Here is a 108923-nt window from a genome sequence, read left to right as displayed (position 1 = left end):
GCAGTACAGCGATAAGTGGATGACCGAATCCAGGCAGGAAAAGCTGATATGGCTGCGTGCACAGATGAAGTTGACAAGCCAGTGCTGGGCGCTGAAAGAGCTGGCAAAGGATATCTGGAACAGGTCATGGAGCGAGGAAAGACGCGATGACTGGCAGAGATGGCTGGCGCTGGCGGCTAACAGTGATGTCCCCATGATGAAGAACGCGGCCAAAACGATAGGGAAAAGGCTGTACGGCATCCTGAACGCCATGCGCCACGGTGTATCAAACGGAAATGCGGAAGCACTAAACAGCAAGATCAGGCTGTTGAGGATAAAAGCGAGGGGATACCGAAACCGGGAGCGCTTTAAGCTGGGAGTGATGTTCCACTATGGGAAGCTGAATATGGCGTTCTGAGCCTTCCCACCATGATCGGGGAAGACCCTTATATATACAGTAATTTCATCAGATGAATTGATCAATGCAGGTTTCATCTATCGATCTTTAGCACAGAGGTAAGGTGTTGCTTTTTGTACGGATGCCGACTGGAAGACATGTAAATACTATTCAGGCCTCCTCTCCTACCACATCATCCATCTGTTGAAGGGTGAAGCTGTTTCCAGCTTTTGGGGAAACGTTAGACAACTTATGGCAATAATCCGGCATAGGCCATCATTGAATGTTTTCCTATCTTCCATTTTAACGAGAACCCCTTGACTTATTTATTGCATTTAGTATAACTGGATAAATTAACAAGCTTTTGGGTAAGGTAACTCATGGCGGAAATAAAAGAAGTACTATCTTCTATAAAGGAAATCCTAATCACCCCAATTCAAGACTCAATCGAGTTCAGGGCCAAGAATGCTTTTTTTGGTAGTTTTGTAATTTCATGGATTGTTTGGAATTGGAAGGATATATTCTATTTCGTCTTATCTAAGGATGATGTTCTTTACAAAATATCATTAATTAAATCATCTCTACCTGTAAAGTTTGAGAGTTGCACCTTATTTCCTTACTCTTATATTGTCATCCCGATCATCTTTGCTACAATACTTACTTTGTCATATCCTTTGTTTATGTACGGTATGTTAAAAGTACATAGATGGATATTCGATAAAATTGATTTATTTAACAATCAAAGTAACACAAGTAAAGTCATAAGAAGAAAAAACTTAACAGAAGCAGAGGTGGAAAATGAAGGCATTAAAGCTGTTATGCAAGCAAGAACAGCTTTACGAATTGCATTAATGCGTCAAAAAGAGGCAGAGAAGAACTCTAATGTTGATTCTTTATGGAAGAAAGAGTCTGAATTGAGAGCATCAATACATACATTTGAATCTCAAAAAAAAGAGATTGAATTAATTATTGACAGCCTAACTGCTGAGTCGGTAAAAATGGAAAATAAAATAACAAAATTAAGCCAAGAAAATATGGATATCTTAAAATTAAATGAGAAATACGAAACGACATCAAGAGAACTAGTTGAAATAAGTATCGAACATGACAAAATTAAGCAGGAAAAAATGCACCTCGAAGAGACTGTTCGTGACTTAAAATCAGATGTATCCTCAATGACGCATGGTGTACAAAAACTAAGCAGAGTGCGAGAGCAACTTAATAAAATAGAAGAATTAATTAATGGAGGAAATGGTAGTCTTGGTGAAGAGGATTTGCAGTTTTTATTGAGATATTGTCGCGCTGCGATTTTATCATCCAGGTCAGAGTAGTTTACCAATTTAATATTATATAGTCTTTCATTATATGGCTTAATATGAAGTAGCCTGAAATGATGTTTTTCATTGATTGCGCTATGGCGCTGATATGGATTCATGCAGAATGGGACTGGAAAAAGAAAAAAGACGATTAGTGGTGATTGTTTGAATAACCACCACTTTTAGGTTACGCCGTGAGGTCGCTCTTAATGCCAGACAGGTACTGATACACGGTATTTTTCTGTTCAGCTGTGATTACTCCTGGTATCAGAATTAACGTCGACAAGTCGCCGCGGAATTGTAACGCAAACGGGCTGTCAGCTCCGCCAACCGTCAACCTTCGTGACTCGTCTGTAGTGTACGGTTTTGCACCGTACGCAGTTGTCTGCAATACAACACCGTCATACTCCCACGAATGTGAATCAGACAGTGCTGTGACAACTGAGATATGCCACACGTAATCCCTGACGTCTGCTACAGATGTGTTTATCGGAAAGCTCTCAGGAGAGGAAGAGATACTTTTACTGCCGTGGTTGTAGAAAATATTATTACCGGTGTAGCTATCCCCCCCGAAACGGAATCTTGCAACGTTAGGTTCTGCAGCGTTGTTTCCGCAGATATTACCACCGGTTGCCGTGAACCCCTCCGTGTTCGCAGCGGGAATGCGGTGAACCATAAACAGCGTAAAAATACCATCTGCAGGAAATGTCAGCTCGTTACCGGTTTTCTTCATGATCCCTGGGTTAGATGCCGCCACATCAAAACGCAGTGTTTTGCGCGTACCGGAGGTGATAACTCTTGGCGGATGCGTCGTAGTGGGGGTAACCAGCCCCCACTCATACAAACCTGTTTTATCGCGCACAAGAGACACCGCCTCCCCGGAAGCCGTAACGCCGGAATCAGCACTTATCCAGGCCGTGGGATTCATTGCCAGTATCGCGACTTCTTCTGGATTGATATCAATTACGGGCAGGTTAGGGTTTGTTGACGCTATTGTTGTTTTTAATACGAGCATTAGTTTATCTCCATTAGAAAAGCAGGAAGCCATTGATATTCAGTTTCACCAGTGTAGAGATTCGTCAGCCCCTCAGTAATTGCAGCCAGAAGGCCGGACATGTTGACATAATCGGCGACCAGAGAGACGGTATAGGTTGTTCCGTGCCAGGTCACCGTAAAGGTTGTGCTGCCCAGAGAGTAATCGTAAGTCGTCGGCGCTGCGCTGGCCTGAATTTTAGCTGCACTCCCCCCCTCACCCGGTACGGCATCCTGCCCCGGCGTGTATGCTGCGATGAAGAGGTCATAATCAACACTGTTAAAACTCAACGTCACTGGCATTCCTACTGCCGGCGCGATTTCAGTCAGGAGCTTGCTGGCAAAAACACTGTAGCCGGAAGATGTCGAAATCAGAAAGTTGGTCGGCGATTTAATCTCTACAATGGTTCCCGCCACCCAGCTTTCAGGCAGCGCGTTATCGTCCTCATCCCCATCATCATCGTCATCTGTATCAAGCCCTGTAAATGTGACTGTCGCACCGGTTACCATCATGCTGTCCGCGATAATGTCGTCTGAATCTGGTGAGGTCTGCGCCATATCAAGCCCTGTTCCGCTTGATGTTCCGCCGACTTCTGTCGAGTTGAACCAGTTTTCGCTTCGCGGATCAGATGATACGTCCTCTCCTGGCTGGTACACCTTATCGCTGAAACCATCACCCAGCGAGGCTGCCGGGGTTTCGCCAATCCGTTTATCTCCTCCCGTAAACGAAAATCTCCCCTGCCCGACACAAAGAAACATTTCGACCGTCATTCGCGTTGGATCATTCGGGTCAAAACGGGTAGCCAACAATTCACCTCGCTCGGTATCAAGCAAACTACAGAAGTGGCGGCTGACGCCTTTAAGGCGGTTCATTCGCTCAATGTCGCCAGCGGTTAATGTGCGGTAGCCTTTTACAGTGCTGCCGTCCTGCGGTTTTGCTTCACTCATTGGTTTTTCTCTTTTGGTTGGATATGGAAATTTACCCGCTATTGCGAGGCATCACGATTAAAGGCTGCTACAGGGTGGCGGACAACATTTCTCCTCTATACTGTTAAATCGTCGAACTCAACAGAACAGGTAGAAAATATGATCGATCATTACTACGTAACTCACGCTCAAATCCTGGCGCTGAGAAACGTTGTTGCTTTTATCGTGCAAACGATGCCCGAAGAACAAAAAGAAAATGCCCTTCAGGTTTTGAGAAAATTTGCTGAAATAGAATTAATGGATGGTATCGACGCGCCGCCTACGAGTGATATCACCCCGAAAACAGTTGAGAAGTTAAATAAAGCCTACAAGGCAATCTTCAATGACATTATCGATCTTTCAACGCCTGGCAGGGAATCTGCTTCAGCAAGCTACCTGCAATAGCTCTCGCCCTTATCTCCATGATGGCCAGAACGTTCTTGTCTGGCCCTTTCTCAAGTTTGCTTAGTCGAAATTCAATATTCTTTGCCTTGGTCATCGCGTAACCCTGCCGGTTGGTTGCGGGCAGTTAGCCTGCACTGATTTGTTGTGCGCCAGAATGTCGCGCTTGGTCTGCTTATCTAGCACGTCAATATCGTGGTCAGTCAGGTAGATAATCCGCACCCAGTTGCAGGCGGTATCAACCACCACCGGGGCGGGTAAAGTTTTCGCGCAGCTCCCGATCAACATCGTCATCAGGCATATGGCTAACAGTTTGCTGTACATTGCTGGCCTCTTGAATAACATCTGCCTTACGTTCTGCCGCGGCGACGGTGGCGGCGGCGTTCTCTTCGGCTCGCTGCTGATCGGCTTTGGCTTCTGCCTTGTTGGTCCCACGCGCATGGCCTAACCCAAATGCGCCAGCGACAATGGCCAGCAACGCAGTTGCCAGACCAATAATCATTTCAATGCCCATGAGGACCTCATACCAGAACAGATTTAGCTTTCAGGAAGCGGGCGCGTCGGTCATCAATGCCGTTCTGCCCTCCGTTGATAATCTGGGTCACGCGCACTAAATCTCCGTGGTATTTCAAACATCCGTTTGAGGTGTAAAACCAGGCTGCGCTGCGGGCCGCATTAATATCTTTCTCCAACAACTCAGGGTTGCTGACTAAATCCAGTTTCAGTGCATTACCGCACTTCATATAATTTTCGAGGAAGGTGATCCCGATAATTCCACGCCCTCGGTATTTCCAGCCATCGCCCGCAGCCTTATTGCCAAAACGATTGTTGTAGACGAGATTAGCGATCGCTCGTTGACGTTCGAGCGGTAAAACCTTTTCGTAAGTTTTACGCCCCAGGGTGTTCGCCTGGTCCTGCGTGATGCGCTTTGCCTTCACAAAACCAGCCAGGCCGGCAACGCTATAGTTAAAACTTTCGACCATCTGGGTAAATGATGTGCTTTCGTGTCCACACTGCGCTATGAACATCGCTCGATCGAGTGGACTAGTAATGCTGAATTCGTTCATTGCAGTATCAATGTGCGGAAACCAGCGCGCAGCTAACCCGGCGCTAATACCAGCCGCCCTTTGAAATTGTGATTGGTTCATCAGTGCCTCAGTGCATCAACCAGTCGCGCCACATTCCCCCTGAACCAGAGAACCGCGCCGCAGATAAGAATGTTAGCCAGCACCACCAGCCAGTGGGATGACTCGTACAGGCCAAACAGGAAACGGAAAGGGATACTGGCATAAACCAGCACCATGAGATAAGCCAGAACGGATATGCCCGGACGGTGTCTCGCACTACCTCGTTGGTAGAACATCAATGCCAGCACAATGACGGCGCAAATGACTGCATTAGCCAGCGCTGAAGGATCATTTACCACTTGAACCTCCTCCCCGGAACCGGGTCAGCATATTGAACAAGCTATTTAGATCCTGGCTGTTGAGAAACGTCAGAACTTTGATGATAAGCGCTGATATTAATACGGCTCCCAACGCATCAAGCGGACGGTCGCTGTAGCCAGTCCAGCTTGAAAGCTTGGAACCCACCAGACCGGCGCCCAGAACACCAACAATGAATGACGTCATAAAGTATGCCACCAGCTTACCGCGCGATATGTTAGCTGCCGTGGCCACGTAAAAAACCGCCCCGGCGAACGCACCAAATACCACGCCGTAATCTATTCCGGTAGCCAGACCGAACATGCTAGCCCCCATCAGGCCGCCGGCCGCAACTGAAGTACCAGAGACAGGATCGGACATTTAGCCCCCTCTATTGCTGTGGATCCTCTCAGAACGAGGGGAAAATAGGATGGCCGCCAGGTGACAGCCACCAAAAATCACTGTAAAAATATCAGGATTCACCACCCTCTCAGACGGATTTATTCTTCTTGTTCAGTCTCGTCCGCGTACGAAGCCAAGGATGTATCCAAGACCAAAACAAGAAAAACCGAATCCCACCAAGGGTAATACTGAATAAATAAAATCAGGCATAGGGAAATCTCATGGAAATTATTTCAGTAATCGGAGTGATACTGACACTGCTAGGGCTCTTTATTCCGTCACTAATCAGTAACCATTCGTCACGTAAGGCAGAGTTCAGGAAGCATTCCGCACCACTGCGGGGAAAGTTGCTAAGCGAAATTGAGGCTATTGAAGGAGGCTCTTATCCATTCAGGCTTATCAGCGATGCTGATTTCAACCAGTTGCTACCTTACGCCCCGAGGCGCAGGAAAAACGCTCTCCTTGATGCTTACACCAGTTATCTCGACGCTCATACGATGGCCACCACGAAGCACTGGCACGATGAACATCCATCCGATGGAATGCTATTTTTCCCGACGGGTTTCTCAGTCACTAATTCAGATGAGGTACTGAAGAAAATGCAACCTCTGAAAAAAGAACTCAGCAGATAGTCCTTTAGGATGGCCGCCAGATGGATTAACGACAAAGCACAGAGTGAATGATGCTCTGGTGGCACAAATAAAAAAGCCATGCAAATGCATGGCCTTGTGGTTTGAATCCGTTATTTACAAAATGTATTCGAGACAGTATCTTTCGACTTCCGGACAAAAAAACATATACCGGGACAAAATCTAAATGTAACTGCCTTGCCTGCATGAAACCATGCGGGCTTTTTTTTGCCCAAAGAAAAAGCCCACCGAAGTGGGCCTTACAGCTATCATCATTTTTTATTAGGTGTGGTGCCGGGTGCCTCCCGGTAAGTCGCCGCCAGTCCACAGACGACTCGCAATGCGCAAAAAAAAATATCAGACTGGCAATGCCCCTCCGCATAGGGGGATTCACCACACCAAAAATTTAACATCTGACGAAACTCGTTTCAATGCTCTACGACGATGTGACAGGGGTACTGATGCAATGCATCTCGCGAATACCCCTGTCGTATCGCCGGAAAGCAAAAACCCCGCAATGCGGGGTTCTCGTTATATTCAAATTGTCGCTTTTTGTCGCTGCCGAGTGGCGCAGCTCTGCCAAGCATGAACGGATTATCTAATTTTTAGACCTGAAATCAACTACCAATAACAAAATAAGCACTAATTGCTAAAAAATCATTCAGATTCAGCTTTCAGGCTTTGCCTTGCAGACAGGAAAGTTTTCGCCTGAAATACCTGTAAGCACCAGTTAACCCGATCCTTTGCCATCTTGAACGTAAGCCATGGAGCTGCTCGTTCCAGCTCGCGGGCAATATCCGCGACTTTTTTACGAGTGGTGTAAAAGCTCACCCCTACGATATAAACCGGATCCGTTGTGTCGAATGCCTTTAACACACATTCCTCAACGAAATCCGCATCATCATCTCTTATAGCAGTATCTATTATGCTGGTAGTGGGTTTCGGCCATAAAATTGCGTGTGCTCTATTTAACGCATGCTGACCGCGATAACCCTCCTCCCTCGCCTGCTTAATTGCCGCAGTAAAGCGCTCAAGAGATTTATCAGACCAGCGATCTCCTCTAATAACTCGCCAGCATTCATGGCTTCTTGGCAATCGTGGCGCGGCTTCACCGCGCATGGTATCGCCCCATACGGTAAGCAATGATTTAATCCAGCCTGACTGGATGCCGGTCAAGAGTTTTGCTCGCCCCAGATAGCGCTTATGCGTAGCCAGGGCAACCTCATTAAGGGCCGCATTATGTCTACGGCGTTGCATTGGAGTCATGCTGTCTCTCCCCGGATCTGACAGGTGCGAATAAAGTTTTTGAGGATGCGGTAGTCAACTAATACAGTGCCGCGATGACGGCAAAGGCGAAGCTTTTTCCAGCGGTAGCGGATCCGCTCGATTGCGTCACGGCTCATGCGGTCACCTTCTTATCAATGGCAAACTGCGCCAGCGCCATAAACGCGTGGCCTTTCGCTTCCAGTTCGGTGCGGTTGATGTAGCTGAATTTCTCGCCTCGCCAGGTCTTATCAAATACAGCTATGGCACCAGCAAAAAACGCGCTTGTTGGCCTTTGTTTATCGTCAGCAGGTTTAAACCAGACGGGCAGATCGAAACCAATTCGCCCACGGATAAAGCAGACATGATCCGCATCTTCTGGCCACCAGGTTTCGCTCGTTGCGGATTTCACCAGGAAAACATAGCGGCCGCCCTTCTCTCGTTGCGCAGTTGCGTAGTTCATGATGTGAGTCATGCCGGTGATGGCTTGCTTTTCATGATATTGAGAGCGGCTGTATGGCGGGTTGCTAAATGCAGCACCACCAATTGAGTCCAGCATTTCCGACCAGTCCTGTGTCAGCGCGTTATCTTCTGCGGTGTACCAGACAGGACATTTTGCATTGCTGTCATCAGCGAACAGGTCCAGCATCAACGGACCAAACATCGCGTTGATACCCCAGAAAAGCGGATCCGGCGTTCGCCACTGGTCACCAACCTCTTTTAAATAATGTGATGGTGCGTTGCGAAGGGCTGTGAGAGATTCGCAGTAAGGATTAGTCATGCGATGGTCTCCCCTAATTCCTGCAGAACCTGCGCCAACAACTCGCTTTCAGTACCGAATTTCTCTTCCCATGATTTACGGCCGGCATGAATAGCAACGCCGTAACCACCAGTGCGATGATGGGCGTGGCAAAGAGGAATGACATGGAAGTTATCAGCGCGGACAGATAAGCCAGTGCCAGAGCTGCAGTGATGTATTTCAGCGGGTGATTCACCGTAATCAAGGTTGCGGCAAACTATGCAGCCAAGAGCGGCTACGCGGCTAAGATGAAGCTTTTCAGCTTTTGTTTTGGATTTGCTCATATCGCACCGCCTTGGCGCGACAGACAAACGGAAACACCAGCGTTGGTGATAGCCGGTATAAAGAGGTACAACTTTTGAGTATGTAGCTTCTGCGCCATCGGTTTCTCTCCGTGGCACAGTGACTAGCAAGAAGGGTTGTTCAGGCCCGTGATTAATATAACTAATTTTAATCCTGACTTACAGGGGGAAGCCCAGCCTTTTTACGAGCCTCATCAAGGGATCTGAGCGAGGTGACAAACTCATCCTTACGGAGCGGGAAGCCTCTTTCGACCACGCCGTTTTTTACATAAACAAGGACAGGCCCGGCATGCTCTTTAAACCCTGGAAATAAATCATCCGGTATTTCCATAAATACCTCATTGGAAACACTCCACCTGCAACGAACACGGCCAACGAGTTACTGCACTAAAAATAACCGCGCTAAAGATGGCGTAAAAAGTTAACAATGGCGGCATAGCCGCCACTTACTTACCGCTCAATAAAACCAGTCGTCGGCACTTTCCCACGTTTCCTGCAGGATTTGCTCTATGCGCTTTTTATCGCCGTCAGCACCACCCAGAACGGTCAACCCGTCAGTACTTGAGCGCCTTATATTTAGTTTGCAGCCTTCATAGTTTTGATGAAGACGGCGCAGCAATTAAACTTCAAGTGCGGGAATGGCCCCTTCTGGCAGTTTTTTAGTCTTGTCGATGGTTACTTCGATTCTCATAGTATCACCCACCCAAACACTGTATAAATACACAGTACACCTAACTCACTGAATGAGCAATATCTTAAGAGCACAAAACGTTAATTTTTATCAGTCATGGGAAAACAAAACCCACCGTAGCGGGTTGAATCTATGGGGTTTTTTAGTCATGTTCTCTAAAGAGAGACAGAGTCTTAGGTCACAGTAAACAAAAATCGCCCAACTCATGAGTGGTAAAACAAGTCATATTGACGAGACCTTATATGATTACGTAATGGCCAAATTTAATCGAGCAGTGACATCAAAACTGTTCGATTAAAGTAGTCGGGCAAGCGTGCGACACTCTTCGAATGTTATCCTTAGACAAGCTCAAGGTAAAAAATGTCTAACATAAACAATTAAATTAAATCCGATTTGATTAAAAAAATCGTTATAACTAACTTAAACCTCACTACCTTTAAGAAAATCATTATGAAAAAGCATGAACTCGTAATCACCGCCTTTATTTTTAACCAGTTCAATTTCAAAATCTGGCCATGGGTACTTATAGCGCAAAAACAAACACTTTGACTCAATATCGATTAGTTTTTTAAGGCCAAAAGAAAAACATCCAACAATATTATCATCCTTAAACTCTCTGGCTATAACCAATGTACTTAAATTCTTATTCTTAGAGCACAAGTTTAGATATGCGCGGTTGAAAACCACCTCATTTCCTCGTGAATCATTTGCCATGATAAATCCTCAGTCATCCCTAAGTAAAAGACTTAAAAATCAAGTAACAGAAGGCTCCGGTACTTGATGGTTCCATTTTACAGGAGACAATAGCAGCTTTAATGGAGTAAAGATTCAACTATTTTCAAATTGAGAAGTTTCCAAATCATTTAAACTAAAGCACATATTAATAAGCGCACCACATGAATTTAATTCAACAATTTCAGATACAGTTGCAATCTCAGCTTTTTAATACAGCATGCGGCTGCGTCCCTTTTCTGACATAACTCAGGAAAATTGCCCATCACCAGTACCTCAACGAACGGTGGCGGCACAAAGTTGCCGAAGCGTGCTAACAGAAAGAAAAAAACCGCAACAGCGGGTTTATACAACGACCACCAGCAGCAGACCTTCCAGCTCAATGACACGCTTGCAGGTGTCTTCCAGTAAAGAGTCCATCATTTCACCTCCTGTGGAGCGACTGCGAGCATTGCGGTGCGGCGTTCCTGTAACTCACACAATGCTCTTACTATCTGGCTGCATTCAATAACCTCAGCCTCTGAAGCGGATTCAGCCATAACCTCGAAGTGTGATTTCATCGCCAAGTATAGTGATTCTAACTCTTCATGCGTTAAGCGTTCATCAATCATCAATACTTCTCCACTTAATGCCTGCATCTGTCATGGCTTTCTCGTAAATAATCGCAGTTTGGGCGGCAGTATAATGCTTCCAGATAGTAGGGGTTACGACCATGCGTGCTGCCGGTTCGCGCTCCAGCTCAGCGACGCGCTTTTCAGCCGCATCCAAGTTATCCCCCAACTTCTGCGCCATGTGGAACCAGTTTGCTCGCTGCTCTTCCTTAAGCTCCAGCGCCGCTACCAAAGCGAGAATATTATCTGGGCATACCGTAATCTGGTATTTGTTGAGCATGGAGATCCAAGTATCAAATGGCATGACCGGCGCTTCCCCTGCATGTTTTGCTTTTTCTGCCGCCGCTTTCATCTCCTGGGTAAGTCTGGTGATATCAGTCATGGCTGGCCTCCTTACCGCTACTAACGGACAAGTTTTTATTAACGATGGCATCCATCAGACGTGATGCAGCCGCCTTTTGAGCAGATACATTCGCAATGACCGTTGGCCTAGCTTTCTCACAGCTGGCGCAAATTCCGTCCCATGATGAAATAAGGAAAAAGTCTTCACGCTCGGCAATGCCGGTATTCATAACAAGATCCTCAATCATCAGCGTGACCCCGCGAACTCCCCGGCCTTCGCTCAGCCGCTGCACTGCGTAACCGAAGGCATTAATCATCACTGCATGGAACTGGATATACTCGCGTTTGTATTCGGCCTGATTCGTACCGCGGCGAATATCATCTAAACCTGTCAACATAAGCCACGCATTCCATAACCCTTCAAGATCATCTTGTGAGCAGGAACCTGAAAATTTTGCCGTGGCATCACTAAGAGCCTTGAAGCTTACCCACTTATCGCTTTTCGCGGGAACGACGTTATGCTCAAAATCGGTGATTTCAGAAAACACGCTGTGTAAACTGATAAAACTAACCATTTCCTGCGCGTTCTTATCACGCCCGTTATAGGCCATATTGATAGCCGCAGATGGTTTGGAAACATTATTGTTAATGTCGGAGAAGAACTGCTGTCGTGTTTTCAGCGAAAGCTTATGGGTCAGCATTAATGGTACGTGGATCGGTTCGCCAACGGTACGGCAAAACTCGGCGATTCCCGCAGCTCGATGCTGGCCGTCAAAAAGTTTGATTTCTGCATCCATAGGAAAGCGAACAACACCAACGTTGGTATTGCCGAACTCCTGAAACTCAATATCTGAATTACAGTTTCCCACAAGTGGCGGGATAATGAAGGGGTCTTTATTTTCATGAGCATTCACCAGATATTCATAGAATTTCTTGGCCCGTGCTGGGTTAATTTCGCGTTGAGAACGCTCTAAAGTATCCCCGTAATTATCACTGGCGAGGACGCGTGCTAGGGTTCGCGCTGGTACTGTCATCATAAGAACAATAGCTCCGCCCTGAACGCCACGTGATGCCGGGAATTCAAAGAAATAATCTCCAACGATACTCATAATGCTTCTCCCAGTACCCAGCGTAGTGCCGCCGCGTATTCACCGCAGGCACCTTCAAGGGCTTTTGTGATTTCTTTGCGAGTTTTAAGGCGCGGTTTCTTATCGCCGAGAACCTGGCGCTGACGACGCGCTTTTTCATGACCAGTAGTGCCAGCGGTCGCCGCTTCGATTTCGGCTACCTTTTCCCGCTGTTCTTCGGGTTTTAGTGATGCCAGTTGACGCGCCTGGGTAACTGTTACTGTGCCGGACTCTACCGCGTCTTTGACTGCCTGAGTGGCATCCAGAAGGGATAGCGTAGCGCGTACAGTGGGGACGCTGACGCCGAACATCAGCGCGAGGTCTTCCTCGTCATGCCCACGCTCCAGCGCATCAGCCATCTTTTTGGCTCTGCCCAGCGGTGTATCGGCCTGACGGATTTCGTTTGCGCTGACCATCGCCTGAGCCATGCGTACAGCTGAACCGCGTTTAGTGACTGCCGGAACCAGCAGTGGGGTTTTTCCCTCTTTTTCCAGACGCCCGTTAGCTTCCAGGGTATGGCGGACACGCTGACGGCCATCAACCACGCAGGACAGCCCCGTTTCCGGGTCTTTCCAGACAATAATCGGCTCAAGAACCCCCTGGTCTATGATGTTCAGCACCATGGCTTCACTGAGAGGTAAGTAAATACGTTCATCGTAAAGCGGATGAGCCTTGTCAGTGACAATATGCAGATTTTCCGGCTCAAACATCAGAACGTTTGTCTTGCCGCTGGCACCGTATGCGTCGATTGAATTCTTAGCCATTTTTAACCTCGTTTTTATTAACCGCCTCAGCCCATTTTTGTTCCAGAGCATGCCTGGCTTTGTTCTTTCCACCAGCCCAGTAGCTTTGCTGGACTCGGTAATGGTCAAAGGGGCATTTCAGGGCGCCTGAACATGAGCCAAACGTATAATCTTTCCAGTGGTACTCAGGTAACGCGCCGCAATCAGGGCATTTCTGTAATTTCATTGAGCGACCCCGCGACACTCCCTCAGAAGGCTTTCAAACATCGCCCGAAGCCGGTTCGCGCAGCCAAACGGCATATCGTTGAAGATCCACATTGCTGCGCCATTCCGCATGCCGCTTTGGGTAATCTGACCCGTTCCGTGTAACTGGCGAAGCTGATTACCGACAGATGACATACCGCGCCCCAGTGCAACTGCGATTTCTCTTGTGGTCAAATCAGGATTGGCTTTTAGAAATTCGATCATCGTGATTTCACCGCTGTATTGTGTTTTCTTGGATTTGGTTGTTTTCATTGAAAAAACTCCTTATCCCCTGAAACCCTTAGGAATATCTGCCTGAACCTTGCCACTAAAACCGAGGTTGCCGCCGGTTGCGAGATTTACCGGGCACAACTTCAGCACCAACTCAGGCCATTTACGATGTAGCGTCGGCATGTCCTGAACCTTTCCGCACCACCACTGGTCGCGCTGAATACGCTCAATCATGGTGCGGATTTGGTCGTGGCTGCAGCCGTGCTCCTGGCGCAGTTGACGAACTGCCTGTGCCCAGCGAACAAAATTTGGTTCCTTCGGCTTTGCCAGGCAGCCGTCAAATTCTGCGGCGCGTTCGTACATCTCGATGATGGTCGACCAGAACCACATCGCGAGATCGAAGTCGTTATCGGTAGCCAGGTTACTGTCTTCGGTAGCGTCAGGAATGTTTGCTTCCGGGATGACCGGTTCACGTCCTGACTCTGCAAAGTTATCCACAGGAAGAATCTCTCCCGCGTGGTTTTTATGATCTGTATGTAGTGATCTGTTTTTAAGATCTGTATAGAGATAGGATTCGGCTTGAGAGCCGTTTCCAGGATTCGGCTCTTGGGCCGTTTCCATTCGGCTCTTGGGACGAATGCATTCGGCTTGAGAGCCGTTTCCATCACTTTCAATCACTTGCTTCGATTCGGCTCTTAAGCCGTTTCCATTCGGCTCTTGGGCCGTATCCATATTTTTCAATGGGTTATTTGAATTTCCCCCTTGCGGGAATATTTTGGCGATTAGCGCCTCCTGATCGACCCGATAATGCTTCTTCGGAGTGCCGCTTACCTGCCGTAACTCTTCCTCAATAACCCCCGCCAGGTACTGCTCTGTAATCTTGAACATTGCTTTTCTGACCACGTCGCCATCTTTGGCGCGAATCTCTTTGGCAAGCGCTGCGTGCTCTTTGTAAAACCAGCCATTTTCCAGACTCGACTTGCCAGACCAGAACACCAGTTGATTGAGAATGGCCGCCAGCAAATACTGTTGCCTGTCTCCTGCAAAGAAATCCAGATACGGTCCGGGGATCGTTATGCAGTTCCCCTGCCCCGACATGGCCTGAACAATTTCAAACACCTGATTGTTCATTCCGAAACCTCATTGTGTAGCCGTAAAAACTCTCTCAACCCCACCCAGCCAACAGCCCCGCAGGCTTTGCGGTAGGAAACATCTTTCTCTGTCGCTGTGAGTACCGTCACCATGTGGCCTTTGTGTCTGTGCTGGAAGCGAGAACCGGCCTTAGGAATGCCAGTGCCTGCACAATCTCCTTCAGACGGCTCATACGCCGGATACGCTCGTTTCAGGCGAGCAATCAATTCAGCAGCAGACTGGTTACGCATGGTTGAACCTCGCTTAGTGAATCAGCGTGTTACCGGAGGGGCCGCCATCAGCAATCCGGTCAGAGATAGCAATCATTGCGCCGAACAGCGCTTCCATTTCGTCGTCGACACGCTGTTTGCGGTGAAGCAGTTCCCGGAAAGTTGCGGAGTAATAACTACGCACCCGCGCCAGCAGTAACGGCGGCATAGCCCGTTCAATTGCCGGGAGAAGCTGCGCGATTTTTTCGATTGATGCAGGTGAATCACTTTCAACCCAGCGGTAAATCTTCTGGATATTGCGGCTCAGTGCGTCAGGGTGGCTTTCGTCATACAACTCTGGCTTAGTCATGCCCATGGAGAAATACGCGTCGACAATAGCCGATACAGGCGTTTTACGGCCACCAGGATAAAGCGCCCAGGCATTCATGGCCTCGCGAATGCGTTCATGCCTGATTTTCATGATTCACCTCACCAGAACGTTTTGCTTTAGCATGTTGATCGTAAACTTCAGGGTCGTATTGCAGGACTCCCTCAGAAGCTAGTTGCAGTCTCATCGCATTTTTTTCAGGAACGAGTTCACCCCAAACGGAAACTGACGCGGGGGCTACGCCCGCAGCTTTGGCTAATTTCGACTTGCTGCCGAAGTAATTGATTGCATCTTGTTTAAACACAGGCTCATCTCCTTAGGTTTTCCTAAGGATATTTGATCGTAGAGAAACTTAAGTCAAGAAAATTTAGAATTCTCTAATGATGGAAAATAAAACCTTTGGCTCGCGCCTTCTTGAAAGGCGAAAACAGTTAAAACTCTCTCAGTCCGCTCTTGCTAAGCTGGTCAAGGTTTCGCACGTCACAATCTCCCAGTGGGAAAGGGATGAAACCCAGCCAGCTGGTAAGAGGCTGTTTGCTTTGAGCAGTGGTCTGCAATGCAATCCAACGTGGTTACTTTATGGTGATGATGACCAGATTCCAGGTGAGCCTATTCCGCACCAGGAAAAAGAGTTATCGGAGGAACAGCAAGAACTGCTCGGGCTTTTTGATGCCCTTCCTGATTCTGATCGAGAAGGATTTCTCAATGAGTTGCGAGCACGCGTAGAGATGAACAACCAACGATTCGAAGAATTACTAAAAGTCAGAAAGCGCGCCTCGAAAAAGTAACCTCATTCCAAATTTTAAGTAATCCATTTTAATCAATGGGTTACTTTCTCACACCCTCAAATTTAAGTTTTTCTACAAAATAAATCTTGATTGAAAACTTAAGTTATTCTAAGTTTATCCCATCCAAACCAATCACCGCGCAGTGACTGGCAAGAAGAAAACGTTCCGCTACCCGGCGATAAGGGTCAACAAAATAAGGTAATGCTCATGTCTGAAGAGACTTTGAAACTGGCCGTTAGCTACTCAAATGCCAACATAGTTATCGAGCGATCCGTAAACATTTTCCATAGCGTTAATGAAATCCGTTCATCACTGGATGATATGCGCGAGGCAATGAAACCCTGCGGCATCGTTATGGATGACCAGTTGGACAGTTACGACACTGCTCTGCGTAATCTGGAAAAGCTACTGCAAAAGATTGAAGGCGACGCCCGCCAAGAAGCTATTGCTCTGCGTTACAAGCTTAAGTCGCAATAAAAATTCACGGATTCCGTTGAGCCTGAAATGGTTAAAAGACAGGCACAAACAACAGGCCTTGCAATGCAGTGAATGCGGCTATGCGCACGCGGCACAGTTAAAGCGGTATCACTCGTTTCTAAAAAGAGTGGGGTGGAAAAGAAGCTGTCGTTACCAGTTGTTAACTGGCTGGTATCACCGGGAGGCACCCGGCACTGCATTGCAAGGTCTGTTAGGTACTCAATACGCATGAGGGAAAGGAGATGATCCGAGACGAAGACAAGCCAGCATGGCGCCGGTTCTGGTTGAAGGTTGTTCCGTTTTTGGTTGTGGTCGCATCGGTAAGCGTTCAGTGCTGGGGTGGAGTATGAGCAGAAATGGCATTCGTTCACTGGTTATTGTTCTGACCATCTGCCTTGTTGCCTGGTCAGCGACCATTATCAAAATTCTGCATGTTACGGGGGTGTTTAATGGCTAATTTTCTGCAAAGCAACCCGATGGTTAAAGCAGCTCAAAGCAAACTCGCTATTGCGCAATTTATTGGTAACAGTGGCATGTGGTCTGATGCCATGGCGTCAATAAAATATATTCATGAAGCAGCAAAGCATGAAGAAGACCATATGTTTTGTGGTCGCACGGATTCACTTTCCGGACTTCAATTTCGTGATGTAATTTTAAATTACGACCTGTACGGGGATTTAATTTCCGTCGATGCTGACTTGCTTACAGGGCAATATAAAGTAAATACCGAAGTTTCATTTTAATTATCGAACAAATGAATTAATGCCTTAAATGGCAGGTATCCACACACCTTAATACAGGAATAAATATGGAAACCGAAAAACTCAACTGCTACAGCTGCGGCGGCTCCTTTGCACGCGAAGAGTTGCAGTTTCGCCCCTCTGGCCGAGGCGCTTATCGCAAAGTGGCATATTACTGCCCTACCTGTAACGAAAGGGAAATAAAGAAAGACCAATTAAAGGCAACACAGTCTTTAGTTCGCAAAACACTACCTTCAAGACCAGCAAGCTTTCAATTACGACCAGCAGCGTGGAATAAATAACCGGAGGACTAAATATGATAGAACTTAAATTTTACGGTGCCAGTGATGACCTTTTTGAATGCGAAGGCGCTATCAGGGAAGAAATCTGCATATACAGTAATCCAGGCGTTTATCACCTCAAATCCGCTGAAGGTGAGATGCTCGTTATTGCCTGCTATACAGACGAAGGCTGCTGGGCTATTGGCGTGGGCCAGGTTAAAGAAGAAACGCCACTTCCAGCATGGTCCACATCTTTCACCCAGCACGAACGCGGCTATAGCGTTGAGCTCACGATTCAGGTTCCTGACGACACAGAACTGGTACTGGAGGATGACAAATGAGCTGCGGATATCAAGGTTATGAATTTGGTGCGCATTACCCGGATAGCCTTTGCTGCGATGGTTATCTGTGGGATTGCGACGCATACGAAGATGGCATGCTGACGAATGGTGGTGACATTCCTTGCCCTGTCTGTAATCGCAAGCAGTGGCTGGCTTTCTACCGCGATCACATCATTGAGTGCGGAATGATGCAATCAGAGCGCAAGCGTGGACCTAAAACAGTGAAATACGGTGGTTTCCCTGAGCCCGTGCGTGGTGATGCAAAGGCTATGCGTACCATCCGTCGCTGGCTGCGTCGCGGTTGGTATCAGGGACGTAAGTTCGATGCGGAAGCACACAAGGTGGTGGTATGAGCAAATCACTAAACGCACGCTGCATCAGACGGTGGGAAGTGGAGTTTAAACCTATCTGCGATTCTAAGGTGAATCCGTTCTGGCGCAAGAGTGACCTCAATGGATACATCCGCGAAGCGGCGCTTACCACAGCTTACAGCATGGTCGAGAGCATGGCTGAACGTAACGCTAAGGTTGACTATGACGGTGAGCCAAACGGATGGTCGCCAGAATTTTCAGCCTGGTATCGGGAGCACCGGGAAAAGTACCTTAAAGAGGCACGTGACTACCTGGACGAAGAAGCTACCAACGACGAAATAGACGAGGAGATCGAAAACGAACTGGAAGCATGGAACGACTGAATTAAACAAAAACACAACTGAACTGATTTCCAATAATCAACATTAAACCGGGGAACTGATTATAGTTTCCCGGCCATGAGGTTATTTATGGCCGATATTACTCAAGAAGATGAATGGGTGATGGAAAAGGGAATTGTAGCGAAGATGTATATGACTCCCCGGCAAATTAAATCTTACCGGGAGGGGAGATGGATCGAGGGCATTCATTATAAGAAGCACCCACCAGATCCAAAAGCTTCAGAAGGAAGGGTAACGCTTCTCTACAACTACACCAGGATTAATAGGCTTGTCGGGGAAACATAATGAATATGCCTGCTGGCGTAGAGCTGCATGGGAAAGGAATAAGAATTAGCTTTCTATATCGCGGCATACGTTGCCGCGAAGTTTTGCGAGGCTGGACTGTATCAAATAGCAATATAAAAAAAGCTGGCAATCTCCGTGCTTTAATCATGAGTGAGATTCAGCAAGGTAAATTTGACTATGCAGAGCACTTCCCTGAATCAAAGGCGCTTAAAAAATTCACTACGACGCAAAAAATTAAAACCTTCGGTGAATTGTGCAAAGTTTATCTTAATGCCAAAAAGCTTGAGGTCTCAGCTGCATCATACAGAGGTGCAAAATCACGCATAGCAACACTTTGCGCTATCGTCGGAAGTAATACGCATATTGCGGATATTCAGCATACCGACCTGTTGAATTACAGGAACGCGCTATTAACTGGTAACACCTTTAGCGATCACGCGCCCTGGCTTAAAAGAAAAGGTCGCGCTGTATCCACGGTCAACGGCCTGATGAACAATCTGACTGCATTGCTCAAGCTGGCGAATCTGAGCGGCTTTATCGAGCATACCCCTCACGAAGGTATAAAGATGCTTAAGCGCTCCAGGAGAGACCCGGATCCGCTTCTCCAGAGCGAGTACGAAGGTTTTATAAAAGCGTTATCCCCTCGGTATGCTTTGCTCTGGACTACAGCTATCTTTACCGGCCTTCGGCATGGAGAGCTTACAGCTTTAGCCTGGGAGGATGTGGACCTTGATAAGGGTGAGCTTCACGTCAGACGTAACCAGACGAATGAGGGGCTGTTTGTGCCACCCAAAACCGAAGCGGGGATCAGAACTGTAACCCTGCTTGAGCCTGCGCTGAACGCCTTACGTGAGCAATTTAAGCTAACAGGCGCATTAAGCAAAACCGAAATCACTTTCCATCACCGCGAACATGGGTTAACGGAACAACAAAAATTACGGTTCGTGTTTATCCCGCCTAAAAACTGGCGCGGGGAAACGAAGTATTACGGCTCTCAGTCTCTGGGGTATAGTTGGGAGGCGGGATTAAAGAAGGCGGGAATCAGGAGCAGACGCCCTTACCAGTCGCGCCACACGTTCGCATGCTGGCTATTAACGGCCGGTGCTAACCCGTCGTTTATCGCCGGACAGATGGGTCACGAGAACGCGAAGATGGTTTATGAGATTTACTCGAAGTGGATCGGAGAGATGGACCGTAACCAGGTGGAAATGCTGAATAGTAGTTTTTCTAACGCTCTGTCCCAAGGGTGCCCCAAACGCAAGGTAGTGGGTATAAAAAGCGTTTAATTTCAGCAGAATAAAATCACTTGCCGGAATATTAACTTTATTCCAACATGAATGCTCACCACGCCGCAACGGCGGCGAAATAAAAAGCAGGAGCGGATATGATTACGCTGTGGGGCAGAAATAACTCGACCAATGTGAAGAAAGTGCGCTGGGTGCTGGAAGAACTCGACCTCCCGTATCAGCAAATTCTGGCAGGCCTGGAGTTCGGTTTGAATCACGATCCGGCCTATCTGGCCATGAATCCCAATGGGCTGGTACCGCTATTGAAAGATGAGACGACCAATATCGTGCTCTGGGAATCCAACACCATTATCCGCTATCTGGCCGCGCAGTATGGTCAGGATCGCCTGTGGGTAGAGTCGCCCGCCGAACGCGCTCAGGGAGAGAAATGGATGGACTGGGCCAACGGTTCGCTCTCCCCGGCCCATCGGCCGATTTTAATGGGGCTGGTGAGAACCCCGCCGGAAAAACGCGACCCCGCCGCGATTGAAGCCGGTATTGCCACCTGCGAGACCCTGTTCGCCATTCTCGATGACGAACTGTCGCGCCATCAGTGGCTATCAGGCGACGCCTTCGGCCTCGGCGACATCGCCGTCGCGCCGTTCATTTATAACTTGCTGGAGACCGTCAAAACCTGGCGCCCGCGCCCGCACCTGCAGCGCTGGTATCAGCAGATTAACCAGCGCCAGGCCTGGCGCAACGTGGTGATGATCCCGGTCACCTGATATTAGCTCGCCGGGCTCACCTTCAGCAGCTCACCGTTGGATTCGTCGGTTAAGACATACAGATAGCCATCGGGTCCAACGCGCACATCGCGGATACGTTTACCGCGATCGCCCAGAATCCGCTCCTGTTCCGTCACCTTATTGCCGTCAACCTTGAGGACAATCAGCGACGTATCCTTCAGCGCGCCGATAAATAGCCTGTGCTGCCACTGCGGGAAGGTCGGCGCGTTGTAAAACGCCATACCGCTTACCGCTGGCGACTTCGCCCAGACAAACAGCGGCGCTTCGGTTCCCTCCAGCGTTTTGCCTTTGGCCTCCGGGATCGGCAGCCCGCTATAGTTAATGCCGTGCGTCGCCAGCGGCCAGCCGTAGTTTTTCCCTTTTTGCACCAGGTTGATCTCATCCCCGCCGCGCGGGCCGTGTTCATTTAACCACAGCGTATCGCTCCACGGGTTCATCGCCATCCCCTGGGGGTTGCGAATACCGTAAGACCAGATTTCCGGCCTGACGCCAGCCTGGCCGACAAAAGGATTATCATCCGGGACCTTGCCATCAGCCGTTAGCCGCACCACTTTTCCCTGCAGCTTATCAAGATCCTGAGCGGTCGAACGCTGGTTATTCTCCCCGAGACCGATAAACAAATAACCGCGGCCGTCGAACACCAGCCGCCCGCCAAAATGGTTGCCGGTTGAGAGCTTCGGCTGCTGGCGGAAAACCACCTGGAAGTTTTCCAGACGCTGGAGATCCTCGCTCAATCGGCCGTAGCCTACGGCGGTCCCGGCCTTGTCGTCACTCCCGCCTTCGGCGTAGCTTAGCCAGACCCGGCGCGACTGGGCGAAATCCGGGGCCAGCGCCACGTCAAGCAGCCCCCCCTGCCCGTTGGCCCAGACCTGCGGTACGCCCGAAATCGCAGGCGCGAGGCCTTTATCCCGCTGCCACAGCCGGAGCTCGCCGCCGCGCAGGGTCATCAGAATGCCCCGATCGTCCGGAAGAAAGGCCAGCGCCCACGGGTGTTCAAGCTGGTTCTGCAGTACCTCTACGCGCTCCCGGGCGGCAAGGGCAGCCGCAGGCAGCAACAGTGCGGTAAGGGCTATCATCAGGGTAATGGTCTGGCGCATGGCATACTCCTTTTGTCAGCAATGCGATAAGGGTAGCCAGCGTGGGAAAACGGGAAGGGATTTTTACATAACATTAATCGGGGGGAGCAGGCTCCCCCCGATCTCAGGCATGAGTAATGGGCTTAGAATCATTCAATTTATGAATATTTAGCCGCAATACCGCCAGGCAGCTTTCCAGCTTATCTACGTCGACAGCGATGTAGGACGGGCAATCATGATGTCCGCTCAGCAGGCACACCGCCGCGGAAGCGACGGCTTCGCCCGCCAGCCGCAGGGCATCCTTTTCCTCCGGCGCAACGACGTGCTGCAGGCGCGGCGCGTGTTGACGCATTTCATGGCACAGTTCAAACAAGTTATCCCGTAGATGGTCGTTTTCGCTGACTGACATATAGCCTTTTGCTTTACGCAGCTGTAAATAAGCATCGAGATCAATGTTGGCATTAATCAGCTTATTCATCAGGTTACGATATAGTCTGTCAACGCTCATCGCGGTTCCTCCTCTCTCGTCCTTTACCACAATCATAATATGGTCATTTTTTGTACAAAACGATGAGGCAGATCAATAATTCTCAGGTCATTAACATCCTTTACAATGTTACAACGAAGCTTAAAATTCCCACCTGCGACATCATCTCCTGAAAGCCATAATGTTATACGTTCTCATAAAAGTAAAAATTCCAACTCTGGGATATAAAATCATTTATTGCAGTAATGATCACAAATTAGCGCAATTCACGTTGCCAGAAAATGCCGCCAGGTGTCATATCACCAAATAAAATGTATTACGTATAACATTTAATAAGAACGGCAGGCATATCGATCCTGTTTGTAACCTTTATCTCTATCGCTTGAAGGAACTGAAATGATGACGCCCGGCAAAAGAAACTATATCTTGTTGAGTCTTTTCGATTTCCTCTATCTCTTCGCCTGGTCCTCGACCATGGCGTTCTTTGTGATCTGGACGACTCAGCACCTCGGGATTAGCGCAACGAAAACCGGCCTGCTCTACTCGGTCAACGCCTTTATTGCCCTGCTGATGCAGCCCTTCTTCGGCTTTATTTCCGATAAGTTCGGCCTGAAAAAGCGGCTGATCTGGATCCTGGTCGCCATGCTGCTACCGGTAGGCCCGTTCTTTATTTATTTGTACGCGCCGCTGCTGGTGCACAGCTTCTGGCTGGGTGCGCTGCTTGGCGGGGTATACCTGGGAATAATTTTTAACTCCGGCTGCGGGGTGATTGATTCGTATATTGATAAAATTTCGCGGCGCTACCAGTTCGAATATGGCCGGGTGAGAATGTGGGGATCGTTAGGCTGGGCCGCCGCCGCGTGGATCGTCGGCAAGTATATCGACAGCAATCCGAACCTCGCCTTCTGGCTGGCGAGTATCGCCATTGTAATAGCCGCGCTCTGTTTTATGCTGACCAAAATCGAGCTGACCGAAGCGGAAATGCAGAAAACCAGCGCGCTGAAAGTTTCGCATGCCCTGGAGCTGGCAAAGAACGGCCAGTTCTGGATGCTGCTGGTCTTTACCCTGTTCGTCACGCAAATCTACGACACCTACGATCAGCAGTTTGCCCAGTACTTTTCCCTGCAGTTCCCGACGCAGGAAGAAGGCAATCGCTGGTACGGCATTTTGGCCTCCATTCAGGTATGCGGCGAGACGCTGTTTTTATGCCTGATGCCGTGGTTCGTGAACCGCACCGGCGCGAAATGGGCGCTGATCATCGCCGGACTGATCATGTCGGTGCGTATCGTCGGCTCCGCGATTCCGCTGGGCCCGGTGTGGATCGGCGCGGTCAAAATGATGCATGCGCTGGAAAAACCGCTGATTCTGGTGTCGGTGTTTAAATTTATCGCCGCCAACTTCGACAACAAGCTCTCCTCGACGGTCTACCTACTGGTGCTGTTCGTCGCCTCCATCGCCACCGCGATTTACTCGCCGCTGGCCGGGTATTTGTACGACACCATCGGCTTCGCGCATACCTATTATATTCTGGGTGGCATCGCCGGGCTGTTTACGCTGATCTCGGTATTTACGCTTCGCGATAATAGAGAACCGACCGCGCCGGGGGCTGCGCCAGGCGCTGGCGTTGCGCAAAGCCATTAATCAAAATTCGCCCGGAAGCCTCTTTCGGGCGAATTAGCGGAAGCTCCACTGCACGCTCATCACAAATATGGCCGGGACGATAATGCCCGTTTCCACGCCGAAATAATCGGTAAAATTGTACTGCAGGCCATGATAAATATAGGGAGAGAAACCGACGCCGGTGATTTTCTTCGCCGTTCGATAGGTGCCTGAATCCCCGCAATCGCGAAAGGCTTTAAAGAAAAACTCGCCGGTATAGGCATAGACGCCCTTGAACGTCCAGCCGCTTGCCCCCGCGTACCAGTCTCTTCTTGCCCCTAACGAGAGGCAGCGGTCGGCAAAGCTATTCTTCATGGTGCCGGCCAACAGGCTGTACTTTGAATCCGCTGACAGCTTGCGCTCAACGGAAAAAAATTGGTTATTGAATTTTTCGTTATATTGACCGTGATTGCCGGTCATGTGATAAACAAAGGAACCGGTATTGACCGAATATAACGCCATCTCGTTGGCATAAACGGGCGTCGCGCCAATCATGGACAGCGCGCAGACGAAACCACCCAACTTTTTAAACATGGGAAACCTGATAAAAATAAAGACTGAAAGCAGCGGCTATTTTACCGCTTCAGGTTAAACCAGATCTAAACCGACTTCCCCGGGTTGCAGAGATAAAAGGTGAATAACTCCCTTATTTTGATTAACAATCTGGATAATCATCCCGATAAAAAGAAACACGGACATCGCCAGGCTAACAAGAAAAGGAGTATAAACTTTCCGCCGATCTCTGTAGAATCCCTGCCCTGACCATCCCAATAATTGAACACTTTTTAAGCTATGAGCAATGTCACCCCTCAGCCGAAGATCGGCTTTGTCTCTCTGGGCTGCCCGAAAAACCTCGTGGACTCAGAACGTATCCTGACTGAACTGCGTACCGAAGGATATGACGTGGTTCCCTCCTACGATAACGCTGATATGGTTATCGTTAACACCTGCGGCTTTATCGATAGCGCCGTGCAGGAGTCGCTGGAAGCGATTGGCGAAGCGTTGAAAGAAAACGGCAAAGTGATCGTCACCGGCTGCCTGGGCGCAAAAGAAGATCAGATCCGCGAAGTGCATCCGAAGGTGCTGGAAATTACCGGCCCGCACAGCTATGAACAGGTGCTGGAACACGTCCACCACTACGCGCCGAAGCCTAAACATAACCCGTTCCTCAGCCTGGTGCCGGAACAGGGCGTGAAGCTGACGCCGCGCCATTACGCTTACTTAAAAATTTCCGAAGGCTGCAACCATCGCTGCACCTTCTGCATTATCCCGTCAATGCGCGGCGATCTGGTCAGCCGTCCGATTGGCGAAGTGCTGGCGGAAGCCAAACGCCTGGCCGACGCCGGCGTCAAAGAGCTGCTGGTGATCTCTCAGGACACCTCCGCCTACGGCGTTGATGTCAAACATCGCAGCGGTTTCCACAACGGTATGCCGGTCAAAACCAGTATGGTTAGCCTGTGCGAAGAGCTGGCGAAGCTCGGTATCTGGGTGCGCCTGCACTACGTCTATCCATACCCGCACGTCGATGATGTGATCCCGCTGATGGCGGAAGGCAAAATTCTGCCCTACCTCGATATTCCGCTGCAGCACGCCAGCCCGCGTATTCTCAAGATGATGAAGCGTCCGGGCTCCGCCGACCGTCAGCTGGCGCGCATCAAGCAGTGGCGCGAAGTCTGCCCGGAACTCACCCTGCGCTCGACCTTTATCGTCGGCTTCCCGGGTGAAACGGAAGACGATTTCCAGATGCTGCTCGACTTCCTGAAAGAAGCTCGCCTCGACCGCGTCGGCTGCTTCAAATACAGCCCGGTTGAAGGCGCGACCGCCAACGAACTGGCGGATCAGGTGCCGGAAGAGGTGAAAGAAGAGCGCTGGAACCGCTTTATGCAGCTGCAGCAGCAGATCTCCGCCGAGCGCCTGCAGGAGAAAGTCGGTCGTGAAATTATGGTGCTGATCGACGAAGTGGATGAAGAAGGGGCAATTGGCCGCAGCATGGCCGATGCGCCGGAAATCGACGGCGCGGTCTACCTGAACGGTGAGAGTAAAGTCAAACCGGGCGACGTTGTGCGGGTGAAAGTCGAACACGCCGACGAATACGATCTGTGGGGCAGCCGGGTTTAATTCCGCCCGCTTAACCTATCCCGGATGACGGCGCTCGCGCGCCTTATCCGGGCGACAAAACCGCACAGGATTAACGTGCGGTGTGCTTTCCCGGACACCTGTCCGGGCTGCACAATCCTCGAACGCTACCCTTTTATCCTCGGATCCAGCGCATCGCGCAGGCCGTCACCCAGCAGGTTAAACGCCAGTACCGTCAGAAAAATCGCGATTGCCGGGAACAGCGCCACGTGCGGCGCCATCACCATATCCGCCCGCGCCTCGTTCAGCATCGCCCCCCACTCCGGCGTCGGCGGCTGCGCGCCAAGCCCCAGAAATGACAGGCTGGCAGCGGAGATAATCGACACCCCGATACGCATCGTAAAGTAGACCACTATCGATGATACCGTTCCGGGCAAAATATGATTAAACAGGATAGTAGCGTCGCTGGCGCCGATGCTGCGCGCCGACTCAATAAAGGTCTGCTGCTTAAGCACCAGGGTATTGCCGCGCACCAGACGCGCAAAAGCCGGGATCGAAAAGATCGCCACCGCGATGATGACGTTCGACATCCCGCTCCCCATTACCGCCACGACCGCAATTGCCAGCAAAATCCCCGGGAAAGCGAACAGCACGTCGCAGATACGCATAATGATGCGATCCCACCAGCCTTCGTAATACCCGGCCAGTAGCCCAAGTACGGTGCCGATGGCCGCGCCGATGAATACCGCCAGTACCCCGGCGGCCAGCGAGATCTGCGCGCCGACCAGCACCCGACTAAAGATATCCCGCCCCAGCGAATCAACGCCAAACCAGTGCATCATTGACGGGCCGTCGTTGAGCCGGTCGTAATCAAAATAGTTTTCCGCGTCGAACGGCGCAATCCACGGCGCCACTATCGCCACCGCAATCAGCAGCAGAACAAATACCCCCGCCCCCATCGCCACCGGCTGACCGCGAAACCGCCGCCAGAACTCGTGCCACGGGGTACGTATCTGCCCGGGTTTAATCCCCGGCATCGCGTTGATAGCCGCTTGTCTTCTCCAGTTGAGCAATCGCACCTTACTTGTACCTGATAGCCGGATTAATGGCGGCATACAGCACGTCCACCACTAAATTAATAAGAATAAACTCCAGCGAAAACAGGAGGACCTCCGCCTGAATCACCGGATAGTCGCGCATCTCCACCGAGTCCACCAGCAGACGCCCGAGGCCTGGCCAGTTAAAGACCTTCTCCACCACGATTGAACCGCCGAGCAAAAAGCCGAACTGCAGGCCCATCATGGTGACGACAGGAATCATCGCGTTACGCAGGCCGTGCTTGAGCACCACCAGCGTTTCGCTGACGCCTTTCGCCCGCGCGGTACGCATGTAATCTTCATGCAGGACATCGACGAACGAGGCGCGGGTAAAGCGCGCCATTACCGCCGCCACCGCCGCGCCCAGGGTCAGCGAAGGCAGAATATAGTGGCGCCAGCTGTCCGCACCCACCGTCGGCAGCCAGCCCAGCTCAACGGAAAAGACCTGCATCAGCAGCATGCCGAGCGCGAACGCCGGGAACGAGATGCCGGTTACCGCCAGCGCCATTCCCAGGCGATCCGGCCAGCGGTTGCGCCAGACTGCCGCCACGATCCCCGCCGCCATACCGAAGATCACCGCCCAGCTCATGCTGGCGAGCGTTAACCAGAACGTGGGCATGAAACGGCTGGCGATTTCGCTGCTTACCGGGCGACGCGAGGCCATCGAGGTACCGAAATCCCCCTGCACAATATTGCTGATATAGTGCCAGAACTGCACGTGCAGCGGCCGATCGAGCCCCAGCTGCTGGCGCACCATTCCCACCACCTGAGCATCGGCTTCCGGCCCGGCAATCAGCCGCGCCGGGTCCCCGGGCAGCATATGCACGAACAGAAACACCAGCACCGCCACAATCAGCAGCGTGGGGATCAGCCCCAGCAGGCGTTTAATCACATAATTGAGCATGCTTCTCCTTGCGCGAAGTCCCCGCAGCCTGCGCCAGGGGACCCACAGCTATCTACTTAAGATCCGCCTGTTCAAAGCTAAATCCGGTATCCGGCTGGATATAGAATCCGGTCAGATTTTTACTGTGCGCCGAGACCAGTTTCTCGACCACCAGCGGCACCCACGGCGACTCTTTCCAGATAGTATCCTGCGCGTCTTTATACAGCCGCGTTTTTTCCTGCGCATCGGTGGTTTTCAGCGCGTCGTTGAGGTCTTTATCCACCTGGGGATTGCTATAGAAAGCCGTATTGAACAGGGTCGGCGGCCAGTTCTGCGACGCGAACAGCGGCGACAGCGCCCAGTCCGCTTCTCCGGTCGACGCCGACCAGCCGGTATAGAACATGCGTACGCCGCTCTCTTTCTGCCCCTTACCTTCCACTTCCGCCGCGCGCTGGCCCGCATCCATCGCCGTCAGCTGCGCCTTAATGCCCACCTGCGCCAGCTGCTGCTGGGTAAACTGCAGCACTTTCTGCGCCGTACTGTGGTTGTGCGACGACCACAGCGTGGTGCTAAATCCATTCGGATAGCCCGCCTCTTTCAGCAGCTCGCGAGCCTTCGCCGGATCGTACGGCCAGGCACTGTAGCTTTCAGCGTAGGCAATTGACGGCGGCACCACGCCGGTCGCCGGGGTGGCATAGCCCGCAAAGGCGACTTTTACCAGCGCCTGACGGTTAATGGCGTAGTTAATCGCCTCGCGCACTTTCGGGTTATCAAACGGCTTCTGCGTCACGTTCATGCTGATATAGCGCTGCATGATCGACGGGCTGGCCACCAGCTCCAGCTTGCTGTTTTTCGCCAGCAGCGGCGCCTGCTCGTAAGGGATCGGAAACGCAAACTGCGCTTCGCCGGTCTGCAGCATCGCCGCGCGGGTATTGTTATCCACGACCGGACGCCAGGTGATGGAGTCCAGCTTCGGCAGCCCCGGCTGCCAGTAACCGGCGAACTTCTTCACTTTAACGAAGTCGGTCTGATTCCAGGTGTCGAGCTGGTACGGGCCGGTGCCAACCGGATGGAAACCAATCTCTTTACCATATTTCTTCAGCGCCGCCGGAGAAATCATCGCCGTCGCCGGGTGGGCCAGGATATTGATAAACGCCGAGAAAGGTTGTTTGAGGGTGATTTTCACCGTTGTCGGGTCAACCGCCTCGGTGCTGGCGATATTTTTATACAGATTATAGCGCTTGAGATGATTTTCCGGATTGCTGGCGCGATCGAGGTTCGCCTTAACCGCTTCAGCATTGAAGTCGGTTCCGTCCTGGAACTTCACCCCCGGATGCAGCTTAATGGTATACACCAGGCCGTCCGGGGAAACGGTATAGCTTTCCGCCAGCACGTTTTGCAATTTCATCTCTTTATCAAGGCCGAACAGCCCCTGATAGAAGGACTTCGCGACGGCCTGCGACAGCGTGTCGTTAGCATCATACGGGTCGAGGGTCGTAAAGTTAGAGCCGACCGCCACCACCACATCTTTTGCGGCAAAGGCCGGAGCCGCTGTCAGCGCCGAAGCGACGCCCAGCGCCAACAGCCATTTGCCTGAAACGCGTTGAGTCATGTTGTTCTCCTGAAATGCTGCATTATTGGTGTCGTTGTTAGCGCGCCAGCACGTCGGCGGCGGGCTCTCTGGCGACAAAGTGCCCCGGTCCCACCTGCTGTAACGGCGTACCGATCCCCTCTTCGCCGCGCTTAAAGATGTTGCCCGGCAGCTCGTCTGAGAGCAGCACGCGCTGCGGACGACGATGCGCAGGATCGGCCACCGGAACGGCGGCCATCAGTTTACGGGTATAGGGGTGCTGCGGGTTTTCAAACACGGCGCGGCGCGGGCCGATCTCGACAATGCGCCCGCGATACATCACCGCCACGCGGTGGCTGATGCGCTCAACCACCGCCATGTCATGGGAGATAAACAGAAATGCGATACCCATCTCACGCTGTAGATCGAGCATCAGATTGATAATTTGCGCGCGAATCGACACATCAAGCGCCGATACCGACTCATCGGCAATCACCACTTTCGGATTGAGCGCCAGCGCGCGGGCAATACAGATGCGCTGCCGCTGGCCGCCGGAAAACTCGTGCGGATAGCGCCACGCATGCTCCGGATCCAGCCCGACGCGTTCCAGCAGCCAGCTGACCCGCTCACGAGCGGCATCGCCCTCCAGCAGCCGATGCACGCGCAGCGGTTCCATAATCGAATAGCCCACCGTTTGCCGTGGGTCGAGGGAAGCGTAGGGGTCCTGAAAGATAAACTGGATATCGCGGCGCAGCGCCTGAAGCTTACTGCCCGTCAGCGTATCAATCCGCTGGCCGTTGAAGGTGATGCTGCCGCCCTGAGTTTCCACCAGCCGCAGCAGCGCCCGGCCGGTCGTTGATTTACCGCAGCCGGACTCTCCCACCAGGCTCAGGGTTTCGCCGGGCCATAAATCAAAGCTGACCTTTTCGACCGCATGCACCTCGCGGGTAATGCGGTTGAGAATACCGCTACGCAGCGGGAAGCGCGCCACCAGATCGCGAACTTTCAGGATCGGTTCCCCGGGCACAACGGTATTCTGCCCCTCCGGCGACGGGCTCTGGTTTAACAGCGGGAAGCGGCGCGGCAGTGAAGTGCCGCGCATTGCCCCCAGCCGCGGTACCGCGGCCAGCAGCGCCTGAGTATAAGGGTGCTTCGGGGCGCGGAAAATCTCCTCCACGCTGCCGGTTTCCACCGCTTCGCCGCGATACATCACCAGCACGCGGTCGGCGATATCGGCGACCACGCCCATATCGTGGGTAATAAAGATAACGCCCATCGCCATCTCTTTTTGCAGGACGGCAATCAGCTGTAAAATCTGCGCCTGGATAGTCACGTCCAGCGCGGTGGTCGGTTCATCGGCAATCAGCACAGCCGGTCGGCAGGAGAGCGCCATGGCGATCATCACCCGCTGACGCATCCCGCCGGAAAGCTGATGCGGATAGCGCGAGAGCATGGCTTCCGCTTCCGGAATGCGCACCTGATCGAGCATTTTCTTCGCTTCGCGCAGGGCCTCATCATGCTTCAGCCCCTGGTGTAAGCGGATAGATTCGGCAATCTGTTCACCGATGGTGAAGACCGGATTCAGCGACGTCATCGGCTCCTGGAAGATCATCGCCATATCCGCGCCGCGCACGCCACGCATCTCGGTTTCAGACTGTTCGCTCAGCTCAATCACCTGCCGGCTGCGACGACGCAGCAGCAGCGCATCGCTGCGCACTTCGCTGACCGCCTGGTCGAGCAGGCGCATCAGCGCCAGGGACGTCACCGACTTCCCGGAGCCGGACTCGCCGACAATCGCCAGCGTCTCGCCGCGCCGCAGGGTAAACGACAGGTCGCGGACGGCGGAAAAAGCCTGCTGCTGCTGATTGAACACGACGTTCAGGCCGCGCACCTGCAGAACATCATCGGCATCGATTTCTTGACTATGCGGCAACGCCCTTTCCTCTTATTCGCGATAAATACCAATCGTGGGCGTATCGCCCGCATAACACCAGGCCCGGTACATGCCTTCACTATTAAACGGCAGCGCCACGTTGCCTTCTCTGTCGATGGCGATCAGGCCGCCGCTGCCGCCCAGCGCCGGAAGTTTCTCCATCACCACCCTTTCGCAGGCCTCCTGCAGGCTGAGCTGGCTATACTCCATCAGCGCCGAAATATCGTAGGCCGCGAGCGTACGTATAAACACTTCGCCGGTACCGGTACAGGAAACGGCGACGCTGGCGTTATTGGCATAGCAGCCCGCACCGGGCAGCGGGCTGTCGCCGACGCGTCCCGGTAGCTTATTGGTCATGCCGCCGGTGGAGGTCGCCGCCGCGAGGTTGCCCGCCAGATCCATCGCGACCGCGCCGACGGTGCCCATTTTGTGCCGTTCATCCAGCGGCGCGGCGTGGTGATCGAGCACGATATCGTCGCCCTCCTGCGCCTGACGCAGCTGCAGCAAACGCTCGGGGGTCGAAAACAGGCTGTTATCGACCCGCGCCATACCGCGGGAAGCGGCAAACGCTTCCGCCCCCTCGCCAATCAACAGCACGTGCGGGCTTTGCTCCAGCACCAGACGCGCCGCCAGCACAGGATTGCGTAAATGCTGAACCCCGGCCACGGCCCCCGCCTGTAAGCTGTAACCATCCATCACGCAGGCATCGAGCTCATGGCGACTATCGCGGGTAAATACGGAGCCAATACCGGCGTTAAATAACGGACACTCCTCCAGCAGCCGGACCGCTTCGGTTACCGTATCCAGCGCGCTGGCCCCGGCCGCCAGCATTTTTTGTCCACTATCGACAATCGCCGACAGCGCCGCCACGTACTCCCGCTCGCGCGCCGGCGTCATCTGCGCGCGGCTAATCGCCCCGGCCCCGCCGTGAATTGCTATAACCGCCTTACCCATTGCGCCATTCCTTAACGATAAAGTGTATAAATATCATTATCGTGCTGACTGTCCTATACAATTTTTGAATATAGAAAGAGCGGACGGTGATGTAAAGCTTGTCGCCAGATGGGTTATAGCCCGTCTCTCTTTTCTGCCATAATAGGCGTTTTCGATGTTTGCCCGCAGGAGAAACCCATGGATTTTACCGCCGGACTGATGCCGCTCGACACAGCCCTGACCCAGATGCTCACTCGTATTACGCCGCTGAATGCGACGGATACCGTACCGCTGTTGCAGGCCTTTTCGCGCGTGACCGCCCATGATCTCGTTTCGCCGCTTAACGTTCCCGGTTTTGATAACTCGGCAATGGACGGCTACGCCGTGCGCCTGGCGGATCTCACCGACGGCGCAGCGCTGCCGGTGGCCGGCAAGGCCTTCGCCGGTCAACCCTTTGATGACGTCTGGCCCGCGGGCACCTGTATCCGCATTATGACCGGCGCGCCGGTGCCGGAAGGCTGCGACGCGGTGGTGATGCAGGAGCAGGCCGAACAAACCGATGAGGGTATCCGCTTCCTCGCCCCGGTGAAAAACGGGCAGAATATTCGTCGTCTTGGCGAAGACATAGCCCACGGCGCGGTCGTCTTCCCCGCAGGTACCCGCCTGACCGCCGCCGAGCTGCCGGTCATCGCCTCGCTGGGAATTGCCGAGGTTGACGTGGTGCGTAAAGTGCGGGTGGCGGTCTTCTCCACCGGCGATGAGCTCCAGCTGCCGGGCCAGCCGCTGGCCGACGGGCAAATTTACGATACCAACCGCCTGGCGGTGCACCTGATGCTGCAGGAGCTGGGCTGCGAGGTCATTAACCTCGGCATTATTCCCGACGACCCGGCTAAGCTGCGCGAAGCCTTTATTCAGGCTGACCAGCAGGCCGACGTGGTGATTAGTTCCGGCGGCGTTTCCGTCGGCGAGGCGGACTACACCAAAGCGATCCTCGAAGAGCTGGGGGAAATCGGCTTCTGGAAGCTGGCGATTAAGCCGGGTAAACCTTTCGCTTTCGGCAAGCTCAACCACAGCTGGTTCTGCGGCCTGCCCGGCAACCCGGTTTCCGCAACGCTGACCTTCTACCAATTGGTTCAGCCGCTGCTGGCGAAGCTGTCCGGCAACGTCGGGCAAGCTCAGCCGATGCGCCTGCGCGTTCGCACCGCCTCCGGCCTGAAGAAATCGCCGGGCCGCCTCGATTTTCAGCGCGGCGTGCTGCAGCGCGGTCCGGACGGCGAGCTGGTGGTTAGCAGCACCGGTCACCAGGGCTCGCATATCTTCAGTTCATTCAGCCTCGGCAACTGCTTTATCGTTCTCGAACGCGAGCGCGGCAACGTGGAAGCGGGCGAATGGGTGGAAGTCGAGCCGTTTAATCATCTGTTCGGAGGGCTGTAATGGGCGTGGAGCTGAGCGATGCGGAGATGCTGCGCTATAACCGGCAGATTATTCTCCGCGATTTCGATTTTGACGGTCAGGAGCAGCTGAAAGCCTCCCGCGTGCTGGTCGTCGGCCTCGGTGGGCTGGGCTGCGCCGCCGCGCAGTATCTGGCGGCGGCAGGCGTCGGCCAGCTAACCCTGCTCGATTTCGACACCGTCTCGCTCTCCAACCTTCAGCGCCAGACGCTGCACAGCGACGACACCATCGGCCAGCCGAAGGTCGACTCCGCCCGCGCCGCGCTGGCGCGGATTAATCCCCACGTTCAGCTCACGGCGCTCAACGCGCGGCTGGAAGACGAGGCGCTGGCGGCGCAAATCGCCGCCCACGATCTGGTGCTCGACTGTACCGACAACGTCGCGATCCGTAACCAGCTCAACGCCGGATGTTTCCGCCATAAAACGCCGCTGGTCTCCGGCGCGGCGATTCGCATGGAAGGGCAAATCAGCGTCTTTACGTATCAGGAAGATGAACCCTGCTACCGCTGCCTGAGCCGCCTGTTTGGCGAAAACGCCCTCACCTGCGTCGAAGCCGGCGTCATGGCGCCGCTGGTCGGCACCATCGGTTCGCTGCAGGCGATGGAAGCGATTAAGCTGCTGACCCGCTATGGCAGCCCGGCAACGGGAAAAATCATCATGTACGACGCCATGCGCTGTCAGTTCCGTGAAATGAGGCTGCCGCGTAACCCTCACTGCGAGGTGTGCGGTACGCCCTGACCCTCTCCGGCGGCGCTGTCGCCGGATGTGTTGTGACCCGCAGCGGCATTTTAACCTTCATTCTCCTCCCTCTTTCTGCTTGTTGATTTATATCAATACAACTTTCATTCGAAAGTAATTTAATCTTCATATGCAAACAAGAGGGTGAATCATGATCTTCAACATTCAGCGTTATTCAACCCATGACGGCCCGGGGATCCGCACTGTCGTCTTCCTCAAAGGGTGTTCGCTGGGCTGCCGCTGGTGCCAGAATCCGGAAAGCCGCGCCCGCACGGCGGATTTGCTGTATGACGTCCGCCTTTGCCTGGACGGCTGCGACCTCTGCCAGCAGGCTGCGCCGGAGGTGATTACCCGCAAGCTTGACGGTCTGATTATCCACCGCGAAAAGCTCACCGATGCGCATATCGGCAAATTGCGCGACTGCTGCCCGACCACGGCATTAACCGTGTGCGGCGAAGAGAAAAGCGTCGACGAGATTATGGCCACGGTACTGCGCGACAAGCCATTCTACGATCGCAGCGGCGGCGGCGTCACGCTTTCCGGCGGCGAGCCGTTTATGAATCCCGGGCTGGCCCGACAGCTGTTTGAGGCCAGCCACAACGCGGGGATCCACACCGCGGTCGAAACCTGTCTGCACGTGCCGTGGAAATACGTTGAGCCTTCTTTGCCGTTTATCGACCTGTTTCTCGCCGACCTCAAGCACGTTAACGAAGCGATTTTCCAGCAATGGACGGACGGCAGCGCCCGCCGGGTGCTGGATAACCTGCAGCGCGTCGCGCAGGCCGGAAAGAAAATCATCATTCGCGTGCCGTTGATCCAGGGCTTTAACGCTAATGAAAGCGATATTGCCGCTATTACCGATTTTGCCGCTGACCGTTTACAGGTTGGCGAGATCCACTTCCTGCCTTACCACACCTTAGGCATGAATAAATACCAATTACTCAGTCAGCCCTATACCGCTCCGGACAAACCGCTTGCTGCCCCCGAGCTGCTCGCCTTCGCGCAGCGCTATGCTCAGAGCAAAGGTTTAACGGCGACTCTACGAGGATAACCCTATGACAACGTTGAAACTGGATACTCTGAGCCCGCGCATTCAGGCGCATAAAATGGCGCTGGTGCATATCGTTAAGCCGCCGGTCTGTACCGAGCGCGCCCTGCACTATACCGAAGCCTATCAGCAGCACCTGGATAAACCGATCCCGGTACGCCGCGCGCTGGCGCTGGCTCATCACCTGGCGGAACGCACGATCTGGATTAAGCACGATGAACTGATTGTCGGCAACCAGGCCAGCGAAGTTCGCGCGGCGCCCATCTTCCCGGAATACACCGTAAGCTGGATCGAAAAAGAGATCGACGACCTCGCCGATCGCCCCGGCGCCGGTTTTGCCGTTAGCGAAGAGAACAAACGCGTGCTCCATGAAGTGTGCCCGTGGTGGCGCGGCCAAACCGTTCAGGATCGCTGCTACGGCATGTTTACCGACGAGCAAAAAGCGCTGCTGGCGACCGGCATTATCAAAGCCGAAGGCAATATGACCTCCGGCGACGCTCACCTTGCGGTTAACTATCCGCTGCTGCTGGAAAAAGGCCTCGACGGCATGCGGGCAAAAGTCGCCGAGCGCCGTTCGCGCATTAACCTGACCGTGCTGGAAGATCTGCACGGCGAGCAGTTCCTTAAAGCCATTGATATCGTGCTGGAAGCGGTCAGCGAACACTGTAAGCGCTATGCCGGGCTGGCGCGCAGCATGGCCGCGACGGAGAGCCGCGAATCCCGCCGCGACGAGCTGCTGGCGATAGCCGAAAACTGCGATATTATCGCCCACGAGCCGCCGAAAACTTTCTGGCAGGCGCTGCAGCTGTGCTATTTCATCCAGCTGATTCTGCAGATCGAATCCAACGGTCACTCGGTCTCTTTCGGCCGTATGGACCAGTATCTCTACCCTTACTATCGCCGCGACGTTGAGCTGGCACAATCATTGGATCGCGAACACGCCATTGAGCTGCTGCACTGCTGCTGGCTGAAGCTGCTGGAAGTGAACAAAATTCGCTCCGGCTCGCACTCTAAGGCTTCCGCCGGTAGCCCGCTGTACCAGAACGTCACCATCGGCGGCCAGAATCTGGTGGACGGCAACGCGCAGGACGCGGTGAATCCGCTCTCCTACGCCATCCTGGAATCCTGCGGTCGGCTGCGTTCGACTCAGCCTAACCTCAGCGTGCGCTATCACGCGGGCATGAGCAACGACTTCCTCGACGCCTGCGTGCAGGTGATCCGCTGCGGCTTCGGTATGCCGGCGTTCAACAACGATGAAATCGTCATCCCGGAATTTATCAAACTGGGGATTGAGCCGCAGGACGCGTACGACTATGCCGCTATCGGCTGCATCGAAACCGCCGTCGGCGGTAAATGGGGCTATCGCTGCACCGGGATGAGCTTTATCAACTTCGCCCGCGTCATGCTGGCAACCCTGGAAGGCGGCCGCGACGCCACCAGCGGCCAGGTTTTCCTGCCGCAGGAACATGCGCTGTCAAAAGGTAACTTCGACAGCTTTGAACAGGTTCTGGCCGACTGGGATACGCAGATCCGCTACTACACGCGCAAATCTATCGAGATTGAGTACGTGGTCGACACCATGCTGGAAGAGAACGTGCACGATATCCTCTGCTCGGCGCTGGTCGATGACTGCATCGAGCGCGCGAAGAGCATCAAGCAGGGCGGCGCGAAATATGACTGGGTATCCGGTCTGCAGGTCGGCATCGCTAACCTCGGCAACAGCCTGGCTGCGGTGAAGAAGCTGGTGTTCGATCAGGGCGTTATTGGCCAGCAGGAGCTGGCAAAGGCGCTGGCTGAAGACTTCGAAGGCCTGACCCACGAACAGCTGCGCCAGCGCTTAATCAACGGCGCGCCGAAATACGGCAACGATGAAGACAGCGTGGATATGCTGCTGGCTCGCGCCTACCAGACCTATATCGACGAGCTGAAGCTGTATCATAACCCGCGCTACGGTCGCGGCCCGATCGGCGGCAACTACTACGCCGGCACCTCGTCCATCTCCGCCAACGTGCCGTTTGGCGCGCAGACCATGGCGACGCCGGATGGCCGTAAAGCGCACTCGCCGCTGGCGGAAGGGGCCAGCCCGGCCTCCGGTACCGACCATCTCGGGCCGACCGCGGTAATCAGCTCGGTGGGCAAACTGCCGACCGGCTCAATCCTCGGCGGCGTACTGCTTAACCAGAAGCTGAACCCGGCCACGCTGGAGAACGAATCCGATAAGCAGAAACTGATGGTGCTGCTGCGCACCTTCTTCGAGGTACACAAAGGCTGGCATATTCAGTACAACATCGTGTCGCGCGAGACGCTGCTGGAAGCGAAGAAACACCCCGACCAGTATCGTGATTTAGTGGTCCGCGTGGCCGGTTACTCGGCATTCTTTACCGCCCTCTCGCCGGATGCTCAGGACGATATTATCGCCCGTACCGAGCATACGCTGTAAATCTCATTCCCCGGCTTGCGCTGCGCTTAGCCGGGCTACAGGTTCGAAGCCGTTTGCGGGCCGGTAGCCCGGGTAAGGCGTTTACGCCGCAATCCGGGTTTTACGCTGCACAGAGGTGAACGCAAACTTTCATTCGAAATAAATTTGTGCTCCCCATCACATTGTAATTAGAATGTTACTGGTCGAAGTTAAGCCAGGAGCATGTGTTATGACCGTTAAAGTTATCGTCACCGATATGGACGGAACTTTTCTCAATGACGCCAAGCAGTATGACCGCTCGCGTTTTCTCGCGCAGTTCGCGCAACTCCAGCAGCAGGGTATTGAGTTCGTGGTCGCCAGCGGCAACCAGTACTACCAGCTGATCTCTTTTTTCCCGGAAATCCGTGAACAAATCTCCTTTGTTGCCGAGAACGGCGCGCTGGTTTACGAACGCGGTCAACAGCTGTTCCACGGCGAACTCACCCGGCATGAATCCCAGGTCGTCATCGGCGAACTGCTGAAAGACCCGCAGCTCAACTTCGTCGCCTGCGGCCTCGAGAGCGCTTACGTCAGCGAGCGCGCGCCCGAGGCGTTCGTCACCCTGATGTCAAAGCACTACCATCGCCTGCAGCGCATTAGCAGCTATCATGACATCGACGACACGCTGTTTAAGTTTTCCCTTAACCTGCCGGATAGCGAAATCCCGCAGCTTATCGACAAACTGCACGTCTCGCTGGACGGCATCATGAAGCCGGTCACCAGCGGCTTCGGCTTCGTCGATTTGATTATCCCCGGCCTGCATAAAGCTAACGGCATCAGCCGTCTGCTGAAGCGCTGGAACATCTCGCCGCAGGCCTGCGTGGCCATTGGCGACAGCGCTAACGATACGGAAATGCTCAAGCTGGTGAAATACTCTTTCGCGATGGCCAACGCCGCCGAAAGCATCAAGGCGGTGTCGCGTTTTGCCACCGATGATAACAACCACGACGGCGCGCTGAACGTCATTCAGGCCGTCCTCGACCACGCCGCCCCGTTCAACGAGTAACGCCACCCGGGGTTTACCGCCCCGGCTTCCCGTTTTGTGCACCTCCGCATAATTTTAAACTTGCATTAACTTAATTTTAACTTAAATTATCACATGTAAGATATATTACTTTCGAATGAAAGATGAGAGGTCATTATGGCTGTTACCCATACCTGTGAAACTTTGCCCGCCGACCCCAAAGCGGCCATCCGCCGGATTAAACAGGATCTGCGGGCGCAAATTGGCGACGTGCAGGCGGTGTTCGATCGGCTGACGGCGCGTATTGCCGCGCGTCTGGAAGAGATTGACGCCCTTAAGGCCAGCGGTCAGGACGTCTGGCCGACGATCCCGTTCGCCGATATTGCCCGGGGCCAGGTCACGGAAGCCCAGCGCGAGCTCATCAAGCGTCGCGGCTGCGCGGTTATCAAGGGCCATTTTTCTCGCGAACAGGCGCTGGCGTGGGACAACGCAATGCTCGAGTATCTCGACCGCAACCATTTCGATGACGTTTATAAAGGTCCCGGCGATACTTTTTTCGGATCGCTGGAAGCTTCGCGCCCGGAAATCTATCCGATTTACTGGTCCCAGGCGCAGATGCAGGCGCGACAGAGCGATGAAATGGCCGCCGTGCAGTCGTTCCTCAACCGTCTGTGGACCTTTAACCGCGACGGCAAGCAGTGGTTCGACCCGGACGTTAGCGTCATTTACCCGGACCGCATTCGCCGCCGCCCGCCGGGAACCACCTCGAAAGGATTGGGGGCGCATACCGATTCCGGCGCCCTGGAGCGCTGGCTGCTGCCGGCCTATCAGAAAGTGTTTGCCGACGTGTTTAACGGCAACATTGATGCTTACGATCCGTGGGACGCGGCGCACCGCACCGAAGTCGAAGAGTATACGGTCGACAACACCACCAAATGCTCGGTGTTCCGCACCTTCCAGGGGTGGACCGCGCTCTCCGATATGATCCCCGATCAGGGTCTGCTGCACGTGGTGCCGATCCCGGAAGCGATGGCTTACGTGCTGCTGCGTCCGCTGCTCGATGATGTCCCGGAAGATGAGCTATGCGGCGTCGCGCCGGGCAAGGTGCTGCCGATTTCGGAAAAATGGCACCCGCTGCTGATCAAAGCCTTAAGCTCGATTCCGGCGCTGAATGCGGGCGATTCGGTATGGTGGCACTGCGACGTGATCCACTCGGTCGCGCCGGTGGAAAATCAGCAGGGCTGGGGCAACGTGATGTATATTCCCGCCGCGCCAATGTGTGAGAAAAACCTCGCCTACGCGCAGAAGGTCAAAGCGGCGCTGGCGCGCGGCGCTTCGCCGGGAGATTTCCCCCGCGAGGATTATGAAAGCGACTGGGAAGGCCGCTTTACGCTGGATGACTTAAATATCCACGGTAAGCGCGCGCTGGGGATGGCGAATTAATCATCATATAACCCCTTCGCTTCAACGGCGGTACGGCGGTTACCGGCGCGTATCCGCCGCACCGAATCGCGTACCGCCAGCGTCCCGTGCAGGAGTAACGCACCGTGCGGCGCATCGGGACGGATCAGCCTCTGCTGTAATAGATGTACCGCTTCGACCCCTAATTCATCGCGTGGGACGTGGACGGCGGTTAGCGGTACATCCTGGATCGCCGCCAGGTTAAAGCCGTCGATGCTCATGACGGAAACATCCTGCGGGACGCGCAAACCGCGTTTTTGTAATGCGGCGATCGTGCCTGCCGCCATAAAATCACCGCCCACCAGAAATGCCGTCGGCAGCGGGCTATCGCCGCGCTGATCCAGCCACTCCCCGACTTTTTCCTCGGTATCCCTGGCGCTGAAGTTGGCCACAGCGAGTAAATCCCTGCCGTCAACGAAACGGAGATTCCGCGCCCGCCATGCCTGCTTAATGCCCAGCAGACGCAGCTCCATGGTATAGCGGCGCAGGCACATCACGTTCATGATCGCCTGATGCCCCATCTCAAACAGATACCGGGCGGCGAACTGGCCGATCAGCCGATGATCCGGCGCGACGGAGGGTAAACGCATTCCCGCGTCGTGGCAGTTAATCATCACGCAGGGCTTCGCCAGATCGGCCGCCAGATCGTGAATATGCGGATCGTCGATACCCAGTAAAATCGCGGCCTGGGTCGATGCTTCATGCATGCGCTGCAAAAACAAATTGGCATCGCTGTCGTTCTCTTCCAGCGCGCAATAGCGCAGGTGTACCTCATGCGGCATAAGAGCGCTATTGATGCTTTGAATCACCCGATAGTAGTAAATATCCGTGCGTTCATCGAAAGCGCGCTGAGGGGCAAAGACCACCAGATTATTGAGCAGCATTCGCCCGGCGGCGATACCCTCCATCACGCCCAGCTCGCGGGCGCACTCCAGTACCCTCTGGCGAGCCCTGGCGCTGGTATTCGCTTTTCCCGCCAGCACCCGCGATACCGTGCTCACCGACAGCCCCGTACGCGCCGCGATTTCGCTCACTTTCAGCTTTTTGTCCATTTTGTGATCGCGCTCTACTTTGTTCATGAAAAAATTTTCATATTAAGAATGTGAATATTTTTAAGCGATTTGGCGATGTCATACTGCGATCTGGATCGTCCCATGAAAATATTTGCAAAATTGTCGCTATTGCCCGCTCGTATTCTCCCTTAGCCTGAATTGGTCCAACACCTTTGAGATTAGTCAACCAATAGTGTCGAGACATCAACCTTAACAAACAACGAAATAAAAAATTTTAGCGACAACTCAGCAAGCGGGTTGGTCAATTTTCCCTACTACATGTCTCGTGGAGAGTTCTATGAGCCAAGGCCTCAATAATGATATGGCGGTCAGCAAATCGCGCCGCATAGTGAAGAACCTGCGCTGGTGGATGCTGGTGCTGTTTTTACTCGGCGTCACCGTTAACTACATCACGCGTAATTCGTTGGGGATTATCGCCCCGGAACTAAAAACCTCCCTGGGTATTACCACTGAACAGTACTCATGGATAGTCGGCGCTTTTCAGCTGGCGTACACCATTTTCCAGCCGCTCTGCGGCTGGCTTATCGACGTTATTGGCCTCAAGCTCGGCTTTATGATCTGCGCCACCCTGTGGGCCATCGCCTGCATCGCCCATGCCGGGGCGGGGAGCTGGCTGCACCTGGCGATTCTGCGCTTTTTCATGGGCGGCGCTGAGGCGGCGGCGACGCCAGCCAACGCCAAAACGCTGGGTGAGTGGTTTCCAAAATCCGAGCGGCCGATCGCGGCAGGCTGGGCGGGCGTCGGCTTCTCCGTGGGCGCCATGCTGGCGCCGCCGATTATCTACTTCGCACACGCTTCGTTCGGCTGGCAGGGGGCATTCATGTTCACCGGCGCGCTGGCGTTGCTGTGGGTCGTGCTGTGGTGGGCGTTCTATCATAACCCGGAAAAACACCCTAACCTCGGCAAAGCTGAGCTGGCGCTGATCCAGCAGGACAATGAAGCGCCGCCGGTTAAGCTGCCCTTCTTTACCGCGCTGAAAACCGTATCGAAAAACAAGCGCTTCTACGGTATCGCCATTCCGGCCTTTATGGCTGAGCCCGCCTGGGCGGTGCTGAGCTTCTGGGTACCGCTCTACCTGGCGAAAGAGCACGGCATGGATTTAAAACAAATCGCCATGTTTGCCTGGCTGCCGTTTCTGGCGGCCGACCTCGGCAGCGTCGCCAGCGGCTATCTGACCAAACTGTATACCCGCTGGTTCGGCTGTTCGCGGGTGAACTCGGTGGTCGCCAGCTCCGTCACCGGCGCCTTCCTGATGATTTCGCTCGCCACCGTGGCGATCACCCGCGATCCCTATATCACCATCGTGCTGATTTCGATAGGCGGCTTCGGCCACCAGATCATCTCCTGCATGCTCAGCGCGCTGGTGGTGGAGTCGTTCGATAAAGGACAGATGGCGACCGTGAACGGGATGCGCGGCTCCGCCGCCTGGATCGCCAGCTTTCTGTTCTCGCTGTTGATTGGCGTCACCGCCGACAAAATCGGCTTCAACCCGCTATTTATCGCCATGGGGTTCTTTGACCTGATTGGCGCGGTATTCCTGGTGGCATTTATTGCTGAACGTCGCGCAAAACGCGCCTGAGAGTGGATGTAAAAAAATGAAGACTTTGAAAAACTGGACTTTGCACCAACGGCAGAACCACCACGTTGAGCTGATCGTAGACGGCCAGCACACCCTGTGTCTGTACGTGCTGGAAGAGAATATGTTCCGCGTGCTGCTAAAGCGGCACGGCCAGCTGGCGCTGGATCGCACCTGGAGTATCGCTCCCCAGCAGGACGTGCCGTGGGAAGGACGCCCGCGCGAAGATTTGAGCGGCTTTAGCCTCCCCGCCTGGCAGCTCACAGAGCATAGCGATACCCTGAGCATCGCCACCGACCAGCTGCGCGTCACCGTCCACCAGCCTCTGTGGCTGGAATGGAGCTATCGCGATGAGGCCGGCGAGTGGCAGCCGCTGGTTAACGACCGCCCCACCAGCGCCTACCTGGCGAATGCGCACGGCGACGGCGTTGCCCACTACCTGAGCCGACGCAAAGACGAACGCTTCTACGGTCTGGGCGAAAAAACCGGCGATCTGCAGCGTAACGGAAAGCGCTATGAGATGCGTAACCTCGACGCCATGGGCTATAACGCGGCGAGCACCGACCCGCTGTACAAACATATTCCGTTTACCATCGCGCAGCGTAGCGATGTCAGCTACGGTCTGTTTTACGACAATCTGAGCAGCTGCTGGCTGGATCTCGGCAACGAAATCGATAATTACCATACCGCCTATCGCCGCTGGCAGGCGGAAGCCGGCGACATCGATTACTATCTTTTTTCCGGCAAACGGGTACTGGATATCACCAAAGCGTTCGTACGCCTGACCGGCAAAACGCTGTTCGGGCCGAAATGGAGTCTCGGCTACAGCGGTTCGACGATGCACTACACCGACGCGCCGGATGCACAAAACCAGCTGATGAACTTCATCCGCCTGTGTGATGAACACGCCATTCCGTGTGATTCGTTCCAGCTCTCTTCCGGCTATACCTCGATTGACGGCAAGCGCTACGTCTTTAACTGGAACAACGATAAGGTGCCGCAGCCGAAGGTGATGAGCCAGGCCTTCCATGATGCCGGACTGAAGCTCGCCGCCAATATTAAGCCCTGCCTGCTGCAGGACCATCCGCGCTACAACGAGGTCGCGGAGCGCGGGCTTTTTATCCGCGATTCACAGGCGGATACTCCCGAGCGCTCCAGCTTCTGGGATGACGAAGGGTCGCACCTTGACTTTACCAACCCGCAGACCGTCGCCTGGTGGCAGGAAGGCGTGACAACCCAGCTGCTGGAGATGGGCATCGACTCCACGTGGAACGATAATAACGAGTATGAAGTCTGGGACGGCGAAGCCCGCTGTTACGGGTTTGGCGAGGAAATTGCCATTAAACATATTCGCCCGGTCATGCCGCTACTGATGATGCGCGCGTCGCTGGAGGCTCAGCAGCGCTTTGCGCCGCACAAACGACCGTACCTGATCTCTCGCTCCGGCTGCGCCGGGATGCAGCGCTACGTCCAGACCTGGAGCGGCGATAACCGTACCAACTGGGATACGCTGCGCTATAACACTCGCATGGGGCTGGGAATGAGCCTCTCCGGGCTGTTCAACGTCGGACACGATGTTGGCGGCTTCTCTGGCGATAAACCGGACCCGGAGCTGTTCGTGCGCTGGGTACAAAACGGCGTTATGCATCCGCGCTTTACCATTCACTCGTGGAATGACGACCAGACGGTCAACGAAGCCTGGATGTACCCGGAAGTTACGCCGGCTATCCGTTCAGCCATTGAGCTGCGCTATCGTCTGCTGCCGTACCTCTATACGCTACTGTGGCAGGCTCACGCCGACGATGAACCGATGCTGCGTCCGACCTTCCTCGATCACGAACACGATCCGCAGACGTTTGCCGAATGCGACGACTTCCTGCTGGGTCGCGATCTGCTGGTCGCCAGCGTCGTCGAACCCGGCGCGCGTCAGCGCCGCGTCTGGCTGCCGGCCAATCAGGACGGCTGGTACGACTTTGATAGCCACCAGTGGTTCGCGGGAGGCCAGTGGATCGTCCTTGATGCGCCGCTGGAAAAACTGCCGCTGCTGGTTCGCGCCGGAGCAGGCCTGCCGCTGAGCGAGCGTATCCGCCACGTCGATGCGCAAAAAGACGATTGCCGCGAGTTGAAGCTGTTCCCGCTGAAGGGCGTGGGGACTCGTCGCGGCCTGCTGTTTGAAGATGATGGCGAAAGCTGGGGCTATCAGAATGGCCATGCGCTGTGGGTAGAATGGGAAATGGTTTGCGATAGCGCCAGCATTAACCTGAAGGTGAACGCGCGCGGCGATTATCGTCCGGCGTGGAAAGCGCTGAAGGTGTCGTTGCCGGCGGGGGAAAAACGCAGGCTGCTGGTGAACGGTGAAGAAAGGAGCGAGTGGCGGGTGTAGTCCTCACCTTTTTCGCGCTGCCACCGGGGAATTCAGCCATGATGCGCTCTGCTCCCGGGGGCGGCGCTAACGCGCCTTGCCCGGGCTACAGGTTCATCGCCGTCTGTGGGCCGGTAGCCCGGATAAGGCGCAGCAGCGCCGCAATCCGGGACAGACAACAGGAATATTATTCGATACCTTTGCTGCGCAGATAATCTTCGTAGTTACCGGTGAAGTCCACAACGCGCTCCGGCGTAATTTCAATCACTCGGGTCGCCAGCGAGCTCACAAACTCACGGTCGTGGGAAACAAAGATCAGGGTGCCCTGATACATCTCCAGCGCCATGTTCAGCGATTCGATCGATTCCATATCCAGGTGGTTGGTCGGTTCATCCATCACCAGGATATTCGGTTTTTGCATCATCAGCTTACCGAACAGCATACGGCCTTTTTCGCCACCGGAGAGCACTTTCGCCGGCTTCTTGATATCGTCCTGGCTGAACAGCAGACGACCCAGGATGCTGCGCACCGCCTGCTCATCATCGCTTTCCTGCTTCCACTGGCTCATCCACTCGAATACCGTCAGATCGTTTTCAAACTCATATTCATGATCCTGCGCGTAGTAGCCAATCTGCGCGTTCTCAGACCATTTAACGGTACCGTTATCGGGCGTCAGATCGCCGACCAGGGTTTTCAGCATCGTGGATTTACCCACGCCGTTAGCGCCCAGAATGGCAAGCTTCTCCCCCACTTCCAGCAGCAGATTGACGTTTTTAAACAGCGGGCCGTTATCAAAGCCTTTCGCCAGCGCTTCCACTTCCAGGGCGTTACGGAACAGCTTCTTATCCTGCTCAAAGCGAATGAACGGGTTCTGACGGCTGGAGGCTTTCACTTCGTCCAGCTTAATTTTGTCAATCTGACGGGCGCGCGAGGTAGCCTGGCGAGATTTAGAGGCGTTGGCGCTAAAGCGGCTGACGAAAGATTGCAGGTCGGCAATCTGCGCTTTTTTCTTGGCGTTGTCCGCCAGCAGACGTTCGCGCGCCTGGGTCGCCGCGGTCATGTACTCATCGTAGTTGCCCGGGTAAACGCGCAGCTCGCCGTAATCCAGATCCGCCATGTGGGTACAGACCATATTCAGGAAGTGACGGTCGTGCGAAATGATGATCATGGTGCTGTCGCGATCGTTGAGGGTCTGCTCCAGCCAGCGGATGGTGTCGATGTCCAGGTTGTTCGTCGGTTCATCAAGCAGCAGAATGTCCGGGTTAGAGAACAGCGCCTGCGCCAGCAGCACGCGCAGCTTCCAGCCGGGAGCGACTTCGCTCATCGGGCCGTAATGCTGTTCAACCGGGATGCCGACGCCGAGCAGCAGTTCGCCAGCGCGCGCTTCAGCAGAGTAACCGTCCATCTCGCCGTACAGCACTTCCAGGTCAGCCACTTTGTAGCCATCTTCTTCGCTCATCTCCGCCAGGGAGTAGATACGATCGCGCTCCTGCTTCACTTCCCACAGCTCGCCGTGGCCCATAATGACCGTATCCAGCACGCTGAACTCTTCAAACGCAAACTGATCCTGACGCAGCTTACCGATACGCTCGTTCGGATCGAGGGAGACGTTGCCCAGCGTCGGCTCAAGATCGCCGCCGAGGATCTTCATAAAGGTGGATTTGCCGCTACCGTTGGCGCCAATCAGGCCGTAACGGTTGCCGCCGCCAAATTTGACGGAAATATTTTCGAACAGCGGCTTACTGCCGAACTGCATGGTGACGTTGCTGGATACTAGCACGGGGTTATCCTGAAAATAGAGAATGAGAAGTGTGATGAACCAGACATTATGCCAGCAAATGCTTCACTTTTCACGGGGCGTTATAAAATCATCAATGACGCCTGTGTTAGGGTCATGTCATATTGCGCGGTTACACTGCTTAATGCGTAATTTTTTACCTTAATCTGGAAGGAACCTATGACCACACTCCCCCGCCATCCGGCTTTCTTATCGCTGCAGGGCGGTATCAACTTTCGTGACCTGGGCGGCCAGCGTACCGCCGACGGCCGTCGCGTGCGTACCGGGAAGTTATTCCGCTCCGGCTCGCTGCATATGATGACGGCAGATGACCTCACCCATCTGGACACGATCCCGCTTAGCCGGGTGATTGATTATCGCGACCCGGGCGAAGTGAATCGCAGCCCCGATAAGCTGAACGAAGCGGCTCACTACCTCAACGCCCCGGCGAATCCGCACGTTCGCGACGTCAACGCCAAAGTCACCGAGCTCAACGCCGCCACCCTGAACGCCCTTAACGGCGAGCAGTTTATGCTGGCGCTCTACCGCCAGCTGCCGTTCAATAACGCCGCTTATCGCCAGCTGGCCGGTTGGCTGATGGAGCCTTTCGACGGCGCGCTGCTGCAGCACTGCGCGGTGGGAAAAGACCGCACCGGCGTTGGCTGCGCGTTGACGCTCTTCGCCCTCGGCTGCGATCGTCATACGGTCATGGAGGAATATCTGCTCACCCAGGGCATGCTGACGCAGGTCGAAGATTTCATGCTCCAGTCCCTCGGCAATGCGCTGACCCCCCGCGGCCGGCAGAACCTGGCGGAAATGATGACGGTGCATGAGTCCTACCTTGCCGCCGCGCTTTCGCAAATCGACGAACGCTACGCCAGCGTCGATGCCTGGCTGGAGAAAGAGTATCAGCTCACGCCGCAGGCGCGAGAAGCGCTCCAGTCGCGGCTTCTGGAGGGGTAATCCCCTCCCGTTTTCAGGCTGCAGAGCCCACGTTGACGGGCTACACTCACGGTCACAGGAAAAAAATGTGATTTCGTACACATCTCATTTACCTGTTTGCCGGAAAGCACATATAATGCGCTCCCATCGACTTCCTGTTTAAACTGATAAAGGCCTGTGCGGCATTAACATCGCCCACGACATAAAGATTATGAAATTATCAACACTCTTCGCGGCAGCCTTCGCCATCGTGGGCTTTTGCAACACAGCTTCTGCTGTAACCTACCCTCTGCCCACCGACGGCAGCCGTCTGATTGGCCAGAACCAGGTGATCACCATTCCGGAAGGCAACAAGCAGCCGCTGGAATATTTCGCCGCTGAATACCAGATGGGTTTATCCAACATGCTGGAAGCCAACCCGGGCGTGGACACCTTCCTGCCGAAAGGCGGCACCGTGCTGAATATCCCGCAGCAGCTGATCCTGCCGGACACTGTGCATGAAGGTATTGTCATCAACAGCGCGGAAATGCGCCTCTACTACTATCCGAAAGGCACCAACACCGTCATCGTGCTGCCGATCGGCATCGGCCAGCTCGGCAAAGACACGCCGATCAACTGGGTGACGAAAGTTGAGCGTAAAAAAGCCGGTCCGACCTGGACGCCTACCGCCAAAATGCACGCTGAATATGCCGCAGCCGGTGAACCGCTGCCGGCCGTTGTTCCTGCCGGCCCTGATAACCCGATGGGCCTGTACGCGCTGTATATCGGCCGCCTGTACGCTATTCACGGTACCAATGCTAACTTCGGCATCGGCCTGCGCGTCAGCCACGGCTGCGTGCGTCTGCGTAACGACGATATCAAATTCCTGTTTGAAAACGTGCCGGTCGGCACCCGCGTAGAGTTTATCGATGAGCCGGTAAAAGCCACTACCGAGCCTGACGGCAGCCGCTTCATTGAAGTTCACAACCCGCTGTCCACCACGGAAGAGCAGTTCCAGGGCGGCGAAATCGTGCCGATTAACCTGACCAAATCAGTACAGGCGATTACCAGCCAGACCGACGTAGACCAGAGCGTGGTCGATCAGGCGATCCAGAACCGTTCCGGTATGCCGGTGCGTCTGAACTAAAACGCATCGCGCAGAGTGGCGGGCCCGGTGCCCGCCATTTTTTTAACCGTTATTGACCAGAATAATTCCGCCGTGGTCGTAGCGATAGTGGCAATGGGCATACTCCAGCGGCGTACCGTCCTCCAGGTAGATCACCTGCTCCACCTCCAGCACCGGGTCGCTCGCTTCGCAGTTGAGATGCTCCCTGTCCAGCGCCTGCGGTTTCATCGCCCGCACCACCCGATACGATCCCATCATCTTCAGCCCCAGCGTCTCCTGCACGTAGCGAAATACCGAGCTTTCGAGATGCGTTTTATTCAGGCCAGGCACCAGCGCAACGGGCATCACGGTGAGGTCCAGCGACACGGGTTCCTCGTTGAGCAGCCGCAGGCGGACGAAATCATAGACCGGGGCATCGGCGTCAATCAGCAACGAGCTTTGCTCTTTTTCCGACGGAAAACGCAGCTCGAAGCGAATCACCCGGCTGGTCACTTCCCCTAGATGCTCCCAGGTTTTGGTGGCGCCAAAATAGTCGCTGCCGGGCAGCTCCCACTGCGACAGCTGGAGGAAGTTTTTGCGCACGAAGGTTCCCTGCCCCTTACGGGTGTAGATAAGGCCTTCGACAATCAGCTGGCGCATCGCCTGCTGGATGGTCATCCTGCTGGTGCTGAACTCCGCCGCTAAGGCGAATTGATCGGGTAACGGCGCGCTGGCGGGATACTGCCGGCTGATAATACGTTTTTTGATTTCCCGCGCGATACTCAGATATTTGGCCGTCATTCCCGGATCCTTTTACGTGTCTGATAATGGCTGGCGGGCAGAATATACCATCTGCCCGCGCGAGGCACCGCTACATCTCTTCACCGTGACTGCGGATGGCCCGCTTCAGCCAGGCATAGCTTTTCTTCGGGACGCGCTTAAGGTCCTTAAGGTCGTGGTTTTCACGGTTCACGTAGACAACCCCGTAGCGCTTGCGCATATCGCCCTGCGAACTGAGAATATCGATTAACCCCCAGCCCAGATAGCCAATCACCCGCGCGCCGTCCTCAAACATCGCCTCTTTCATGGCATTGATATGCTCGCGATGATAGGCAATGCGGTAATCGTCAGCGACCGGATTTTCGCCGTCCCAGGACTCAATCACCCCGATGCCGTTTTCAATCGGGAATACCGGCAGACGCCAGTCGTTGTAGTAGCGGGTAATGATGGTGCGAAAGCCCAGCGGGTCAATCTGCCAACCCCACTCGGTGGCCTGCAGAAAGTCATTCTTTTTATCGCCAAACTGCATGTAGTTGTTCACCGGCGTGCCCGGCGGGATCCGGTCGCTATCCAGCGCCTTGCTGGCGTAGTAGCTAAAGGCCAGATAGTCGATTTTAACCTGCGCCATCAGCGCCAGATCCTCCGCGCGGTAGATATCCGCGAAGCCTTCGCGGGCGACAACATGCATGACCTCCGGGCTGTAGCCCTCTCCGGCGAAGGCGCGCAGCAGGTTCTGATTTAAAAACTCATCGAGCTGCTGGGCGCAAAGGATATCGCGCGGTTTGCAGGTCGCCGGATAGACCAGCGCGTGGGCCAGCATGCCGCCCATCAGGCACTGCGGCTTCGCCTGATGCAGATACTGCGTCAGGTGCACGTGGGCCATCATCACGTGGTGCTGGATCTGATACAGCTCGCGCAGGGTCTTCTCGCCGCGCATATAGCCTGAAATCAGAAACGCGTCCGGCATGTGGTAGAGATTCTGTTCATTAAAGGTCAGCCACCACTTCACCTTGTCGCCAAAGCAGTCGATCATCTTCTGCCCGTAACGAATAAAGGTTTCCATCACCCGACGTTCGGTAAAACCGTTGTAACGTTCAGCCAGCGACAGCGGCATATCGAAGTGATAGAGACAGATCATCGGCTCAATGCCGCGGGCAAGCAGTTCATCGATAAACTGGTGATAAAAGGCGATACCTTCTTCATTGAACTCACCGTCGCCTTCCGGGCAAACGCGGCTCCAGGCAATCTGGAAGCGATAGCAGTTCATGCCCAAATCCTGCATCAGGTCGAAGTCTTCCCGGTAGCGGTGATACGAGTCGGTTGCCACCTTCCAGTCGGACGCAAATTCCGCCGGCTGGCGGATATCGTAAACCGACATCCCTTTCCCGCCCTCATTCCACGCCCCTTCGGTTTGCATACTGGAAACCGAGTTACCCCATAAAAAATCTGCCGGTAGTGTTCTGTTCATCGCTCGCACCTATGACTAGTCATATTAATTTCATGACTAGTCATATAAACGAAATTCTCCCGTCAGGCAAAGTCCAGGATCGCGTTTTGTGAGCGTAACAGATAAAAAAACCGGATCGCAAAACAGACGATCCGGTATGCAAGAGAGGAAGTTACTGCTTTGCGAGCTGGTCGCGACGGTATTCGCCCTGGCGCTCCAGCATCCAGCCCGGATACTCTCGCGGCAGCGCGCTGACCGCGTCAAGCCGCGCCAGTTCATCATCATTCAGGGCAATGCTGGTTGCCGCGAGGTTTTCGGCGAGCTGCTCTGCACGCTTCGCGCCAATAATCACGCTGCTTACCGCTGGCTGATGAAGCAACCAGGCCAGCGCGATTTGCGCCACCGAAACGCCCTTCGCATCAGCAATCTCGCGCATCACATCAATGCAGTCAAAAGCCCGCGCTTTGTTCACCGGCGGAAAATCAAACTCCTGACGGCGGCCGCCGCTCGCCGAATGCCCATCGCGATCGTACTTACCGCTGAGCAGCCCTCCCGCCAGCGGGCTCCAGACCATCAGGCCCAGGCCTTCGCTCTGCATCATCGGCACCAGCTCGCGCTCCAGATCCCGTCCGGCAAGGGTGTAGTAAGCCTGTAACGAGGCAAAACGCGCCAGCCCCAGACGTTCGGAAATGCCCAGCGCTTTGACTATCTGCCATGCCGCCCAGTTGGACACGCCGATATAGCGGACGTGCCCGTGCTGCACCAGGTTATCCAGCGCATACAGCGTCTCTTCGATCGGGGTCGCCGGATCGAAGCCATGGAGTTGATAGAGATCGATATGATCGAGCTGCAGACGACGCAGGCTCTCCTTCACGCTGCCGATGATGTGATAGCGCGAACTGCCGCGCGAGTTCACGCCTGCGGTGCCGGTTTCGCCAAACACTTTGGTGGCTACCACGACGTTTTCACGCGGCACTTTCAGATTCTTCAGCGCCTGGCCGGTAATCTCTTCCGAGCGCCCTTCTGAATAGACGTCAGCGGTGTCGATGAAGTTGATGCCCGCATCCAGCGCGCTGCCCACCAGCTTCTCTGCCTCCGTCTGGCGCAGCTGTCCCACTTTCCCCCACAGGCCGCCTTCGCCGCCGAAGGTCATGGTGCCCAGGCACAGCTCAGAGACAAAAAGGCCGGTGTGGCCCAGTTTTTGATAACGCATAGGACTCTCCTTCAATCAGGGTGATTCACCATCGTGAATAAAGTTATACCCCGGAAAAGGAGAGCGCGAATGTGGCATTTCTGTCCGTTTCTTGCCCAATTCTCTGAAAATCAGAGCTGCAGCAATCCATACCCCACCAGCGCCGCCCACAGCAGCATGGGCAGAGAATAGACGTGGAAACGCCACCAGATGCGGCGATCGCCGGCCATGCGCAGCGCAATCAGGTTGGCCAGCGAACCCGGCAGCAGGCCGAACCCGCCGACGTTTACCGCCCAGGCCAGCAGCACCGATGGTGGAACGTAATTGAGCAGCAGAATGGTCGCCGGGACGTTGCTGATAAACTGCGACAGGCCAATCGAGGTCAGCCACAATCCTCCCGCCGAGAGCTGGCCGACGCCGTTGAGCGCATGCTGTAGAACAGGGAGCTGGATCAGCAGGTGAACGTCAATAAACATCGCCATAAACACCAGCAGCAGCGTCCAGTCGACGTTGATAATCACCGCCCGCGCCAGCAGCAGAAAACCCAGCGCGATCAGCGCCAGTCCCCACAGCTCCTGCTTCAGCTCTAAAGCGATCAAAAAGACCAGATAGAACGCCAGGCAGCTCCAGACCAGCTTTGGCCGCCACGAGGGCGCCTTGTCGCTGCTCTGATAGTTGAGGTGCTTCGCAGGAAAGCAGAACCAGCACAGCACCAGCAGGGTAATCATCATCGCCGCCGCCAGCGGCAGCATCTGGCCGATAAAAGCCGGAAAGGAGAGACCTGAACGCCCCCAGAGAAGAATGTTTTGCGGGTTTCCGATAGGCGTTAACAACGACCCGGCGTTCACCGCCAGCGCTTCAAAAATGATTAACCGACTTGTCGGGATGGCACACCATTTTTTCAGGGTCAGCGTGAGCGGTACGACAATAAACAGCGCCACGTCGTTAGTTAAGAAGGTGGAAAGCAGCGCGGCCGCCAGCACCATAAAAATGGCCAGCTGGCGTTCGGTCACAAAGCGGCGCGCCATTTTGCGGCCAATGACGTCAAAATAGCCGCTAAGTTCGATACCTTTGGTCAGTAGCATCAGCCCGCTAAGGGTGATAATCGTATGCCAGTCAATGGCGTGAAGCCAGGAGGCGGGGGCAAACGGGACAAAGAAGCTTAAAACAACGCCGATAATCAGCAGCAGATGTAAAAAGCGGTCGCGGATCAGCGACTGAACAAAGACGAGGTTCATTCTCCCAGTGACCCCTGCTTGAGGGTAAACTGTTTAAACATTGCCAGCGTTTCTTCGCTGACGTGGTGCTCCATCCCTTCGGCGTCGCGACGAGCAATTTCCGGGCTAACGCCGATCACCAGTAAAAAGTTTTCGACGATCTGGTGGCGTTCGCGGCTTTCATGGGCCAGCTTCTCACCTTCCGGGGTCAAAAAGATCCCCCGCCAGGGGATCTGTTCGATCAGCCCGACGCTGGCCAGTCTTTTTAACATTTTCGCAACCGTTGGCTGCGACACCCCAAGACGCGCGGCCATATCGACCTGACGGGCTTCTCCCACTTCCATAATTAGATCGGAGATCAGCTCCACGTAGTCATCAATCAGCTCCCGACGATGCGCCTCGCGCACCTGACGAAACCCCTCAACGTGTTCTTCGACATTCACTAGCTGCGTCACTTTTTTTGTTATTGGCTTACCTGCGCGACGGTTCATTGTGCTTCCTCATTCCTGTGACGCATCAAGCATCATATAAAAGGATCCCTATTGTAATGGATCGCGCACAGAGAACAAAAAATTAACGTTTTAGCCATAGCTATAAAATATAGCCTGTGCTATATCTGTATGTAATACACACATCCTTCAAGGAGTGAAGGACGAAGTTACAGGAGGTCGAGATGCATGAATTCAAGAGGTGTTTAAACGTGTTTACCCATTCTCCTTTTAAAGTACGGTTAATGCTTGTCGGTATGCTGTGCGATCTGATCAACGGCAAGCCCCAGCAGGATAAACCCAACAACTAACGCGGCGTCGCGGTACGCCGCTTCATTTTTCTGTCATAATTTCCCGTCAAACTGGCTGATTACTCAGCGCTGCGGCAACTTTTTTCAAGTTTTGTAAGCTTCCTCCCAAAACAATCCGTTATGGATGGTTGACCTTAACATTTGCAAGCCCTATCTTTTGTCAGCCCTGCCACTACTGCGGCTCGCAGAGACCCTCTTCACGCACTGTCCAGCAGGTTTTACCCCTTGATGCCAGGGGACGCACATGGCTCTTTTTGATTGTTTACTATGAATGTCACGCTGAAAGAAACGCTGGTCGCCCGCGGACTGGTACTGAACCCATGGACAGGATTCTACTTTTTACAATCGCTGTTTATTAACCTGGCGCTGGGCTACGACTTTAGCCTGCTCTATACCGTTGCTTTTACCTGCGTGCTGCATCTTCTGTGGCGCAGCTTTCCGCGCGCGCAAAAAGTGCTGGTCGGCGTCTATTCGCTGCTGGCGGCCATGTACTATCCTTTTGGCCAGGCCTACGGCGCGCCTAACTTCAATACGCTGCTGGCGCTGCATGCCACCAACCTCGAAGAGTCCACCGAGATCCTGACCATTTTCCCGTGGTACAACTATCTGCTGGCCGTGTTTATCTTTGCGCTCGGCGTCATTGCGGTACGCCGCAAGCCGGAGACGTCGGCGCGCTGGGGGAAAATGGATACGCTGGGGCTGCTGTTCTGCACCGCGATTTTCTTTCTCCAGCCGGTGCAAAACCTCGCCTGGGGCGGCGTCTTTAAGGTTATCGATACCGGCTATCCCGCCGTCCGCTTCGTTAAAGATGTGGTGGTGAATAATAATGAAGTGCTGGATGAGCAGGCGCGAATGGCGCAGCTCGCCAATATGAAAGACAGCTGGCACGTGCTGGCGGTAAAGCCCAAATATCATCTGTATGTGGTGGTGATCGGCGAGAGCGCGCGTCGCGATGCGCTCGGCGCCTTTGGCGGCCACTGGGACAACACCCCGTTCGCCAGCTCGGTAAAAGGCTATCTGTTCAATGACTACGTTGCCGCCAGCGGTTCAACGCAGAAATCGCTCGGTTTAACCCTCAACCGGGTGGTCGATGATAAACCGCAGTTTCAGGATAACTTTGTCACCCTCGCCAACCGCGCCGGTTTTCAGACCTGGTGGTTCTCGAATCAGGGGCAAATTGGCGAATACGATACGGCGATTGCCAGCATCGCCAAACGCGCGGACGAAGTTCAGTTCCTCAAGAACGGCGATTTCGAGGCCAATAAAAACACTCAGGATGAGCAGCTATTAAAGCTGACCGCGCAGGTTCTTGCCACCCGCCGCACCCAGCCGCAGCTGATTGTCCTGCATTTGATGGGTTCGCACCCGCAGGCCTGCGACCGCACTAAAGGGAAATACGCGGTTTTTGTTCAGTCGAAAGAGACCTCCTGCTATCTCTACACCATGACGCAAACCGATACGCTGCTGAGCGATCTTTATACTCAGCTACAAAACTCGGGCGAAACCTTCTCGATGACCTATTTTTCCGATCACGGTCTGGCTTTTAAAGAGCGCGGGAAAGAGGTGCAGTATCTGGCGCACGACGATAAGTACCAGCAGAATTTCCAGGTCCCCTTTATGGTGATCTCCAGCGATGATAAAGCGCATAAGGTCATTAAAGCGCGGCGGTCCGCCAACGACTTCCTCAGCTTCTTTTCGCAGTGGACCGGCATCAGCGCTCAGGAGATTGCCCCGCGCTATCGTTTTATCTCGGAACAGAAGGCCGGCCCCATCTACATCACTAACTTCCAGCTGAAGAAAGTGGACTATACCCATCTGGGTACCGACGCGTTTACCGTCAATTAACTCAGGCGCGTGAATCGCAGGCAAAAAAAATCCGCCCCGTGAGGCGGATTTTTTATATCACAGGAGTGATTAGAAGCGGTAACCTACGCCAGCAATCCAGGTGCCAACGTCAACGTTACGAATGCGAGACTGCTCGTAGGAGAAGTCCAGAGCAACGTTTTCGATCGGGTTGAACTGCAGACCAGCACCGTAAGAGAAACCGTAGTCGCTCATGTCAGATTTGTTCGGGTAGCTGTTGTCCTGGAATTTACCGTAACCAACACCCACTACGCCGTAGATGCTCGCCCAGTCATTCAGACGGTAAGCCGGACCTGCGGTGATGCCGTAGTACTGGCCTTTTTTGTAAACGCCAGACTCAGAACGATCTTTTTCGGTGTAGGTGAAAGAACCGATAACACCCAGCGGGTTGTTGTCTTGCTCGTAGCGGTACTTCAGGTTGAAACCGCCTGCTTTGTTCGCTTCACCCTGCATGTCGCTCTGCGCGTAGCCACCGGTAACGGTAGAAGTCGCAGCGAAAGCAGTGGTACCTACGGATGCAGCCAGAACAACGGCCAGTGCTGAAAAACGTGCAATTTTATTCATAACCACCTCAAATGTGTTTCTAATAAGTCCTAAGCCTTAAATATAACAAAAACTTTTGGGAAACTCTTTTCACTTTACATTGTCTAACGTACTTTTTCATGTAACTAAAGGTTTCTACGTTTCTATAACAAACTGGAAAACAAACCTTTTTTACAAATATACTCCTATTAAGGCTCATAAAGCGCCAGACGTGTATCCAGATTATTCCTAATCTTCTGGTGAAATTATCTTCAACCCCGCGCTATTGTACTGCTTTTACACCCCTTTTTTTCAACATTAGCTCAACCGGCGCGGGGTAATTCATTTACACTGGAACCTTTACCGCATTTGACAAAATTGACAGGAGAAAGGATGCCCGGCTCGTCCCGCAAAGTACCGGCATGGTTGCCGATACTGGTTATTTTAATTGCCATGATTTCCATCCAGAGTGGCGCCTCGCTGGCCAAGTCACTCTTCCCACTGGTGGGTGCGCCAGGCGTTACCGCCCTGCGCCTCGCGCTCGGCACCTTCATCCTGGTGGTTATCTTCAAACCCTGGCGCCTGCGCTTTGCCCCGGAGCAGCGCTTGCCGCTGCTCTTCTACGGCCTGTCGCTCGGTGCGATGAACTACCTGTTCTATTTATCGATTCAACGCATTCCGCTAGGCGTCGCCGTCGCGCTGGAATTTACCGGCCCCCTGGCGGTGGCGCTTTTTGGCTCCCGTCGCCCCCTCGACTTCCTCTGGGTGGCGCTGGCGGTGCTCGGGCTGTGGTTTCTGCTGCCGCTGGGGCAAAGCGTGGCGCAGATCGATCCCGTTGGCGCGCTGCTGGCCCTCGGCGCTGGCGCCTGCTGGGCGGTCTACATTCTCACCGGCCAGCGCGCCGGCGAAGAGCATGGCCCCGCAACGGTCGCTATGGGGTCGCTGATCGCTGCAGTGGTCTTCGTCCCGATGGGGATGATCCAGGCCAGCGATACGCTCTTTCAGTGGGGGCTGCTGCTGCCGGGACTGGGGATCGCCATTTTATCGACCGCGCTGCCCTACTCTCTGGAAATGGTTGCCTTGACCCGCATGCCCAGCAAGACCTTTGGCACCCTGATGAGCATGGAGCCGGCTCTCGCCGCGCTTTCCGGGATGGTGTTTCTTGGCGAAACGCTAACCGCGACCCAAACGCTGGCGCTGGGGGCGATTATTCTTGCCTCGATGGGCTCCACGCTGACAATGCGTCGGGAAACGAAGATACAGAAGGTCGACATCAGCTAGCGAAAAGGAACTGATTGACGAGAAACTCAATCATCTCCTTAATTTATAAACTATTTTTCATAACTAACAGCCCTGCGCTATCAGACCGATAGAGACTACCGCCGCTGCAAAGCTCAAATCCGTTGCTATACTTAATTCCGCAAGTTATTGGGATGAGACGCTCCGAATAATTCGAATTTGAAGTATGACGAGTACAAATATCAAGAGGATATGACACTATGAGTACCGCAAAACTGGTTAAAACTAAAGCAACGAATCTGCTCTATACCCGTAACGACGTCGCTGATAGCGCGAAGAAAGCGACCGTTGAGCTGCTGAATCGCCAGGTGATCCAGTTCATTGACCTGTCTTTGATTACCAAACAGGCTCACTGGAATATGCGCGGTGCAAACTTTATTGCCGTTCATGAGATGCTGGACGGCTTCCGCACTGCGCTCGTCGACCACCTTGATACGATGGCAGAACGTGCCGTACAGCTTGGTGGCGTAGCGCTGGGTACGACTCAGGTCATCAACAGCAAAAGCCCGCTGAAAAGCTACCCGCTGGATATCCATAGCGTCCAGGACCATCTGAAAGAGCTGGCCGACCGCTATGCGATCGTCGCCAACGATGTGCGTAAAGCCATCGATGAAGCCAAAGATGAAGATACCGCTGATATCTTTACCGCCGCTTCCCGCGACCTGGATAAATTCCTGTGGTTCATCGAAGCCAATATCGAGTAAGGCCAACTGCCGTCAGCCACGCTGGCGGCTTTTTTTTTCCACTTCCCCGCCGCGCACCACTTCAGTGCATGAGAATGTACAAAATACGCGCAAAAGTAAATCAATTGTAATAATCACCTCACACAATCGTTACGCCGAGATTGTTTTAACATCAGGGTTTGCGTTAAAAATGCTCTTGTTATGCGATACCTTTATGACGCACCAAAACGGCGCCCCATATCGGTGCATTTAACGTTATCCGTTATCAAAATTGTGCAACAGGCGCCTTCCTGCTTGTTATAAAACAACAGGTTGTAAAAGTGGCATGATTTTTTCATAAGGCAACTCGTTCTCGCAGGGGATCGTCCCGTGGATATAAAAGGAAATGCTATGAAGTCTGTATTTAAAGTTTCACTGGCTGCACTAACCCTGGCTTTTGCGGTTTCTTCTCACGCCGCTGATAAAACACTGGTTGTCGCGACCGACACGGCGTTTGTACCGTTCGAATTTAAACAGGGCGATAAGTATGTTGGTTTCGACGTTGACCTGTGGGCTGCCATTGCGAAAGAGCTGAAGCTTGACTACACCCTGAAGCCAATGGACTTCAGCGGTATCATTCCGGCGCTGCAGACCAAAAACATCGATCTCGCGCTCGCGGGGATCACCATCACCGACGAACGTAAAAAAGCGATCGATTTCTCTGACGGCTACTACAAAAGCGGCCTGCTGGTCATGGTTAACGCGAATAATAACGATATTAAAGATGTCAAAGATCTGAACGGTAAAGTGGTTGCCGTGAAGGGCGGCACCGGTTCCGTTGATTACGCGAAAGCCAATATCAAAACCAAAGATCTGCGCCAGTTCCCGAACATCGATAACGCCTATATGGAACTGGGTACCGGTCGCGCTGATGCGGTTCTGCACGATACGCCAAACATCCTTTACTTCATCAAAACTGCGGGTAACGGCAAGTTCAAAGCGGTAGGCGACTCGCTGGAAGCGCAAAACTACGGTATCGCCTTCCCGAAAGGCAGCGACGAGCTGCGTGAAAAAGTGAACGGCGCGCTGAAAACGCTGCGTGAGAACGGCACTTACAACGAAATTTATAAAAAATGGTTCGGTACTGAACCCAAATAATAATTAGCGATACTCTCTTCCGGGCCTGCTGTGGTCTGGTAGACCTGGAGCTCTCCGGGCTACCCGTCAGCAGGCCTGAATAGTTTTCTCAGGGGGTTTTCCTCTGTTTTCGACACGGTAACAGGAACACATTATGCAGTTTGACTGGAGTGCCATCTGGCCCGCCATCCCAATTTTACTGGAAGGCGCCAAAATGACGCTGTGGATTTCGGTCCTCGGCCTGGTCGGCGGTCTGATAATCGGTCTGGTGGCCGGTTTCGCCCGCTGTTTCGGCGGCTGGATTGCCAACCACATCGCGCTGGTCTTTATCGAAATCATCCGCGGCACCCCGATTGTGGTGCAGGTCATGTTCATCTACTTCGCCCTGCCGATGGCGTTTAGCGATTTACGCATCGACCCCTTCTCAGCGGCGGTGGTGACCATTATGATCAACTCCGGCGCCTATATTGCGGAAATCACCCGCGGCGCGGTGCTGTCGATCCATAAAGGCTTCCGGGAAGCCGGCCTCGCTCTGGGCCTTTCTCGTCGGGAAACTATCCGCTACGTGATCCTGCCGCTGGCGCTGCGCCGTATGCTGCCGCCGCTGGGCAACCAGTGGATTATCAGCATCAAAGATACCTCGCTGTTTATCGTCATCGGCGTGGCCGAACTGACCCGTCAGGGCCAGGAAATTATTGCCGGTAACTTCCGCGCGCTGGAGATCTGGAGCGCCGTTGCGGTTATCTACCTGATCATCACCCTGGTGCTGAGCTTTGTTCTGCGTCGTCTTGAAAGAAGGATGAAAATCCTGTGATTGAATTTAAAAACGTTTCCAAGCATTTTGGCCCAACCAAGGTGCTGCATGATATCGATCTGAAGATCAACCAGGGCGAAGTGGTGGTGATTATCGGGCCCTCCGGTTCCGGTAAATCGACCCTGCTGCGCTGTATTAACAAACTGGAAGAGATTACCAGCGGCGATCTGATCGTCGACGGTCTGAAGGTCAACGACCCGAAGGTTGACGAGCGACTGATTCGTCAGGAAGCCGGGATGGTGTTCCAGCAGTTTTATCTGTTCCCGCACCTGACGGCGCTGGAAAACGTGATGTTCGGCCCGCTGCGCGTTCGCGGCGCCAATAAAGCGGCGGCAGAAAAACTGGCGAAAGACCTGCTGGAGAAAGTGGGCCTCGCGGAACGTGCGCACCACTACCCTTCTGAGCTTTCAGGCGGACAGCAGCAGCGCGTGGCCATTGCCCGGGCGCTGGCGGTTAAACCCAAAATGATGCTGTTTGATGAGCCGACTTCCGCGCTTGACCCTGAACTGCGTCATGAAGTGCTGAAAGTGATGCAGGATCTGGCCGAAGAAGGCATGACCATGGTTATCGTTACCCACGAAATCGGCTTCGCCGAAAAAGTGGCGTCGCGCCTGATCTTTATCGATAAAGGGCGCATTGCGGAAGATGGCGATCCGCAGATGCTGGTGAATAACCCGCCCAGCCCGCGCCTGCGCGAGTTTTTGCAGCACGTAGCCTGATGCCCCCGGCTCTCCCTTCGCGGGAGGGCCGCTTTCCAGAATCATCCCAACCTCGCTCTGCGGATCTCACCTTCTATACTTATTAGTTTGAGATGCAATGGAGGTGCCTGTGTCGCGGATTTTGTTACTGCTTGCCCTACTCTTCACTGCTCCGCTCTGGGCCGCGACGCTGCCCGGCGTTCCGGCAAGCACAGCGGACCAGTCCAGCAGTAGTGAACCCGATCTGGCGCAGAAGAAAGCGGCCTACGGCGCGCTGGCCGACGTGCTTGAAAACGCCGATGCCCGTCAGGAGCTTATCGAGCAGCTGCGGAAAGCCGCCGCCACGCCGCCGCCGGACAGTACGCCGAAGCTGACGCCGCCGGAAATAAAAGACGAGACCACGGTACTGGAGAACGTCACCCAGATCAGCCGCGAATACGGTGAACAGCTCTCGTCACGTTTTTCCCAGCTGTGGCGCAACATCACCGGTTCTCCGCACAAAGCGTTTAATTCTCAAACCTTCACCAGCGCCGCCTGGCATTTCCTGCTGCTGGCGGGCCTGGTCTTTGCGTTCTGGTGGCTGGTACGCCTGGCGGCCCTGCCGTTATATCGCAAGATGGGTCACTGGGGGCGGCATAAAAACCGCGACCGCAGCAACTGGCTTCAGCTACCTGCAACCATCGCCGGCGCGTTTATTTTCGACCTGCTTCTGCTGGCGCTCACCCTCTTCGTGGGCCAGCTTTTAAGCGATCGCCTGAACGGTAATAATCCCACTATCGCCTTTCAGCAAAGCCTGTTTCTCAACGCCTTCGCGCTGATTGAATTTTTCAAGGCCATTCTGCGGCTCATTTTCTGCCCCCGCATCCCGGAGCTACGCCCGTTCAACCTCAGCGATGAAGCGGCGAAATACTGGAACCTGCGCCTCAGCGCGCTGAGCAGCCTAATTGGCTACGGGCTCATCGTCGCGGTGCCGATTATCTCCAACCAGGTCAACGTACAGTTTGGCGCGCTGGCCAACGTGGTGATTATGCTGTGCATTACGCTCTGGGCGCTGTATCTGATATTTCACAATAAGAAATTGATTACCCAGGGACTCATCCATCTCGCCGACCGCTCGCTGGCCTTCTTTAGCCTGTTTATCCGCGCCTTTGCGCTGATCTGGCACTGGCTGGCCTGCGCCTATTTTATCGTGCTGTTTTTCTTCTCCCTGTTCGACCCCGGCAACAGCCTGAAATTTATGATGGGCGCGACGCTGCGCAGCCTGGCCATTATCGGCGCCGCCGCGCTGGTCTCCGGTATTCTGTCGCGCTGGATTGCGAAAACCATCACCCTGTCGCCGGAAACCCAGCGCAACTACCCCGAACTGCAAAAACGGCTGAACGGCTGGATCTCTGCGTCGCTGAAAGCCGCGCGTATCCTGACGGTCTGCGTGGCGATCATGCTGCTGCTCAGCGCGTGGGGCCTGTTCGATTTTTGGCAGTGGATGCATAACGGCAGCGGGCAAAAAGCGGTGGATGTGCTGATTCGTATCGCGCTGATCCTCTTCTTCTCGGCAATTGGCTGGACGCTGCTCGCCAGCCTGATTGAGAACCGGCTGGCATCGGATATTCACGGCCGCCCGCTGCCCAGCGCCCGCGCCCGAACGCTGCTGACGCTGTTTCGCAACGCGCTGGCGGTGGTCATTAGCACCATTACTATCATGATCCTGCTTTCGGAAGTGGGCGTGAATATCGCCCCGCTGCTGGCCGGCGCAGGCGCGCTGGGTCTGGCGATTTCGTTCGGCGCGCAAACCCTGGTTAAAGATATTATTACCGGGATTTTTATCCAGTTTGAGAACGGCATGAATACCGGCGATCTGGTGACCATCGGGCCGTTAACCGGGACGGTAGAACGCATGTCGATTCGCTCCGTCGGCGTACGCCAGGATACCGGCGCCTATCATATTATTCCGTGGTCTTCGATAACCACCTTCGCCAACTTCGTGCGTGGTATCGGCTCGGTGGTGGCCAACTATGATGTTGACCGGCAAGAAGATCTGGATAAGGCCAACCAGGCGCTGAAAGACGCGGTCGCGGAAGTGATGGCGCAGGAAGAGATCCGCGGGCTGATCATTGGCGAGCCCTCTTTCGCAGGATTGGTGGGCTTAAGCAACACCGCCTTCACCCTGCGCGTCACCTTTACTACCCTGCCGCTGAAGCAGTGGACGGTCCGTTTCGCCCTTGATACTCAGGTAAAACGACACTTTGACCTCGCGGGCGTGCGGGCGCCGGTACAAACTTACCAGGTCCTGCCGATGCCAGCGCCGGTGGGACCGCCGGCTCCCGCCGAGCCGACGTTATAAAGGCCGGCGGCGTTTGGCTTCGTCCATAAAGGTCCAGGCGATAAAGCGGCTCTGCTTATTTCCCTGGGCCATCTCTTTTTTCACCACTTTCAGCGCACCGACGTCGGTCAGCGCACGGTAGAGCGGCGGCAGATTGTCGCCGCGAGAAACCAGCGAGGTAAACCATTTCACCTGACGGCCAAACTGCTGGCTTTCCTGAATCATCTGCGTAATAAAAGCGACCTCGCCCCCTTCGCACCACAGCTCCTGCTGCTGGCCGCCAAAGTTCAGCACGCTCTCCTCGCCCAGCCCCAGGTTGCGACGCTTACGCTCACCGCCCGCCTGCGCGCTGGCGGCGGAATCATGGAACGGCGGGTTGCACAGGGTCGCGTCGTAGGTCTCATTTTTATGAATAATGCCGGTCAGAATCGCTTTGGCGTCTTTTTGACGACGCAGGCGGATCTGGCGAGTCAGGCCGGGATTGCCGTTGACGATAGCCTGGGCGCTGGCGAACGCCTCGGCGTTCACTTCGCTGCCGGTAAAGCGCCAGCCGTACTCGTGCACGCCAATGAGCGGATAGATGCAGTTTGCGCCAACGCCAATATCGAGAATGCTGGCGTTGGCCGGGATGGTTCCGCTATCCAGCGCCAGCAGATCGGCGAGATGATGGATGTAGTCAGCCCTGCCCGGCACCGGCGGGCAGAGAAAGCCGTCGGGTATATCCCAGTGTTTCACCGCGTAGAAGTGCGCCAGCAGCGCTTTATTTAGCGCCTTCACCGCCAGCGGGTTAGCGAAGTCGATGGTCTGCTCACCCACCGGGTTAAGGGTGATAAAGCCCTGGAGCTCAGGGTGGGCCTGGCACAGCGCGGGCAGGTCGTAGCGTTGTTGGTGACGGTTACGCGGGTGTAACCCCGGTTTCTGGGCTTTCATGGCAATCTCCTTTGAACAGCCGCGTAAGATACCCGTTGACGGCGACGCGGTAAATAAGTGAGTCTGGTTATCTCTTTTTTTGTCACGGGTGTCGTATGTATTTCTACCAACCTTCGCACGGACACGGGCTGCCGCACGACCCGCTTAACGCCATTATCGGGCCGCGCCCCATCGGCTGGATAGCCTCCCTTGATAACAACGGCCAGCGTAACCTCGCGCCGTACAGTTTTTTCAACTGCTTTAACTATCGGCCGCCGATTATTGGTTTTGCCAGCAGCGGCTGGAAAGATAGCGTACAGAATATCGCTGAGACTAAAGAGTTCGTCTGGAATCTGGCCACCCGCCCTCTGGCGGTCGCGATGAACGAAACATCCGCCACCCTCCCCCATAACGAAGATGAATTCATCCGCGCCGGGCTGACTGCCGCTCCCAGCCGCATCGTCAGCGCGCCGCGGGTCGCCGAAAGCCCGGTAAACTTCGAGTGTCGTCTCTCGCAATGCATCCAGTTAACCACCGCCGAAGGGCAAGCGGTTGACACCTGGCTGGTGCTGGGCGAAGTGGTGGCGGTGCATATCGATGAATCGCTGCTGGATGACGGAATTTATCAGACCGCCAAAGCCCAGCCGATCCTGCGCGCCGGAGGACCAAGCGCCTATTACGGCATCGACGAAAGCCTGCGTTTTGATCTTATTCGTCCGGACGCCCGCTAAGCCTACTTCCCGGCCGGCAACATCTCCGTTGCCCAGGCCGGACTGCTGATTTCCGTATCCCCCGTTAAGCTCCCCCCGTACGCTTTATGTAGGAAAATTGCAGTCAATGTAAATAAATGTATTTATTTTTTTATAAATGAGTGATAGAAATTCGCCTGTCGTTTGATAATGATTATCACAATCATTATCAAACTCATTGCTTTTGTAAAAAATCACCTGCAGTGGTCGGGGCGAAGCAACGCTTCGTCTGCGGTCGTTATGGCCTAATTAAAATTATAAGTCACTTATTGATATGGAAAAAAATAACAATTTGCCGTTCAGCAGTTTTCACTCGCTCACTCTCTTCACCGGCTTATGCCTGAGTCTTTCTCCGACCGGCCAACTGCTTGCCGCGGATAGCACTGAAAAAAATAGCGGCGAAACGCTGGTGGTCGAAGCGCAGACGCCATCGCTGTACGCGCCGACCCGCTCCGCCGACCCTAAATTTTCACGCCCGATCGCCGACACCACGCGGACGGTTAGCGTGGTTTCCGAGCAGGTGATGAAGGACCAGGGGGTCACTAACCTCACCGACGCGCTGAAAAACGTTCCCGGCGTCGGCGCTTTCTTTGCCGGCGAAAACGGCAACTCGACCACCGGCGACGCCATTTACATGCGCGGTGCGGACACCTCCAATAGCATTTACGTCGACGGTATCCGCGATATTGGCAGCGTCAGCCGCGATACGTTTAATACCGAACAGGTCGAAGTCATCAAGGGACCGTCAGGCTCCGACTATGGGCGCAGCGCGCCGACCGGCTCGATCAATATGATCAGCAAACAGCCGCGCCTCGATTCCGGTATCGACGCCTCCGCCAGCGCTGGCAGCGCCTGGTTCCGACGCGGCACGCTGGATATTAACCAGGCCATTGGCGAAACCAGCGCAGTGCGTCTGAATCTGATGGGCGAGAAAACCCACGACGCGGGCCGGGACAAGGTGAAAAACGAGCGTTACGGCGTCGCACCATCGGCGGCATTTGGTCTCGGCACCGAGAACCGCCTGTATCTTAACTATCTGCACGTAACCCAGCACAACACCCCCGACGGCGGCATTCCTACCATCGGGCTGCCGGGCTATTCCGCCCCCAACGCCGGCACCTCGGCGCTGAATCACTCCGGCAAGGTCGCCACCAGCAACTTCTACGGCACCGACTCCGACTACGATGATTCCACGACCGATACCGTGACGATGCGCTTCGAGCACGACCTGAGCGACACGACGACGATTCGCAACACCACCCGCTGGTCTCGCGTGAAGCAAGATTATCTGATGACCGCGGTGATGGGCGGCGCGTCAAACATTACCCAGCCAAACCCCAACGATGTGGGCACCTGGACCTGGTCGCGCCTGGCGAATACCAAAGACACCAGCAACAAGATCCTGACCAACCAGACTAACCTGACATCGACGTTTTACACCGGCGCTATCGGTCATGACGTCAGCACCGGCGTGGAATTCACCCGTGAAACCCAGACCAACTACGGGGTATATCCGCTCACGCCTCCGGCGGTGAATATTTACCATCCGAACAGCGACATCTCCATCGGCGGCCTGAACCGCAGCGGCGCTAACGCCAACGGACAAACGGATACCTTCGGCGTCTATGCTTTCGATACCCTGCAAATTTCCCAGGACTTCGAACTTAACGGCGGGATCCGTCTGGACAATTACCAGACCAAATATGATAGTGCCAGCCTGTGCGGTGGTACCGGACGCGGCGCCATCGCCTGCCCGACCGGGGTCGCGAAAAATACCCCCATCACCACCGTCGATACCTCAACCAGCGGTAACCTGGTTAACTGGAAGGCCGGCGCGCTGTACCACCTGACCGATAACGGCAATCTCTACGTCAACTACGCTGTCTCCCAGCAGCCGCCGGGAGGCAGCAACTTTACCCTCGCGCAAAGCGGCACCGGCAGCAGCGCCAACCGAACCGACTTTAAACCGCAGAAGGCCAAAACCAGCGAAGTCGGCACCAAGTGGGAGCTGATGGATAAGCGCCTGCTGCTGACCGCCGCCCTCTTCCGCACCGATATTGAAAACGAAGTCGAGCAGAACGACGACGGCAGCTATTCGCAGTACGGTAAGAAGCGCGTTGAAGGCTATGAGATCTCTCTGGCCGGTAATATCACGCCCGACTGGCAGGTTATTGGCGGCTATACCCAACAGCACGCCAGCGTTCGTGAAGGCGCGAACACCGCCCAGGATGGCACCAGCGCGCTGCCGTATACGCCAGAGCACGCGTTTACCCTCTGGAGCCAGTACCAGGCTACCGATGCGATCGCCGTCGGCGCGGGCGCGCGATACGTCGGCAGCATGCATCGCGGCAGCGACGGCGCGGTCGGCACGCCTTCCTATACCGAAGGCTACTGGGTGGCCGATGCTAAAGTCGGCTATCGCATTAACCGTAATCTCGACCTGCAGCTGAACGTCTATAACCTGTTTGATACCGACTACGTCGCCTCGATTAACAAGAGCGGCTACCGTTATCACCCGGGCGAACCGCGAACCTTCGTGCTCACCGCCAATATGCACTTCTGATCCACCCCGGGGCGTCTGCGCCCCGTTTTCTCCGGAGATAAAACGATGATGTATCATATTCCCGCCGTTCTCAGCTCTCAGGAAGTGGACGATTTTATCGCTCAGCTGCAGCAGGCGGAATGGGTCGACGGCCGCGTGACAACCGGCGATCTGGGCGCCCAGGTCAAAAATAACCAGCAGGTTGATACCCACAGCAATCTTTACGGCGAACTTCAGGGCAACGTACTGGCGGCGCTGAATCGCAGCTCGCTGTTTTTTGCCGCCGCGCTACCGAAAGCGATTTCCAGCCCGCTGTTTAATCGTTATCAGCAGAGCGAAACTTATGGTTTCCACGTCGACGGCGCGGTACGCAGCCAGGCGCAGGGAGGCTGGATGCGCACCGATCTTTCCGCCACGCTCTTTTTAAGCCCCCCGGAGAGCTACGAAGGCGGTGAGCTGGTCGTGAACGATACCTACGGACAGCATTCGGTTAAGCTCCCTGCCGGGGACCTCGTGCTCTATCCTTCAAGCAGCCTGCACTGCGTCACTCCGGTGACCTCTGGCGTTCGCGTCGCCTCGTTCTTGTGGGTTCAGTCAATGATCCGCGACGATAAACGCCGCAGTATGCTGTTTGAACTGGATGGCAATATTCAGAAATTAAAAAGCCGCCACGGCGAAAGCGACGAAGTCCTGTCTCTGCTTAATCTTTACCATAACCTGCTGCGCGAATGGTCAGAGATCTGAGCCTTGCCTGGTCATTTTTTACCCCCATATTCTCTATACTAAAGAGAGGCGAGATAGCGAGGTGAACTATGGCATCAGGATGGGCGAATGATGACGCGGTGCAGGAACAGATCGACAGCACCATCAACGACGCGATAGCTCGGGCGCGAAACGAACTGTCATCGGGGGAAAGCAACAAATTTTGTGAAGAATGCGGGGAGCCGATTCCTGAGGCGCGCCGACGGGCGGTGGCGGGGGTGAAATACTGCGTAAAATGCCAACAGGAGAAAGATTTACATAACAATACATTTTCAGGATATAATCGCAGAGGATCCAAGGATAGCCAGCTTCGCTGACCAATATTTACCGTTCATTACGCACATCGCGTTATCTTTTCGCGCACGTTTTTTGGCAAACGGCGTGGCAAAATGTGCCCTTCCAGCCCCCCGTTCGCCGCCCCGACCTGTTTCGCCGCCGCCGGCTAAAATAATTTATTAATATTCAATAAATTAATAATCATTCAAAAAATTAGATTGAGACTGTTAATTTCCTTCGATTTTATCTCCCGCTAAAAACCGTGATACTTATCACATCGACGGAACATCGTCCCCTATACAGAACAACCTGCGAGAGATTAACTATGAAAAACATCAAATATGCTGCCGCCGCTATCGCCCTTTCCGCTCTGTCTTTCGGCGCGTTCGCCGCTCAGCCGGTGACATCGGCTCAGGCAGAGAGCATGAACAAAATCGGTGTGGTTTCTGCTGAAGGCGCGACGACGCTGGATGGACTGGAAGCTAAACTGGCTGAAAAAGCCGAGGCCGCTGGTGCAACCGGCTATAGCATTACCTCCGCTAACAGCAACAACAAACTGAGCGGTACTGCGGTTATCTATAAATAATCGTCAGTTATCCCTGTAGCAACAGCAACACCCTGTAATGCCACTGTTTTAACCCTGTAAGATCCTTTAATACCCTTGCCTTGCCCGTCCATGCCACTGGACGGGCTTTTTTTTGCCTGCCGATACGGTTACCAGCTCTCAGCCACCTTCGCCAGCCCCTGCTCCAGAGAGGAAACGACGCCGGTCGCCACCAGACAGCAGGCCAGCTGAATTTTCAGCGATTGCGGCAACGGCTCGCTCCCTACAGAACAGCGCTCAATCCAGCGCGCGGTCACTTCGGGATCTTTTGACGCCGGCAGGACGAGCGCCTGCTCCGCTGCGCCATCCTGACGCTCGTTAACCACCCGCGTACCGGCCGCGTCAATCAGGCTAATCTGCGGGCAGCGCTGCGGGTTAGCGTAAACTTCGCCTTCAGTACCGTGCATCAGCAGCGCCCGGCCGCCGATCCCGGCAAAAAATTTCGCGACCCGACCGACGTACTCAGGGTGCGAAACGCTCGACAGGCGCAGCGCCGCATCTTCGGCAAACGGCGTCGCCAGCTTGGCCAGGGTGTGGGCGCTGTTACGCACGCCCATGCGCCAGCGCATCGCCAGCTGTTTTTCCAGCGGCGGACAAAATACGCCGACCGGCACGTAAACCGGCTGGTGGCTGTCTAACCGCGCCTGTGCCTGGCCCGCGTGAAGCGTCGCCGGGATCCCCATCAGGTCAAAAATGGTTTCCGTCAGCACGCGGGTGGGATCGTGGCTCACGCCGTGAACAATCACCGGGAAGCCAAGCTTATGCAGAAGCACGGCGAGCAGAGGCGTCAGGTTGGCCTGCTTGCGCGCGCCGTTATAGCTGGGGATCACAATCGGCATCGGTTTGCCGACCGGCGGCGTCAGCTTAATGGTGTGCTCCTGCATCGCTTCATAGAAGCCCTTCATCTCCGCTTCACCTTCGCCCTTAATGCGCAGGGCAATAAGAATGCCGCCGAGCTCAAGGTCAGGCACCTCGCCGTTAAGCATCCGCGAGTAGAGCGCGCGCGCCGTCTCCACGTCCAGGTCGCGAGCGTGGTTTTTTCCGCGCCCGACTTCTTTAATGATTTTGCTGTAGTCCATTGCAGGCTCCTCTGAGCTTCTCACCGCGTCGACATTGCACCGCTAACGCCGTTTGCGACGCGTCTGTTTTGTTTTAGTTTTTACTATAACCTCAGGGACGGCTGGCTGCTCTATCGGAAATACGGGTAATGCATTCAATAAGCGCTTACCGTAGTTTTTGGTCAACAGGCGTTTGTCATAAATCACCACCTCTCCCCAGCAGCTATGGCTACGGATCAGGCGGCCAACCTGCTGAATCAGGTTGAATGACGCGCTGGGCAGGCTCTGAACTTCGAACGGATAGCGGTTGAGGCTTTTGAGCCATTCGCCTTCGGTGATCACCACCGGGCTGTCAATCGGCGGGAAAGCGATCTTGTGGATATGCACCTGGCTTAACAGTTCGCCTTTTAAATCCAGCCCTTCCGCGAAGGATTGCAGCCCAACCAGTACGCTGCGCTCGCCGCCTTCAACGCGTTTGCGATGCAGCTCGACCAGCCGGTAGCGAGGTTTATCCCCCTGAACCAGCAGCAGCAGGCGCAGATCGGTAACGTGTTCGAGAAAGCGCTGCATCGCTCTTCCGCTGGCGAAGAGCACCAGCATGCCGAGGTGCTTTTTGCTCTCGACCTGCTCCCGGAAATAGGCGGCCATCTCGGCGATATGCTGCTCTTCGTTATCGATAAGCGGTTCGTAATGCATCTGCGGAATGACGATTTTGCCCTGTTCGACGTGGTTGAAGGGCGAGTCCAGGGCCACAAAGCGATCTCCCGCCTTCTCTTTCAGCCCGCTCATCTCCTGCAGACGAGAAAAACTATTCAGCGAACGCAGCGTCGCAGAGGTGACGACGATATGCGGAACGCTGCGCCACAGCAGCCTCTCCAGCTGATCGCTGACGCGGATCCCCACGCAGTGGAACCAGATATGCATCTGGCCATCCCGCAGGTCGCGGGTGACCCACTTAGTCACAGGCGCGCCGGAGGACTGCGCCAGCGATGCCAGCCGCCACAGTTTACTTTGGCTTTCAAACATCCCCAGCGCGCGGTTCATCTGCAGCAGAACCCGGTGCAAACGCACCACGTCGTGGCTGCCGGTTTTTTCGCCCAGATCGTTAAGGAACAGCTCCGGCAGACCGCGCAGCGTCTCGGTGAGCTTCGCCAGCCGCTGGCAGATTTCCATCACTTCCGGCGGCAGCTCTCCCATCGGGAAGCGGTGCTCCGCCTCCTGCCCGGCCGGCATGTACAGGTTGAGAATATTATTCAGGGAGGAGATGAGTTCGTAGAGCTCCTCGCAATGCCCATTCAGGCGCTCGGGATTCGCCAGCGGCGGCGTGGTTTTAGGGCGAAACTGCTCCATACAGGTCGCGACCAGCTTCGTAAAAAGATCCAGCTGCAGGCGGTACCAGGGGGCGGTGATTTCCGCGCTCATTTCCAGCGCATCGCGGGCCACCTCCGGAAGATGGTGGCCTTCATCCAGCACCAGCAGCAGATGCTTCGGTTCCGGCAGCACCGCTTCGCTTTCCATCGCCGCCATCACCAGCGCGTGGTTCGCCACCACTACTTCCGCTTCCTGGATTTCCCGGCGGGCGACAAAAAACGGACATTCGCGATAATAGTGGCAGTTACGGTTCAGGCAGCTGGCTTTATCGGTGCTAAGGCGGCTCCATAATGAATCATCCACATTTTTATCGGTATGATCGCGCAGGCCGTCCCATTTGTAGCTATCAAGGTCCGCTTTCAGCGTCGCGCACAGCTTCTGTTCCGCCTGGTTGTTAGGCGTGAGTTCGTCATCAAGAAAGGCCAGTAAATCCTGCTGCGTTGGCTCGGTGCTGGCAAGCGCGGCCAGGTTACGCGGGCAGACGTAGCGCCCGCGGCCAAAAGCGGCGGTAAATCGCAGGTCGGGAATGATTTTGCGCAGCAGCGGCAGGTCTTTACTGTAGATTTGGTCCTGCAGAGCAACGTTGGCGGTACTGACCACCAGCGTTTTTTGTTCTTCACGGGCAATGGCGATGCCGGGAATCAGGTATGACAAGGTTTTGCCGACGCCGGTCGGGGCTTCTATCGCCAGATGTCGCCCCTCTTCCCCGGCGAGCGTCTTCGCCACATCGGCGATCATCTGCCGCTGCGGAGGACGGGGAATAAAGTCAGGGATTTGTTCCTGAAGCGCCTTATACCAGGCGGCGATTTGCGCTTTCAGCGCTGCGGTCAAAGCCATGAGAAAACCTGAATACTGTATAAACAGCCACTATTGTGCCATTTTTTAGCCGTCGGAAGGAACGTCTTTCTGAGCAAACTGGAATCACGCTCGAGGTTAGGCATGAGCGAAGGGCGTCCGGGTAAGGAGTCTTACCCGGACAACCCATCTGTGGCTTAGCCGCGCGATCGCGACACTCGCCACAGGAGTGACGGGATAGTGTTACTCCGCCGCGGCGGGTTTGCGCGGGCGACGACGGCGAGGAGGCTTACCGTCCTGAGTTCGCGCTTTCGGCGCTTCGCCATCGGTACGACGCGGTGCGGACTGCTGACCGCGACCTTGCCCCTGGCCACCGCGGCCCTGACTCTGGCCACCGCGACCGCCGCCGCGCTGCTGCTGACGACCGTTCTGAATCGGCTCGGCTTTAATCGATGGATCCGGCTCGTAGCCCGCCAGGGCAATACGCGGGATCTCTTTTTTCAGCAAGCGTTCGATATCATGCAGCAGTTTATGTTCATCAACGCAAACCAGCGACAGCGCTTCACCCGTTGCCGCGGCGCGCCCGGTACGACCGATACGGTGCACATAGTCTTCTGGTACGTTTGGCAGCTCGTAGTTCACCACGTGCGGCAGCTCTTCAATATCCAGACCGCGCGCGGCGATATCGGTGGCCACCAGTACGCGAATGCCGCCAGATTTAAAGTCAGCCAATGCGCGGGTACGCGCGCCCTGGCTCTTGTTGCCGTGAATAGCGGCGCTGCGGATGCCGTCTTTATTGAGCTGTTCCGCCAGATGGTTTGCGCCGTGCTTGGTGCGGGTAAAGACCAGCACCTGCTGCCAGTTACCTTCACCGATCATCTGCGACAGCAGCTCGCGTTTGCGCTTTTTATCGACAAAATGCACCAGCTGGCTCACCTGCTCAGAGGCGGTGTTGCGGCGGGCGACTTCGATCTCCAGCGGGTTATGCAGCAGCTTTTCCGCCAGCGATTTAATGTCATCGGAGAAGGTTGCGGAGAATAGCAGGTTCTGACGTCTGGCCGGCAGCTTCGCCAGTACCCGGCGAATATCGTGGATAAAGCCCATATCCAGCATACGGTCGGCTTCGTCCAGCACCAGCACTTCGACTTTGTCGAGGCTCACGGCGTTCTGATGTTCAAGATCCAGCAGGCGACCCGGCGTTGCCACCAGGATATCGACGCCGCTGCGCAGCTTCATCATCTGCGGATTAATGCTCACGCCGCCGAACACCACCAGCGAGCGAACGTTGAGGTATTTGCTGTAATCCCGGACGTTCTCGCCAATCTGCGCCGCCAGCTCGCGCGTTGGGGTCAGGATCAGCGCGCGCACCGGGCGACGCCCTTTAGCATGCGGCTCCTTTTGGATCAGATGCTGAAGCAGTGGCAGCGTAAATCCCGCCGTTTTGCCGGTACCGGTCTGAGCGCTGGCCATCAGATCGCGACCCTGTAATACTGCCGGGATAGCCTGCTGCTGAATTGGGGTTGGCTCAACGTAGCCCTGCTCAGCGACGGCGCGCAGGATTTCAGGATTCAGGCCAAGGGAATCAAAAGACATAACAACTCCGAACCGCCCCGGCCCGTCACAGGCGTAGTTTTCAGGGAGATTATTGCGAAAGAGATGGCAAAAACCACAATGCCATGAAGCTGCGCAGTCTAGCAGATTTTGTGACGAACCGCATAAAATCTGCCGAAAAGAATCCTCCGGCTAACAAACCACTGCTACCCGTCCTGTCGATGAGAAGCGACGATGGCGCTTCGCGCCAGGCGTCCCCGAAATAGCCCGTTTAATGCCTCGACGGGGAAACCGCGAACAAAAGCAGAGAAACGCCGCCGCAGAACGCGGCGGCGAAAGCGATTAACGCAGGCGATACTTAATTTTTTCGACCATCTTCGCGGTGGAGATGCCGTAGCGGTCATGCAGCGTCGGAAGCGCGCCGGCCAGCAGGAATTCGTCAGGCAAACCGACGGTATCCAGCTCGCAGCGTACGCCTTTACGCATCAGCAGCGCGGCAACCGCCTCCCCCAGCCCGCCGACCGACGTGTGGTTTTCCGCGGTCACCACCAGACGGCCGGGCTTCGACGCCTGCGCAACGATCGTTTTTTCATCAAGCGGTTTGATGGTGGGGACATGCAGCACCGCCGCGCTGATATTATCGGCCCGCAGTTTTTCAACCGCCTCGAGGGCGCGCATGGTCATCAACCCGGAAGAGATAATCAGTACATCGTTACCGTCCTCCAGCAGCTTCGCCTTGCCCAGCTCAAACTGATAATCATATTTATCGAGCACCAGCGGCACCTTACCGCGCAATAGACGCATATACACCGGACCGTCGTGGTCGGCAATCGCCGGTACCGCCTGCTCTATCTCCAGCGCATCGCAGGGATCGACGATGACCATGCCGGGGATGCCGCGCATAATCGCCAGATCTTCCGTTGCCTGATGGCTCGGCCCGTAGCCGGTGGTCAGGCCCGGCAGCGCCGCGCAGATCTTCACGTTCAGATGCTCTTCGGCGATGACCTGATGGATAAAATCATAGGCGCGACGTGTGGCAAAAGCGGCATAGGTAGTGGCGAAGGGAATGAATCCCTCCTTCGCCATTCCCCCGGCGGCCCCCATCAGCAGCTGCTCCGCCATTCCCATCTGGAAGAAACGATCCGGAAAGGCCTGGGCGAAAATATGCAGATCGGTATACTTTGACAGGTCCGCGGTCATACCGACGATTTCCGGACGATGGGCCGCCAGCTTCGAGAGCGCGACGCCAAACGGCGCAGAAACGGTCGCCTGACCTTCATCAGCAATGGAGGCGATCATCGCCGACGTTTTTAAGCGTGGTTTACTCTGGCTCATTACAGCACTCCTTCCGGTTTGTTGGCGTCCAGCACCGCAATCGCTTTTTGCCATTCGTCGGCATCGACGCGGATAAAATGGTTCTTATCGCGGGTTTCAAGGAATGGCACCCCTTTGCCCATCAGCGTGTCGCATAAAATGACCCGCGGCTGGTTGCCCGCATGATTTTTCGCGTTATCAAAGGCGGCCACCACCGCCGCCAGATCGTTACCGTCCACGCGCTGCACGTACCAGCCGAAGGCGGCCCATTTTTCATGCAGCGGCTCAAAGCCGAGAATTTTGCGCGAATCGCCGTCCGCCTGCTGTTTGTTCACGTCAACGAGGTTAATCAGGTTAGTCAGGCCGTAGTGAGCCGCCGACATCGCCGCTTCCCAGGTTGAACCTTCGTCCAGCTCCCCATCCGACATAGAGTTAAAAACCCAGGATGCGCTGCCCTTCTTCTTCAGACCGAGCGCCATCCCCACGGCGATGGAGAGCCCCTGCCCCAGCGAGCCGCCGGACATCTCCATTCCAGGCGTATAGGTCGCCATACCCGACATCGGCAGGCGGCTGTCGTCGGAACCGTAGGTCTCCAGCTCCTCTTCCGGGATAATTCCCGCTTCCAGTAGCGCCGCATAATAGGCGATGGCGTAATGGCCGTGAGAGAGCAGGAAGCGGTCGCGCCCTTCCCACTCCGGGTCCTCGGGGCGGTAAGTCATCGCGTGGCTGAACGCGGTGGCCAGCACATCCGCATAGCCTAATGCCTGGCCGATATAGCCCTGTCCCTGGACTTCGCCCATTTGCAGGGCATAGCGACGAATACGCCACGCCGCCGCGGCAACTTGTTGTGTTTCTGTCATCTTCATCTGATTGCCTCGCTTAGTGGATTAACATGCCGCCGTTCACGTCCAGGGTGATACCGGTCGAGTAGGAAGAGAGATCGCTGCCGAGGAACAGGGCGGCGCGCGCGATATCCACCGCATCGCCCAGACGGTTCATCGGGATCCCGGCGAGGATATTGGCCGTCATGTCGTCGGTCAGCTTGCCGGCGGTAATATCGGTCTGAATCAGCCCCGGCGTGATGCAGTTTACGCGGACGTTATCCGGGCCAAGCTCACGCGCCATCGCCCGCGCCAGGCCGAGCACACCGGCTTTTGCCGCGCTGTAGTGCGGGCCGCCGAAGATACCGCCGCCGCGCTGGGCGGAAACCGAAGAGATACAGACAATGCTGCCCGATTTTTGCGCCCGCATCGCCGGAATAACCGCCTGCGACATCAGCAGCGTGCCGCGCAGGCTGACGTCCAGCACCGCGTCATAGTTGGCGCGCTTAATGTCCATCAGCTTCAGCGGCTGGGTAATGCCTGCGTTATTCACCAGCACATCGACCCGGCCATATTTCGCCAGAATCTGTTCGACTGCCGCCTGCACCTGAACTTCATCGGCGACGTTCGCTGCCAGACCAAGATGGCCTTCGCCCAGAGCCGCCGCAGCGGCTTTGCTGGCTTCGCCATTGAGGTCGATAATGACCACGCTGGCGCCGTTCTCGGCAAATAATTTGGCGGTGGCAAAACCCAAACCGCGTGCGGAGGCCGCGCCAGTAATAATGGCGACTTTATCTTTTAATAACATATTTTCACTCCATGACATGACGTCATATTAATTAACAGAAATATTGCCGTTATTGTGGCTCATCGAGGAAAAGAATCACCACCAGACCTATTGCGGCGCAGATACCAAAATAGGTGAATACAGAATTAAAGCTGCCGGTCTGATCAAGTAAAAAACCGGCGGCCATCGGGGCAACAAAGCCGCCGAGGTTGCCGCCGCTATTAATAATAGAAGAGGCAATCGGATAGGTTTTACTGTCCGAAACGGCCATTCCGTAGGCGGTAAAAGCCGGCCAGCCAATATTCAAACAAAAACCGACAAAGAATAATCCAATACATACCGCCAAGGTGCTTGCCGGAATGTTCAGCATAATGAGCATCATGACCACGGTTGAAATCGCGGTGAACATCATGGTGGGTTTACGCCGGCGGCCTAACACTTTATCCGAGATCCAGCCTCCACCAATCGCACCAATAAAGCCGCCGATGCACGGCATACTCGCCACGAAGCCCATACTCATCACGTCAAAACCGCGCTCTTTCACTAAATACAGCGGGATCCATGTTAATAACCCGTACAGCACGCTGACCATCATAAAATAGGCCAGACAGTCACCAAGAATATTTTTCGAGGTAAATAATCCTTTCGCCGTATCGATAGGCGCCATCTTTTTCACCCGAATAATTTTATCCAGCCAGGTGAAGCGGTCGGCAATTAATATATTTTCGCGGACGGCGTTTTTATCGCTTTCACGCCCGGCGTTAATCTCTTCCAGCTCGCTTTGCGAAACAAATCCGCTTTCCGCGGGCGTTGACTTAACCAACAGGTACCACGCGACCGCCGCCACAATCCCCGGTATCGCAAAGGAGAAAAAGACCCACCGCCAGCCCCAGGTAACCGCGATCCACACCGCCAGCGGCGGTACGATTATCGGCGCAAACATGGTGGCGGCGATGTAGACGCCCGTTGCCGTGGCTTTCTCTTTCGGCGGGAACCAGTTATTAATGGTCGAAGCCAGGCCTACCGGGCACGGCCCTTCGCTAAGCCCCAGTCCCAGCCGCACCATCTTCAGGCCAAACACCGAGCTCACGGTGCCCATCAGCCAGGTAAAAGCAGAAAAACCGAAAATCGACAGCGCGACCAGTCCCCGGGTGCCGCGTCTGGCAATAAAAAAGCCGGCCGGGATCTGGCTGACCGCGTAGCCCAGGAAAAACATGCTGGCGATGGCCCCGGCCTCAAAGTTGTTGATATGAAACTCGTCAATAATGAACGGCAGTACTGCGCCGATATTCGTTCTGTCGGCGTAATTTATGGCATACACCAGGAAAATCATCGTCAAAACCACAAAACGATATTTTGTTTTCCTGGCGTCAGTACAGACCACAGTATCTATACGTGACATAGGGTATCCTCTTTATTTTTATGCTTTTTGTCGCGAACCTTACCGCATCGCGCCTTGTTATCAGGCCTGTGCTTGCAATATAACAATCCCAAAAAGAAAGAGTATTCAAAAAACCTCAATTATGACTGAGAAAAATTTGCTTCGTGACTGCATTCAAATTCCTGTCAATTATTTTTTTCGAGAGCTTCACATTTAAAACTGTTAAGTTCATCACGGATTACGCCATGTCTTATTTCCCGGCTATGCTATCCTGACCGTCATTTTATGGGATAACCGCTGGATGTACTGTTTTTTGAGTAAATAAATCACCCTAATTATTCCACTCACCGGAGGAAATCATGAACCAGCCGCTGCCAAATAAAAGCTTGCCGATGCCATCCTTACGCAATATTCAGGCATTTATTGAAGTGGCCGATACCGGCAGCCTGAACCTGGCAGCAGAGAATCTCAATATTACAGCTTCAGCAGTCAGTCATCAGATAGCCAGCCTGGAACAGTATCTGGGAAAGAAGATATTTTCCCGCAGCAGTAAAGGAATGGTCTTAACCACCATTGGTGAAAAATATCTTAAAGAAGTTTCCGGAGCCTTAAATATTATTGGTCAGGCCACTAACCAGGTGATTAATGATATCCACCAGGATTATTTACGGATTCATTCAGCGCCGAGCTTTGGCTTATTGTGGTTGATGCCCCGACTTAATAAGTTTCGCCAGGCATGGCCGGAGCTTAAAATTAGCCTGACCTGTTCTTATGAAAGCATTCAGTTCTCCCGCGATAATATCGATATTGATATTCGCCACGGGCTCTCACAGTGGCCGACCCTGGTGGTCAAGACCATAAAAAACGAACGCATGCTCCCCTTCACTTCATCGACTTATTTAGCTGGGCGCAACGTTCAGTCCATTGAAGATTTGTTGGCGTGCGACCTTATTCATTCCGATAGCACGCTGATCGGCTGGAGCAACTGGCTGTCGTGGCATAAGGTTCGCGGCTGGAATAAAAATTTTATTTTTAATTTTGATCGCTCCTATATGAGTATCGAGGCCGCGCGCATGGGGATGGGGGTTATTCTTGAGAGTAATTTGCTGGCCGGGCAGAGCGTTCGTCAACGTCACCTGGAACCCGTCTTTAGCCGCGACGTCAGTATGCCGGTTAATGCCCATCACTTCGTTTTACCGCACCCGAATGAGCAAAAAGAGAAAGTGAAGATCTTCTTTAACTGGGTTGCCGAAGAGCTAAGCCACGAAGGATTTCATATCTAGCAGCAAACGGTGGACAAACCGCCAACCTGCGCCTAGAGTTAATCAATCGATTGATTAACTTTTCCAGCGCGATGACAACAACTCCCATTACCAGCAAGGGCGAGCAGGCGAAAAGCCAGCTTATCGCCGCCGCAATCGCCCAGTTTGGCGAATACGGCCTGCACGCCACAACCCGCGATATTGCCGCCCAGGCCGGGCAGAATATCGCCGCCATTACCTACTATTTTGGTTCCAAAGACGATCTCTACCTCGCCTGCGCCCAGTGGATCGCTGATTTTATCGAACACAATTTCCGTCCCCACGCGCAGGCGGCGGAAGCGCTGTTCACTGAGCCTGTTCCGGATAAAGCCGCCATGCGCAGCCTGATACTTGGCGCCTGCCAGAATATGATCCTGCTGCTGACCCAGGACGACACCGTCAATTTGAGCAAATTTATCTCCCGCGAGCAGCTGTCGCCAACGCCGGCCTACCGGCTCATCCACGATCAGGTGATTGCTCCACTACACTGCTACCTGACACGTTTAATCGCCGCCTATACCGGCCTGAACGCCGACAGCACGCAAATGGTGCTTCACACCCACGCGCTGCTGGGCGAAGTTCTCGCTTTTCGCCTTGGTCGGGAAACGGTGCTGCGCCGCGCGGGCTGGGCCGAGTTCGATCGGGACAAAACCGCGCAAATTATTGAGGTTATCACCTGCCATATTGATTTCGTTCTGGAAGGATTATCGCAAAGGAGTCTGGAGTCATGAAAAAACCGCTCATCGTCGTTGTGCTGCTTCTCCTGCTGGCCGCTGCCATTGGCGGAGGCTGGTGGTGGTACCAGAGCAGCCAGCAGAAAGCGCTCACGCTGTATGGCAACGTGGATATTCGCACCGTTAACCTCAGCTTCCGCGTGGGCGGGCGGCTGGCGTCGCTCAGCGTCGACGAGGGCGATGCGATTAAAGCCGGGCAGACCCTGGGCGAGCTGGACCGCGCGCCGTACGAGAACGCCCTCCAACAGGCGCAGGCCAACGTGTCCACCGCCCAGGCGCAGTACGACCTGATGATGGCGGGGTATCGCTCGGAAGAGATCGCCCAGGCCGCCGCCGCGGTCAACCAGGCGCAGGCCGCTTACGACTATGCGCAGAATTTTTACCAGCGCCAGCTGGGGCTGCGCAAAAGCAGCGCCATCTCCGCTAACGACCTGGAAAACGCCCGCTCATCGCGCGATCAGGCCCAGGCGACGCTGAAGTCCGCGCAGGATAAGCTGCGCCAGTACCGCGCCGGTAATCGTCCGCAGGAAATCGCCCAGGCCAAAGCCAGCCTTGAACAGGCGCAGGCCGCGCTGGCGCAGGCGAAGCTGGATCTGCACGATACCATGCTGACCTCGCCGTCCGATGGGACGCTGATGACCCGCGCCGTCGAGCCGGGCAGCATGCTCAGCGCTGGCGGCACGGTGATGACGTTATCGTTAACCCATCCGGTGTGGGTACGCGCCTATATCGATGAAAAAAACCTCGGTCAGGCCCAGCCGGGTCGCGAAGTGCTGCTTTACACCGATAGTCGCCCGGATAAACCCTACCGCGGCAAAATCGGCTTCGTCTCCCCTACCGCTGAATTCACGCCGAAAACCGTGGAGACGCCGGACCTGCGCACCGATCTGGTTTATCGCCTGCGTATTGTGGTCACCGATGCCGACGACGCGCTGCGCCAGGGAATGCCGGTCACCGTCACCTTCAGTCACGGAAACGGCCAATGAGCGAGGACGTGATTACGCTGAGCGGCCTGACCCGGCGCTTTGCCGGGATGGATCGCCCGGCCGTCGCGCCGCTGGACTGCACCATTCACTCCGGCTATGTGACCGGTCTGGTGGGCCCGGATGGCGCCGGAAAAACCACCCTGATGCGCATGCTCGCCGGGCTGCTGAAGCCCGACGCAGGCAGCGCAAAAGTGATCGGCTTCGACCCGATTGCCGACGATAGCGCCCTGCATGCGGTGCTCGGCTATATGCCGCAGAAATTCGGCCTGTATGAAGATCTAACGGTGATGGAAAACCTGACGCTCTACGCCGATCTGCGCAGCGTGACCGGCGAGGCGCGGGAAAAAACCTTCGCCAGGCTGCTGGAATTTACCTCCCTCGGCCCCTTTACCGGCCGGCTGGCGGGCAAGCTTTCCGGCGGCATGAAGCAGAAACTTGGCCTGGCCTGCACCCTCGTCGGCGAACCGAAAGTCCTGCTGCTGGACGAACCCGGCGTCGGCGTCGACCCTATCTCGCGTCGCGAACTGTGGCAGATGGTGCACGAACTGGCGGGCGACGGAATGCTGATCCTCTGGAGTACCTCTTATCTTGATGAGGCCGAGCAGTGCCGGGACGTTCTGTTGATGAACGAGGGCCAGCTGCTCTACCAGGGGGCGCCAAAAGAGCTGACGCAGACCATGGCCGGACGCAGCTTTTTGGTTTCCAGCGCCCGGGAGAATAACCGCCGCCTCCTCCAGCGTACGCTGAAGCTGCCGCAGGTCAGCGATGGCGTGATTCAGGGTAAATCGGTACGCCTGATCCTTAAAAAAGAGGCCAGCATCAGCGATGTGCAGAAGGCTGGCGATATGCCGCCGCTGGAGGTCGCCGAAACCGCGCCGCGCTTCGAGGATGCCTTTATCGACCTGCTGGGGGGCGCCGGTACTGCCGAATCGCCGCTGGGCAACATTATCCACACCGTGGAAGGCTCCCATGAGGACACGGTGATTGAAGCGCAGACCCTGACCAAGAAATTCGGCGATTTTGCCGCCACCGACCACGTTGATTTTCAGGTCAAACGCGGGGAGATTTTCGGCCTCCTCGGGCCTAACGGCGCAGGGAAGTCCACGACGTTTAAGATGATGTGCGGCCTGCTGGTCCCCACCTCCGGGAAAGCGCTGGTGCTGGGCATGGACCTGAAAGTCAGCTCCGGCAAGGCGCGTCAGCATCTGGGCTATATGGCGCAGAAGTTCTCGCTCTACGGCAACCTTTCCGTTGAGCAGAACCTGCGCTTCTTCTCCGGCGTGTACGGCCTGCGCGGACGGGCGCAGAACGACAAAATCGCCAGCATGAGCGAGGCGTTTGGCCTGAAAAGCATCGCCCGGCAGGCCGCCGACGATCTGCCGCTCGGTTATAAGCAGCGCCTGGCGCTGGCCTGCTCGCTGATGCACGAGCCGGATATCCTGTTTCTTGATGAACCCACTTCCGGGGTCGATCCCCTCACCCGCCGCGAATTCTGGCTGCATATCAACAGCATGGTGGATAAAGGCGTGACGGTGATGGTCACCACCCACTTTATGGATGAAGCGGAGTATTGCGATCGTATCGGCCTGGTCTATCGCGGCAAACTGATCGCCAGCGGCACGCCGGACGATCTGAAGGCGCTGGCGGCGGATGATGAACAGCCTGACCCGACGATGGAGCAGGCGTTTATCACCCTCATTCACGACTGGGATAAGGAGAACGCCGGTGAGCAGTAAACGGCTATCGTGGCGGCGCGTACGCGCCCTGTGCGTGAAAGAGACGCGGCAGATTGTCCGCGACCCCAGCAGCTGGCTGATTGCGGTGGTCATCCCCCTGCTGCTGCTGTTCATCTTTGGCTACGGGATTAATCTCGACTCCAGCAAACTGCGGGTGGGCGTGCTGCTGGAGCAGCAGAGCGAAGAGGCGCTGGATTTTGTCCACACCATGACCGGCTCCCCCTATATCGACGCCACCGTCAGCGATAACCGCCAGGAACTGGTGCAGATGATGCAGGCAGGACGCATTCGTGCCCTGGTAACCATTCCGGTGGACTTCGACCAGAAGATGGCCCGCCCCGGCGACGATGCGCCGATCCAGCTCATCACCGACGGCAGCGAACCGAATACCGCTAACTTCGCCCAGGGCTACGTCGAAGGCATCTGGCAAATCTGGCAGCAGCAGCGGGCGGATGATCGCGGCGAAACCTTCGAGCCGCTAATCGACGTGCAGACGCGCTACTGGTTTAACCCGGCCGCGATCAGCCAGCATTTTATTATCCCCGGCGCGATTACCATCATTATGACGGTGGTCGGCGCGATCCTGACCTCGCTGGTGGTGGCCCGCGAGTGGGAGCGCGGCACCATGGAGGCGCTGCTGTCAACCGAGATTACCCGCGCCGAGCTGCTGCTGTGCAAGCTGATCCCCTACTATTTCCTCGGCATGCTGGCGATGTTGCTGTGTATGCTGGTGGCGGTGTTTATTCTCGGCGTGCCCTTTCGCGGTTCGCTGGTGATTCTGTTTTTTATTACCAGCCTGTTTTTACTCAGCACGCTGGGAATGGGGCTGCTGATTTCCACCATTACCCGCAACCAGTTTAACGCCGCGCAGGTGGCGCTGAATGCCGCATTCCTGCCTTCAATTATGCTGTCCGGGTTTATTTTTCAGATCGACAGCATGCCGGCGATAATCCGCGCGGTGACCTACGTGATCCCGGCGCGCTATTTTGTCAGCACTCTGCAAAGCCTGTTTCTGGCGGGCAACATCCCGGTGGTGCTGCTGGTGAACGTGATGTTTTTAATCGCCTCGGCGGTGATGTTTATCGGCCTGACGTGGCTGAAAACCAAACGGCGTCTGGATTAGCGAACGCCTGACCCGGGCTACAAAGGCTGACAAACGGGTAGCCCGGATAAGCGCAGCGCAATCCGGGGATACGAAGCAGCATAAAGAGAGAATATAAGATGTTTCATCGCTTATGGACGTTAATCCGCAAAGAGCTACAGTCGCTGTTGCGTGAACCGCAGACGCGGGCGATTTTGATTATGCCGGTGCTCATTCAGGTGCTGCTGTTCCCCTTTGCCGCCACGCTGGAGGTGACGAACGCCACCATCGCCATCTATAACGAAGACAACGGCAAGCACGCCGTGGAGCTGACCCAGCGCTTTGCCCGCGCCAAAGCCTTCACCCACGTGCTGTTACTGAAAAGCCCTCAGGAAATAAGACCGACCATCGATGAACAAAAAGCGCTATTGGTCGTGCGTTTCCCGGCGGATTTTTCGCGCAACCTCGACACCAACCAGACCGCCCCGCTCCAGCTGCTGCTGGACGGGCGCAACTCCAACAGCGCGCAAATTGCCGCCAACTACCTCCAGCAGATCGTCAAAAGCTATCAGCAGGACCTGCTGGAAGGCAAAGCCAAACCGAACAATAGCGAGCTGGTGGTACGCAACTGGTATAACCCGAATCTCGATTACAAATGGTTCGTGGTGCCGTCGCTGATCGCCATGATCACCACCATCGGCGTAATGATCGTCACCTCGCTCTCCGTTGCCCGCGAGCGCGAACAGGGGACGCTCGACCAGCTGCTGGTCTCGCCGCTGGCAACCTGGCAGATCTTTATCGGTAAAGCGGTCCCGGCGCTGATTGTCGCCACCCTGCAGGCGACCATCGTGCTGGGGATCGGTATCTGGGCCTATCAGATTCCCTTCGCTGGCTCACTGCTGCTGTTTTACTTCACGATGATCGTTTACGGTCTGTCGCTGGTAGGATTCGGCCTGCTGATTTCGTCGCTGTGCTCCACGCAGCAGCAGGCGTTTATCGGCGTATTCGTCTTTATGATGCCGGCGATCTTGCTCTCCGGCTACGTTTCGCCGGTGGAAAATATGCCAGTATGGCTACAAAACCTGACGTGGGTGAATCCGATTCGTCATTTCACCGATATCACCAAGCAGATCTATTTGAAGGATGCGAGTCTGGAAATCGTGTGGGGAAGTTTGTGGCCGCTACTGGTCATAGCGGCCACCACCGGCTCAGCGGCGTATGCGATGTTCCGAAGGAAGATCGCGTAATACTCGTCATCGTTCAAGCCACAACTGCGCTGGCCCTCCTCGCTCCCCCCAGTCACATAGTTATCTATGCTTCTGGGGATTCGCTGCGTTGCCGCCTTGTTGTAGCCCGAACGATTTAGCGTATCTGTTTTTATCTTTCGCCAGCAGTGAAACCACCGCCGGACCGGCCAGTATTGCCAGCCCGGCGAGGGCCAGCAGCAGGTTATTGTGCAGCACGCGCGACAGTAGCCACAGCACGATCACCGCGGTGCCGAAGTACCAGGTGGTGGTGAGTTCCTCAAGAAAATCACCGACGTCGCGCCAGCGCTCATCGTGATGGCGCTGCAAAAACAGCATCGACACTAACGTGACGCCGTACAGCACGCATAAACCTAATCCGACGCGCACCAGCGCGCCGCTCATCCAACCCATCACCAGTACTGCCACGACCAGTAGATGCAACATAATCTGCCAGCAACTAAGACCCGTTGCGACGCGTACACGTTGTTGCCACTTCATGGCTTCTCTCCTGAAGGATTTTTCTCTGCTACTCAGAGTACCGCACTTTACGGAAAATTCCGTATCACCGCATCTTTTTGTGACCTCTACTACACTATTTCCTACAGGAAAGTGACATTGCCCAGAGAAATAAGGACAAACAAATGCCGCGATTTTCGTTAAACGTGCTGACAATTAACACCCATAAAGGCTTTACTGCGTTCAATCGCCGCTTTATTTTGCCCGAATTACGCGAAGCGGTGCGCAGCGTCAGCGCCGACATTGTTTGCCTGCAGGAGGTGATGGGGGCGCACGAAATTCATCCGCTGCATATCGAAAACTGGCCGGATACCACCCACTATGAGTTTCTGGCCGATACCATGTGGAGCGATTACGCCTACGGACGCAACGCCGTTTATCCGGAAGGACATCACGGCAATGCGGTACTTTCCCGCTTTCCCATTGAACATTATCGAAATCTCGATGTTTCGGTGGGCAACAGCGAAAAGCGCGGGTTGCTCTACTGCCGCATTGTGCCGCCGGAAAGCGGGATCGCTATCCATGTGATCTGCGCGCATCTGGGGCTGCGTTCTCATCAGCGCCAGGCCCAGCTGACGATGCTGGCGGAGTGGGTGAACGGTTTACCCACGGGCGAACCGGTAGTGGTGGCCGGTGATTTTAATGACTGGCGGCAGCAGGCTAACCGCCAGCTTAAAACCCAGGCCGGGCTGGAGGAGATTTTTACCCGCGCCAGAGGGCGCCCGGCACGAACTTTCCCGGTCAGCTTCCCTCTGCTGCGCCTCGACCGCATCTACGTAAAAAACGCCTATGCCAGCCAGCCAAAGGCGCTGGCGTTAAAACAGTGGCGTCATTTGTCCGATCATGCACCGCTTAGCGTGGAGATACATCTGTGAAATGCAGCTGGCAGGAAGGAAACCGCATTCGGCTATTAGAAAATGGCGATAACTATTATCCGGCGCTGTTTGCCGCCATCGGCCGCGCGCAGCAGCGGGTGATCCTGGAATCCTTTATTTGGTTTGAAGATGACGTCGGCAAACAGCTCCATGCCGTTCTGTTAAAAGCGGCCCAGCGCGGCGTCCGCGTCGAGGTCTTACTGGACGGCTACGGCTCGCCGGATCTAAGCGAAAGCTTTGTGGGCGAGCTGACGTCGGCTGGCGTGATTTTTCGCTACTACGACCCGCGCCCGCGACTGCTCGGCATGCGCACTAATTTATTCCGCCGCATGCATCGCAAAATCGTGGTGATCGATGACGTAACCGCCTTCGTTGGCGGAATTAACTACTCCGCCGAACACATGACCGATTACGGTCCGGAGGCCAAGCAGGATTACGCCGTACAGGTCGAAGGGCCGGTGGTGCTCGATATCCTGCAATTTGAACTGGAAAACCTGCCCACCAATGAGGCGACCCGCCGCTGGTGGCAGCGGCGCCGGCATAAGCCTGAAATCAACCGCAACCCCGGCGAGGCCCAGGCGCTGTTTATCTGGCGGGATAATCAGGATCATCGTGACGATATTGAGCGTCACTATCTGAAGATGCTGACCACCGCCCGCCGGGAAGTGATTATTGCCAACGCCTACTTTTTCCCCGGCTATCGCCTGCTGCACGCCATGCGCAACGCTGCCCGCCGCGGCGTGCGCGTCAAGCTTATCGTGCAGGGCGAACCGGATATTCCCATTGTCAAATTCGGCGCGCGCCTGCTCTACCACTATCTGGTTAAAGGCGGCGTGCAGATTTTCGAATATCGCCGCCGTCCTCTACACGGCAAAGTGGCGCTGGCGGACGACCACTGGGCCACCGTCGGCTCCAGCAACCTCGACCCGCTCAGCCTGTCACTCAATCTGGAAGCCAACCTGGTGATTCACGACCGTGAATTCAACCAGACGCTGCGGGATAATCTCAATGGCTTAATCGCCAACGACTGCCGCGAAGTGGATAAGCGCATTTTGTCGAAACGAACCTGGTGGCGGCTCGGCATTAGCGTGCTGGCGTTCCACTTCCTGCGCCACTTCCCCGCGTGGGTCGGATGGCTTCCGGCCCATACGCCCCTGCTGTCGCGGGTTCATCCCCCGGTACAGCCAGAAATAGAAACCCAGGATCGCGTTGACCCGGAACACCAGGAGGTGAAATCCTGATGGCGAAATCTCACCCTCGCTGGCGGATGGCGAAAAAAATCCTGACGGTGCTCTTTTTTATCGCCGTCGTCGTTCTGCTGGTGGTCTACGCGCAAAAAATCGACTGGCAGGACGTGTGGAAGGTCATTCGCGATTACAACCGTACGGCGCTGCTCAGCGCCATCGGGTTGGTTATCGCCAGCTACCTGATCTATGGCTGCTACGACCTGCTTGGGCGCGCTTACTGCGGCCACAAGCTGGCTAAACGCCAGGTGATGCTGGTGTCGTTTATCTGCTACGCCTTTAACCTGACGCTCAGCACCTGGGTGGGTGGGATTGGTATGCGCTATCGGCTCTACTCGCGCCTCGGCCTGAGCGGCGCAACCATTACCCGTATCTTCTCCCTGAGCATTACCACCAACTGGCTGGGCTATATTCTGCTCGGCGGCATTGTTTTTAGCTCCGGCATGGTGAAGGTGCCCGAGCGCTGGTATATCAGCCAGTCGTCGCTGCAAATTCTGGGCGTCGTTTTACTACTGATTTCCGCGTTTTACCTGGGGGCCTGCGCCTTTGCTAAAAAGCGCCATCTGACGATAAAAGGCCAGCGGCTGGTTCTGCCCTCCTGGCGCTTCGCGATATTGCAGATGGCGGTGTCCAGCCTGAACTGGATGGCGATGGGGGCGATTATCTGGCTGCTGCTGGGCCCGCAGGTGGACTATTTTCTTGTGCTCGGCGTGCTGCTGGTCAGCAGCATTGCGGGGGTTATCGTGCATATTCCGGCAGGCATTGGCGTGCTTGAGGCGGTGTTTATCGCCATGCTTTCCGGGGAAGAGATTTCGCGCGGCGCGATTATTGCCGCCCTGCTTGCCTATCGCGCGCTGTACTACTTCCTGCCGCTGCTGCTGGCAACCATCGGCTACCTGATTCTGGAGAGCCGGGCGAAGCACCTGCGGGAGAAAAACCAGCGCACGCTGGCGGGCGAGTAGTCAAAAAAGCCCCGGTCGCGGATGCTGACCGGGGCTACAGGTTCATCGTTTTCTGCGGTCTGGTAGCCCGGATAAGGCGCATCGCGCCGCCATCCGGGAACAAGTTAACGACGGTTGCCGAAAATGCGCAGCAGCATAAGGAACAGGTTGATAAAGTCCAGATACAGCGTCAGCGCCCCAAGAATCGAATATTTGCGCAGCGTTGACGCATCGCGAACGTCAATCTGCTCGCCGATGTTTTTCAGCTTCTGGGTGTCATAGGCGGTCAGGCCGACGAAGACGATCACCCCGATGTAGGTCACCGCCCACATCAGCGCTTCGCTCTTCAGCCAGAAGTTAACCAGCGACGCCAGCAGGATACCAATAAGCGCCATAAACAGCATATTGCCGAAGCCGCTCAGGTCCCGTTTAGTGGTATAGCCGTAAAGGCTCATCACGCCAAACATCCCGCCGGCCACCACGAAGGTACTGGCGATCGATGAGTAGGTATAGACGAGGAATATACTGGATAAGGTGAGCCCGGTTAGCGCCGAATAGAGCATAAACAGGGTGGTCGCCATGCCTGCGCTCAGCCGCTGCACCATGCCGGAGAGCACGAATACCAGCCCCAGCTGGGCGATGATCAGGCCGAAAAAGGTTATTTTGCTGGAAAAGACAAACATCATCACCGCAGGGGTGTTGGCCGCAAACCACGCGATAAACGCCGTGAGCAGCAGCCCGACCGTCATCCAGCCGTACACCTGCGCCATATAAGTTTGAAGTCCGCTGCGACCCTGTACGATCGCCCCGGAACGAGGATATCTATCCATGACTGTCTCCTGATTAACGAAATTTATCTTCTAAGCGTACCACACTACCAGCGTTCTGCCGCTTCACGGTCGCTATCTCGCGCATCGACCCAGCGCTCGCCTTCCGGCGTCGCCTCCCGCTTCCAGAACGGCGCGCGGGTCTTCAGGTAATCCATAATAAACTCCCCCGCCGCAAACGCGCTACCGCGGTGGGCGCTGGTGACGCCGACAAAGACAATCTCCTCCCCGGGCCACATCTCGCCGATACGGTGAATCACCGTCACCCGGCCCAGCGGCCAGCGCTCGCGCGCCTGTTCCACAATCTCCGCCAGCGACTTTTCCGTCATCCCCGGATAATGTTCAAGGGTCAGCGCTTTGACGCTGTCGCCAAGGTTGTGGTTGCGGACCTTGCCGGTAAACGTCACTACCGCGCCGTCTTCATCGCGCTCGGCCAGCCAGGGGTATTCGTCGCCGACCTTAAAGCGGTCATGGCTGACGATAATACGCGTCTGCGTCATGTTATCCCCCGGTAACCGGCGGGAAAAACGCCACTTCATCACCGGCCGCCAGCGGGTGATCAAACGTCGTCAGCGTCTGGTTTACCGCCGCCAGCAGCTTGCCCTCCTCCAGCGCCAGCGCCCAGCGATCGCCGCGGGCGATCAGCTGCTGGCGAACGGCTTCAACCGTGGTCAGGCCTTGCGGATCGAGCGTCAGGGAGTCGGTGCCGAGCAGTTCGCGCACCTGGGCAAAAAAAAGAACCTTAATCATGGCTATCTTCCACTCTGAAATCGCCGGACTTGCCGCCGCTTTTCGCCAGCAGGCGCACCGGACCTATGACCATATCTTTCTGCACCGCTTTGCACATATCGTAAATCGTCAGCGCGGCGACGGAAGCGGCGGTCAGGGCTTCCATCTCAACGCCGGTTTTCCCGGTCAGACGGCACAGGGATTCGATACGCACCCGGTTATGCTCGGGCTGCGCCTGCAGACTGACTTCGACTTTGCTCAGCATCAGCGGATGGCAAAGCGGAATCAGCTCCCAGGTGCGTTTTGCCGCCTGAATCCCGGCAATGCGCGCAGTGGCAAAGACATCGCCTTTGTGATGGCTACCGTCGATAATCATCGCCAGCGTCGTGGCCTGCATTTCAACATAGGCCTCGGCGCGCGCTTCGCGAACCGTCTCCGCTTTCCCTGAGACATCGACCATGTGCGCTTCGCCGGCGGCGTTAATATGGGTCAGCTGCGTCATAAATTACTTCTTAAGATGAGAGATAAAGTTGCACGGGCGCGTGCGCGCATCAAGCTGCGGCGCAATAATATTGTCCCATGCGGTACGACAGGCTTTGGTTGAGCCGGGCATCGCAAAAATCAGCGTGCGGTTCGCCACCCCGGCAACGGCACGGGACTGCAGGGTCGAGGTACCGATCTCTTCGAAGGAGAGCATGCGGAACACCTCGCCGAAACCTTCCACTTCGCGGTCAAACAGCGGCAGCAGCGCTTCCGGCGCCTGGTCGCCGTCGGTAAAACCTGTGCCGCCGGTAATCAGCACCACCTGCACCTCATCGCCGGCAATCCACGCCGACACCTGAGCACGAATGGCGTAGCGGTTCTCTTTCACAATCGCCTTATCGACGATGACGTGCCCCGCCTCCTCAGCCGCGTCGCGCAGCCAGTGTCCGGAGGTGTCGTCCTCTTCGCCACGTCGGCTGGAGACGGTGAGAATAGCAATACGGGTCGGGATAAACTCAGCGCTGGCCTGGCTCATCTGATCGCTCCTTAAAATGAATTATCCGCCAATATAGGACAGGTTCCGGGTAATACCTGTGTTGCCCTGATGCAGGAAGTGGGTCTGTTTTTTATGCGTTAACGCCTCGGATATGCGCGCCTCCAGCGCCGGCTGCTGCTGCTCATCGGCGAGCAGATCGCGCAGATCGACGCCGCCTTCGCCGAACAGGCACAGGTGCAATTTACCCACGGAAGAGACGCGCAGACGGTTACAGGTAGCGCAGAAGTCTTTTTCATAAGGCATAATCAGACCAATTTCCCCGGCATAATCCGGATGGCAAAACACCTGCGCCGGGCCGTCGCTACGCTGGCGGATCTGATGGATCCAGCCGCGACGCAGCAGCTCATCGCGCAGCACCATGCCCGAGATATGATGGCGGCGGAACAGATCGCTGCCTTCGCCGGTTTCCATCAATTCAATAAAACGCAGCTGAATGCGGCGCGGCTGGATCCACGCCAGAAAAGTGTCGAGCTGGTGATGGTTAACGTCGCGCATTAGCACGGTATTGACCTTCACTTTTTCGAAGCCAGCGGCAAATGCGGCATCGATGCCGTCCATCACCTGATGAAACTTGTCCTGGCCGGTGATGGCGTGAAACTGACGCGCATCGAGGCTGTCCACGCTGACGTTAATCGCCGTCAGCCCGGCATCGCGCCAGCTTTCAACGTCGCGCGCCAGCCGGTAGCCGTTGGTGGTGACCGCAATCTGGCGAATAGAAGGGTTTTCCCGCACGGCGGCGATGATGTCGGTAAAATCGCGACGCAGCGAGGGTTCGCCGCCGGTCAGGCGCACCTTTTCTGTCCCCAGGGCGGAAAACGCGCGCGTCACGCGGCGAACTTCATCGACGCAGAGAAAGCCTTTATTGGTGACGGCGCCGGGCTTATAGCCATCGGGGAGACAGTAGGTACAACGAAAGTTGCATACGTCGGTAATTGATAAACGCAGATAGTAAAACTTCCGCGCAAATGCATCGGTAAGCTGTGAAGCCATAGACACCTTTCCAAATACGGGAGACGCGGTCATTTCTTTTCGCGCCCTGGTGGCAACCGAAGTTGTCACGGCCAAAGCACCATATCTTTCGACACAGGCACAGAGGCTAGAGTGTTAGTGGGTTACGCCGAATAGTAGCGCTTTAATAACGGTTATGCCATTTCCAGTTTCGTTATATAATCATGTACATATCGATACGATCGCGTATTTTCGCTACAGAATAGCTAAAAACCACGCTTTTGCATTGATGTCGGTCAGTTTGTCAGATTCAGCCCATCGTCTTTTAGGGGTAGATCGGTTACTGTGAGCCCGATAAATGGTTATAAGGGATTTTTATGCGCAATCGCACTTTCGCCGATCTGGATCGCGTGGTGGCACTCGGCGGCGGGCACGGGCTGGGCCGGGTAATGTCATCCCTCTCTTCGCTCGGTTCACGCCTCACCGGCATCGTCACCACGACCGATAACGGCGGCTCTACGGGGCGCATTCGTCGCGCGGAAGGCGGCATCGCCTGGGGCGATATGCGCAACTGTATTAATCAGCTCATCGCCGAGCCCAGCGTGGCCTCGGCGATGTTTGAGTACCGCTTTAGCGGCAACGGTGAGCTTTCCGGGCATAACCTCGGCAATTTGATGCTTAAGGCGCTGGATCACCTGAGCGTGCGTCCACTTGAAGCGATCAATTTGATCAGGAATCTTCTTAAGGTCGACGCGTTTCTGATCCCGATGTCGGAACAACCGGTCGATCTTATGGCCATCGACCATGAAGGGCACGAAGTTTACGGTGAAGTGAATATCGATCAGCTTGCCAGCGTGCCACGCGAGCTTATGCTCTCCCCGCCGGTGCCCACCACCCGTGAAGCGATAGAAGCCATCGCCGAAGCCGATTTAATCCTGATTGGCCCCGGCAGCTTCTATACCAGCCTGATGCCGATTCTGCTGCTTGATGAGATGGCGAAGGCGCTGCGCCGCACGCCCGCGCCAATGGTGTTTATCGATAATCTCGGCAAAGAGCATAGCCCGGCAGCCAGCCTGACGCTGGCTGACAGAGTCGCCATTATGGAGCAGCAGATTGGTAAACGAGTGATTGACGCGCTGGTTGTCGGCCCGAAAGCCGATATCGCAGGAATTAAGGATCGGGTCGTCATTCAGACGCCGCTGGACGCCAGCGATGTGCCCTATCGTCACGATCGCCAGCTGTTGCGCCGCGCGCTGGATAAAGCGATTCAGGCCTTAGGCTAATCCTCAACGCGGCCTTATCCTCGCGACAAAAACAGGCAGGCTTAAAATCTTAAGGTTGTCTTAAAAAAAATCGGGCAGCATAGCGAACATCTCTTTATGTGGACTTCGCTATGTCGTTATTTTCTTTACGTCGGCCAATGCTTAACCGTACGGTCTATTTGATTCTGTTCGCCTGCTATATTGGCCTGGCGCTGAACATCGCTTTCTATCGCCAGGCGTTTACCCTGCTGCCGGTCAACGGCCTGCATAACTGGCTGGTGTTCCTCAGTATGCCGATAGTGGCTATCAGCGTGATGAATATCATCACCACGCTAGCGTCATTTCTTAAGCTTGACCGCCTCGTTATCAGCCTGTTTATTCTGCTTAGCGCCTCGGCCCAGTATTTTATCTGGACCTTTGGCGTGGTTATCGATCGGGCGATGATCACCAATATTCTCGATACCACTCCCGCCGAAAGCTTTGCGCTACTCTCCGGAAAAATGGTCCTGATCCTGGGACTCTCCGGCATTCTGGCGGTGGTCGTGGCCTGGTGGGTTAAAATCCGCAAACCGGCAACCCTGTGGCGCAGCGTGGCGGTAAGGCTGTTGAGCATCGTGGTTTCAGCGCTGCTGATTATTCTGGTCGCGGCATTTTTTTATAAAGATTACGCCTCGCTGTTTCGCAATAACAAAGAGCTGGTTAAGTCCCTGAGCCCGTCAAACAGCATTGTGGCCATGAACTCCTGGTATGCGCATAACAGGATGGATAATCTTCCGCTGGTCAAAATTGGCGAAGACGCGGTTCAGAAGGCGCAGATGCGCAGCGGACCGAGGAAAAACCTGACTATCGTGGTGTTAGGCGAAACCTCAAGGGCGGCAAACTTTTCCCTGAACGGCTACGCCCGCGAGACCAACCCGCGCCTGAAACAGGATAATGTTATCTATTTCCCCGACACCACCTCCTGCGGCACCGCGACCGCGGTTTCTGTACCGTGCATGTTCTCTAATATGCCGCGCACCCACTATGATGAAGAGCTGGCGCACCATCAGGAAGGCGTACTGGATATCCTGCAGCGGGCGGGAATTCAGGTGCAGTGGAATGATAACGACGGCGGCTGTAAAGGGGCCTGCGATCGGGTGCCGCACCAGAACGTCACCGATCTCAAGCTGAGCGGCCAGTGCATCGACGGCGAGTGCTACGATGAGGTGCTGTTCCATAACCTGGATAGCTATATCGACAATCTTAAGCAGGACGGGATTATCGTTCTGCACACCATCGGCAGCCACGGTCCGACCTACTACAATCGCTATCCGGCGCAGTTTAAACAGTTTACGCCGACCTGCGATACCAACGAAATCCAGAGCTGTACCCAGCAGCAGCTCACCAATACCTACGACAATACGATTTTGTATGTCGATTATGTGGTCGACAAAGCGATAAAATTACTGCAGTCAAAGCAGGATAAATTTACCACCAGCCTGGTGTATCTGTCGGATCACGGCGAGTCGCTTGGCGAGGATGGGGTATATTTGCACGGGCTGCCGTGGTCCATCGCGCCGGAGACGCAAAAACACGTCCCAATGCTGCTGTGGCTGTCCGCGGATTATCAACAGCGCTATGGCGTGTCCAGCCAGTGTTTGCAGCAAAAAGCGAAAACGCAAGCGTATTCGCAGGATAATCTTTTCTCCACCCTGCTCGGTCTGCTCGGGGTCAGCACCCGCGAGTACCAGGCAACAGACGATATCTTAACGCCATGTAGAGAGGCAGGCCGATGAAAATTTTAGTCATTGAAGACGATGCGCTCCTGTTACAGGGATTAATCCTGGCGATGCAAAGCGAGGGTTACGTCTGCGACGGCGTGTCAACCGCCCACGAAGCAGCGCTCTCTCTGGCCAGCAACCACTATAGCCTGGTGGTTCTCGACCTCGGCCTGCCGGATGAAGACGGTCTGCACTTCCTGGCGCGCATGCGACGGGAGAAGTTCAGCCAGCCGGTGCTGATCCTCACCGCCCGCGATACCGTGGATGACCGCATCAGCGGCCTGGATACCGGCGCGGATGACTACCTGGTGAAGCCGTTTGCGCTGGAAGAGCTGAACGCGCGCATTCGCGCCCTGCTGCGTCGTCACAATAATCAGGGCGATAACGAACTGTCCGTCGGCAATCTGCGCCTGAACGTCACCCGGCGGCTGGTCTGGCTCGGCGAGCAGTCCCTGGATTTAACCCCCAAAGAGTACGCTCTGCTTTCACGCCTGATGATGAAAGCGGGCAGCCCGGTGCATCGCGAAATTCTCTACAACGACATTTACAGCTGGGACAACGAACCGGCCACCAACACGCTGGAGGTGCATATTCATAATCTGCGCGATAAAGTCGGCAAATCACGCATCCGCACCGTCCGGGGCTTTGGCTATATGCTGGTTGATAACGCGGAGACCGAATAACACTATGGCTTTTTTTGTCAGTGAAAACTGGACTATGCGTCATCGGCTGCTGCTGACAATTGGCGTTATTCTGGCCGTTTGTCAGCTCATCAGCGTGTTCTGGCTGTGGCATGAAAGCCAGGAACAGATTCAGCTGCTGGTCGCCAGCGCCGTTGAAGGGCATAACAATCAGAAGCATATAGAGCATGAGGTTCGCGAAGCGGTAGCCAGCCTACTGATCCCAAGCCTGCTGATTATCGGCCTGGCGCTGTATATCTCCCTGCTGGCGGTGAAAAAAATCACAAAACCGCTTTCCAGACTGCAGCTCGAGCTGGAAAGCCGCACCCCGGACAACCTGCAGCCTATCACGCTGAAGGAATCGGTTCCTGAAGTCACCGCGGTGACCACAGCGATTAATCAGCTGGTATCCCGCCTGAATTTAACCCTCGATCGCGAGCGTCTGTTTACCGCCGACGTCGCCCATGAACTGCGCACGCCGCTGGCCGGGCTGCGTCTGCACCTGGAGCTTCTGGCGAAAGTGCACGGCGTTAGCGTGGACCCGCTGATTCAGCGTCTCGATCAAATGACCAATAGCATTACCCAGCTGCTTCAGCTGGCGCGCGTTGGCCAGTCATTCTCCGCCGGAAGCTATCAGCAGGTTGCGCTGAAAGAGGATGTGATTGAACCGCTGCAGAGCGAACTTGAGACAATGCTGCAGCAGCGCCAGCAGACGCTGGCGTTCAACGTCAAGGATGGAGAGGCAATCGTGTCGGGCGACGCCACGCTGGTGCAGGTTGTTTTACGTAACCTGGTCGAAAACGCGCATCGTTATAGCCCGACGGGGTCGAGGATTAAAGTGTCGATAGCGCCTGGCCCTACGCCCATTCTGGCCGTTGAGGATGAAGGCCCGGGAATTGATGAGGCTAAAAGCGGTGAGTTAAGCAAAGCGTTCGTCCGCATGGACAGCCGCTATGGCGGTATTGGTCTCGGGTTAAGCATCGTCACCCGCATCGCCCAGCTGCACGACGCGCAGTTCTTTTTACATAACCGACAGCCCGGGCCCGGCGTTCGCGCCTGGGTGCTCTTCCCTAAAGCTTCGCGTCAGAACGTCAGCACCCACTGATGGAAAAAGGCAACGACGATAACAAACGCGCAGGTGACTGCCAGGTATTCGCGGAAGGTTAATTTTTGCATGGCGCTATCCTCAGTAAAGTGAGGATAGTTTCGCCAAACAAGATTAAGCCAACATTAAGCATCACGGAAAATCGCGACAGAGGGGCAATAAATAACCAAAGCTTTTCGGCTCATGTGCCGCTTTTCTGTCAGGTAGCGCCTTACCCGACCCACGCAAAACACATCCCGCCCATCACTCCGAAGATTCGGTAAGGCCCGGGCGATATTTATCTGGCAACGCCGCTACGACGCGGCGATAAACAGCTCGCGCAGCTGGTGAAGCTGGTCGCGAATTTGCGCCGCCTCTTCGAACTCCAGGTTCTGCGCGTGCTGCATCATCTGCCCTTCCAGTTCGTGAATTTTCTGCTGGAGCGCCTTCGGCGTTAGCGCGACGACATCCGCCTCAACCGGTGAGCGAGACTTGCCGCGCCCCTTGGTTTTGGTTTTCGCGATATTCTGACCGAGCGCCAGAATGTCGACCACTTTCTTATTCAGCCCCTGCGGAACGATACCGTGCTCTTCGTTGTATGCCTGCTGCTTCTCGCGGCGGCGCTCGGTTTCCCCGATCGCTTTCGCCATCGACGGGGTGATTTTATCGCCGTAGAGAATCGCTTTGCCGTTGATATTTCGCGCCGCGCGGCCAATGGTCTGAATCAGCGAGCGTTCAGAGCGCAGGAAGCCTTCTTTATCGGCATCCAGGATCGCCACCAGCGAAACTTCCGGCATATCCAAACCTTCACGCAGCAGGTTGATCCCCACCAGCACGTCAAACTCGCCGAGACGCAGGTCGCGGATAATCTCCATGCGCTCCACGGTGTCGATGTCCGAGTGCAGGTAGCGCACCCGCTCGCCGTGCTCTTCCAGATATTCGGTTAAATCTTCCGCCATGCGTTTGGTCAGCGTCGTGACCAGCACGCGCTCGTTGATCGCGGTGCGGATGCGAATTTCCGAGAGCAGATCGTCGACCTGGGTGCCTACCGGACGCACTTCGATGACCGGATCCAGCAGCCCCGTAGGACGGACGACCTGGTCCACCACCTCGTCGCCGGATTTATCCAGCTCATAGGCTCCCGGCGTCGCCGAAACATAGATGGTTTGCGGCGCCAGGGCCTCAAACTCTTCAAACTTGAGCGGACGGTTATCGAGCGCCGACGGCAGGCGGAAACCGTACTCCACCAGCGTCTCTTTGCGCGCCCGGTCCCCGCGGTACATACCGCCGATCTGCGGGATCGTGACGTGGGACTCATCGATGACCAGCAGACCATCGGCTGGCAGGTAGTCAAACAGCGTCGGCGGCGGTTCGCCCGGCCCGCGGCCCGACAGATAGCGCGAGTAGTTTTCAATCCCCGAGCAGTAGCCCAGCTCGTTCATCATTTCGAGGTCGAACTGCGTACGCTGGCTCAGGCGCTGCTCTTCCAGCAGCTTGTTGTTCTCCAGCAGTCCCTTACGCCGCTCCGATAGTTCAACTTTAATCTCTTCCATCGCCTGGACGATGCGCTCGCGCGGGGTGACGTAGTGGGTTTTGGGATAAACGGTGAAGCGCGGGATCGTCGACTCAATATGACCGGTCAGCGGATCGAACAGCGACAGGCGCTCAACTTCCTCATCGAACAGCTCAACGCGCAGCGCGATATCGTCAGACTCCGCCGGGAAGATATCAATCACCTCGCCGCGTACGCGGAAGGTACCGCGCTGGAAGGCCTGATCGTTGCGGGTATACTGCAGCTCGGCCAGGCGGCGCAAAATAGCGCGCTGGTCGATAATCATGCCGACCGTCAGGTGCAGCATCATTTTCAGATACAGATCCGGATCGCCCAGACCGTAGATAGCGGAGACCGAGGCCACCACCACCACGTCGCGACGCTCCAGCAGCGCTTTGGTCGCCGACAGACGCATCTGTTCAATATGTTCGTTCACCGACGCATCTTTCTCGATGAAGGTGTCCGAGCTTGGCACGTAGGCTTCCGGCTGGTAGTAGTCATAGTACGAGACGAAATACTCCACCGCGTTCTCCGGGAAGAACTCTTTCATTTCGCCGTATAGCTGCGCCGCCAGGGTTTTGTTTGGCGCCAGCACCATCGTCGGGCGCTGCAGGTCAGCAATGACGTTGGCAATGGTAAACGTTTTACCTGAGCCGGTGACCCCGAGGAGGGTTTGATGCGCCAGGCCATCTTCCAGCCCCTCTTCCAGGCGACGAATGGCTTCCGGCTGGTCGCCGGAGGGACGGAAAGCAGAATGTAGCTTGAACGGTTTACTCATCAATCAGAACCTGAAGAAGGGTTGAACGGCAGGTGTTTAATTCTACTCGCCGGCTCAGCTTTTGCCAATAAAAAATACTGGATATAAAAACAGTATTATATTATCGTAGTCGGTCTAATTAGCGCTTTTTACCGCCAACATGGACGAATAAAAACCGCTTTACGGGATAATCGACCACGCCTCAGGGTTATCCCCAAAAAGTATGGCCATTTAACATTTGTCAAGCGAGGGGATGAATGTTTTATGGCAGTCGGTGACACTTTTCTTACAGGCATTGATTTTATTTAAATAATTGATATTTAATATAATTTAATAAAAGACGGGTTTCGCGCCAATTCGGCCGCAGGCCGCGTACTCTCTAGCTTACCGCAAGTTTTCTAACTCTAATACACAAGGTTATCCACAGGAATAGTGGATAACTGTCTGCAGCCCATGACCCGAGCCACCCGAACAAAACCCGTCGCCCCGGCCAAACCCACCGCGAAAAAAATTAATTGAATTTTTTTTGCTGTTTATTGGCGAAGAGTGGCTAGATTTTTTGTTATTTTTTGCACCACATTTCAGCGCTCGGGCACCGGGAAAGTGCAAGGTCGGTCCGCTTCCGCCCGGTCGCACCTGTATTGACCAGCAAATACCGAGAGTTCTTTTTCCTGGCAAGAGATTTGCAGAATCTTCTCGTCGCCTGCTATCCCAGGAAAGGAGAAAACGTCTATGTTGAGTCTACGCGCCGTGAACCACTATTACGGAAGCCAGCACACGCTGTGGAATGTTGACCTTGAGCTCAAACCCGGTAAATGCACTTGCGTCATGGGGCGCCAGGGAATGGGGAAAACCACGCTCGTCAACTGTATTACCGGTCATCTACCGGTGGCCAGCGGCACTATCACCTGGCAGGACGGAGGATCGGCGCCCTATGACCTGATGCCGCTCTCCGCGCAGTCGCGCAGCGCCATCGGCATTGGCTATGTACCACAGCATAAACGGATCTTTTCGCAGCTGAGCGTGGAGGAAAATTTGCACATTGCCCTTGCGGCGGGCGGCGAACCGGCGTCAGCGGTCGCCGGAGAGATTTACGATCTGTTCCCCGAGCTGTACGCTCTGCGCCAAAGTAAAGGGATTACCCTGAGCGCCGACGATCAGTACCAGCTGGCGCTGGCCAGGGCGCTGATAACCCGTCCGCGCCTGCTGATCCTCGACGAACCTTCGCGCGGCGGCGGCCAGCGCTTCCTGCACAAGCTCGGGGATTTACTGATGCGCCTGAACCGCGATATTGGCCTGACGGTGCTGATCGCCGAACAGCACCTGCCGTTTATTCGTCGGGTGGCGGATCGTTTCTGTCTGCTGCACTGTGGACGCAGCGTAGCCCAGGGCGACGTTATCCAGCTGGATGCCCCGCTGCTGGCGAAGTGGATGGCGCCCGATCCAGCGCGCTGAGGTCGAGATACTGACCGAGATCCTCGCGCTGAGCCACCTCCACCAGCCACGGGATCTCGCCAAGAAACGGCGCGGGCAGCACGCGTTTCAGCGTTGCCAGATATTCAGGGTGGCGCCTGCCGGGCGGCTGGATATCGTTGGCTATCCAGCCCGCCAGCGGCAGTCCGGGCTGCAGCACCGCCTGAGCGGTCAGCATGGCATGGTTGATACACCCCAGCTTAACGCCGACCACTAAAATCACCGGCAGCCGCTCTACCTGCACCCAATCAGCAAAGGTCAGCGTTTCTGACAGCGGCGTAAACCAGCCTCCCGCCCCTTCCACCAGTAGCCAGTCGGACAGCGCTTCCAGCTCGCGCAGGCCAGCAGAAATCGCAGCGGCGTCAATCGGTCTCCCTTCATCGGCGCTGATAATATGCGGTGACGTCGGTTCAGCAAAGGTGAACGGATTGACCTGCTCGTAGCGCAGCGCCACGCGGCTATTGCGCTGTAAAGCCAGCGCATCCTCATTACGTAATCCCTGGGCCGTATAGTCGCTGCCGGAAGCCACCGGTTTGTAGCCCGCGCTGTTATATCCCTCGCGATTGGCCGCCTGCAGCAGCGCGCAGCTGGCGACGGTTTTCCCCACCTCGGTGTCGGTGCCGGTAACGAAGAAACGTTTAGTCACGTTCGATAACTCCTGTAAAAAGATGGTACGTCAGCGGGCACTGGCCCTGCTGCTGCGGCCAGGCGAGCTGGAGCTGCCGCAGCTTGCCGCGGCTGAGCGGCGCAGGGCTGCGTCCGTGGTGCAAATGGGTTGCGCCAATGCCTTTAAGCGACCGCATCGCGCCAAGCGCGTCGGGAAACGGCAGCGTGATGGCGTGGACGTGGCCGCTGGCGCGGCGTTCGGCCAGCGCCTGACGCACCGCCTGCTCGCTGAGAAAACGGTTGGCGTGCGGCCGCTCATCGATGGCTCGCCAGGCCTGATTGAGCTCAGGTAACGAACCTGACAGCAGCGTACTAAACGCCACGCGGCCGCCGGGGCGCACTACCCGGGACAGCTCATCAATGGCGGTCGCGAGATTGTCGCACCACTGAACCGCAAGGTTGCTCCACGCCAGATCAACGCAGCCGTCCGCCAGCGGCAGCGCTTCGATGTCGCCCTCGACGTAGCGGTGCGCGCAGTTTCCGCGGCGGGCCTCCGCCAGCATGTCGACGGAAAGATCCAGCGCCGTCACCCGGCTCCCTGCATCGCGCCAGAAGCGGCTTATGCTGCCGGGGCCGCAGCCCGCGTCCAGCACCTCAGGAAAGGTCTTGATATCGAGCTGTTCCAGCAGCAGAGAGGCGCTAAGACGCTGTAATTCATCGTGCTGAGCGTAATGTCCCGCCGCGCGGCCAAACGCCGCCGCAACGGCGCGCTTATTCACCGCCGTCATGCAGCACCTCCAGCAGGCGGGCGATATCGGCAGACTCGTGCGCGGCGGTCAGCGTCAGGCGCAGCCGCGCGCTGCCGACGGGGACCGTCGGCGGACGAATGGCCGTCGCCCAGCAGCCTTCCTCGCGCAGACGCGCCGCCAGCCGCAGCGCGCGGGCGTTGTCGCCGACGATCAGCGGTTGGATCGCGCTGCCGGAATCAGTGAGCTCGCCGGGATAGTGGGACATTCCCCGGCGAAAGTCGGCGATATGGCCGGCCAGCGTTTCCCGCCGCTGCTGACCCTCGTCGCTGCGAATCACGGCCAGCGCGGCGCTCAGCGCCACCGCCTGCGCCGGCGGCATGGCGGTGCTGTAAATCAGATGGCGGGCAAACTGCAGCAGATAATCCGCCAGCGCCTCGCTGCACAGCACCGCCGCGCCGCTGACGCCAAACGCTTTACCGAAGGTGACGATAAGCAGATCCGGGCGTACCTGCTGCGCGTAGCAGCTGCCGCGCCCCTCTTCGCCGAGCGCGCCGATACCGTGCGCGTCGTCAACCAGCAGAAGCGCGCCGGCCACCCGCGCCGCCTGATAAACCTCAGCCAGCGGCGCGCTATCGCCGTCCATGCTAAAAATGCCTTCGGTCACCACCAGCTGCTGGCCGGATAGCGGTTTCGCCAGCAAATCGTCAAGATGGCGGCTGTCGTTGTGCTGAAAACGCCGCAGCTGCGCCGGGCTAAGGCTGGCGGCTTCCAGCAGCGAAGCGTGGCAGAGACGGTCGGCGACAATCCGATCCTCTTTGCCCGCCAGCGCGGCAATCACCGCCTGATTCGCGGCAAAGCCGGAAATAAACAGCAGCGCACGCGGATAGCCCAGCCAGTCGGCCAGCTGCTCCTCCAGCGCGCGGTGCGCCTCGCTATAGCCGCTGACGTGGCCGGAACCGCCGCTGCCGACGCCGTAGCGATCCGCGCCCTGCTGCCAGGCCTTGACGATAGCCGGATGCTGGCTGAGGCCAAGATAATCGTTGCTGGAAAAATTGAGCCAGCGCCGCCCTTCGCGGCTGAGCCAGCGTCCTGCGCCCAGCGTCACCGGCAGGCGACTGCGCAAGGCATCCGCCGCCTGCCGTTCCGCCAGCGCCAGCTCGATGCGGTGCTGCCAGCTCATAGCGCCGCCGCGTTGTAATATTCCTCGGTATCCGGGTTCATCAACGCCTGCTCCAGGCGCTGCTGCTGGGCGTTATCGCCTTCCAGTACCTCGGTCTGCTGCGGATTAATCCCCAGCTTGCGGAACAGCTGCAGGTCTTTGTCCTCTTCCGGGTTTGGCGTGGTCAGCAGCTTGCAGCCGTAGAAAATCGAGTTCGCCCCGGCCATAAAGCACATCGCCTGGGTCTGTTCGTTCATCTGTTCACGACCGGCGGAGAGGCGCACGTGCGAGGTCGGCATCATGATGCGCGCGATGGCGATAGTACGAATAAAATCAAAGGCGTCCACGTCGTCGTTATCCGCCAGCGGCGTGCCTTTGACCTTCACCAGCATGTTGATCGGCACGCTTTCCGGCGGCGTCGGCAGATTGGCCAGCTGTAGCAGCAGCCCGGCGCGGTCTTTGACCGTTTCCCCAAGGCCGACTATACCGCCAGAGCACACTTTAATTCCGGCATCGCGCACTTTATCGAGGGTATCGAGGCGCTCCTGGTAGGTGCGGGTGGTGATGATATTGCCATAGAATTCCGGCGAGGTATCGAGGTTGTGGTTGTAGTAATCCAGACCGGCGCCGGCCAGACGCTGGGCCTGGCTATCGTTGAGCGTGCCAAGGGTCATGCACGCTTCCAGCCCCAGCGCTTTCACCCCTTTCACCATCTGCTCAAGATACGGCATATCGCGATCGTTCGGATTCTTCCACGCCGCCCCCATACAGAAGCGGGTTGAACCGGCTTGTTTCGCCTGTCGCGCCGACTCAAGCACCTGTTCAACCTCCATCAGGCGTTCGGATTCCAGACCGGTTTTATAGCGCGCGCTTTGCGGGCAGTATTTGCAGTCCTCCGGGCAGGCGCCGGTCTTAATCGACAGCAGCGTGCTGACCTGAACCTGGCGCGGGTCGAAGTGCTGGCGATGGATCTGTTGCGCTTCAAACAGCAGGTCAAGAAAGGGTTGATTAAATAACTCAGTAACTTGCGACATTGTCCAGCGGGGGTGGTGAGCCATTAGCCTCTCCAGGGGTTTTGTTAATTGTTGGTTCGGTTTATACTCGTAAACCTAAATGTTTTCAAAATGGTTTACAAGTCGATTATGACAACGGACGATCTCGCTTTCGATCGGCGCCACATCTGGCACCCTTACACTTCAATGACTTCGCCGCTACCGGTCTATCCGGTCGTGGCCGCCCACGGCTGTGAGCTAACCCTCGCCGACGGCGGGCAGCTGGTTGACGGCATGTCGTCCTGGTGGGCGGCCATTCATGGCTACAATCACCCGCGCCTGAACGCGGCGATGAAAGCGCAGATTGACCAGATGTCGCACGTCATGTTCGGTGGGATTACCCACCCTTCCGCGGTCGCCCTGTGCCGTCAGCTGGTGGCGATGACCCCGGAAAGCCTCGAATGCGTGTTCCTCGCCGATTCCGGCTCCGTCGCCGTCGAAGTGGCGATGAAAATGGCACTGCAGTACTGGCAGGCGAAAGGCGACCCGCGCCGGCGCTTTCTCACCTTCCGCAACGGCTATCACGGCGATACCTTCGGCGCAATGTCGGTCTGCGATCCGACGAACTCAATGCACAGCCTGTGGCAGGGCTATCTGCCGGATAACCTCTTCGCCCCGGCGCCGCAGAGCCGCTTCGACGGCGACTGGGATGAGCGGGATATGGCGCCGTTCGCCCGTCTGATGGCCGCCCACCGCCATGAAATCGCCGCGGTGATCCTCGAGCCGATTGTTCAGGGCGCGGGCGGCATGCGGATGTACCACCCCGAGTGGCTCAGGCGGATCCGCAGGATGTGCGATCGCGAGGGCATCCTGCTGATCGCCGATGAGATCGCCACCGGCTTTGGTCGAACCGGTAAGCTGTTCGCCTGCGAGCACGCGGGGATTGCGGCGGATATTCTGTGTCTCGGCAAAGCGCTGACCGGCGGCACCATGACCCTCTCCGCCACCCTCACCACCCGTCAGGTGGCAGAAACTATCAGCGACGGGGAAGCCGGCTGCTTTATGCACGGCCCGACCTTTATGGGCAACCCGCTGGCCTGCGCGGCGGCGACCGAGAGCCTGCGCCTGCTGGAAAGCGGCGAATGGCAGCAGCAGGTGGCAGCCATTGAAGCGCAGCTCAGCGCCGAGCTGGCGCCGGCGCGCGAATCCGCGCAGGTTGCCGATGTGCGGGTGCTGGGAGCGATTGGCGTGATCGAGACGCATCGGCCGGTGAATATGGCCTCCCTGCAGCGCTTTTTCGTCGAACAAGGCGTGTGGATCCGCCCGTTCGGTCGCCTGATTTACCTGATGCCGCCGTACATCATTACGCCGGAGCAGCTGAGCCGCCTGACGCGGGCGGTAAACGCCGCGGTTCAGGAAGAAACATTTTTTAGCGAATAAGCGACGGTAATGGCGCCTCTCTCGCGCTACACTTTCTGGCTAATCAGCGGATGACTACGAGGAGAGACGATGAAATTAATCAGTCATGATTTACAGGATGGTGAGAAGCTGCCCAATCGTCATGTCTTTAACGGCATGGGCTACGATGGCGATAATATCTCGCCGCATCTGGCGTGGGACGATGTGCCGGCCGGAACCAAAAGCTTTGTGGTGACCTGCTTCGATCCCGATGCGCCAACCGGCTCCGGCTGGTGGCACTGGCTGGTGGCCAATCTTCCGGCCGATACCCGCGTGTTACCGCAGGGAGCCGGCTCCGGCCAGGCGGAACTGCCCGAAGAAGCGATTCAGACCCGTACCGATTTTGGCCAGGCCGGATACGGCGGCGCGGCGCCGCCAAAAGGCGAGACCCATCGCTATATCTTTACCGTCCACGCGCTGGACGTCGAAAAAATTGCGGTCGATGAGGGCGCGAGCGGCGCGATGGTCGGCTTTAACGTCCATTTCCACAGCCTCGGCAGCGCGTCGATTACCGCCCTGTTTAGCTAATCCCCGGATGGCGGCGTAAACGCCTTATCCGGGCTTGTATGATTACTCCATCAGAAAGAACCGGCCAGTTCTCTCTGATGGCGGTCCGGATGCCGTGTCCGGGCTTAGGCTTTCGCGCCTGTTCCGTAGATCCTTTGCACCGGACCGCCGTTCTTTCTCATGTGATAAACCGGACAGTATCATGGACCGGCTTTCACCGGTAACCCGTATTTGCAAGGTTGGTTTCACTATGGAAAATGAACTCCACTTCATCGGTATTGATGTCGCCAAAGCTAAACTGGATGTCGACATTCTTCGCCCTGATGGCCGGCATCGTTGTAAAAAATTTGATAATACCCTCTCCGGACACGAAGCGCTGGTCCGCTGGCTTCGCGGCCATGACGTGAACCGTGCCCATGTCTGCATGGAGTCCACCAGCACCTACATGGAAGACGCGGCCGCGCATCTGAGTGATGCCGGGTATACCGTGTCCATCATCAACCCCGCCCTCAGTAAAGCTTTCGCACAGAGTGAGGGGTTGCGCAGTAAAACTGACAAAGTGGACGCCCGTATGCTGGCTCACTTCTGCCGGGAAAAACGCCCGTCAGCCTGGGAGGCCCCTCATCCGACAGAGCGGGCACTGAAAGCCCTGGTGTTAAGGCATCAGGCGCTGACAGAGATGCAGACGCAGGAGAAAAACCGGCGGGAAACCGCGCCGGAGGTTCAACTGGCCAGCATTGATATCCTGCTGGGATGTCTGAGCGCGGAGCTGACGCGTATCGAAAAACAGATAAAAGACCTGACGGATAACGACCCGGATATGAAACGACGGCGGAAGCTGCTGAACAGTATCCCGGGCATCGGGGAGAAAACAGCGGCGGTTCTGCTGGCGTATACGGGCCTGAAGCTGAAGTTCGGTACAGCGCGGCAGTTCGCGGCGTATGCGGGACTGACGCCGGTGCAGCATGAGTCGGGCAGCAGCGTGATGCGGGCGAGCCGGATGAGCAAAGCGGGGCCGGTTCAACTGCGCAAGGCGTTATACATGCCGGCATTATCGGCGCTGTACCATACGGCGTGGGGAAAAGCGTTCAGGAAAAGGCTGGAAGAGAGCGGAAAGCGGGCAAAAGTCATCATAGGGGCGATGATGCGAAAGCTGGCGCAGGTGGCGTACGGTGTACTGAAGTCAGGAAAGGCGTTCGATGCGTCACAGCATGGTTGTTGATAGCGTAAGAAAGAGTGCCGGATTAAACGACAGCACCGGATGGCGCTGTCGTTGTTGTGCCTGTCATCCGGGAGCCGGAAAAGGTGACAGTAGTTAAAAGAGTTGCAGGCGTTCACAGTATCTAC

The 108923-nt window shown here is 55.5% G+C and carries 114 protein-coding genes, 3 pseudogenes and 1 riboswitch; of the genes and pseudogenes, 57 read left to right on the top strand and 60 right to left on the bottom strand.

All coding sequences use genetic code 11. The annotated features are described in order from the left end of the window. Positions 1-397: ISL3 family transposase (locus tag HMPREF1144_RS20430; RefSeq protein WP_009653798.1), on the top strand; the 397-nt coding region annotated here is incomplete at its 5' end. 359 nt (positions 398-756) lie between these two features. After that, on the top strand, positions 757-1707 hold the full coding sequence (locus tag HMPREF1144_RS20425; protein ID WP_009653779.1) for a hypothetical protein: 951 nt from the start codon (positions 757-759) through the stop codon (positions 1705-1707). Positions 1708-1879: 172 nt separating this feature from the next. On the opposite strand, the gene HMPREF1144_RS20420 is transcribed toward HMPREF1144_RS20425, so the two are convergent. Beyond that, positions 1880-2707, bottom strand: coding sequence for a hypothetical protein (locus HMPREF1144_RS20420; RefSeq protein WP_009653773.1), 828 nt, complete (start codon positions 2705-2707; stop codon positions 1880-1882). A gap of 62 nt (positions 2708-2769) precedes the next feature. Beyond that, positions 2770-3525, bottom strand: a pseudogene (locus HMPREF1144_RS20415) (phage tail protein); the annotation flags it as partial. Between the two features lie 285 nt (positions 3526-3810). Here HMPREF1144_RS20415 and HMPREF1144_RS20410 point away from each other — a divergent pair. After that, positions 3811-4095, top strand: coding sequence for a hypothetical protein (locus HMPREF1144_RS20410; protein ID WP_009653814.1), 285 nt, complete (start codon positions 3811-3813; stop codon positions 4093-4095). Between the two features lie 90 nt (positions 4096-4185). On the opposite strand, the gene HMPREF1144_RS33725 is transcribed toward HMPREF1144_RS20410, so the two are convergent. From HMPREF1144_RS33725 to HMPREF1144_RS20385, 5 genes are read right to left on the bottom strand one after another with little or no spacing between them, the layout of a single operon-like run. Next, positions 4186-4380: a hypothetical protein gene (locus tag HMPREF1144_RS33725; protein ID WP_025108060.1), complete on the bottom strand. Its 195-nt coding sequence runs from the start codon at positions 4378-4380 to the stop codon at positions 4186-4188. Continuing rightward, positions 4331-4606: a hypothetical protein gene (locus tag HMPREF1144_RS20400; protein WP_009653796.1), complete on the bottom strand. Its 276-nt coding sequence runs from the start codon at positions 4604-4606 to the stop codon at positions 4331-4333. The genes HMPREF1144_RS33725 and HMPREF1144_RS20400 overlap by 50 nt, the downstream gene beginning before the upstream one ends. Before the next feature lie 7 nt (positions 4607-4613). Then, positions 4614-5240 (bottom strand): glycoside hydrolase family 19 protein, encoded by a 627-nt coding sequence (locus HMPREF1144_RS20395; RefSeq protein ID WP_025108061.1) that lies wholly within the window; start codon positions 5238-5240, stop codon positions 4614-4616. Continuing rightward, entirely contained in the window at positions 5240-5518 is a 279-nt protein-coding gene (locus tag HMPREF1144_RS20390) for a phage holin family protein (RefSeq protein WP_014228560.1), read from the bottom strand. The genes HMPREF1144_RS20395 and HMPREF1144_RS20390 overlap by 1 nt, the downstream gene beginning before the upstream one ends. Beyond that, entirely contained in the window at positions 5508-5897 is a 390-nt protein-coding gene (locus HMPREF1144_RS20385) for a phage holin family protein (RefSeq protein WP_004139418.1), read from the bottom strand. Before HMPREF1144_RS20385 ends, HMPREF1144_RS20390 begins: the two co-directional genes overlap by 11 nt. 242 nt (positions 5898-6139) lie before the next feature. On the opposite strand from HMPREF1144_RS20385, the gene HMPREF1144_RS20380 reads away from it, so the two are divergent. Beyond that, on the top strand, positions 6140-6550 hold the full coding sequence (locus HMPREF1144_RS20380; RefSeq protein ID WP_042928127.1) for a hypothetical protein: 411 nt from the start codon (positions 6140-6142) through the stop codon (positions 6548-6550). 654 nt (positions 6551-7204) lie between these two features. Here HMPREF1144_RS20380 and HMPREF1144_RS20375 read toward each other — a convergent pair. The 17 genes and pseudogenes from HMPREF1144_RS20375 to HMPREF1144_RS20310 form a co-directional block, all read right to left on the bottom strand. Beyond that, complete coding sequence (locus tag HMPREF1144_RS20375) at positions 7205-7813, bottom strand: hypothetical protein (protein WP_017146261.1); 609 nt, start codon at positions 7811-7813, stop codon at positions 7205-7207. Further along, positions 7810-7950 (bottom strand): YlcG family protein, encoded by a 141-nt coding sequence (locus tag HMPREF1144_RS32725; RefSeq protein ID WP_009653799.1) that lies wholly within the window; start codon positions 7948-7950, stop codon positions 7810-7812. The genes HMPREF1144_RS20375 and HMPREF1144_RS32725 overlap by 4 nt, the downstream gene beginning before the upstream one ends. Further along, positions 7950-8591 (bottom strand): annotated as a pseudogene (locus HMPREF1144_RS20370) (phage N-6-adenine-methyltransferase); the annotation flags it as partial. The gene HMPREF1144_RS32725 and the pseudogene HMPREF1144_RS20370, both read right to left, overlap by 1 nt. Next, positions 8588-8893, bottom strand: coding sequence for a Ref family recombination enhancement nuclease (locus HMPREF1144_RS20365; RefSeq protein ID WP_004111731.1), 306 nt, complete (start codon positions 8891-8893; stop codon positions 8588-8590). The pseudogene HMPREF1144_RS20370 and the gene HMPREF1144_RS20365, both read right to left, overlap by 4 nt. Before the next feature lie 166 nt (positions 8894-9059). Further along, the gene (locus HMPREF1144_RS20360; protein ID WP_004111729.1) at positions 9060-9242 is read right to left on the bottom strand and encodes a hypothetical protein; all 183 of its coding nucleotides are present in this window, start codon (positions 9240-9242) and stop codon (positions 9060-9062) included. A gap of 126 nt (positions 9243-9368) precedes the next feature. Next, a pseudogene (locus HMPREF1144_RS31815) lies at positions 9369-9602 on the bottom strand (DinI family protein). Positions 9603-10022: 420 nt separating this feature from the next. Then, entirely contained in the window at positions 10023-10316 is a 294-nt protein-coding gene (locus HMPREF1144_RS20355) for a hypothetical protein (protein WP_004111726.1), read from the bottom strand. Between the two features lie 437 nt (positions 10317-10753). Further along, a complete protein-coding gene (locus HMPREF1144_RS20350; RefSeq protein WP_004111723.1) occupies positions 10754-10945 on the bottom strand; it encodes a hypothetical protein in 192 nt (63 codons plus the stop codon). After that, positions 10938-11327 (bottom strand): hypothetical protein, encoded by a 390-nt coding sequence (locus HMPREF1144_RS20345; protein ID WP_004111722.1) that lies wholly within the window; start codon positions 11325-11327, stop codon positions 10938-10940. The genes HMPREF1144_RS20350 and HMPREF1144_RS20345 overlap by 8 nt, the downstream gene beginning before the upstream one ends. Beyond that, positions 11320-12396 (bottom strand): DGQHR domain-containing protein, encoded by a 1077-nt coding sequence (locus HMPREF1144_RS20340; RefSeq protein ID WP_009653826.1) that lies wholly within the window; start codon positions 12394-12396, stop codon positions 11320-11322. The genes HMPREF1144_RS20345 and HMPREF1144_RS20340 overlap by 8 nt, the downstream gene beginning before the upstream one ends. Continuing rightward, entirely contained in the window at positions 12393-13178 is a 786-nt protein-coding gene (locus HMPREF1144_RS20335) for a ParB/RepB/Spo0J family partition protein (RefSeq protein ID WP_009653801.1), read from the bottom strand. Before HMPREF1144_RS20335 ends, HMPREF1144_RS20340 begins: the two co-directional genes overlap by 4 nt. After that, complete coding sequence (locus HMPREF1144_RS20330) at positions 13171-13383, bottom strand: hypothetical protein (protein WP_009653815.1); 213 nt, start codon at positions 13381-13383, stop codon at positions 13171-13173. The genes HMPREF1144_RS20335 and HMPREF1144_RS20330 overlap by 8 nt, the downstream gene beginning before the upstream one ends. Continuing rightward, entirely contained in the window at positions 13380-13673 is a 294-nt protein-coding gene (locus HMPREF1144_RS20325) for a hypothetical protein (RefSeq protein ID WP_004111716.1), read from the bottom strand. The genes HMPREF1144_RS20330 and HMPREF1144_RS20325 overlap by 4 nt, the downstream gene beginning before the upstream one ends. 12 nt (positions 13674-13685) lie before the next feature. Continuing rightward, positions 13686-14762: a hypothetical protein gene (locus HMPREF1144_RS20320; RefSeq protein WP_009653780.1), complete on the bottom strand. Its 1077-nt coding sequence runs from the start codon at positions 14760-14762 to the stop codon at positions 13686-13688. Next, positions 14759-15013 (bottom strand): hypothetical protein, encoded by a 255-nt coding sequence (locus HMPREF1144_RS31810; RefSeq protein ID WP_071532297.1) that lies wholly within the window; start codon positions 15011-15013, stop codon positions 14759-14761. Before HMPREF1144_RS31810 ends, HMPREF1144_RS20320 begins: the two co-directional genes overlap by 4 nt. 13 nt (positions 15014-15026) lie before the next feature. Continuing rightward, the gene (locus HMPREF1144_RS20315; RefSeq protein ID WP_009653775.1) at positions 15027-15452 is read right to left on the bottom strand and encodes a toxin YdaT family protein; all 426 of its coding nucleotides are present in this window, start codon (positions 15450-15452) and stop codon (positions 15027-15029) included. Further along, entirely contained in the window at positions 15436-15663 is a 228-nt protein-coding gene (locus HMPREF1144_RS20310) for a Cro/CI family transcriptional regulator (RefSeq protein WP_009653783.1), read from the bottom strand. Before HMPREF1144_RS20310 ends, HMPREF1144_RS20315 begins: the two co-directional genes overlap by 17 nt. A gap of 79 nt (positions 15664-15742) precedes the next feature. Between HMPREF1144_RS20310 and HMPREF1144_RS20305 the strand changes: the two genes are divergently transcribed. The 11 genes from HMPREF1144_RS20305 (at position 15743) to HMPREF1144_RS20260 (ending at position 20994) form a co-directional block, all read left to right on the top strand. Further along, positions 15743-16147, top strand: coding sequence for a helix-turn-helix domain-containing protein (locus HMPREF1144_RS20305; RefSeq protein ID WP_025108070.1), 405 nt, complete (start codon positions 15743-15745; stop codon positions 16145-16147). Positions 16148-16354: 207 nt separating this feature from the next. Further along, positions 16355-16624, top strand: coding sequence for a hypothetical protein (locus HMPREF1144_RS20300; RefSeq protein ID WP_009653817.1), 270 nt, complete (start codon positions 16355-16357; stop codon positions 16622-16624). 346 nt (positions 16625-16970) lie between these two features. Next, complete coding sequence (locus tag HMPREF1144_RS33930; RefSeq protein WP_032694892.1) at positions 16971-17081, top strand: hypothetical protein; 111 nt, start codon at positions 16971-16973, stop codon at positions 17079-17081. Continuing rightward, positions 17074-17367, top strand: coding sequence for a host cell division inhibitory peptide Kil (locus HMPREF1144_RS20290; protein ID WP_009653813.1), 294 nt, complete (start codon positions 17074-17076; stop codon positions 17365-17367). The genes HMPREF1144_RS33930 and HMPREF1144_RS20290 overlap by 8 nt, the downstream gene beginning before the upstream one ends. Positions 17368-17432: 65 nt before the next feature. After that, positions 17433-17666 carry a hypothetical protein gene (locus HMPREF1144_RS33065; protein ID WP_141749737.1) on the top strand — a complete coding sequence of 78 codons (234 nt, stop codon included), beginning with the start codon at positions 17433-17435 and terminating at the stop codon, positions 17664-17666. A gap of 14 nt (positions 17667-17680) precedes the next feature. Beyond that, positions 17681-17986, top strand: a complete 306-nt coding sequence (locus HMPREF1144_RS20285; protein ID WP_009653810.1) for a hypothetical protein — start codon at positions 17681-17683, stop codon at positions 17984-17986. After that, complete coding sequence (locus HMPREF1144_RS20280) at positions 17983-18339, top strand: hypothetical protein (RefSeq protein ID WP_009653808.1); 357 nt, start codon at positions 17983-17985, stop codon at positions 18337-18339. Before HMPREF1144_RS20285 ends, HMPREF1144_RS20280 begins: the two co-directional genes overlap by 4 nt. Further along, on the top strand, positions 18336-18680 hold the full coding sequence (locus HMPREF1144_RS20275) for a hypothetical protein (RefSeq protein ID WP_042928122.1): 345 nt from the start codon (positions 18336-18338) through the stop codon (positions 18678-18680). The genes HMPREF1144_RS20280 and HMPREF1144_RS20275 overlap by 4 nt, the downstream gene beginning before the upstream one ends. A gap of 87 nt (positions 18681-18767) precedes the next feature. Further along, positions 18768-18983 carry an excisionase family protein gene (gene xisR, locus HMPREF1144_RS20270; protein ID WP_004111685.1) on the top strand — a complete coding sequence of 72 codons (216 nt, stop codon included), beginning with the start codon at positions 18768-18770 and terminating at the stop codon, positions 18981-18983. Then, the gene (locus tag HMPREF1144_RS20265) at positions 18983-20269 is read left to right on the top strand and encodes a site-specific integrase (protein WP_009653787.1); all 1287 of its coding nucleotides are present in this window, start codon (positions 18983-18985) and stop codon (positions 20267-20269) included. The genes xisR and HMPREF1144_RS20265 overlap by 1 nt, the downstream gene beginning before the upstream one ends. A 98-nt stretch (positions 20270-20367) precedes the next feature. Next, positions 20368-20994, top strand: a complete 627-nt coding sequence (locus HMPREF1144_RS20260) for a glutathione S-transferase family protein (RefSeq protein WP_009653797.1) — start codon at positions 20368-20370, stop codon at positions 20992-20994. 2 nt (positions 20995-20996) lie between these two features. Here the strand turns inward: HMPREF1144_RS20260 and HMPREF1144_RS20255 are convergent, their stop codons facing one another. After that, entirely contained in the window at positions 20997-22112 is a 1116-nt protein-coding gene (locus HMPREF1144_RS20255) for a PQQ-dependent sugar dehydrogenase (protein ID WP_009653800.1), read from the bottom strand. 103 nt (positions 22113-22215) lie between these two features. Further along, positions 22216-22599, bottom strand: a complete 384-nt coding sequence (gene bssR, locus HMPREF1144_RS20250; RefSeq protein ID WP_004849210.1) for a biofilm formation regulator BssR — start codon at positions 22597-22599, stop codon at positions 22216-22218. Positions 22600-22977: 378 nt separating this feature from the next. Here bssR and HMPREF1144_RS20245 point away from each other — a divergent pair, with 378 nt between their 5' ends. After that, the gene (locus HMPREF1144_RS20245; protein ID WP_032721756.1) at positions 22978-24219 is read left to right on the top strand and encodes an oligosaccharide MFS transporter; all 1242 of its coding nucleotides are present in this window, start codon (positions 22978-22980) and stop codon (positions 24217-24219) included. Positions 24220-24252: 33 nt separating this feature from the next. On the opposite strand, the gene HMPREF1144_RS20240 is transcribed toward HMPREF1144_RS20245, so the two are convergent. After that, positions 24253-24732 (bottom strand): hypothetical protein, encoded by a 480-nt coding sequence (locus HMPREF1144_RS20240; protein ID WP_161506334.1) that lies wholly within the window; start codon positions 24730-24732, stop codon positions 24253-24255. A gap of 297 nt (positions 24733-25029) precedes the next feature. Here HMPREF1144_RS20240 and rimO point away from each other — a divergent pair, with 297 nt between their 5' ends. Then, a complete protein-coding gene (rimO, locus tag HMPREF1144_RS20235; protein ID WP_009653812.1) occupies positions 25030-26355 on the top strand; it encodes a 30S ribosomal protein S12 methylthiotransferase RimO in 1326 nt (441 codons plus the stop codon). A 125-nt stretch (positions 26356-26480) separates the two neighbouring features. Here rimO and gsiD read toward each other — a convergent pair whose 3' ends face one another. From gsiD to iaaA, 5 genes are read right to left on the bottom strand one after another with little or no spacing between them, the layout of a single operon-like run. Further along, positions 26481-27392: a glutathione ABC transporter permease GsiD gene (gsiD, locus tag HMPREF1144_RS20230; RefSeq protein WP_009653837.1), complete on the bottom strand. Its 912-nt coding sequence runs from the start codon at positions 27390-27392 to the stop codon at positions 26481-26483. 1 nt (position 27393) lies between these two features. After that, positions 27394-28314 (bottom strand): glutathione ABC transporter permease GsiC, encoded by a 921-nt coding sequence (gene gsiC, locus HMPREF1144_RS20225; RefSeq protein ID WP_009653824.1) that lies wholly within the window; start codon positions 28312-28314, stop codon positions 27394-27396. A gap of 52 nt (positions 28315-28366) precedes the next feature. Continuing rightward, positions 28367-29905, bottom strand: a complete 1539-nt coding sequence (gene gsiB / locus HMPREF1144_RS20220; protein WP_009653827.1) for a glutathione ABC transporter substrate-binding protein GsiB — start codon at positions 29903-29905, stop codon at positions 28367-28369. Positions 29906-29942: 37 nt separating this feature from the next. Then, positions 29943-31796, bottom strand: coding sequence for a glutathione ABC transporter ATP-binding protein GsiA (gene gsiA, locus HMPREF1144_RS20215; protein WP_009653818.1), 1854 nt, complete (start codon positions 31794-31796; stop codon positions 29943-29945). Between the two features lie 12 nt (positions 31797-31808). Next, positions 31809-32750, bottom strand: coding sequence for a beta-aspartyl-peptidase (gene iaaA, locus HMPREF1144_RS20210; RefSeq protein WP_009653820.1), 942 nt, complete (start codon positions 32748-32750; stop codon positions 31809-31811). Positions 32751-32927: 177 nt separating this feature from the next. On the opposite strand from iaaA, the gene moeA reads away from it, so the two are divergent. The 6 genes from moeA to HMPREF1144_RS20180 all read left to right on the top strand — a co-directional run bounded on the left by moeA (position 32928) and on the right by HMPREF1144_RS20180 (position 40831). Next, positions 32928-34163 carry a molybdopterin molybdotransferase MoeA gene (gene moeA, locus HMPREF1144_RS20205; RefSeq protein WP_009653809.1) on the top strand — a complete coding sequence of 412 codons (1236 nt, stop codon included), beginning with the start codon at positions 32928-32930 and terminating at the stop codon, positions 34161-34163. Next, positions 34163-34918 carry a molybdopterin-synthase adenylyltransferase MoeB gene (gene moeB / locus HMPREF1144_RS20200; protein ID WP_009653805.1) on the top strand — a complete coding sequence of 252 codons (756 nt, stop codon included), beginning with the start codon at positions 34163-34165 and terminating at the stop codon, positions 34916-34918. Before moeA ends, moeB begins: the two co-directional genes overlap by 1 nt. Before the next feature lie 151 nt (positions 34919-35069). After that, a complete protein-coding gene (locus HMPREF1144_RS20195; protein WP_009653784.1) occupies positions 35070-35969 on the top strand; it encodes a glycyl-radical enzyme activating protein in 900 nt (299 codons plus the stop codon). Between the two features lie 4 nt (positions 35970-35973). Next, positions 35974-38406 carry a formate C-acetyltransferase/glycerol dehydratase family glycyl radical enzyme gene (locus HMPREF1144_RS20190; RefSeq protein WP_009653794.1) on the top strand — a complete coding sequence of 811 codons (2433 nt, stop codon included), beginning with the start codon at positions 35974-35976 and terminating at the stop codon, positions 38404-38406. Between the two features lie 208 nt (positions 38407-38614). After that, a complete protein-coding gene (locus HMPREF1144_RS20185) occupies positions 38615-39430 on the top strand; it encodes a Cof-type HAD-IIB family hydrolase (RefSeq protein ID WP_004849145.1) in 816 nt (271 codons plus the stop codon). 135 nt (positions 39431-39565) lie between these two features. Beyond that, a complete protein-coding gene (locus tag HMPREF1144_RS20180; RefSeq protein WP_004849143.1) occupies positions 39566-40831 on the top strand; it encodes a DUF1479 domain-containing protein in 1266 nt (421 codons plus the stop codon). Here HMPREF1144_RS20180 and HMPREF1144_RS20175 read toward each other — a convergent pair. Next, positions 40828-41928: a LacI family DNA-binding transcriptional regulator gene (locus HMPREF1144_RS20175; RefSeq protein WP_009653838.1), complete on the bottom strand. Its 1101-nt coding sequence runs from the start codon at positions 41926-41928 to the stop codon at positions 40828-40830. The genes HMPREF1144_RS20180 and HMPREF1144_RS20175 overlap by 4 nt on opposite strands. A 271-nt stretch (positions 41929-42199) precedes the next feature. Here HMPREF1144_RS20175 and HMPREF1144_RS20170 point away from each other — a divergent pair, with 271 nt between their 5' ends. Together HMPREF1144_RS20170 and HMPREF1144_RS20165 are read left to right on the top strand one after the other, a co-directional pair. Beyond that, positions 42200-43501 (top strand): MFS transporter, encoded by a 1302-nt coding sequence (locus HMPREF1144_RS20170; protein ID WP_004849139.1) that lies wholly within the window; start codon positions 42200-42202, stop codon positions 43499-43501. A 16-nt stretch (positions 43502-43517) separates the two neighbouring features. Then, positions 43518-45881 carry a TIM-barrel domain-containing protein gene (locus HMPREF1144_RS20165; protein ID WP_009653792.1) on the top strand — a complete coding sequence of 788 codons (2364 nt, stop codon included), beginning with the start codon at positions 43518-43520 and terminating at the stop codon, positions 45879-45881. A 166-nt stretch (positions 45882-46047) separates the two neighbouring features. On the opposite strand, the gene HMPREF1144_RS20160 is transcribed toward HMPREF1144_RS20165, so the two are convergent. After that, positions 46048-47640, bottom strand: a complete 1593-nt coding sequence (locus tag HMPREF1144_RS20160; protein ID WP_004849135.1) for an ABC-F family ATPase — start codon at positions 47638-47640, stop codon at positions 46048-46050. 177 nt (positions 47641-47817) lie between these two features. Here HMPREF1144_RS20160 and HMPREF1144_RS20155 point away from each other — a divergent pair, with 177 nt between their 5' ends. Next, entirely contained in the window at positions 47818-48600 is a 783-nt protein-coding gene (locus HMPREF1144_RS20155; RefSeq protein ID WP_009653786.1) for a tyrosine-protein phosphatase, read from the top strand. A 190-nt stretch (positions 48601-48790) separates the two neighbouring features. Then, positions 48791-49705 carry a L,D-transpeptidase gene (gene ldtB, locus HMPREF1144_RS20150; RefSeq protein WP_004130773.1) on the top strand — a complete coding sequence of 305 codons (915 nt, stop codon included), beginning with the start codon at positions 48791-48793 and terminating at the stop codon, positions 49703-49705. A 42-nt stretch (positions 49706-49747) separates the two neighbouring features. Here ldtB and HMPREF1144_RS20145 read toward each other — a convergent pair whose 3' ends face one another. From HMPREF1144_RS20145 to mntR, 5 genes are all read right to left on the bottom strand, one after another. Next, the gene (locus tag HMPREF1144_RS20145; RefSeq protein ID WP_004849131.1) at positions 49748-50464 is read right to left on the bottom strand and encodes a GntR family transcriptional regulator; all 717 of its coding nucleotides are present in this window, start codon (positions 50462-50464) and stop codon (positions 49748-49750) included. A 70-nt stretch (positions 50465-50534) separates the two neighbouring features. After that, a complete protein-coding gene (locus HMPREF1144_RS20140; protein ID WP_009653830.1) occupies positions 50535-51911 on the bottom strand; it encodes a glycoside hydrolase family 1 protein in 1377 nt (458 codons plus the stop codon). A gap of 151 nt (positions 51912-52062) precedes the next feature. Beyond that, positions 52063-53103: an aldo/keto reductase gene (locus HMPREF1144_RS20135; RefSeq protein ID WP_004849127.1), complete on the bottom strand. Its 1041-nt coding sequence runs from the start codon at positions 53101-53103 to the stop codon at positions 52063-52065. Between the two features lie 110 nt (positions 53104-53213). Then, the gene (locus tag HMPREF1144_RS20130) at positions 53214-54320 is read right to left on the bottom strand and encodes an anion transporter (RefSeq protein WP_004849124.1); all 1107 of its coding nucleotides are present in this window, start codon (positions 54318-54320) and stop codon (positions 53214-53216) included. After that, on the bottom strand, positions 54317-54790 hold the full coding sequence (gene mntR, locus HMPREF1144_RS20125; protein WP_004130763.1) for a manganese-binding transcriptional regulator MntR: 474 nt from the start codon (positions 54788-54790) through the stop codon (positions 54317-54319). Before mntR ends, HMPREF1144_RS20130 begins: the two co-directional genes overlap by 4 nt. Positions 54791-54972: 182 nt before the next feature. Here mntR and mntS point away from each other — a divergent pair, with 182 nt between their 5' ends. Together mntS and HMPREF1144_RS20115 are read left to right on the top strand one after the other, a co-directional pair. Then, positions 54973-55098, top strand: a complete 126-nt coding sequence (gene mntS / locus HMPREF1144_RS20120; RefSeq protein WP_004849120.1) for a manganase accumulation protein MntS — start codon at positions 54973-54975, stop codon at positions 55096-55098. Positions 55099-55365: 267 nt separating this feature from the next. Next, on the top strand, positions 55366-56943 hold the full coding sequence (locus HMPREF1144_RS20115; RefSeq protein WP_009653836.1) for a phosphoethanolamine transferase: 1578 nt from the start codon (positions 55366-55368) through the stop codon (positions 56941-56943). 69 nt (positions 56944-57012) lie between these two features. On the opposite strand, the gene ompX is transcribed toward HMPREF1144_RS20115, so the two are convergent. Further along, positions 57013-57525: an outer membrane protein OmpX gene (gene ompX / locus HMPREF1144_RS20110; protein WP_004130755.1), complete on the bottom strand. Its 513-nt coding sequence runs from the start codon at positions 57523-57525 to the stop codon at positions 57013-57015. Between the two features lie 351 nt (positions 57526-57876). Here ompX and rhtA point away from each other — a divergent pair, with 351 nt between their 5' ends. The 6 genes from rhtA to ybiO all read left to right on the top strand — a co-directional run bounded on the left by rhtA (position 57877) and on the right by ybiO (position 64434). After that, the gene (rhtA, locus tag HMPREF1144_RS20105) at positions 57877-58764 is read left to right on the top strand and encodes a threonine/homoserine exporter RhtA (protein WP_004849115.1); all 888 of its coding nucleotides are present in this window, start codon (positions 57877-57879) and stop codon (positions 58762-58764) included. Between the two features lie 218 nt (positions 58765-58982). After that, positions 58983-59486: a DNA starvation/stationary phase protection protein Dps gene (gene dps / locus HMPREF1144_RS20100; RefSeq protein ID WP_004130751.1), complete on the top strand. Its 504-nt coding sequence runs from the start codon at positions 58983-58985 to the stop codon at positions 59484-59486. A gap of 369 nt (positions 59487-59855) precedes the next feature. Beyond that, positions 59856-60602: a glutamine ABC transporter substrate-binding protein GlnH gene (gene glnH / locus HMPREF1144_RS20095; protein WP_004849110.1), complete on the top strand. Its 747-nt coding sequence runs from the start codon at positions 59856-59858 to the stop codon at positions 60600-60602. Positions 60603-60735: 133 nt separating this feature from the next. Next, positions 60736-61395 (top strand): glutamine ABC transporter permease GlnP, encoded by a 660-nt coding sequence (gene glnP, locus HMPREF1144_RS20090; RefSeq protein ID WP_004100490.1) that lies wholly within the window; start codon positions 60736-60738, stop codon positions 61393-61395. Beyond that, positions 61392-62114 carry a glutamine ABC transporter ATP-binding protein GlnQ gene (gene glnQ, locus HMPREF1144_RS20085; protein WP_004849106.1) on the top strand — a complete coding sequence of 241 codons (723 nt, stop codon included), beginning with the start codon at positions 61392-61394 and terminating at the stop codon, positions 62112-62114. Before glnP ends, glnQ begins: the two co-directional genes overlap by 4 nt. Before the next feature lie 109 nt (positions 62115-62223). Next, positions 62224-64434, top strand: a complete 2211-nt coding sequence (gene ybiO / locus HMPREF1144_RS20080; RefSeq protein WP_009653791.1) for a mechanosensitive channel protein — start codon at positions 62224-62226, stop codon at positions 64432-64434. Here ybiO and rlmF read toward each other — a convergent pair. Continuing rightward, positions 64429-65343, bottom strand: a complete 915-nt coding sequence (rlmF, locus tag HMPREF1144_RS20075; protein ID WP_004849098.1) for a 23S rRNA (adenine(1618)-N(6))-methyltransferase RlmF — start codon at positions 65341-65343, stop codon at positions 64429-64431. The genes ybiO and rlmF overlap by 6 nt on opposite strands. Positions 65344-65438: 95 nt before the next feature. Here rlmF and HMPREF1144_RS20070 point away from each other — a divergent pair, with 95 nt between their 5' ends. From HMPREF1144_RS20070 to ybiJ, 5 genes are all read left to right on the top strand, one after another. Next, complete coding sequence (locus tag HMPREF1144_RS20070; RefSeq protein WP_004849096.1) at positions 65439-66053, top strand: flavin reductase family protein; 615 nt, start codon at positions 65439-65441, stop codon at positions 66051-66053. Between the two features lie 292 nt (positions 66054-66345). Next, positions 66346-68634 (top strand): catecholate siderophore receptor Fiu, encoded by a 2289-nt coding sequence (locus HMPREF1144_RS20065; RefSeq protein ID WP_009653821.1) that lies wholly within the window; start codon positions 66346-66348, stop codon positions 68632-68634. A gap of 45 nt (positions 68635-68679) precedes the next feature. Continuing rightward, positions 68680-69357 (top strand): PKHD-type hydroxylase YbiX, encoded by a 678-nt coding sequence (gene ybiX, locus HMPREF1144_RS20060; protein WP_004849092.1) that lies wholly within the window; start codon positions 68680-68682, stop codon positions 69355-69357. Between the two features lie 68 nt (positions 69358-69425). Further along, positions 69426-69692: a DksA/TraR family C4-type zinc finger protein gene (locus tag HMPREF1144_RS20055; RefSeq protein ID WP_004130731.1), complete on the top strand. Its 267-nt coding sequence runs from the start codon at positions 69426-69428 to the stop codon at positions 69690-69692. Between the two features lie 284 nt (positions 69693-69976). Then, on the top strand, positions 69977-70237 hold the full coding sequence (ybiJ, locus tag HMPREF1144_RS20050) for a DUF1471 family protein YbiJ (protein ID WP_004130722.1): 261 nt from the start codon (positions 69977-69979) through the stop codon (positions 70235-70237). 128 nt (positions 70238-70365) lie between these two features. Here ybiJ and ybiB read toward each other — a convergent pair whose 3' ends face one another. The 7 genes from ybiB to HMPREF1144_RS20015 all read right to left on the bottom strand — a co-directional run bounded on the left by ybiB (position 70366) and on the right by HMPREF1144_RS20015 (position 79354). Beyond that, a complete protein-coding gene (gene ybiB / locus HMPREF1144_RS20045; RefSeq protein ID WP_004849088.1) occupies positions 70366-71334 on the bottom strand; it encodes a DNA-binding protein YbiB in 969 nt (322 codons plus the stop codon). A 42-nt stretch (positions 71335-71376) separates the two neighbouring features. Further along, on the bottom strand, positions 71377-73521 hold the full coding sequence (gene dinG, locus HMPREF1144_RS20040) for an ATP-dependent DNA helicase DinG (RefSeq protein WP_009653832.1): 2145 nt from the start codon (positions 73519-73521) through the stop codon (positions 71377-71379). A 201-nt stretch (positions 73522-73722) separates the two neighbouring features. Next, positions 73723-75072, bottom strand: a complete 1350-nt coding sequence (gene rhlE / locus HMPREF1144_RS20035) for an ATP-dependent RNA helicase RhlE (RefSeq protein WP_004849082.1) — start codon at positions 75070-75072, stop codon at positions 73723-73725. A 300-nt stretch (positions 75073-75372) separates the two neighbouring features. Beyond that, entirely contained in the window at positions 75373-76365 is a 993-nt protein-coding gene (locus tag HMPREF1144_RS20030) for a transketolase family protein (protein ID WP_009653803.1), read from the bottom strand. Further along, positions 76365-77210 (bottom strand): transketolase, encoded by an 846-nt coding sequence (locus HMPREF1144_RS20025; RefSeq protein ID WP_004849079.1) that lies wholly within the window; start codon positions 77208-77210, stop codon positions 76365-76367. Before HMPREF1144_RS20025 ends, HMPREF1144_RS20030 begins: the two co-directional genes overlap by 1 nt. Before the next feature lie 13 nt (positions 77211-77223). Next, a complete protein-coding gene (locus HMPREF1144_RS20020; protein WP_004849077.1) occupies positions 77224-77973 on the bottom strand; it encodes an SDR family NAD(P)-dependent oxidoreductase in 750 nt (249 codons plus the stop codon). Between the two features lie 49 nt (positions 77974-78022). Continuing rightward, positions 78023-79354 carry an MFS transporter gene (locus HMPREF1144_RS20015; protein WP_004849075.1) on the bottom strand — a complete coding sequence of 444 codons (1332 nt, stop codon included), beginning with the start codon at positions 79352-79354 and terminating at the stop codon, positions 78023-78025. Between the two features lie 338 nt (positions 79355-79692). Here HMPREF1144_RS20015 and HMPREF1144_RS20010 point away from each other — a divergent pair, with 338 nt between their 5' ends. The 6 genes from HMPREF1144_RS20010 to HMPREF1144_RS19985 all read left to right on the top strand — a co-directional run bounded on the left by HMPREF1144_RS20010 (position 79693) and on the right by HMPREF1144_RS19985 (position 86418). Then, on the top strand, positions 79693-80616 hold the full coding sequence (locus HMPREF1144_RS20010) for a LysR substrate-binding domain-containing protein (protein WP_004130698.1): 924 nt from the start codon (positions 79693-79695) through the stop codon (positions 80614-80616). A 71-nt stretch (positions 80617-80687) separates the two neighbouring features. Then, on the top strand, positions 80688-81365 hold the full coding sequence (cecR, locus tag HMPREF1144_RS20005) for a transcriptional regulator CecR (RefSeq protein ID WP_004130696.1): 678 nt from the start codon (positions 80688-80690) through the stop codon (positions 81363-81365). Continuing rightward, on the top strand, positions 81362-82354 hold the full coding sequence (hlyD, locus tag HMPREF1144_RS20000) for a secretion protein HlyD (RefSeq protein WP_009653776.1): 993 nt from the start codon (positions 81362-81364) through the stop codon (positions 82352-82354). Before cecR ends, hlyD begins: the two co-directional genes overlap by 4 nt. After that, positions 82351-84090 carry an ATP-binding cassette domain-containing protein gene (locus HMPREF1144_RS19995; RefSeq protein WP_004849069.1) on the top strand — a complete coding sequence of 580 codons (1740 nt, stop codon included), beginning with the start codon at positions 82351-82353 and terminating at the stop codon, positions 84088-84090. Before hlyD ends, HMPREF1144_RS19995 begins: the two co-directional genes overlap by 4 nt. Then, a complete protein-coding gene (locus tag HMPREF1144_RS19990) occupies positions 84080-85213 on the top strand; it encodes an ABC transporter permease (protein WP_004849066.1) in 1134 nt (377 codons plus the stop codon). The genes HMPREF1144_RS19995 and HMPREF1144_RS19990 overlap by 11 nt, the downstream gene beginning before the upstream one ends. Before the next feature lie 98 nt (positions 85214-85311). Beyond that, positions 85312-86418 carry an ABC transporter permease gene (locus tag HMPREF1144_RS19985; protein ID WP_004849064.1) on the top strand — a complete coding sequence of 369 codons (1107 nt, stop codon included), beginning with the start codon at positions 85312-85314 and terminating at the stop codon, positions 86416-86418. Positions 86419-86478: 60 nt separating this feature from the next. On the opposite strand, the gene HMPREF1144_RS19980 is transcribed toward HMPREF1144_RS19985, so the two are convergent. Further along, on the bottom strand, positions 86479-86916 hold the full coding sequence (locus HMPREF1144_RS19980; RefSeq protein WP_004130686.1) for a YbhQ family protein: 438 nt from the start codon (positions 86914-86916) through the stop codon (positions 86479-86481). A gap of 143 nt (positions 86917-87059) precedes the next feature. On the opposite strand from HMPREF1144_RS19980, the gene HMPREF1144_RS19975 reads away from it, so the two are divergent. From HMPREF1144_RS19975 to HMPREF1144_RS19965, 3 genes are read left to right on the top strand one after another with little or no spacing between them, the layout of a single operon-like run. Beyond that, the gene (locus HMPREF1144_RS19975) at positions 87060-87809 is read left to right on the top strand and encodes an endonuclease/exonuclease/phosphatase family protein (protein ID WP_004849063.1); all 750 of its coding nucleotides are present in this window, start codon (positions 87060-87062) and stop codon (positions 87807-87809) included. Then, positions 87806-89050, top strand: a complete 1245-nt coding sequence (clsB, locus tag HMPREF1144_RS19970) for a cardiolipin synthase ClsB (RefSeq protein WP_004849062.1) — start codon at positions 87806-87808, stop codon at positions 89048-89050. Before HMPREF1144_RS19975 ends, clsB begins: the two co-directional genes overlap by 4 nt. Then, on the top strand, positions 89050-90015 hold the full coding sequence (locus HMPREF1144_RS19965; RefSeq protein WP_004849061.1) for a lysylphosphatidylglycerol synthase transmembrane domain-containing protein: 966 nt from the start codon (positions 89050-89052) through the stop codon (positions 90013-90015). The genes clsB and HMPREF1144_RS19965 overlap by 1 nt, the downstream gene beginning before the upstream one ends. Before the next feature lie 104 nt (positions 90016-90119). Here the strand turns inward: HMPREF1144_RS19965 and HMPREF1144_RS19960 are convergent, their stop codons facing one another. From HMPREF1144_RS19960 to moaA, 6 genes are all read right to left on the bottom strand, one after another. Continuing rightward, positions 90120-90824, bottom strand: a complete 705-nt coding sequence (locus HMPREF1144_RS19960) for a Bax inhibitor-1 family protein (protein ID WP_004849060.1) — start codon at positions 90822-90824, stop codon at positions 90120-90122. A 44-nt stretch (positions 90825-90868) separates the two neighbouring features. Then, positions 90869-91321 (bottom strand): molybdopterin synthase catalytic subunit MoaE, encoded by a 453-nt coding sequence (gene moaE, locus HMPREF1144_RS19955; RefSeq protein ID WP_004849058.1) that lies wholly within the window; start codon positions 91319-91321, stop codon positions 90869-90871. Between the two features lies 1 nt (position 91322). After that, complete coding sequence (moaD, locus tag HMPREF1144_RS19950; RefSeq protein WP_004849056.1) at positions 91323-91571, bottom strand: molybdopterin synthase sulfur carrier subunit; 249 nt, start codon at positions 91569-91571, stop codon at positions 91323-91325. Further along, on the bottom strand, positions 91564-92052 hold the full coding sequence (moaC, locus tag HMPREF1144_RS19945; protein ID WP_004849054.1) for a cyclic pyranopterin monophosphate synthase MoaC: 489 nt from the start codon (positions 92050-92052) through the stop codon (positions 91564-91566). Before moaC ends, moaD begins: the two co-directional genes overlap by 8 nt. Before the next feature lie 3 nt (positions 92053-92055). Beyond that, positions 92056-92568 carry a molybdenum cofactor biosynthesis protein B gene (gene moaB / locus HMPREF1144_RS19940; RefSeq protein ID WP_009653795.1) on the bottom strand — a complete coding sequence of 171 codons (513 nt, stop codon included), beginning with the start codon at positions 92566-92568 and terminating at the stop codon, positions 92056-92058. Positions 92569-92589: 21 nt separating this feature from the next. Beyond that, the gene (gene moaA / locus HMPREF1144_RS19935; RefSeq protein ID WP_009653806.1) at positions 92590-93579 is read right to left on the bottom strand and encodes a GTP 3',8-cyclase MoaA; all 990 of its coding nucleotides are present in this window, start codon (positions 93577-93579) and stop codon (positions 92590-92592) included. Continuing rightward, positions 93567-93705, bottom strand: a riboswitch (molybdenum cofactor riboswitch). Its footprint overlaps the gene before it by 13 nt. Before the next feature lie 209 nt (positions 93706-93914). On the opposite strand from moaA, the gene yvcK reads away from it, so the two are divergent. From yvcK to pmrB, 4 genes are all read left to right on the top strand, one after another. After that, positions 93915-94820, top strand: coding sequence for a uridine diphosphate-N-acetylglucosamine-binding protein YvcK (gene yvcK / locus HMPREF1144_RS19930; protein ID WP_004849048.1), 906 nt, complete (start codon positions 93915-93917; stop codon positions 94818-94820). Between the two features lie 110 nt (positions 94821-94930). Continuing rightward, positions 94931-96574 (top strand): phosphoethanolamine transferase EptA, encoded by a 1644-nt coding sequence (gene eptA, locus HMPREF1144_RS19925; protein WP_004849047.1) that lies wholly within the window; start codon positions 94931-94933, stop codon positions 96572-96574. Beyond that, complete coding sequence (gene pmrA, locus HMPREF1144_RS19920; protein WP_004849045.1) at positions 96571-97242, top strand: two-component system response regulator PmrA; 672 nt, start codon at positions 96571-96573, stop codon at positions 97240-97242. The genes eptA and pmrA overlap by 4 nt, the downstream gene beginning before the upstream one ends. A gap of 4 nt (positions 97243-97246) precedes the next feature. Next, positions 97247-98344, top strand: a complete 1098-nt coding sequence (gene pmrB / locus HMPREF1144_RS19915; protein ID WP_009653788.1) for a two-component system sensor histidine kinase PmrB — start codon at positions 97247-97249, stop codon at positions 98342-98344. Positions 98345-98637: 293 nt separating this feature from the next. On the opposite strand, the gene uvrB is transcribed toward pmrB, so the two are convergent. Further along, positions 98638-100653, bottom strand: a complete 2016-nt coding sequence (gene uvrB, locus HMPREF1144_RS19910; protein WP_004849041.1) for an excinuclease ABC subunit UvrB — start codon at positions 100651-100653, stop codon at positions 98638-98640. Positions 100654-101364: 711 nt separating this feature from the next. Here uvrB and HMPREF1144_RS19905 point away from each other — a divergent pair. Continuing rightward, positions 101365-102087, top strand: a complete 723-nt coding sequence (locus tag HMPREF1144_RS19905; protein WP_042928111.1) for an ABC transporter ATP-binding protein — start codon at positions 101365-101367, stop codon at positions 102085-102087. Here the strand turns inward: HMPREF1144_RS19905 and bioD are convergent. The 4 genes from bioD to bioB are packed head-to-tail and all read right to left on the bottom strand — an operon-like array spanning position 102029 to position 105677. Then, on the bottom strand, positions 102029-102751 hold the full coding sequence (bioD, locus tag HMPREF1144_RS19900) for a dethiobiotin synthase (protein ID WP_009653828.1): 723 nt from the start codon (positions 102749-102751) through the stop codon (positions 102029-102031). The genes HMPREF1144_RS19905 and bioD overlap by 59 nt on opposite strands. Next, positions 102744-103499 (bottom strand): malonyl-ACP O-methyltransferase BioC, encoded by a 756-nt coding sequence (gene bioC / locus HMPREF1144_RS19895; RefSeq protein ID WP_009653785.1) that lies wholly within the window; start codon positions 103497-103499, stop codon positions 102744-102746. The genes bioD and bioC overlap by 8 nt, the downstream gene beginning before the upstream one ends. After that, positions 103483-104640 carry an 8-amino-7-oxononanoate synthase gene (gene bioF, locus HMPREF1144_RS19890; protein WP_009653777.1) on the bottom strand — a complete coding sequence of 386 codons (1158 nt, stop codon included), beginning with the start codon at positions 104638-104640 and terminating at the stop codon, positions 103483-103485. The genes bioC and bioF overlap by 17 nt, the downstream gene beginning before the upstream one ends. Then, on the bottom strand, positions 104637-105677 hold the full coding sequence (bioB, locus tag HMPREF1144_RS19885; protein ID WP_009653778.1) for a biotin synthase BioB: 1041 nt from the start codon (positions 105675-105677) through the stop codon (positions 104637-104639). The genes bioF and bioB overlap by 4 nt, the downstream gene beginning before the upstream one ends. Positions 105678-105761: 84 nt before the next feature. Here bioB and bioA point away from each other — a divergent pair, with 84 nt between their 5' ends. The 3 genes from bioA to HMPREF1144_RS19870 all read left to right on the top strand — a co-directional run bounded on the left by bioA (position 105762) and on the right by HMPREF1144_RS19870 (position 108798). Then, a complete protein-coding gene (bioA, locus tag HMPREF1144_RS19880) occupies positions 105762-107051 on the top strand; it encodes an adenosylmethionine--8-amino-7-oxononanoate transaminase (protein WP_042928130.1) in 1290 nt (429 codons plus the stop codon). A 69-nt stretch (positions 107052-107120) separates the two neighbouring features. Continuing rightward, positions 107121-107597: a kinase inhibitor gene (locus tag HMPREF1144_RS19875; protein ID WP_009653774.1), complete on the top strand. Its 477-nt coding sequence runs from the start codon at positions 107121-107123 to the stop codon at positions 107595-107597. A gap of 229 nt (positions 107598-107826) precedes the next feature. Next, positions 107827-108798: an IS110 family transposase gene (locus HMPREF1144_RS19870; RefSeq protein ID WP_009651684.1), complete on the top strand. Its 972-nt coding sequence runs from the start codon at positions 107827-107829 to the stop codon at positions 108796-108798. Positions 108799-108923 lie beyond the last annotated feature (125 nt).

The organism is Klebsiella sp. OBRC7 (assembly GCF_000293135.1).
GTDB classification, from domain to species: domain Bacteria; phylum Pseudomonadota; class Gammaproteobacteria; order Enterobacterales; family Enterobacteriaceae; genus Klebsiella; species Klebsiella michiganensis.
This window is presented reverse-complemented; position numbering and strand designations above follow the sequence as displayed.

Bases quoted from the DNA above. Each gene is read 5' to 3' on its own strand.
- HMPREF1144_RS20300 (WP_009653817.1), top strand. From the start codon at position 16,355: ATGTCTGAAGAGACTTTGAAACTGGCCGTTAGCTACTCAAATGCCAAC.
- moaB (WP_009653795.1), bottom strand. From the start codon at position 92,568: ATGAGCCAGGCCAGCGCTGAGTTTATCCCGACCCGTATTGCTATTCTC.
- HMPREF1144_RS20165 (WP_009653792.1), top strand. From the start codon at position 43,518: ATGAAGACTTTGAAAAACTGGACTTTGCACCAACGGCAGAACCACCAC.
- HMPREF1144_RS20360 (WP_004111729.1), bottom strand. From the start codon at position 9,242: ATGGAAATACCGGATGATTTATTTCCAGGGTTTAAAGAGCATGCCGGG.
- HMPREF1144_RS20065 (WP_009653821.1), top strand. From the start codon at position 66,346: ATGGAAAAAAATAACAATTTGCCGTTCAGCAGTTTTCACTCGCTCACT.
- moeA (WP_009653809.1), top strand. From the start codon at position 32,928: ATGGATTTTACCGCCGGACTGATGCCGCTCGACACAGCCCTGACCCAG.
- HMPREF1144_RS20380 (WP_042928127.1), top strand. From the start codon at position 6,140: ATGGAAATTATTTCAGTAATCGGAGTGATACTGACACTGCTAGGGCTC.
- moaC (WP_004849054.1), bottom strand. From the start codon at position 92,052: ATGACGCAGCTGACCCATATTAACGCCGCCGGCGAAGCGCACATGGTC.
- dinG (WP_009653832.1), bottom strand. From the start codon at position 73,521: ATGGCTTTGACCGCAGCGCTGAAAGCGCAAATCGCCGCCTGGTATAAG.
- HMPREF1144_RS20410 (WP_009653814.1), top strand. From the start codon at position 3,811: ATGATCGATCATTACTACGTAACTCACGCTCAAATCCTGGCGCTGAGA.
- HMPREF1144_RS20375 (WP_017146261.1), bottom strand. From the start codon at position 7,813: ATGACTCCAATGCAACGCCGTAGACATAATGCGGCCCTTAATGAGGTT.
- HMPREF1144_RS20130 (WP_004849124.1), bottom strand. From the start codon at position 54,320: ATGAACCTCGTCTTTGTTCAGTCGCTGATCCGCGACCGCTTTTTACAT.
- yvcK (WP_004849048.1), top strand. From the start codon at position 93,915: ATGCGCAATCGCACTTTCGCCGATCTGGATCGCGTGGTGGCACTCGGC.
- HMPREF1144_RS20285 (WP_009653810.1), top strand. From the start codon at position 17,681: ATGATAGAACTTAAATTTTACGGTGCCAGTGATGACCTTTTTGAATGC.
- HMPREF1144_RS20265 (WP_009653787.1), top strand. From the start codon at position 18,983: ATGAATATGCCTGCTGGCGTAGAGCTGCATGGGAAAGGAATAAGAATT.
- HMPREF1144_RS20395 (WP_025108061.1), bottom strand. From the start codon at position 5,240: ATGAACCAATCACAATTTCAAAGGGCGGCTGGTATTAGCGCCGGGTTA.
- HMPREF1144_RS20115 (WP_009653836.1), top strand. From the start codon at position 55,366: ATGAATGTCACGCTGAAAGAAACGCTGGTCGCCCGCGGACTGGTACTG.
- eptA (WP_004849047.1), top strand. From the start codon at position 94,931: ATGTCGTTATTTTCTTTACGTCGGCCAATGCTTAACCGTACGGTCTAT.
- HMPREF1144_RS20135 (WP_004849127.1), bottom strand. From the start codon at position 53,103: ATGCGTTATCAAAAACTGGGCCACACCGGCCTTTTTGTCTCTGAGCTG.
- HMPREF1144_RS20365 (WP_004111731.1), bottom strand. From the start codon at position 8,893: ATGAGCAAATCCAAAACAAAAGCTGAAAAGCTTCATCTTAGCCGCGTA.
- moeB (WP_009653805.1), top strand. From the start codon at position 34,163: ATGGGCGTGGAGCTGAGCGATGCGGAGATGCTGCGCTATAACCGGCAG.
- HMPREF1144_RS20385 (WP_004139418.1), bottom strand. From the start codon at position 5,897: ATGTCCGATCCTGTCTCTGGTACTTCAGTTGCGGCCGGCGGCCTGATG.
- HMPREF1144_RS20330 (WP_009653815.1), bottom strand. From the start codon at position 13,383: ATGAAATTACAGAAATGCCCTGATTGCGGCGCGTTACCTGAGTACCAC.
- bioC (WP_009653785.1), bottom strand. From the start codon at position 103,499: ATGACGGCGGTGAATAAGCGCGCCGTTGCGGCGGCGTTTGGCCGCGCG.
- ybiJ (WP_004130722.1), top strand. From the start codon at position 69,977: ATGAAAAACATCAAATATGCTGCCGCCGCTATCGCCCTTTCCGCTCTG.
- HMPREF1144_RS33065 (WP_141749737.1), top strand. From the start codon at position 17,433: ATGGAAACCGAAAAACTCAACTGCTACAGCTGCGGCGGCTCCTTTGCA.
- HMPREF1144_RS20290 (WP_009653813.1), top strand. From the start codon at position 17,074: ATGGCTAATTTTCTGCAAAGCAACCCGATGGTTAAAGCAGCTCAAAGC.
- HMPREF1144_RS20245 (WP_032721756.1), top strand. From the start codon at position 22,978: ATGACGCCCGGCAAAAGAAACTATATCTTGTTGAGTCTTTTCGATTTC.
- HMPREF1144_RS20030 (WP_009653803.1), bottom strand. From the start codon at position 76,365: ATGAGCCAGAGTAAACCACGCTTAAAAACGTCGGCGATGATCGCCTCC.
- ybiB (WP_004849088.1), bottom strand. From the start codon at position 71,334: ATGGACTACAGCAAAATCATTAAAGAAGTCGGGCGCGGAAAAAACCAC.
- HMPREF1144_RS20345 (WP_004111722.1), bottom strand. From the start codon at position 11,327: ATGACTGATATCACCAGACTTACCCAGGAGATGAAAGCGGCGGCAGAA.
- HMPREF1144_RS20335 (WP_009653801.1), bottom strand. From the start codon at position 13,178: ATGGCTAAGAATTCAATCGACGCATACGGTGCCAGCGGCAAGACAAAC.
- HMPREF1144_RS20185 (WP_004849145.1), top strand. From the start codon at position 38,615: ATGACCGTTAAAGTTATCGTCACCGATATGGACGGAACTTTTCTCAAT.
- HMPREF1144_RS20055 (WP_004130731.1), top strand. From the start codon at position 69,426: ATGGCATCAGGATGGGCGAATGATGACGCGGTGCAGGAACAGATCGAC.
- cecR (WP_004130696.1), top strand. From the start codon at position 80,688: ATGACAACAACTCCCATTACCAGCAAGGGCGAGCAGGCGAAAAGCCAG.
- HMPREF1144_RS20140 (WP_009653830.1), bottom strand. From the start codon at position 51,911: ATGAACAGAACACTACCGGCAGATTTTTTATGGGGTAACTCGGTTTCC.
- xisR (WP_004111685.1), top strand. From the start codon at position 18,768: ATGGCCGATATTACTCAAGAAGATGAATGGGTGATGGAAAAGGGAATT.
- HMPREF1144_RS20025 (WP_004849079.1), bottom strand. From the start codon at position 77,210: ATGAAGATGACAGAAACACAACAAGTTGCCGCGGCGGCGTGGCGTATT.
- uvrB (WP_004849041.1), bottom strand. From the start codon at position 100,653: ATGAGTAAACCGTTCAAGCTACATTCTGCTTTCCGTCCCTCCGGCGAC.
- pmrB (WP_009653788.1), top strand. From the start codon at position 97,247: ATGGCTTTTTTTGTCAGTGAAAACTGGACTATGCGTCATCGGCTGCTG.
- HMPREF1144_RS31810 (WP_071532297.1), bottom strand. From the start codon at position 15,013: ATGCGTAACCAGTCTGCTGCTGAATTGATTGCTCGCCTGAAACGAGCG.
- mntR (WP_004130763.1), bottom strand. From the start codon at position 54,790: ATGAACCGTCGCGCAGGTAAGCCAATAACAAAAAAAGTGACGCAGCTA.
- HMPREF1144_RS20195 (WP_009653784.1), top strand. From the start codon at position 35,070: ATGATCTTCAACATTCAGCGTTATTCAACCCATGACGGCCCGGGGATC.
- HMPREF1144_RS20145 (WP_004849131.1), bottom strand. From the start codon at position 50,464: ATGACGGCCAAATATCTGAGTATCGCGCGGGAAATCAAAAAACGTATT.
- ompX (WP_004130755.1), bottom strand. From the start codon at position 57,525: ATGAATAAAATTGCACGTTTTTCAGCACTGGCCGTTGTTCTGGCTGCA.
- HMPREF1144_RS20400 (WP_009653796.1), bottom strand. From the start codon at position 4,606: ATGGGCATTGAAATGATTATTGGTCTGGCAACTGCGTTGCTGGCCATT.
- ybiX (WP_004849092.1), top strand. From the start codon at position 68,680: ATGATGTATCATATTCCCGCCGTTCTCAGCTCTCAGGAAGTGGACGAT.
- HMPREF1144_RS20015 (WP_004849075.1), bottom strand. From the start codon at position 79,354: ATGTCACGTATAGATACTGTGGTCTGTACTGACGCCAGGAAAACAAAA.
- moaA (WP_009653806.1), bottom strand. From the start codon at position 93,579: ATGGCTTCACAGCTTACCGATGCATTTGCGCGGAAGTTTTACTATCTG.
- HMPREF1144_RS20190 (WP_009653794.1), top strand. From the start codon at position 35,974: ATGACAACGTTGAAACTGGATACTCTGAGCCCGCGCATTCAGGCGCAT.
- HMPREF1144_RS20355 (WP_004111726.1), bottom strand. From the start codon at position 10,316: ATGGCAAATGATTCACGAGGAAATGAGGTGGTTTTCAACCGCGCATAT.
- HMPREF1144_RS19985 (WP_004849064.1), top strand. From the start codon at position 85,312: ATGTTTCATCGCTTATGGACGTTAATCCGCAAAGAGCTACAGTCGCTG.
- HMPREF1144_RS19980 (WP_004130686.1), bottom strand. From the start codon at position 86,916: ATGAAGTGGCAACAACGTGTACGCGTCGCAACGGGTCTTAGTTGCTGG.
- bioB (WP_009653778.1), bottom strand. From the start codon at position 105,677: ATGGCTCACCACCCCCGCTGGACAATGTCGCAAGTTACTGAGTTATTT.
- ldtB (WP_004130773.1), top strand. From the start codon at position 48,791: ATGAAATTATCAACACTCTTCGCGGCAGCCTTCGCCATCGTGGGCTTT.
- mntS (WP_004849120.1), top strand. From the start codon at position 54,973: ATGCATGAATTCAAGAGGTGTTTAAACGTGTTTACCCATTCTCCTTTT.
- HMPREF1144_RS33930 (WP_032694892.1), top strand. From the start codon at position 16,971: ATGAGCAGAAATGGCATTCGTTCACTGGTTATTGTTCTGACCATCTGC.
- HMPREF1144_RS20425 (WP_009653779.1), top strand. From the start codon at position 757: ATGGCGGAAATAAAAGAAGTACTATCTTCTATAAAGGAAATCCTAATC.
- gsiB (WP_009653827.1), bottom strand. From the start codon at position 29,905: ATGACTCAACGCGTTTCAGGCAAATGGCTGTTGGCGCTGGGCGTCGCT.
- bioF (WP_009653777.1), bottom strand. From the start codon at position 104,640: ATGAGCTGGCAGCACCGCATCGAGCTGGCGCTGGCGGAACGGCAGGCG.
- HMPREF1144_RS20155 (WP_009653786.1), top strand. From the start codon at position 47,818: ATGACCACACTCCCCCGCCATCCGGCTTTCTTATCGCTGCAGGGCGGT.
- rhtA (WP_004849115.1), top strand. From the start codon at position 57,877: ATGCCCGGCTCGTCCCGCAAAGTACCGGCATGGTTGCCGATACTGGTT.
- HMPREF1144_RS19965 (WP_004849061.1), top strand. From the start codon at position 89,050: ATGGCGAAATCTCACCCTCGCTGGCGGATGGCGAAAAAAATCCTGACG.
- pmrA (WP_004849045.1), top strand. From the start codon at position 96,571: ATGAAAATTTTAGTCATTGAAGACGATGCGCTCCTGTTACAGGGATTA.
- HMPREF1144_RS20315 (WP_009653775.1), bottom strand. From the start codon at position 15,452: ATGAAAATCAGGCATGAACGCATTCGCGAGGCCATGAATGCCTGGGCG.
- glnP (WP_004100490.1), top strand. From the start codon at position 60,736: ATGCAGTTTGACTGGAGTGCCATCTGGCCCGCCATCCCAATTTTACTG.
- HMPREF1144_RS19960 (WP_004849060.1), bottom strand. From the start codon at position 90,824: ATGGATAGATATCCTCGTTCCGGGGCGATCGTACAGGGTCGCAGCGGA.
- HMPREF1144_RS20175 (WP_009653838.1), bottom strand. From the start codon at position 41,928: ATGAACAAAGTAGAGCGCGATCACAAAATGGACAAAAAGCTGAAAGTG.
- HMPREF1144_RS20180 (WP_004849143.1), top strand. From the start codon at position 39,566: ATGGCTGTTACCCATACCTGTGAAACTTTGCCCGCCGACCCCAAAGCG.
- moaD (WP_004849056.1), bottom strand. From the start codon at position 91,571: ATGATTAAGGTTCTTTTTTTTGCCCAGGTGCGCGAACTGCTCGGCACC.
- rhlE (WP_004849082.1), bottom strand. From the start codon at position 75,072: ATGTCTTTTGATTCCCTTGGCCTGAATCCTGAAATCCTGCGCGCCGTC.
- rimO (WP_009653812.1), top strand. From the start codon at position 25,030: ATGAGCAATGTCACCCCTCAGCCGAAGATCGGCTTTGTCTCTCTGGGC.
- HMPREF1144_RS20070 (WP_004849096.1), top strand. From the start codon at position 65,439: ATGTATTTCTACCAACCTTCGCACGGACACGGGCTGCCGCACGACCCG.
- HMPREF1144_RS20170 (WP_004849139.1), top strand. From the start codon at position 42,200: ATGAGCCAAGGCCTCAATAATGATATGGCGGTCAGCAAATCGCGCCGC.
- HMPREF1144_RS20325 (WP_004111716.1), bottom strand. From the start codon at position 13,673: ATGAAAACAACCAAATCCAAGAAAACACAATACAGCGGTGAAATCACG.
- HMPREF1144_RS33725 (WP_025108060.1), bottom strand. From the start codon at position 4,380: ATGTTGATCGGGAGCTGCGCGAAAACTTTACCCGCCCCGGTGGTGGTT.
- iaaA (WP_009653820.1), bottom strand. From the start codon at position 32,750: ATGGGTAAGGCGGTTATAGCAATTCACGGCGGGGCCGGGGCGATTAGC.
- HMPREF1144_RS20010 (WP_004130698.1), top strand. From the start codon at position 79,693: ATGAACCAGCCGCTGCCAAATAAAAGCTTGCCGATGCCATCCTTACGC.
- HMPREF1144_RS19995 (WP_004849069.1), top strand. From the start codon at position 82,351: ATGAGCGAGGACGTGATTACGCTGAGCGGCCTGACCCGGCGCTTTGCC.
- HMPREF1144_RS20240 (WP_161506334.1), bottom strand. From the start codon at position 24,732: ATGATTGGCGCGACGCCCGTTTATGCCAACGAGATGGCGTTATATTCG.
- HMPREF1144_RS20340 (WP_009653826.1), bottom strand. From the start codon at position 12,396: ATGAGTATCGTTGGAGATTATTTCTTTGAATTCCCGGCATCACGTGGC.
- HMPREF1144_RS32725 (WP_009653799.1), bottom strand. From the start codon at position 7,950: ATGAGCCGTGACGCAATCGAGCGGATCCGCTACCGCTGGAAAAAGCTT.
- HMPREF1144_RS20305 (WP_025108070.1), top strand. From the start codon at position 15,743: ATGGAAAATAAAACCTTTGGCTCGCGCCTTCTTGAAAGGCGAAAACAG.
- hlyD (WP_009653776.1), top strand. From the start codon at position 81,362: ATGAAAAAACCGCTCATCGTCGTTGTGCTGCTTCTCCTGCTGGCCGCT.
- HMPREF1144_RS20420 (WP_009653773.1), bottom strand. From the start codon at position 2,707: ATGCTCGTATTAAAAACAACAATAGCGTCAACAAACCCTAACCTGCCC.
- bssR (WP_004849210.1), bottom strand. From the start codon at position 22,599: ATGAGCGTTGACAGACTATATCGTAACCTGATGAATAAGCTGATTAAT.
- HMPREF1144_RS19875 (WP_009653774.1), top strand. From the start codon at position 107,121: ATGAAATTAATCAGTCATGATTTACAGGATGGTGAGAAGCTGCCCAAT.
- HMPREF1144_RS19905 (WP_042928111.1), top strand. From the start codon at position 101,365: ATGTTGAGTCTACGCGCCGTGAACCACTATTACGGAAGCCAGCACACG.
- glnH (WP_004849110.1), top strand. From the start codon at position 59,856: ATGAAGTCTGTATTTAAAGTTTCACTGGCTGCACTAACCCTGGCTTTT.
- HMPREF1144_RS20320 (WP_009653780.1), bottom strand. From the start codon at position 14,762: ATGAACAATCAGGTGTTTGAAATTGTTCAGGCCATGTCGGGGCAGGGG.
- HMPREF1144_RS19870 (WP_009651684.1), top strand. From the start codon at position 107,827: ATGGAAAATGAACTCCACTTCATCGGTATTGATGTCGCCAAAGCTAAA.
- moaE (WP_004849058.1), bottom strand. From the start codon at position 91,321: ATGACGCAGACGCGTATTATCGTCAGCCATGACCGCTTTAAGGTCGGC.
- HMPREF1144_RS20280 (WP_009653808.1), top strand. From the start codon at position 17,983: ATGAGCTGCGGATATCAAGGTTATGAATTTGGTGCGCATTACCCGGAT.
- rlmF (WP_004849098.1), bottom strand. From the start codon at position 65,343: ATGAAAGCCCAGAAACCGGGGTTACACCCGCGTAACCGTCACCAACAA.
- bioA (WP_042928130.1), top strand. From the start codon at position 105,762: ATGACAACGGACGATCTCGCTTTCGATCGGCGCCACATCTGGCACCCT.
- HMPREF1144_RS19975 (WP_004849063.1), top strand. From the start codon at position 87,060: ATGCCGCGATTTTCGTTAAACGTGCTGACAATTAACACCCATAAAGGC.
- gsiC (WP_009653824.1), bottom strand. From the start codon at position 28,314: ATGCTCAATTATGTGATTAAACGCCTGCTGGGGCTGATCCCCACGCTG.
- HMPREF1144_RS20260 (WP_009653797.1), top strand. From the start codon at position 20,368: ATGATTACGCTGTGGGGCAGAAATAACTCGACCAATGTGAAGAAAGTG.
- HMPREF1144_RS20275 (WP_042928122.1), top strand. From the start codon at position 18,336: ATGAGCAAATCACTAAACGCACGCTGCATCAGACGGTGGGAAGTGGAG.
- HMPREF1144_RS20255 (WP_009653800.1), bottom strand. From the start codon at position 22,112: ATGCGCCAGACCATTACCCTGATGATAGCCCTTACCGCACTGTTGCTG.
- HMPREF1144_RS20350 (WP_004111723.1), bottom strand. From the start codon at position 10,945: ATGATTGATGAACGCTTAACGCATGAAGAGTTAGAATCACTATACTTG.
- dps (WP_004130751.1), top strand. From the start codon at position 58,983: ATGAGTACCGCAAAACTGGTTAAAACTAAAGCAACGAATCTGCTCTAT.
- HMPREF1144_RS20020 (WP_004849077.1), bottom strand. From the start codon at position 77,973: ATGTTATTAAAAGATAAAGTCGCCATTATTACTGGCGCGGCCTCCGCA.